This is a genomic window from Paraburkholderia lebeckiae (genome assembly GCF_050436325.1).
Classification (GTDB): Bacteria; Pseudomonadota; Gammaproteobacteria; order Burkholderiales; family Burkholderiaceae; genus Paraburkholderia; species Paraburkholderia tuberum.
Genome location: NZ_JBNDLZ010000002.1, coordinates 1,695,545 through 1,810,887, shown reverse-complemented (window position 1 = coordinate 1,810,887; position 115,343 = coordinate 1,695,545). Strand labels below are relative to the sequence as shown.

The window sequence follows — 115,343 nt, the reverse complement described above, 5'->3', positions numbered from 1 at the left end:
GATACCTGCGCGACGCGCGCGGGCGATGCGGGCGTCGCCGCGCTGAACGCGCATCTGCGCGAGCAGGCCGCCGCATGGCGCATGAAGCGCGACGACGGCCTGTTCCGCCTCGCCGTCGATCGCGTGTTCACGCTCGCGGGGCAGGGCACGATCGTCACCGGGACCGTGGTGGCGGGCAGCGTGAGCGTCGGCGACACGATGCTGCTCGCGCCGAAAAACGAACCGGTGCGCGTGCGCAGCATCCACGCGCAGAATCGCCCCGCCGAAACCGGTCGCGCCGGCCAGCGCTGCGCGCTGAATCTGGCGGGCATCGAGAAGAGTGCGATCGAGCGCGGCGACTGGATCGTCGATCCGCGACTGTCGCAAGCGAGCGAGCGCATCGACGTCGCGTTGACGCTGCTCGCCGACGCGCCGCACGCGCTCGAACATTGGGAGCCGCTGCACGTGCATCTCGGCACGCAGCATCAGGTTGCGCATGTCGCGCTGCTCGAAGGCGACACGCTCGCGCCCGGTCAGCGCGCGCGCGTGCAACTCGTGTTCGAGCGGCCGCTGTGCGCGGTGCCGGGCGATCGCTTCGTCGTGCGTAACGCTCAGGCCAATCGCACGGTGGGCGGCGGGCACGTGCTCGATGCGTTCGCTCCGGCGCGCAAGCGGCGCTCGCCGGAGCGCTTCGGCTGGCTCGACGCGATGCAGTCGCTGCTCGACACCGGCTCACTCGACGCGCTGTTCGCGCGCGCACCTCACGGATTGTCGCGGGCGTTGCTGGAGCGCCTCACGGGGATGCCGGCGGCGGCGCTCGCGTTGCCCGCCCCGACACGCACGATCGAGTTACCGGGCCATGACGCGCTGCTGGTCGCGGACGCGACATGGCACACGCTCGAGGGGCGCCTGACGAGTGCGCTCGCGCAATACCACGAGCGCTCGCCCGACGAATTCGGCCCGGACGTGTCGCGCTTGCGGCGCATCGCGGCGCCACTGGTCGACGACGCGCTGTGGCGCGCGCTGGTCGACGATGCGGCGGCGCGTGGCGAGCTCGTCAGACGCGGACCGTGGCTGCATTTGCCCGGCCACGCCGCGACGCTCGACGCCGCCGATCAGGCGCTTGCCGCGACGCTGCTGCCCGAGATCGAGGCGGGGCGTTTCGATCCGCCGTGGGTGCGCGAGCTCGCGAACGCGCACGGTGTGCCGGAGGAGCGCGTGCGTCAGTTGCTGCGCAAGCTCGCGCGTCAGGGCGAGCTGTTCCAGGTCGTGCACGACCTGTTCTATCACCAGAAGGTGATTCGCGAACTTGCGTCGATCGCGGCGGCGGAGGCGCACAAGAACGGCGGCACCGTGGCGGCCGCGCCGTTTCGGGACGCGACCGGGCTCGGCCGAAAACGTGCGATCCAGCTTTTGGAGTTCTTCGACCGGGTTGGGTATACTCGCTTTCACCGTGGCCTGCACCTCGTGCGCACGGATAGCCGCTGGCTCGATCTGCCTTGACCTGGCTGGCGGTCTGTTTCTATCGGGCTCGCGTCATTCAATCACCGTAGGAAGGCATTCGTATCCGGTGGTGCGGCTGGGCTTCAAACCCAGTTGAGGGCGTCAGACGCTCTTAGGTCGGTTCGACTCCGGCTGCCTTCCGCCAGTCAAGGCTTCCCGGGCATTCAGCAGAGTGTGGAAGAAACCATATAACTTCCGTTTGGAAGCTTTATGGTGAATTTTGCGCCGCAAGTTGTAACACGCAACGTCGGCGGCAAAAAGGCGCCGGCGCGGTGCGCTTAACAGTACGAGTGTGGCTTGGTGCCTCTTCTGAGTGCACCGTTAAACTGCTTACGGACTGTTTTTTCTGACGCCGCAGCGACGGGAACTCCGTCCGACGAGTGGTTGTCGTCTGTCTTCAGGAGCGGGCAGGTTGCTCTCCGCGAAGGCTTCCCTGCTATGCCTCCGGCACTACGAGGATGCCTTGGAGAGCGCGAAGCTGTGCCTGCCGGATGCAAGTACGGTCTGCGGGTTTGTCCACACCCAGACCGTGTGATTGTGCGAATCTGAGCAGCTTATCGATGGCGGGGCGCTCGCCACCCGAAATCATGCGTGTCGCTTCATGAAAAATGGCGTTATCAAGCCGGCTTCTCCGTTCTTCGCGAGCGCCTTCGATAGCCTCTTTACGTTTAGCTTTGGTGTTTTTCGTTACGTGGCGACATAGGTTCGGAAAGTGGGCGTACGCCTGGGTGGGCTGTAGATGTATTGCCTCCAAGGCGGACGTAAGGCTATTAAAGTCGACTATCGATCTCGCGGTGAAAAGGCGTTTCTTCGTCCATCTAGCCATCCGAAATTGATCTGCTGCTAACTTCGGCTAACTCACAAAGTGTGGTGTTCGCCGCTGCGGTTTCGAAGCGACACGGAGTGTGTGTCTTTCAAGTCGTCCGTAATCGGCTAGGCGTCGAATGGACATCCACTAACTAGACGGTGTTAGGAACTTCCGGTCAAAACCTGGTAGGCAGTATGACTTCCTGCGGGACAGAGGCTGGCCTGCCGCAACGGAATCAAACGCGGGCTAGCATTGCTGTCAGAGCCGCACGGTGCGGACGTGCCGCACCCGGCGATTTCCGACGCGGAGGCCAGCATGGAGCACGATAGCACTCTTTACGTGGGTCTTGATGTTCATAAGGATTCGATCACGGTCGCCTATGCCATTGGTTCGGGCGAGGTTGAACTGCTCGGCAAGATCGGTACTACGCAGGCCGACGTGGAACGGTTGTGCAAGAGACTGCAATCTAAAGCGCGATGCGTCAGCATCGTCTACGAAGCCGGTCCGTGCGGATATGGGCTTTACCGGCAGCTTGTCCAGAAAGAATTCCAGTGCATGGTCTGCGCGCCCTCGCTGATTCCCCGCAAGCCAGGTGAGCACATCAAGACTGACAGACGTGATGCCGTCAAGCTCGTCCGATCGCTGCGTGCCGGCGACCTGTCGGCCGTATACGTCCCCAGCATCGACGATGAAGCATTCCGGGATCTGGCCCGCGCATGGGTGATTGCCAAGGACGACCTCAAGCGTGCACGGCAACGGGTAAAAGCCTTTCTGCTGTCGCACGGCGTGCGCTACACCGGCTCTGCCGGCTGGGGGCCGGCGCACCGACGCTGGCTGAGCGCATACAGCTTCGACAGTGCGTGGCAGCAGTTTGCGTTTGAAGAGCTACGTCGCGCGATCGAAGACCGGCTCGCCCAATGTGACCGGCTGGAGTCCGCGCTGCGTGAGGCAGTCGTCAACTGGCGCTTCTATCCCGCCGTCCTGGGCCTGCAGGCAATGCGCGGTGTCCAGTTCACCACGGCAGTGGGCATGCTCGCCGAGCTGGGCGATCTCTCACGCTTCGTGCACCCACGCCAGTTGATGGCGTGGCTCGGGGTGACGCCGTCCGAGCACTCATCGGGCGGCAAGCGTCGTCAGGGCAGCATCACTAAAAGCGGCAACAGTTATGCAAGAAAGCTGCTAGTTGAAGCCGCATGGAGCTATCGCCACCCTGCGCGTGTGAGCCCCGATATTCAGCGTCGTCACGAAGGTCTGCCTAAACCGATTGTAGATCGAGCCTGGGACGCACAGGTGCGCCTGTGCCGACGCTATCGCAAACTCGTCGCGCGCGGCAAGCAGAAGAATATCGCCGTAGTCGCAGTTGCCCGTGAACTCAGCGGATTCATCTGGGACATCTGCCGGCTCTCCTTGTCGCTGGCCATACCGCGCGAGACACAGATGCCGTGATGTACAGCAATGCCCTGCGTCTGCATCCACCGTAACGACACGTGCAGGAGTTTCCTGAAGGCGGCGTAGCCCGGCACACGAGTAACCCGCGACCAGGGTAGGCAACGGATCTCATCCGAATTGCGGTGGTAGGTAGCGGAAGGCTCATTGGGCGGACATCTGTAATGCGGTAGCCAATCCGCGGATATCAGCTTGATCCACCGTCGAGATTTACTGCTACGTCGCCCTCAGGAAATTCAAACATCGAAAACACAGAACCGATCATATTGACACGAGAAGTCATATCACCCTGGAGGGATGACAAGAGAGAAACGTAAAGCCTACCCGACAGACGTGTCAGACGAAGAATGGAGCTTCGTAGCAGCGTATCTGACGTTGATGGATGAGAGTGCACCACAGCGTAAATACGAGTTGCGCGAGATGTTCAATGCGTTGCACTGGATGGCTCGCGCTGGGCTGCGTGGCGAATGCTGCCGACCAACTTTCCGCCGCGGGAACTCGTGTACCAGCAGACGCAACGATGACTGGCGGCCGGCTGTTTCGAGTGCATGGTGAGTGATCTTCGTTCGATCATCCATGTCGCGCAGGGGCGGCAGGGGCAGCCCAGCGCGGTGATCCTTGACGGCCGTACGATGCAATCGACATGTGACAGCGGTCCAGGCGCAGGATATGACGGCTACAAGCGCAAGCGTGACAGCAAGGTGCATATGGCGGTCGACACGCTGGGTCAGTTGCTCGCCGTACACGTGACACCGGCCAACGAGCAGGAGCGCGCGCAGGTGGCAGACCTGGCGCGCCAGGTGCAGCAGGCAACGGGAGAAACCGTGAAAGTGGCCTTTGCCGATCAGGGTTACACGGGCGAAGCTCCTGCGCAGGCCGCGCGCGCTCAGGGAATTGATTTCCAGGTGGTCAAACTCGATGAAGCGAAAAAGGGTTTCGTGCTGTTGCCACGTCGATGGGTAGTCGAGCGCAGCTTCGGATGGCTCAACCGCTTTCGACGCCTCGCTCGTGACTACGAACGCTTGCCCGAAACACTCGCAGGTCTGCATTTTGTCGTCTTCGCCATGCTTATGCTTGTCCATGCAATCCCAGTACTTCGAAGTTCCTAACACCGTCTAGGCGCGACTACCGTCGCACTTGACTGTAGTCGCGCTTTACAGCGCACGGCGTGTTCAGTGGTACGCCAGAGCCTCAGCCGGCCAATCTAGTAATCGCTGCTCGGCTGCCCGCTTGCTCACGCAGACGAAACTTCTGGATCTTCCCGGTAGCGGTCTTGGGCAATTCGCCGAAGATCACGCGACGCGGGCATTTGAAATGCGCCAGTCGCTCCCGACAGAACAAAATTACATCCTCCTCCGTTATGTCGGAGGCATCCGGCTTCAGCTCGATAAACGCACAAGGAGTCTCGCCCCATTTGTCATCGGGCTGCGCGACCACGGCCGCGTTCAGGACGCCCTGCATGCGGTAGATGACCTCCTCCACTTCGACAGACGAAATGTTCTCCCCACCGGAGATGATCACGTCCTTGGAGCGGTCTGTGATCTGGATATAGCCGTCAGGATGGACGACGGCCAGATCTCCAGTATGGAACCAGCCGCTGGCGAAAGCTTTTGCCGTCGCGTCGGGGTTCTTAAGGTATCCCATCATCACCGTATTCCCTCGGACCAGAACCTCACCGCAAGACTTGCTATCGGCTGACACCGTCTCGAGCGTCTCAGGATCGGCGACCGACATTTTTTCGAACGCTGCCGCACGTACGCCTTGCCGCGCTTTCAATTTCCCTTGCTGCTCCGGCGGCAACGCATCCCACTCGTCATGCCATGCACAGCTGATCGGAGTGCCGGAAATCTCAGTAATCCCAAAGACGTGGTCGACATCGAAACCCATCGCGCCAACGGCCTCGAGAACAGCGGCTGGCGCCGGCGAGCCGGCTGTCAGGACCCGTACCCGACGCGGCAGCGGCTGCCGTTCTGAATGAGGCATGCTTGCGAGGCCTGACAGGACGATCGGCGCCGCACAAAAGTGATCTACACCATGTCTGACGATGGCGGAAAGAACATTGGCAGCATTGACCTTGCGCAGGCATACATGTGTTCCGGCGGCGGCAGTAATCGCCCATGTGAAGCACCAGCCGTTCGCATGGAACATGGGAAGCGTCCACAAATAAACCGGCGCGCGCGGGAGCGGCCAGTTTGTCATCTGCAACAGGCTCATCAGATAGGTGCCGCGGTGGCTGGGAACGACGCCCTTCGGATCCCCGGTTGTGCCCGACGTGTAATTCAGGGCAATGGGCGTCCACTCGTCGACCGGGTGGCGACCGGCAAATGCCGGATCGCCGCTCGCCAGCAGCGACTCATAATCAGTTTCCCCGATGGCGGGGCCGTCAGGCGCTTCGTGATCGTTGATGTCGATCACGCGCGGCGGATTGGAAACCGACTGCAACGCTTTCTCGACCAGCGGAGCAAATTCGCGATCTACCAGCAGGAGCTTGCATTCGCCGTGGCGCAGAATGAATGCGACACCGTCAGCATCGAGGCGGCAATTGACGGCGTTGAGCACGGCACCGGACAGCGGCACGCCAAAGTGAGCCTCAAGCATGGCCGGGGTGTTCGGCGCGATGATCGAAACGGTGTCGCCCGATTCGATCCCCGACTGAACGAGCGCCGACGCGAGGCGATAGCAACGCTCGCGGGTTTCGGCCCACGTCTGGCGGAAGTCGCCATGAATGATCGCGGTCCGATCCGGATAGACATCGGCGGTTCGATCGAGGAAGGTCAATGGCGTCAATGGAACATGGTTTGCTGCGTTCTTCTCAAGTCCTTGAGAGTAGGCCGTTGCACTCATGACTTTGTCTCCGTTCATTCTTCGTAGAAAGTAGTGAAATCGCCGACTGGGCTGCGCTCCGTGACGAGCGAGTTCTCGACGCAACTGGGATCCGCATAACCCAGGCTCATCCCGCAGACCAACATGTGATTGTCGGGAATGGACAGTTCGTTGGCGATGACACGGTGGAACTTGTTGAAAGCCGCCTGCGGGCAGGTGTCGAGGCCCCGCGCCCGGGCAGCGATCATGATGCTTTGCAGGAACATGCCGGTGTCCAGCAGACTTCCTTCACGCATGATCCGGTCAACCGTGAAAAACAGGCCTACGGGCGCATCAAAGAAGCTGTAGTTGCGGCCGTGCTGGACGTGCATCCGCTCCTTGTCCCCCTTCTGGATGCCCAGCAGGCCGTACAGATTCCAACCGACCTTGCGCCGGCGGTCCACATACGGCGCGATCCATTCGCGCGGGTAGTAATCGTAGGGCTCTTCCAGGTCTGAACTTCGTGCAGGATCATCATTGATCTCGTTGATGGCGGCAGACAGGCGGGACTTCATCGTGCCTGTCACCACATGCACATGCCAGGGCTGGATGTTGACGCCGGTTGCGCTGAAGCGCGCAACGTTGAGGATGGACTCGACTTCCTCGGGGGGAACCGGTATGGGCAGGAAAGCACGGACGCTGCGCCGGGTGACGAGTGCCCAATCGACGGCTCGACTCACGTCGGCAAACGAGCTGAAAGGAGGAGGAGATAGACGGTCCATTTTTTTCGGCATGTTGAAAATTTGCTGCGACCTCGACTTGGTGTTTTTTCGGGTGGAGAGTCCGTAACACCCGCGCTCTTCACACGAACGAACCTCGACCATGAAGCCGCGTATGGTAGAGACCTCAGCGCCCTGCACTACCCTGAACTACGGCAACAGGGGCGCCGGCTGAGCGGAATGAGTCGGCACGTGTCTGATTGATCAGCGTCACCGCCGCCGCACCGATGAGGCCAGCCAGACCGATCGCCATGAAGTTCTGTTCAAGCGGCAGCTTCAGGGAGACGAGCCAGCCGATGAGCACCGGTGCCACGATGGCGCCGATCCGGCCCACGCCAGAAGCAAAGCCAACACCGGTAGACCGGATCGCATGAGGATAGAAGTCACCCGCGTAAGCATAGGCAAGCAGTTGCGTACCAAGCGTCGATGCGCCGACAACGAATACGACGGCAAACAGCGACACGGTCGACTTCGTGTAGCCCATCAGCGACAGCACAACCGCCCCCACGATGTAAAACGCGATCAGTACCCTCTTGATGTTGACCTTGTCGCTGAGCCAACCACCAAAAATCGCACCGGCGATGGCACCGACGTTGAAGATGATCACGAAGTTCAAAGCTGAACCCAGGCTGTATCCAGCCATTGCCATCAGCTTGGTCAACCAGGAGCTGAGTGCGTAGACCATGAACAGGCCGGTCATGAACGCGACCCAGATCATCGTGGTACTGACGCCCCGCCCATCCTGGAAGAGGCGTCGCACCGAAGCGTCCTTGCTTTTGACCGCCGAAGATCCGGCAAACTGCTCCTGACCGCTCACCGCATAGTCGGGCACCAACCGCCTCACCACGGTGCGCAGTTCGTCGTGCCGGCCGCTTTTGACCAGGAAGGACATCGAATGGGGCATCGTTTTGATGATGAACGGAATGAGCAGGACAGGCAGACCTGCGGCAAGAAAGACGGATTGCCAGCCGTAGCTGCCGATAAGCTGCTTTGCAGTCAGCGCCACAAGAATTCCGCCAATGGAATATCCCGCGAACACCAGCGTCACCAATCGTGTGCGCAGGGCGTTCGGCGAAAATTCTCCCATCTGTGCGGTGACAATTGGCAAGACCCCGCCAATGCCCAGACCAGCGATGAATCGCGTCATGCTGAAAGCGATGGGATCGCTGGTCAATCCAGCCGCTGCGGTGAAAAGACTGAACAGCGCGACGCAAACACAGATCATCATTGGTCGGCCGAAACGGTCAGCCAGCGTGCCAAGAAAAATGGCCCCGAGCATCACGCCAAAAAGCGCCGATCCGGCCATGACGCCAGCCCTGGTAGCGTCGATGCCCATGTCCTTCATGATTGATGGCAACGCTGCGCCCACGACGGCAAGATCGTAGCCGTCGAGTATCAGCATCAACAGACACCAGAACAGGACCAGGGTGTGAAAGCCATTGAATCTTGCCTCACCCGCGAGCGAGTGCACATCTATCTGGTTCATCTTGTCTCCTTTGGTTTATCGTCGTGGGCGAGGTCCACGCCAGTTCCAACAGCGCCCTCAATGGGGCGGCCTTGTCGCGACTCGATTGGCCGTTGGTCTGTGCTGTAGCCAGTTTCAGCGGGACAAGGCCGGCAGTCCATGTCCATCAACTTCAACTTGCATGAGGTCGCCGAACACCTGCGCTTGCCGGCATTGCGGCACTGCCGGCAGCTACTGGCGCGCTACTGGACGAACCGCTTTCCGGTTTAGAGAAATGTAGTGTCGGACCGGCTGGAACCACGGTCAGGCGGTCGCGCCGGTGCGCGCCGAGCCTCGGTCGAGCAGCTGGGCTGACGGACGGCTGCTGTGCAGGGGTGAGTTCTCCGGGTATGAAATTCGCCCGTCAGTTCGCCGATACCGGCACGGAGCGATTGCGTCACGACCCATTCGGTAGTATCGGATGTGAGACGTGGATGAAGGGCGCCTTTGTGCCCAGTATTGGAGCGGTTACCGGGTCTCTAGCCCTGGTCTCAGGACGGACTGGAAGATGACGGCGAGCGGATCGGATAATTTGCCCTTCAGCGCCCCGATCACGACAATACGCCATGGAGGGCTCTCAGGCATATCTTCGGCCGAGGCCATTGCGCCGAATCACAAAACAGACGTTCGCATGGCTGCCAGTGAGTCACCGCGCGATCGCCGAGGAAGCGAACGTGGAGGTAGAAAGCGGCGCATATGCGGCGCCTGAGTCAGATACTCATCAAATCGACCGCAAATTACTAACTCTTCCCGGCAAGGGTTGCTCAGTCGCCTGCCTTACGTCGAGCGAGCCTCTGACGGGCGCTTTAACTCACCATACTTCACGCATTCAGTCGTAGCCTGTGTCGCCCTGAACGACCTGAGGCCTTAATTGTGGTCTGCCACCCTTACCGCAGAGGGTCGGGCGGCTTCGACCAACACCTCGAGTTGAGTAGGGCCGCGTGGCGGGCGGCCCCGGTCACTGGGGCCGCGAGCGGGATGTCCTGCGCTTCGGTGACGACGTGGCGCATTGCACTGGGTCGGAGCTTATGCGCCCAATCGCGGTAGCGTTGGCAGAACTGTGGGCGTAACGGTACTCGCCAGACACTGCGGACGGGCGCGCGCTGCCACCGAACTAGTTCGAGCATACGAAGCTAGTTGCAACATTCTGATCGCCGCCGACATATTTTGGCCACTGTGGATATTCGCACAATGGTCGGGTACGTCCAGCGGCTGGCGGAGCGAGGTCGGTGATCGTCAGGTTGTGGGGCTCGACGCCTTTGGTGACCCAATTGTCCAACACCGTCAGACCATCGTATGAACCGTTGAACTGTCCGCCGCCACCGTGCGCCGCGCCCGGCACCAAGTAAAATTTCAGAAATTGATCAAGCGGCCCCTGCCCGAACCTGGATACCAGACGGTTATAGTAGTCAGTTGACAGTTGCGCTGGAATGAACTGGTCAGCTTGTCCGTGTTGGAGAATGATCTTGCCACCGCGACTTTGGAATTGAGTCAAGTCAGTGCTCGTGCTATCCATGAGCGCGCTCACCGCCTGGACGCGCGCGGCTAGCGGTCCCGGGCTGGTAGGGTCGAAATTGAGAATGCTCGAGCCAGGATCGCGAGCGACCGCAAATCGGAGCATGTCGTTTGAGAACGTGTAATAAAACGCGCTTTTTCCGAGAACCCCGGGTTCGATTGTCGCATCGGTGGCGGACGCGCCCCAAGCCAACGGGTTTGACCAAAAGTCCGCACCGGCGAATGCGTTGTATGCTGGAAAGGTTTGAATTCCGTTCGCCAGAGAAAAGCTAAAGTTAAGCGATGTCCCAGCGGTGGCCATTGTATTGATTTGCGCGTCGGACAGGCACGTGTCACCGGTGTCGACTCCGCCGGGGCAGCGAATCAGCGTTGGATCGAACACGCACGCTGAAGGGTTGCTAATTATGCCGTCAGCCACGCCATCCAAAGCATCACATTTGTTCATGACCGCTGCGAGAAGTGCGTTGCCTTTAGCAGGGGGGACGTATCCTCCGGGCGCTAGGAGAGATTTCGAAATTCTCCCCATTTGCAGCCATAGTCCTGTAATTCCCGAGGCGGGAAATGTCGAGATGATACCGTCGTAGTCTTGTGGGAATCGCTGCGCCGCCATCAGCGCTTGTCGTCCGCCGCTCGATCCACCAATAAAATAACTGTGCACGAGGGCCGAGCCATAACGTTTCTTTGCGATGTACGCTGCAAAATCATGCGTCTTCTTAATGTGGTCGCCTCCGTAATTAGCGAGCGCCTCATCGTTTTCTGCGAATGAGCCATCGAAGAGGGTTCCCTCATGCCCACTGTCGCTCCCTAGAGTCACGTAACCTCTGCGCAACGGCGTTGTGACGCCTGCTGGCTCTGCGCCGGCTACGAAACCATCGAGCGGGGAGCCCTCAGTAGCGGGGATCGTGCCGTCAAAACCCCCGCCACCAAAGTGAACAGATTTACCATTGAAGTTAGTCGGAAGGTCAACCTCGGCATGAATATCGGGCGCGTTGAAATCCACCGGATGAATACTTCCGAGTACTTTGCAATACTCACCATTTGTATTACGAGGATCTGTATCGGCAACGAGCGTGGCGGATACGACAGTGGCACCGGTTGTCGGTAATCCGATAGAGGAGGCGGGAACCGTCATGCCAGCCAACGCACTACACATCGCAGCCGACGTCTGCGCCGCAGCGACGTTTGCCGGCGCGGAGTCATGGCCGCCGCAGCCGGATATGGCAATAGTTGATGCCGCTAACAAAGCACGCGCAATTGCCGAGCTTCGGCCGCTTGTTAACCGATTTCTCATTCTGGTCTCCGTATATTTATTGCCGCCATACTGACTTTCTGATTCCTAGCAGTCTTTGCTCTCCTGTGCTGCTATTCTCGTGAGGTGTTAATCCGGAACTGGCCACCATATGCCTGGAATTTCGGGCACGCTTCGCTTCTCCTACAGCAGCGATCAAGTGCGTGGCCGTCACGGGATAAAGTCCGGGTACTGCCTGCAACCGGGCGCGACACTCCTCTTCCTTTGCCAAAGGCGATTGCAGTGTCAGCCTGGTTGGAGCCTCAATCCATGTCCGTCGACATCAGTTTGAATGAGGTCTGTGGACAGGCGGCTCTTTCCTCGCTTCGACGGTCTTTGCTCCCCGGCTCAACCGATCGCGGTTGTGATAAAGCAGGCCCCTCGATCGCGTACCCGAACCGTACGACGTAGAGGAACGGCTGTCGGAGTAGCTTCAGGGTACGGGCGGCTCAGACGATCTCAATTGCCAAGGCCGTGGCCTCGCCTCCGCCGATGCACACGGTTGCCACGCCGCGCCTGGCACCGCGCTGGCGAAGTGCGGCCAGCAGCGTCACGACAAGACGGGCGCCGGTAGCGCCGATCGGGTGACCCAGCGCGCAGGCCCCGCCATGCACATTCACTCGCTCGTGCGGCAGCGACAGCTCGCGCATCGCCGCCATGACCACCACGGCGAAGGCCTCATTGATCTCCCACAGGTCGACATCGTCAACCTGCCACCCCACCTTGGTGAGCAGCTTCTGGATCGCACCCACGGGCGCAGTAGTGAACCAGGCGGGCTCCTGTGAGTGGGTGGCATGCGCATGGATAACGGCCAGCGTTGATAAGCCACGCTCGCGTGCGGTGGACTGGCGCATCAGCACCAACGCCGCTGCACCATCGGAGATCGAACTGGAGTTCGCTGCCGTGACGGTGCCGTCCTTGCCGAAGGCGGGCTTGAGGGTGGGGATCTTGTCCAGTTGCGCCTTCGCTGGCGCCGCGTCCTCGTCGAAGAATTTCTCGCCGTTGCGGCCCGGCACGGCCACCGGCGTGATTTCCCACCGGAACAGGCCGTCGCGCTGCGCCTGCTGCGCGCGCAGCGTGGAGGTGGCAGCATAGGCGTCTTGCTCCTCACGGCTGAAACCGAAATGGCGCGCACAGTCCTCGGCGAACGTGCCCATCAGGCGGCCATCGGAGGCGGAGCCGTAGTGGTCCTCCAGCCCGTCGAAGAACATGTGGTCCAGCACCAGGCCGTGCCCCAGGCGCTGGCCCGAACGGGCCTTGGGCAACAGGTACGGCGCGTTGCTCATGGATTCCATGCCGCCGGCCACCATCACGCGTTGACTCCCGGTCAACAGCAGATCGTGCGCCAGCATCGTGGCTTTCATGCCCGAGCCGCACACCTTATTGATCGTGGTGCAGCCCGCCGAATGCGGCAACCCGGCGCTCAGCGCCGCTTGACGTGCGGGCGCCTGGCCCAGGCCGGCGGGCAGCACGCAGCCCATCAGCATCTCGTCTACGGCCTCAGGCTGCAGCCCGGCCCGATGCACTGCGGCACGGATCGCGTTGGCACCCAGCTGCGGCGCTGTCAGCGAGGCGAAGTCGCCCTGGAAGCTACCCAGCGGCGTGCGTGCGGCACCGACGATAACGACGGGATCATTGGAAGTCGAAGAGGTAGGCATGCGAGTCTCCATCCGCCGCTTCATGGCGGCGTTGCAAGCGGGTGAACAAAGGTTTCGTCGCGGAGGAATTCAGTTGACCACATTCGGGTCCGGCGACTGAGGCCGACCGCAGCAAGCGGCAGCAGGCATCATGATGAGTGCGCCGGACACTGGGTCACTTGGCTGCCATGCGGATGCCGCCATCAAGGCGAATCACCTCGCCGTTGATGTAGGCGTTTTCGAGGATGTGCTGCACAAGGCTCGCGAACTCGTCAGGCCGTCCGAGGCGCGCGGGAAAGGGGACCATCTTCCCAAGCGCGTCCTGTACCTCCGTGGGCATGCCTTTGAGCATGGGCGTCTCCATGATCCCAGGCGCGATAGCGACGACGCGAATGCCATGGCGCGCCAATTCACGCGCGATAGGCAGCGTCATCGCGACCACCCCGCCTTTCGAGGCGGCGTAGCCCGCTTGCCCGATCTGGCCATCGAAGGCCGCGACTGACGCGGTGTTAATGATGACTCCGCGCTCGCCATCGGAGTCGGGCATGTTTTCGGCCATGCAGGCCGCGCCCAGCCGCACCATGTTGAAGGCGCCGATCAGGTTGATGTTAACAGTGCGCGCGAAACTCTCCAGCCGGTGCGGGCCTTCGCGGCCAAGCACTTTCTCGGCGGGCGCCACGCCGGCGCAATTGATCAGGCCATGCAGCGTGCCGAAGGTGTCGCGGAACGCGGCCAACGCATCCTCCGCGCTGGCCGCGTCGGATATATCAGCCTTGGCAAAGTGGACATTGGGGCCCAGTTCCGTCGCCAGCGTGGTACCGGCGTTCTGATTCAGGTCTACGAGCAGCACGCGAGCGCCGCCCGCTACCAGGCGGCGCGCCGTCGCCGCGCCAAGCCCTGAGCCGCCGCCCGTGACGACAAAACCTTTATCTTGAATCTGCATTTCTGTCTCCTGATTGATGGCCCCGACGCGCGACGCACGGGGGCGGCAATTGCGGCCAGCACGAAACCAGAACTTGTGGGTGAGCCCTGAAGCGTCTTGCGACATGACCGGCACGCTGCCGCGCAGCCTCCGCCGACAAGCTACGTTCTCGACTACCTACTGGCTGGTCATCGTAAGCGGCAGGCTGGGATACTTCCATGCCCATAGACTTCTTCACGCATGAGCCTTTCGGACATATCGAACGGGTCGTCCTTCCGCTCGATAGTGATCGTCAGCTGATAACTACCGGCGGCCGGCCGTCTCACGTTTCAATTGGGCCTCGCAGCGATTAACATCAGTGCACCTCTGTAGGCCGGACCTGACTATGAATGACACTCGAGACAAGGGCACAACTTCCATCGGCCTGGTGCGTGAAGCGATTCTTGTCGCTACGCAACGTAATCTGGATGTGGCGGCCGCGCTGCAGCACGCCGGTATCGCGGCAGAATTGTTGAATGCTCCGAGAGCACGCGTGCCCGCATTAGCTTTTTCGCGCCTGTGGACGGCTCTGGCCGACTTGATGGACGACGAATTTTTCGGTCTGGATAGCCACCCACTGCGCCGGGGCAGTTACGCTCTGATGTGCCACGCAGTTCTGCATGCTGCAGACCTGGGACACGCGCTGCGTCGCATGCTGAAGTTTCTGCGCGCGGTTCTCGACGACATCCATGGGGAGCTACGCTGTGAGGGCGAGCATGCACTGATCCTCCTGCATGATGATGGGCCGACGCGCCGCCTCTTTGCCTACGGGACGTGGTTCATCCTCGTGCACGGCTTAGCGTGTTGGCTGGCACGCAGACGGATTCCGTTGATCGAGATGAGATTTCGCGCTTCCGCGCCGATGGATGACAGCGACTACCGCATGCGCTTCTGCGAGGAGGTGACGTTCTCCGCAGACGAGACCCTGATCCGGTTCGATCGCAGTTTCCTCGACCTCAAACTGACGGAGACGGAAACGAGTCTGCGCGCATTCCTGGAGAATGCACCAGCGAACATCCTGGTGAAATACCGCAACGAATCCAGCACGACCGCCCTGATAAGGCGCCGCTTGCGAAACCAGATCCCCGACGACTGGCCTGACCTCGACACGCTATCGCAGTTACTGAATCAGTCCTCGGCCACGCTGCAGCGCCGCCTGCTGGCCGAGGGGACCAACTACCGGCAACTGAAGGACGAATTGCGCCGTGACATCGCTATCGACCTGTTTTCGACCAGTTCTCTCACGGTCGCGGAGGTCGCTGCACGGACTGGATTTCAGGAGACCAGCGCATTTCACAGGGCCTTCAGGAAGTGGACTGGGGCCAGCCCCGGAATGTACCGCCATGGCAGGGCGACCTCTTCAAGCTCAGGAGGAAGCGCGGCATGACCGAATGTCCCAACAGTTGCGGCTCATGCTGCAGATGATGCGATGAGTGCGAGCACCGCTTCATATTCGGCGCTTGCGTACTGGCTTGCCCGGATGCCCTTCCAAGTGTCAAGCAGCACGCCGGGCGCGGGCCGGCGGCGAAACCATGCCATCGTCAGCGCATCGGTCACGGAGCTCCGCCGTCATGTGCTTACCGCGGATGCGTACGCGAGAACCGAGGCACATCACGCCTGTTGTCGTGCGTCGCGAGCAATTGTCAGCCATGCCTTCGTCAGCGAGGCAATAGGCAATGAAATACATCGTGCTGTTCCACATGTGAATACCGGCCTGCGAGGGCTGGCCGGGGATAGGGTCGTGGCAGCCTGCAATGTTCTGTGCAGCTCCGACTGACCCAACTCCCCAACCATCGCCAACCGCCACAGGTATTGGGTTGGACCGGTCAGTGGCCGGCCAGCGTCACCGATGTCGTCAGCGCGTTCGTATCACGCGATGACGCGCCGGCGATCAATTGATACGCTCCGCCGTTCAGTTTCCAGGCGTGCTTCGTCACGTCCCAAGTCGACAGCAGTTTTGCGGGCACGGAGACGCTCACCTGTTGCGACTGTCCGGGCTGCAACGTAACTTTCTGCCAGCCCACGAGCCGTTTCGGCGGCTCGCCGAGCCCAACGGGCAGCGTTGCATAGACCTGGGCCGTTTCCGCGCCGGCGCGGGCGCCGGTGTTCTGGACCGTGAAGGTTACGGTCACGTCGCCGGCGCCATCGGTGCTCGCGCTGATGCCCGAGTAGCGGAACGTCGTGTAGGACAGGCCGAAGCCAAATGGGAAGAGCGGCTGGATCTGCTTTGCGTCATACCAGCGATAGCCCATCATCAGCCCCTCGCTATAGTTGACGGTCAGGTTGGTGGCCGAGATCGCCGGTTGGGGCAGATCGGCATCCTGCTGTGGGAAGGTGATCGGCAGCTTGCCCGACGGGTTCACTGTACCGAACAGCAGGTCGGCGATTGCCTGGCCGCCCTGCACCCCCGGGTACCATGACTCAAGCACCGCGTTCACGTTGCCAATCCACGGCATCAGCACCGGACTGCCGTTCTCCAGCACCACAACCACGCGCTTCGCTTTTGCCGCGACCGCAGTGATCAGCGCGTTCTGGTCATAGCTCTGGTTGTACGGATCCACCACGTTGTTGGGCAGGCTCAGGCTCTGTAGATCGAACCCTTCACCTTCCCACTGAGTGGCGAACACGATCGCGACGTCAGCCTGTGCAGCGGCGCTTGCCGCGGCGTTTGCGTCTGTGCCGTCAAGGTAGGTCACGCTTGCGTTCGCTGCCTGTGCCTTGATCGCCGCAAGCGGCGAAGACTTGTACCAGGTCGCACAGCCGCCGAAAATAAGGCTTGCAGGCTGCTGGCACCCAGACACCGCATTGCCGTTGATCGCGGGCGTCCCGCCCGAGCCAGCGCCCGATAGCACACCCGTATCCGCATGCCCACCGATCACGACAATCGACGACAGGCTCGCCCCACTCAGCGGCAGGACCGGCTGCTGCGCGCCGGACGGCGCGGCGTTCTTCAGCAGCACCGCCGACTGCTGCGCGACCTGCAGCGCGAAGGCGTTACCCGCCGCCTGATCGATCGTGCCGCCCGACGTGGGCGGGGAATCAAAGACTCCATACCGGATCATCGTGCGCAGCTTGCGCTGCACCATGTCGTTCAGGCGCGCCATCGGCACGCTGCCCGCCGTGACCGCGGCCTTTAGCGCTGAGCTGAAGTACGAGGTGAAAGTAATGCCAGGAAGACTGCCAGCCGCACTGCCGAGGTCGCCGGGTTCTTCCTCATCGAGCCCGGCCAGCGCAGCGGCCACCGTGCTGTGATTTGCGGCCCAGTCGGACTGCACGACTCCCTTGAAGTCCCACTCGTTCTTTAGCACCGTCGTGAGCAGATACGGGTTCTCGCATGCATAGATGCCGTTCACCTGGTTAAACGAACACATCACGTTACCCGGCTGCCCCTGCGTCACGCCGATCTCGAAAGCGAGCAACTCGGTTTCGCGCATCGTCCGCTCGTCGACCACCGAGTTGCTGGTGAAGCGGTTCGTCTCCTGATCGTTCATCGCGTAATGCTTGATGGTCGCAATGACTTTCTGCGACTGCGTGCCGGTTGTGCGTGCCGCGCTCATCGTGCCTGTCAGGACCGGATCTTCGCCCATGTATTCGAACGTCCGGCCATCACGCGGTTCGCGCGCCAGGTTGACCCCCCCGCCGAGGCCTTCGCCATAACCCAATACGCGCAACTCGGTCGCGATTCGTGCACCATAGGCGTTGGCGAGCTGCGGATCCCAGCTCGCCGCGAGCGCAACGGGCGCCGGCAACGCCGTCGCACCAACGTTCGCAATGTTCACCCCACCGGCCGAGTCCGCCATCGCGAGCCCAGGAATCCCGAGTCTGGGAACGCCCGGAATGTATCCAGCACCATCCACCCCTGGCGGAAAAGGTCCTCCGAGGCCGAAAACCGGAAAACCAGTGCCGTGCACCAATTGGACCTTTTCGTCGGTGGTCATCTGGGCGACGAGTGCGGCGGCCCGCTGATCGGCGACCGTGTCAGGATCAGTTGGCGCGTTGATGTCGTCGCCGCTGCCGCATGCAGCGATCATAAGGGCGACAGCGCACGCGACAGCCGTTGCGACGCAGGGGAAAAGCAGCCTCTTCTTCATTGTCGTCTCACTCCAGTTTATGTCTGATTCCGACTACGAAATATATGGCCTGCATCCGTCCGGTCCGTTTCTCAATCGACGCGACAGTTCACCCGCTGGCCGGCCGGATCATCCGGTCACGGCAGGATCGATTCAAACCGCCAGAATTTGCACGAAAAAGTACGACAACCCCTTGATAAGGATTGCAAGGTTAGGTGGCCCAGGGCGTCGCTCGCCGAGGTGCACCCGACGAGCGTGCAGCACTGCTTGTCGTCGCCCTGGCGCAGCAATAATGTGCATCCGCTTGCCAGTCTGTCCGACTAATGGCGATCGGCTTTTCAATCATTGTGTCATCGCGTTCGCTTGCTGATTCCGAGCCATTCGTCGCGCAGTCTGTTTTTCAGTATTTTTCCTACTCCAGATAGCGGCAGTGGCTCGGTGCGGATGTCATATCCGCGTGGCACCTTGTAGCCTGCAATGTGGGCTCTGCAGTGGGCGTCCAGTTCGGCGGGGGTTGCGACGGAGCCGGGTTTGATGACGATAACGGCATGCACTCGCTCACCCCAACGCTCATCCGGCACCCCGATCACTGCGCATTGGCTGACCGCCGGGTGCATGCTCAAGGTCTTCTCGACTTCGGCGCTATAGATGTTCTCGCCGCCGCTAATGATCATGTCCTTAATGCGATCTGCAACAAAGAGAAACCCTTCTTCGTCCATGTACCCCGCGTCACCCGACCGCAACCAACCATCCTTGATCGTGTCCGACGTTCTCTCTGGGTCCCGCCAGTAGCCCCGCATGACGGCAGGGCCGCGGATCTGGATCTCGCCTACAGTCCCGGTCTCGCAGAGGCAGCCCTGCTCATCGACGATCCGTATCTCGAAGCTTGACGTCGGTTGTCCGACTGACGTCAATTTCCCTGCTTTCGGACCGCTCGTTGAATGCCACTCCGGTAACAGGCATGTGCATGCGCCGCTGCACTCTGTCATGCCGTAGAACTGTTGAATTCGCACGTCGCGAAAAGCATTGAGTACCCGATCTAGCAACTCCTGCGAAATGGGTGCTGTGCCATAAGAGATGGTTCGGACCCGCCTGAGCAAGCTATCGTCACGCTCCGGTGCGTCAAGAAGCATTGAAAGCATGGTCGGCACGAGCTGAAGGTGCGTTATGCCGTCGGTGCGCAAGCGCGAAAAGACCTCGGCAGCACTGAAATGCGACAGGAAACTGTGGGCCCCTGCAGCCAGGGTTACGCCAAGACCAATGCCAAAGTCGGCAAGGTGGAATAGCGGCGTCGTATGAAGGTAGACCGTCTCACTGTCATGGTGCAGGTCGCGCTGCATGTTTGATGCCGCGAATGCCAAGTTCGAATGAGTCAGTTCTACGCCTTTGGGAAGGCCCGTTGTGCCACCGGTATAGAAGATGCACGCGAGTTCATCTAAGGCCACCTGGGCGTCGTCAATCGGTGAGGCGGCAAGCATGTCGCTGCGGCGATCTTCGTCCACGACGATAACGCTGCGGAGCGGTCCCACAGCCTCACGGGTGCGCTCAGCCGTCGCGCGAAAGCTATCGTCGGTAAGAAGAAAGCGAGCTTCGGAATGTTCGAGGATATAACGCAGTTCGTCGTAGGCGAGGCGGGTATTCAGCGGTACCAATACGCCGCCGCCCCACCACACCGCAAGCATCAATTCAAAGTAGAGCGGTGAATTCAACGCGAGCGTTGCTACGCGGTCGCCGGGCCGTAGTCCCGCAGCGTTAAGTGCGGAAGCGAGTGATGCGATTCTCCTGGGCATTTCGCGCCAGGTCGTTCTTTCGGTACCACTGATAATGGCCCATCCATCCGGCCGTACAGTTGCGGCACGGCGGATTGCGACAGTAAGCATGAGCGTGCCTCCGTTGTGTAGTGTGGTGGATGGGTTGGGCGAACCTCACGTCGACCATTCCGATCTCGAGTTTGCATTCGCAGATCGGACTCGCGCGCAAGGTGGTAGAAGCGATTGCGCGCACGATCAGGTTCGCCTCGTCCGCGGCTTAGCCGTGTTAAAGCTCGGCGCGCGCGAACCCGATGATGTAAAGAAATTAAAGCACGGCGATGTGAAAAAGTGAACGGCTATTCATGCAGTGTTTACCCTGCCGACGCCTGTCATGCAGACTAGTAAGCCGGCCATCGCCGGATCGCAACGTTCGGGTAAACTAGGGATGAAGCGAAATTTACTTCTGTGCGAAGATCGGCTTTAATCTCATCAACGCCGACCTTTTGAGGTTCAACCATGAGTCATCCACAGCGGAGCATCGGCACAGGTCAGCAGGCAGAGCGGGATAGCCTCACCGGTGAGGCATTGTCTGCCAGTGAGTTCAGAAGGGCGATGGGGCGGTTCGCCAGTGGCGTGACAGTGCTCAGCGTTTCGCATGCTGGCGGTGTGCGCTCAATGACTGTAAATGCCTTCATGTCCGTTTCCCTCGACCCGCCGCTCGTGGTGGTCTCCATTGCGCGTACCGCCGGTTTCCTGGCGTTCTTGAATTCTACGGATGCGGGCTTCGGCATCTCATTTCTTTCTTCAAAACAGCTTGCGGAGTGCACGCATTTTGGAGGTAAGCCCTCTGACACGTTAGACCCGAGATACGACTGGTATCGCAATGTGCCGGTGCTCCAGAATTCTCTGGTTCAATTTGCAGTAAAAGTTCATTCCACCTTGGACGCTGGAGACCACCGGCTGATCGTGGCTCAACTGCAGTGGATGAAAAGCGCTGAAGGCAAACCGCTGCTTTTTTACGGCGGCAAGCTCGGTATCCACCATTGGCAAGAACCCGTGGTCACTGAGATGATGCTCGACTTTGACAGTTGGGGCTGATGAATCTGCTTCTTAACTTGAGCCTACAACCCTACAGGAGTAAAAATGTACGTTTCGAACGCCAAGAGAAGACTTGGTAGGGCGGATTTGTCCTTTCAGGATCTCATCAAACAAGTAAAAGAACTGCGGCCACTGATTGAAGAGAGCGCGCCAAGCAATGAAGCTCGCGGAATGCTGGCACCTGCGGTGGTCGATGCCTTCGCCGAAATGGGTCTGTTCGGATACTTCGCGCCGAAGGAAGCGCATGGGTGGCAGTTGTCCCCAGTAGAGGCATTGGAGTTGATCGAAACGGTTGCCGAGATGGACGGCCCCACCGCCTGGGTTTTGTTTGCAACCGGGCTGTGTACATCTGCGGCCGGCGCTTTTCTGGGTGATTCTGCGGTGGAGGCGATGTTTGGTAGTGGACTGACCGTCGCGGCCGGGCAAGGGATCCCGAATGGGAAAGCAACCGCTGTCCCCGGGGGCTATCGGCTCACAGGTAAATGGAGTTACGGCAGCGGTATTAAGCATGCCCATTATGTGCACGCTGGTGCGATCGTCTATGAAGAAGGGCGTCCGCGAACGTTGCGCAATGGAACGACAGAGACGCTTATTCTGAACGTGCCAAGGGAAAATGTAAATTTTCACGATAACTGGGATGTTATAGGGCTCCGAGCGACCGGCAGCATTGACTACTCAATAGATGATGTCTTCGTCCCTGAAGATTTCTGCTACACGGCACGCGTGGTTGAACCCCTACGCGGCGGGTGGACGTACCGGACTGGAGCCATTGGCATCGGCACCGCCGGGCACACTGCATTTGCTCTCGGCCAGGCCAAGCGCATCCTTGATGAAACCGCCGCTTTAGCACGTGCAAAGGCTGCAATCCCGAATTCAATTGCTAGCTCGTCGAGTTTCCTCGAAGGATACGCATGGATGGAAGCGAGGGTCAAAGCGGCACGCGCGCTGGCGTTCGAGACCTGGGCGAGCGTCGAAAAGTCTCTTCGCGAGGGAGAGCCTTTCACAACCCGGCACGTCACGCTGATCAGGCTTGCATTGAATCATGCAACGTGGACGGCTGTGGAAGCATGCGACTTTGCCTTCAAGGCGGCGGGCGGTGTTTCGCTGAGAAATGGAATCATCCAGCGGATCTACAGGGACATGCACGCCGGTTCCCAACACATCACCTCGTCGCCCGTGATGCTCAGCGAGTGCGGCAAGGAATTGGCTGGATTGGCACCGGGCAAGCAATGGAGCTTCTTGGGACTTGTTGATGCCGTTGCTGAATGACATCCACCAAAATGTGGCTCGAAACTGCGGCCGCTGGAACGGAGCAACCGGTCCAGAGCGCTTAACGCGAGCCGCCATCGTTCGGTACAGTCGTGTTGCAGGTGGCTTTACCCCAAGGCCCGAATGACCGTGGCCTCGAGTGGGTGGCTTAGCCGTGAGTAGGCCATTTACATCGGATTTTTCAAACCGTCTCTTGGAGCGCAGCGCTGCGTAAAACGATGTCGAATTTGAGACCTGAGGCTGCGCCACCGCTCACACCTGAGTATCTCGCAGAGATCCGAGGAATTCCAAGGACACTGTCTCCGGAGAGCTTTCAAGCGTCGCTCAGGCTTTGCGCACCGCTCCACTCACACGACGTGGGAGCGCCGTACGGTCCGGTTGCTCTAGATTTGCGCTATGGACCCGATGACCGGCATTGTCTGGATCTTTATCGCGCAGTCGATGCAATAGGACCGAGCCAGCCGCTCGTTCTTTTCATCCACGGTGGTGGGTTTGTCGCTGGGAACCGCCGCATACCAGGAAGTTATCTTTATTCCAACGTTGCTGCGTGGGCCACTTCTCATGGCTTCGCGGCTGCATTAATGTCGTACCGTTTAGCCCCTTTAGCCCAGTGGCCAGCGGGTGCCGAAGATATCGAGCGAGCGATCGATTGGCTGGCCGACAATTCCGGGCGACTCGGCATTTCAACCGAACAGTTGGTCGTCGTCGGTCATTCAGCAGGCGCAACGCATCTCGCTTCTTGGCTGTCCGGCCATCATGGTCAAACCCCTGATTCGTCAGCCGTCCGTGGGGCCGTGCTCATTTCAGGTATCTTTGCCCCCTCGTTGCTTCCTTTTCAAGGCGCGCTCGCTTATTACGGCGACGATTTAACGCCAAGCCGCTATTCAACAGTCAATGGCATCGGTGCGACTGAAGCTCCTCTGTTGCTGGTCGCGGCCGAATTGGATCCGCCGGAATTCATTAGCCAATGGAACATGGTGGTCAGCGCCAGAGCAGTGACACCAGGCGCTAAGACGGCGACGTTTCTTGTTCCAAACCAAAATCATTTCACGTCCGTCCAGCACCTCGGTGTCCAGTTGGATGACTTGGGCGCTGAGATGGCGAAGTTCGTGCAAAGTTGTGTAAAGCGGCTCGATTGAATTTCCCTACGCAGCACCCTCGTAAAAATGCCGGCTGACGAGACTGGTCGCCTGCAAGCGTCGGAGTCGATATCGCGGACACGGCGCAGCTATGACTGAATAGGTTTGCCTTGGCCTGCGACCGCTGGCCACCGGCCAAGGTTGCCGTTCCGCGACAAAGTGTTCTCTGCGCAATCCCCGGGATCGACTGGATGCCGCTGCGCCGGACAGAGAGCTCCGGAAAGTTCTGCAGGGTGTGGACGTCCGCAAGGAGTCCGCCGAGTGCGCTCGCCAGGCGCGCGGTCGTCCTGCTCGGGTTCAAATAATTGAACGCAGATTCACAATCAAAATTCTCGGTCTGGCGCCATGCGAGGAGTCCTCGATCGCCTGTCTGGCGAGTTCGATTTCGCCCAGGGCGGGTGGCTGCGCGCCCTAGCCTGGGCACGCTTGACGGCACCGCGCTTTGAAGGGAAAACCCTACGTGAAGCACCATTTACTTTCATTGGTGAATCATGGTTTACTTCTATCCAACGGACCTGCCAGCCTCATGGCCGTTAAGCGCAGAGCAATGCTCACGAGAGGCCCCGCTCAAGGGACATCACGTCATCGGATTGGCGTCAAAGGGATCACTTTTATGCGCCATGCCGCTGTCCGAATTGGGTTTGTCCGCACCGGGACCTACAACGGCAACGAACAAAGGGAACGAAGAAGTGATCGATTACGAGCTAGACAAGGATGGCATCGCATACATCATCTGGAACAACCCGGACGGTCCTGTGAACGTCAAGACCCCGGCGGCCATCGATGCGTTCGCACGCGCCGTCGACCGCGCGATCAACGATGACGCAGTGAAAGGGGCATTGATCCGGTCGGCAAAGCGCGACTACGTCGCGGGCGGCGACCTGACGGCGCTTTACGCAATCCAGACGCCGGAAGAAGCTCGGGCTATGGTGGCTCCGGTTGGCGCATGCCTACGCGCGATCGAGCGCACGTCCAAGCCGTTCGTCGCAGTCATCACGGGCTCGGCGCTTGGAGGAGGGCTCGAAGTTGCGCTCGCCTGCCACCGAAGAGTGGCAAGCGACGACGCGCGGGTGCAGCTTGGCTGTCCGGAAGTCAAACTTGGGCTGATCCCGGGTGCGGGTGGCACGCAACGGTTGCCGCGACTCATAGGAATCGCGCCCGCGACAAAGATGTTGCTTGAAGGGAAGCCCGTAGGCGTGCAGGAGGCACTCGGCTGCGGCCTCGTGGATGAGATCGTTCCCGCGGACCAGGCATTGGATGCCGCACGCAGGTGGGTGCTTGATCACCCATCAGCACAGCAAGCGTGGGATCGCGAAGGGTTCCAGTACCCGGGATTCCAGCCGCACTCGGCCGAAGGCCAAGCATTCTTCGCCAAAGCGTGCGCGGAGCGACAGCGCAAATCGCCTCCGGAAGATGTCGCGCCCCACGCCGTCCTGGAGGTGCTGCGGGAGGGATTGGCTGTCGACATCGATGCAGGGCTCGCGATCGAAGCCCGCCGTTTCGGGACGGTGGCGATTTCTCCCTCCGCAAAGAATCGCATTCGTACACAGTTCATCGCAACGGGCGCAGTCAGGAAAGCAGGCCGGTCCGGAGCCGGTGTGGCGACGTTCACTCCAACGCGCATCGGGGTCGTGGGTGCCGGGACAATGGGAGGCGGTATCGCTCTGGTGTGTGCCAGGTCCGGCATAGAGACCGTGCTCATCGACCGCACAGACGAAGAGGCGCGCAAGGGACTGGATCGCATCACCAAGACGCTGGACGCTGCAGTGGCGCGACAACTGATGGGGCAGGAGGAACGCGACGAGGCCCTCTCCCGCATCGAAGCCACGACGGACTTCGGGCGCCTCGAGGGATGCCAGGCCGTCGTCGAAGCAGTAGCGGAGATCGCGGAAGTGAAGAACGCGGTGTTCGGGAAGATTTTCGACGCGGCGGGTGCGGACGTCCTCGTGGCGAGCAACACCTCGACCCTATCGATCACGAAGATGGCCGAGACGGTTCAGACACCTCGAAACTTCATCGGCTTGCACTTCTTCGCCCCGGTGGACCGGATGGCACTCGTGGAAGTCGTGATGGGCAGTCAGACGAGCGCTGAGTCGCTCGCTCGCTCACAGTCCCTGCTGAAGTTGCTCGGTAAGACGCCTGTCGTGGTCAACGATGGGCCAGGCTTCTATACATCACGCGTGGTCGCGGCCTACTCGCGCGAAGCGCTGCAGATGCTGGGCGAAGGTATCTCGCCAGAGTTGATCGACAAAGCGGCGGCGATGGCCGGGTTCCCCATCGGACCTTTGGCCATGGGCGACCTCACTTCCTACGATCTGCTGAAGGACATCTTGACCAGCCTTGCGAAGGCCGGACGGGGCACGGCCGTGCAGTCGCAGCCGGCGCTCGATGTGATCGATCGGTTGCTGCGGGCTGGACGAGTTGGACGCAAGGGTGCCGGGGGCGTCTACAGCTATGGACCCACGGGCAAGACCGTGTGGGACGAACTCCCGTCGGTTTTCCCCCCGCAGCAGCAACAACCGAACGCGAGTGTGGTGATGGAGCGATTGCTGAACATGCAGTCTATCGAAACCTCGCACGTGGTCGCCGAAGGCATCGCGAGCGATCCACTCGCACTGGATCTGGGTGCGGTGCTTGGGTGGAGCTATCCCGCATTCCGAGGTGGCGTGCTGGCGCATATCGACCAGGTGGGGCTCCGCCAGTTCGTGAAACGCAGCGATGAGATGGCGACGGAGTTCGGCCCCCGCTACGTCGTTCCACCACTCCTGCGCGAGATGGCCGCATCGGGCGCTTCATTTCACTCTTCGCACTAGTCGGTTTTATCGGAAACAGGAGAAACAACTTGCCAGTCGTACAACTCAAAGCGGCCCGCGACTCCAGTACGAGCCAAGTCTATGTGCCGCCCCGCAGCCTCGTTGCCGACGGTTCCCTGCGGGAGCCGGACCTGATCGAAGTTCCCGCGCAGGGGCTGTTGTATAGCGCCACCACCTTCAATGGCCAGGCCTATGGGATCGTGGATCTCGACTGCGGCGCTCGTATCCAGGCCCTTCTTGCGGAAGGCACCGATCGTATCGGGGATCGCGTGATCGCGAAAACCGGTGACACCAACAATGAGACGAGATTCTCCCATGAATGACGTTTTTATCGCAGGCGTGGGCATGGTCCCGTTCGGCAATCACGGACCGGGCGTTGGCGTGAAGCTGGGGTGCGATGCTGCTCTCGCGGCATTGCAAGACGCCCATTTGACCTACGCCGATATTGACGCCGTGGTTGTCGGTACCGCGCATCCCCTGTCGCCGCGAGGAATCTTTGTCGCTAAAGAACTCGGGCTAACGGGCGTGCCAGTCCAGCACGTCACCAACGCATCCGCCACCGGGCTGTCGGCGATGCACTGCGCTCGGCAGGCAATTCTCTCGGGCGATGCACGACGCGTGCTCGTCGTGGGCATGGACTCGCCGCAAAAGGCAGTACCGGTAGAGGACATCATCGTGGCTGAAGGGAACTTGCCACCGGTCGTTTCGTTCGCACTCTGGGCCAAACGTCGCATGCATGAAGCGGGCACCACGCGCGAGCACCTTGCCGCCATCACGGCAAAGAATTGGAACTATGCGCGGGAGAACCCTTTCGCTGGCCGCCGCGCTCCCGAGCCGGTCACGATCGAGCGGGTGCTAGGCAGCCGCATGATTGCTGATCCGTTCACGTCGATGATGTGCACGCCTTGGGGAGAAGGTGCGGCCGCGGCCGTGCTGTGCAGCGACGACGGTTGGCCGGTGGGCGCGACGCAACCCCGGATACGTCTGGCCGGCAGCGCATTCGGAAGCGACGCGTACTCCCCTGAATTAATCCTCGAGGGCGCGATTGTGGGTCCGCCGGAACTTTCGCAGCGAACCGCGGCTCAGGCGTTGACCCAGGCATCAGTGAAACGCGCCGATGTGGACGTCGTGCAGGTGCACGATGCATTCGCCGTGGAGGAACTGATGTATTACGAACTCCTCGGGTTCTCCAAACCGGGCCAGACGGAAGCGTTAGTCGGCGAAGGGGCATTCGGACCCGCTTCGCGGGAGCGCTTTGGCCTGCCGGAGTTTTCAACCGACGGAGGACTGCTTGCGCGGGGTCATCCGGGTGGACCGACGGGCCTCGCACAGATTTGGGAAACAGTGCGGCGCCTGCGCGGCAAGGACCGTGTAGGCATGTGCCATCTGCTTGGAGCCGGCTCCGTCTGCGTGGTTCAGGTGCTGGTGCGCGATTAAGGATGCAAGTGCGATGAGTAGTGCTGCGTCTAATTTCGCATATTCAGTTGGTTAGCGGATTACGGCATTTCCGGGAGTGATGGGTCGGGCCGCAAAGCGCGCTGGTTTGTCACGGTGCCTTCCAAGGACTACGCGAAGGATTCAATTCCCTGTCCTACAAACTGCATCGCGGCTACGGCAATAGGATCCCGATCAAGGGAAATGAAGGAAGAGACGATGGCTAGCACAGGAAAATCTCTGCGGTTGATGGTCGAAAATTGGCTCGGACCGAATCGAGGGATGGCGGTTCGAGTCATCGAGTTCGGGCACTCCCGCTCACATCGGGGGGGCTATGTACGCGTCGAGGCACTTCGGCCGACGGGCTCGGTTTCAATGTTTTTCTTTCGCCACCGTGACGGAACATGGAACGTATTCCCGCCTAATCTCGAACGGCCTGCGATGGGTGTTTGCATGCATGCAGCGTGATTATCCTCCTGAAGTGCAATCCAAAGGATGTGCAAGCGAAGTCGGAGAAATTCGGCGTCAGCTATTGCTCGTGCCCCTGAGAGGTTTCGATAACTGTACGTCATTATCCAATAATGGAGACAGACGGTGCCAAGCATAGATGGAAGACCTGCCGGTGGCGCAGTAAGCGCGATAGCAGTCCCGCTCTCCACGAGTCGAGTCGGTCGTTTTCAGGCCATCGTCGTTCTGATATGTGTCCTCATCAATGCGGTCGACGGATACGACATATTGGTGATGTCCTTCGCCGCTCCAGCGATCGCGAAGGCGTGGTCATTGTCCAGCAGTCAGCTTGGGATGGCGTTCAGCGCGGGCTTGTTCGGTATCTTGATCGGCACCGTCGTGCTCTCGCCGTGGTCGGACCGGTTCGGGCGCCGTCCACTGGTCATCGGCTCGTTGATGCTGGTTACCGTCGGGATGGTCCTTTCCGCGCTCGCGCCGACGCTGAGAATCTTTTTGATGACGCGTGCGCTCACTGGAATCGGCGTGGGAGGGTTGCTTTCGAGCACCGCCGTGCTAGTGGCGGAATACGCGCCGGATCGGCGCAGGAGCAGCGCAATTAGCCTTCTTGGTGTCGGTTACTCGATCGGCGCGATGGCCGGCGGCCTCGTTGCGCGGTGGTTGTTGGAAACCTTCGGCTGGCGATCCAGTTTTCTCGCAGGAGCCTGCTTGTCAGCTTTCATGCTTGCACTGGCTGCCGCATTTCTGCCGGAATCGGTGGATTTCCTGCTGGCCAGAAGACCGAAAAGAGCGCTGCGGCTGCTTAACCGCATTCTGCGCCGCATGAAGTGCCATGAAATATCGGCGCTTCCTCCACGCGTCGCAACAGTGATGAAAAGTAGATCAGGCGTCGGGCGATTGCTTGATCGGAAGTACCGCACCAGGACTCTCCTTATCTGGAGCGCGTTTTTTCTGCATCTGATGGGTCTTTACTTTCTTCTCAGCTGGACACCGAAGCTTTTGGCCGTGTCGACCTCGACGCAATCCGTGGCAGTTCACGCAGGCGTTGCGTTGAACATTGGAGGAATTATGGGAAGCCTGGCATTCAGTGTCCTCTCTCCATTTTTCGATCTGAGGAAGCTAACAGTATTTCTGTTTGGGATAACCGCTATCGCAACGGTCTTATTCGGAAAGGGTATGACAAATCCTGCGCTGGTTCTGCCTCTTGCCGTTGCGGTGGGAATGCTTTCGTTTGGGGCGCTGGCAGGCATCTACTCGCTAGCACCGACTGCCTATGAGACTGAAAGTAGGGGGACAGGAGTGGGATGGGCGCTTGGCATGGGACGCGTCGGTGCCATGATCTCGCCGTTTGCCGCTGGAGTGCTGCTCGACACCGGCAGCGGCGGTCACGCGCTCTACACTGTTTTTGCCGTGCCCTTCGCGCTCGCCGCGGTGGCGGTTTTTATGCTCGGTAGATCCGGTCTTCAAATAGCAATGAAACAAGAAATCAGTCCCGGTTAAAGGCCTTCATTCGATTTCGGTGTCTTCGAGCATTGGCGGTCCCGAGATCGCGAGCGGCCGGTGCTCGAGGCGGTGGAACCGTGGGCCGCCTTCGCGGCAAAGGGTTGCATGGGCATGTGCCAGTCGCTCGGTCTCGGCTTCGGTTGCGCGACCTAGGTGCCTGTGCGCAAGTAGGCGATACGCCCTGCAATAGGTGAATGGCCGTTAAAGCGCTGTTGCGCGGCAGACGGTCGACCTCGTCATGTCATGAAAGCAAGATAGACATCGGGTAAATGCCAGGTAAATCGCGATTTACTTTTAGACATGGCCGTGGCTTACTTTAACCAGTCGCACATGGCCGGATCAAGGCGGCACCGACCGCCGGCGAAGCTTGCCGTCAACAAGGAGACAGACATGCATTTTCAAAACAAGGGTTGCTTAGGGGCTTTGACTGCCGCGTTGGTAGCGGCACTGCTCAGTTCGCATGCCATGGCAGAGAAACGCTATGACAGAGGTGCGAGCGACACCGAAATCAAGATCGGGCAGACATGGGCGCTCAGCGGTCCAGTCGCATCGGAGGCCTACGAAACGAAAGTGCAGGCCGCGTATTTCGAGCGCCTGAACGAGAAAGGCGGTATCAATGGCCGGAAAATCCGATTCATCACGTTGGACGATGGCTACAGCCCGCCGCGAACCATGGAGCAGACGAGAAAGCTGGTAGAGGAGGATGGCGTTTTGTTCATTGCCCTGCCTTTTGGGTCGCCGACCAATGCGGCAACTCAACGTTACCTCAACGCTGCCAAGGTGCCTCAGATCCTCGTGACGAGCGGAGGGTCTCGATTCGTTGACGCAAAGACGTGGCCCTGGACGACCGCCGCATTGCCCGCTTATCAACGGGAGGGCGCCATCTATGGGCGCTACGTTGCCCAGATGGCGGCAGACCCGGCTTCCTCCTTGCACGCTCCGAAGGTTGGAATCCTCTATCAAAACGATGATTTCGGCCGGGATTTCGTCAAAGGCGTGAAAGCGGGCATGGGCGCCAAAGCCGCCTCGCTGATCGTAAAAGAAGTGAGCTACGAGCCCACTGATCCAACGCTCGACTCGCAATTGATTTCGCTGAAGGCATCTGGCGCCAACGTCTTTATGAACTTCACCACGGGACGTGCAACGAGCCTGTCCATCCGCAGAGCATATGAAATCGGCTGGAGGCCGCTGCAGATCCTCGACTCGCCCTGGGCATCGATCGAAGCGGTGCTGAAACCCGTTGGCCTCGAAAAGTCCACAGGCATCATCACTGCGAGTTACTTCAAGGAGCCGAGCGATCCTGCCTACTCCAACGAACCCAGCATGGTGCAGTTCGTTGAGTTCATGAAGAAGTATGTGCCGGACGTAAATCCCCGGTCCAGGAATGCGGCCATCGCCTATTTTGATGCCTCGCTTCTGGCCAGAATCATCAAGCAATCCGGCGACGACCTCACTCGTGCCAACATCATCAAGCAGGCTACCAGTTTGAGCAAAGTAGCCAGTCCCTTCTTGCTGCCTGGGATCACCGTGAACGCCAGCGATTCGGATCGCGATCCCATCAAGCAATTCCAGATTGTTCGCTTTGATGGGACCAAATGGGTGCCGCAAGGCGCGCTTCTTTCGAATTGAAATACCGCGGCGTATGGATTCTGATGAATGATCACGACCACAGCACAGTCGAACGCGACGGAGCGATCCGCCAACGAGCGCCAAGCGTTCTTGGAGGGGCGGTGATGGACGCTGAAAACACGGGGGTGATTGGCTCTTGTCTACCTCTTCTGCGCATCAGGGATGTCAGCGTCCGATTCGGAGGCGTCGTCGCCCTCGACAAGGTCTCCTTCGACGTCGAAGCCGGACAAATTTGCGGGCTCATCGGGCCGAACGGAGCAGGCAAGAGCACGTTATTCAACTGCTTGTCGAGACTGTACGACTGCAACGAGGGAAGCGTCGAAGTCGGCGGCATATCCACACTTTCGAAGCCCAAGCACGAGATCGCGCACATGGGTATAGGTCGCACGTTCCAGAACCTTGCGCTCTTTAAGACCATGTCTGTGCGTGAGAACGTGCTTCTCGGCGTGCATGGCCGGGTGCAACCGCGTTTCTTAGCAAGCGCTTGGCGATTTCGTTCTGAACGCGTTGTCGAAGCGGACCATCAGCGGCGCGCGCAGGAGGTTATCGATAGCCTGGGGCTGGCGGCCGTCGCGGAACGCACGGTGTCGGAGCTGCCCTTTGGCACACAGAAGAGAGTGGAGATGGCGAGGGCCCTCATATCGCGTCCTCGCTTACTTCTGCTTGATGAGCCCGCGTGCGGTCTCAATCACGAGGAAGTCGAGGCGCTGGGGCGGCTCCTGCAAGATGTACGGCAGCGGTTCAAGCTCGCGGTGCTGCTTGTGGAACACCACATGGGCTTGGTGATGTCAATTTCCGACAAGGTGGTCGCGTTGAATTTCGGCCGCAAGATTGCCGAAGGCACGCCGGAAGCGGTACGCGGTGATGGTCGAGTTATCGAGGCCTACCTGGGCAAGTCAGCGGAGCATTCCTATGTTGCTTGACGTGAATCAGCTCGCGGCCAGGTACGGCTCAACAAGCGTGCTCCATGGTGTTGATCTTCAGGTGGATAACGGCGAGATCTGCGCTCTGCTCGGTGCCAATGGAGCGGGCAAAACAACCACCTTGCGTGCCTTGTGCCAGTTGATGGTGAAGACCGAAGGTACGGTGACTTTTGGCGGGCAAAGAATTGATGGCTTTACAACCGAGCGAATCGCAAGGGCAGGAGTGGCTCATGTTCCAGATGGACGAGGAACTTTCCTTGGATTGACCACCGAAGAAAACCTGTTACTTGGAGCAAGTTCCCGAGGCGGGGCGCGGGCCATCGCTTCCGATATCGAGAGAATGTACGGCTACTTTCCGCGCCTTCGCGAGCGCCGTAAGCAGCAGGCCGGCACGCTCTCCGGCGGCGAGCAGCAAATGCTGGCGATTGGGCGGGCGCTAATGGGGCGTCCAAAACTGCTGATGCTAGATGAACCCTCGTTCGGCCTGGCCCCCCTCGTCGTTCAGGACATCTTCAACATCATGCGGCGGATCAACAGGGAGGAGGGCATGGCGATCTTGTTGATCGAACAGAACGCCAACATCGCGCTGGATCTAGCGCACCGCGCTTACCTGATTGAACAAGGCCGCATCGTCATGAGCGGCAAAGCGGACGACCTGCGTAAGAACGAGCGCATTCGTCAAGCCTATCTAGGGGACTGAGAATGGAAGCATTTGGCCAACAGCTTCTTGCTGGGGTAGGCACAGGCAGCATCTATGCGATCGTGGCTCTCGCTCTCGCAGTGATCTATCAGGCGACCCATCACGTGAACTTCGCTCAGGGGGAAATGGCGATGTTCTCGACGTATCTCGCATGGGTATTGCTCCAAGCTGGCGTTCCGTACTGGGCCGCGTTCTTCGTGACTGTCGCAGCTTCCTTCGTCATGGGGGCGGTGTTGGAGTTGGCCGTGATTCGACCTCTTCGTGACGCCCCGGATCTGTCCATGGTGGTGGTATTCATCGGCCTGCTGGTGACCTTCCACGGCATGGCCGGCTGGCTCTTCGGCTATGACAGCCACGACTTCCCCAGTCCGTTTGCCAATCTGCCGTGGGGATTTCCGCAGCTGTTGTCGGCTCATCAGGCCGGCTCGATTGCCTTGACATTCTTCTTAGTCGCCTTGTTATTCGTGTTTTTTTACAGAACGAGCCTCGGATTGAAAATGCGTGCGGTTGCGCAAAATCGCGTTTCCTCTCAGTTGGTCGGCATTTCTGTCGGCAAGATGCTGATGCTAGGGTGGGGCCTCGCCGGAGCGATCGGCGCTGTATCGGGCTTATTGGTCGCGCCGATGGTTTTCCTGGACCCGTCCATGATGATGGGGGCGGTTCTCTATGCATTCGCCGGCGCCTTGTTGGGCGGGATCGGCAATCCCGCTGGCGCCGTTGTCGGAGGATTCCTGGTCGGAATTGCTGAAAACCTGTTGGGGACCTATGTCGTTGGCACCGATCTAAAGCTATCGATAGCCCTGTTGCTAATTGTGGTCGTTCTGATTTTTGCGCCGGACGGCCTGTTTGGCCGCCGTGTCGTCACGAGGGTTTAATCATGAGCAATTTCCTCGATCGTGCATATACCGCACAGCGCGCCGTTGGCGTTCCGTTCCGGCTTTGCTGGGCGGGATTGTTCGTGGTCGCAGCGGGCGTGCTCTTTGTCGGAAACGGGTATCAGCTTTTTCAAGCGACGATGTTGCTGGCGTATGCGGTCTCTCTACTCGGCCTAAACCTGCTTACCGGCTACAACGGGCAAATCTCCCTCGGACATGGCGCATTCTTTGGCATTGGTGCTTACACAGTTGCGATTCTCATGGATCGATTGGGTCTGCCCTACTGGCTAGTGGTACCGCTGGCCGGAATCGTCTCGCTGGTCATTGGTTACGCATTTGCCTGGCCAGCACTCAAGCTCGATGGAATCTACCTGGCGTTAGCCACTTTTGGCCTTGGCGTTGCTACTCCACAGCTTTTGAAGTGCCGCCTACTCGAACAATGGACAGGCGGTGTTCAAGGCATTGCAGTGATCAAGCCAGAGGTGCCACTGGGGTTGCCTTTGTCGCAGGATCAGTGGCTGTTTCTGTATGCGGTTTTAATCTGCGCGATCGTGTTCTGGATGGCCAACAACCTTCTTCGGGGGGCTGCCGGTCGCTCCATGCGTGCGATCCGTGACCATGCACTGGCGGCCGAGGCAACAGGTCTTAACATAGCGAGCCTCAAAACGAAGACCTTTGCCTTGTCCGCTGCTTATACGGGCGTGGGTGGCGCCCTTTCAGCACTGGCCGTGCAGTTCGTGGCGCCCGATTCGTTCTCCATGTTTCTGTCAATCACTCTCCTGGTCGGGATTGTCGTGGGAGGTGTCGGAACGCTGTGGGGCGCCGCTTTCGGCGCGGTCTTCATTATGGTGATACCTGCTTTTTCGGAGAGCGTTTCCAAGTCAGCCCCTTGGGTCGTGTATGGGGTGCTTCTGATTGTTTCAGTCTATGTTCTTCCTGGTGGCATCGCGGCCTTGGGCAATCGCTATCGTCTGATGAGGTCGCACCACTAATGTCCGTGCGCCGAGCCCAAAGAAGACAAAGAGAAAGTGACATGAAGAAGATAAATGCAGCCGGTTTGGCAGCGTCGGCAATCCGCGTCGGATTCGTTCGATCCAATACGTCGCGATGCGGATTGATTCGTTGTGACTGTGAGGGCGGTGCGCGATGATGTCGACGGATAGCACACCACAGAGCGGTCTGCCCGGCGCTCTCTTTGACCTGGCCGGCAGGAAAGTTGTCGTGACCGGTGCTGCATCCGGCTTGGGCCGTATTTTTGCCGAAGCGCTTTCCCAATCTGGCGCAGCGGTGGCTTGGGTCGATCGCGAGGCGGAGGCGCTCGCGGCCTGCGATGCCGTAGGCGTCTGCGATTGCCGCGTTGTCGCTGATCTTGGCGACGAAGCGGGCGTTTCACAGATGGCAGAAAAAGTCCTTGCCTGGTGTGGCGGAAAGCTAGACGTGCTGATCAACAACGCTGGCATCGCAACTCGGCCCGGGCGTTTGCTGGACGTCCAGGCGAAGGACTGGGATCGTGTCTTCGCGATCAACTTGCGCGGCGCCTTCCTGGTTACGCAGGCACTGCTGCCGGCATTGATTCAGAGCGGGCGCGGTTCAGTGGTGAACATCAGTTCTTATCTCGGCACCGTCGGTGTCTACCCAGGCTTCCCAGTCACCGCGATTCCCTATGCGGCATCTAAAGCCGGACTGATTGGCTTCACGCGGCAGCTCGCAATCGAGTATGCGGCCGAGCAAGTGCGGGCGAACGCGATCGCGCCGGGCTGGCATAGTGGCACGCGCCTTGGACGTGAGCGCGACACGACGGGTGGCGCCGCGGCCGTCGCGCAGATGGACGCCTTTGTCGAGAGGGAGGTGCCGCTCGGCTATAGAGGTAGGCCGGCTGATCTGGTGGGCCTTGTCATCTACCTTGCGAGCGATGCCTCGAGCTATGTCACGGGTCAAGTGTTTGCTCATGATGGCGGCATAACCGCCCGCTAACTCAGTGAGGTGAGCCTAACCCGTTCGGCGGCGGTGTCCCGGTCGCCCTCACAGGCCCTGGTCGACAGGGCCTGCAGGTCGCGCGTCAAGCAAACTGCCGATGTTCTGATCCTTCCGCCAACGCGCTTCCGCCCGCCGCCGCGTCGAATGCCTGGCGCGCGGCCTCGACCTCGGAAAACCTGGTGAGCGTCCACTCATGCAGTGCCCGCAATGGCGGCTGCAACGTGCGCCCAAGAGGCGTGATCTGATACTGCACCGCCACCGGAGACAGCGAAACGACTGTCCTCGAGACCAGGCCGTTGCGCTCGAGCCGGCGAAGACTCTGGGTGAGCGCCTTCTGCGTGACGCCTTGGAGGCGCCGCCGGATGGCGTTGAAACGCTGCGGCCCGTCGTCCAGCACGGCCAGCACCATCATCGACCACTTGTCCGCGATCTGGTCGAAGAGTGCGCGGCTGGGACAGTCAGATGAAAAGCATTTCAGTTCGGGAACGGGCATGGTGGTTTCCTTCGATACACCTGGGCGACTTCAGGTGCCTAATTGACGGCAGGTATCAAACATATACCATGATGCCTTTGTTTGCAACGGAGCCTGTTCAATGTCTCACCCCGATACCAGCACCCTGTTTCGTCCCTTCTCAATCCGCTCGCTCAACCTGAAGAACCGGATCGTCATGGCCCCGATGACGCGGCTCTTTGCCCCCGAGGGCGTGCCTGGCGACGCGAACGTCGCCTATTACCGGCGCCGCGCGGAAGGGCGCGTGGGGCTTATTCTGTCCGAAGGGACGGTCATTGACCGTCCTGCATCACGCAACGACGGCGGCATTCCGTTGTTTCATGGCGAGGCCGCGCTAGCCGGTTGGAAAGATGTGATCGATGCCGTCCACGACGCGGGCGGACGTATGGCGCCCCAGATCTGGCACACCGGTTCCACCCGTTACCTCAACAACTGGGAGCCCGATGCGCCGGTCGAGAGCCCATCCGGGCTAGTCGCGCCCGGCGATCCTCGCGGCGTGGCTATGACCGAAGAGGACATCGCGGATACGGTTGCCGCCTTCGCCAACGCGGCAAGAGACGCCAAAGCGCTCGGCTTCGACGCGGCAGAGATCCATGGCGCCCATGGCTATCTGATCGACCAGTTTTTTTGGCCGGGGACCAACCAGCGGACCGATCGCTATGGCGGCCCGACGGTCAGGGAGCGGTCCCGCTTCGCAAGTGAGATTGTCGCTGCCGTGCGCGACGCCGTCGGTCCGGATTTCCCGATCATCATGCGGTTCAGTCAGTGGAAGCAGCAGGATTTGAGCGTGCGCGTCGCCGAGACCCCGGCGATCATGGAGGACTGGCTACTGCCGCTGGTTGAAGCCGGGGTCGATGTCCTGCACTGCTCGCAGCGACGCTTCTGGGAACCCGAGTTTCCTGAGATCGATGGGGAAAACGGGCTAAATTTTGCCGGCTGGGCCAAGAAGGTGACGGGTGCCGCGACGATCAGCGTCGGATCGGTCGGGCTTGAAAAGGATTTCGCCACCTCTTTTGCCGGCGAGGGATCGACCCCTGCGAGCCTGGACCGTCTCGTCGAGCGAATGGAACGCGACGAGTTCGATCTGATCGCCGTTGGCAGGGCCATTCTCAACGACCCAAGCTGGGTCAAAAAGGTTGAACACGGCCAATACGGCGCGCTGAAAGGGTTCGACGCGGCAGCGCTCGCCGAATTGGTCTGACGGTGAGTTCGAGGACGGGAACATTCTTCGAACCCGTCCTCGTCGTTATTCGGACTTCATACTTTCCTATGGATGAAGGAAATGCCCAACCTTTTGGACTACACGGATAAAGTTGTGCTGATCACCGGCGGCGCTACCGGGATCGGACAAGCGACCGCGAAAGCGTTCGCCGGCCAAGGCGCGAAGGTCGTGATCGGAGACGTCAACGAGGGCGCGACGGAAACCGTTGCGCAGATCAAGCGGGCTGGCGGCGAGGCCTTGTTCGTGCGGACCGACGTAAGCGATCCTGCTTCGGTCGAAGCCCTCGTCAAGGCCACGGTCGATACCTACGGCCGCCTCGACTGCGCGTTCAACAACGCCGGCATCCTGCCGACAGCCACCCCCCTCGCCGAAATGTCGGTCGCGGACTTCGACAAGGTCATCTCGATCGACTTGCGCGGCGTGTTTCTCTGCCTGAAGTATCAGATCTCGCACATGCTGACGGCGGGGGGCGGCTCGATCGTCAACACGGCCTCAGTGGCCGGGCTGATCGCAGGCCGGAACACGTCTTCCTACGTCGCCGCCAAGCATGGCGTGATCGGTCTTACAAAGGCAGCCGCGCTCGACTATGCCACTCAGGGCATCCGCGTGAATGCCATCGCTCCTGGCCTGGTCGCCACTGCCATGACCAAGGGTTGGTTGGAAGACGCTGATTTCAGTCGAAGATTGTTGCAGACCATCCCGCTCGCCCGCCCAGCGGAGCCTGAGGAAATGTCTGGCATGGTGCTTTTCCTCAGCTCGTCCCAAGCGTCGTTCATCACGGGGCAGACCTTCACCGTCGATGGCGGGCAAGTCCCCCGCTGATCGCGGTGCCGCCCGTTATCCAGAATCATGGAGCGAGACAACGTGCTTGGAGAGCGGGGAGGCCAGTTGACTTGGGAGCACTGTTCGATCGGCTAGACGTGAATGGGAGTGTGCCCGGTGCGGCCCCGGGCGCTCCTCATCGTCGGCGGCGCAGGTGGCGTCGGCTCAATCGCCGTCCAACTTGCACGCGTCCTGACCGATATCACCGTCATCGCCACCGCCTCGCGGCCCGAGACGATCGAGTGGGTTCGGTCGCTCGGCGCACATCTTGTCGTCGATCATTCGGCATCACCGGCCAGGGGTCGAGGCGCTGTCGCTCAATGCGCCACCGGCTCTCGTGTTCTGCACGACGAACACCTATGCGCACCTCGCCGACATCGTGGAATGGATCGCGCCGCAGCGCCGCTTTGCGTTGTTCGACGCCCCAGCGGTGCTGGACGTCAATCCCCTCATGCCCAAAAGCGTCTCGACGCATCGGAGTTCGTGTTCATGCGGTCGCTGTTCGGAACGGCCGATATCGGCGCGCAGGGGCAGCTTCTCGCTTTCTCCGGCGTCAATCGATCCAGGTCACCACTTCGTCGAGCGGAGCACGTCCCGTCCTGAAATTGTTCGCTGCGTGAGCGGTGTCTTCGTACCCGAAAGAGATGCCTGCCACCACATTTCGATCGTCGGAAATACCCAGATGGGAACGTATGAACTGTGGATACGAGGCCAAGGCTGCTTGCGGCGCAGAGGCTACTCCAAGATCCTGTGCCGCAAGGATGAAGTTCGCCAGGTAGGCGCCGGCGTCGACGGCACCGTACGTGCCGAGACAACGGTGGGTCGTGATGATCGCCACGTGTGGAGCGCCAAAAAAACGGAAGTTCTCCAGCGTTTGACGCGCCGAACCTTCGCGATCGCCCTTTTTGACGCCCACGCTTTCATAGAGCCGCCAGCCGCATTCCCGACGGCGATCTTTCAAGACACCTTCATAGGACTGCGGAAATTCAAAGTCGGGCGCAATCGGTTCGTTTTTCTGAGCGAAGCGGGTGTACGCCTCTCGGAATGTATCGGCGGCGTCACCCGAAACGATGGTCACCTGCCAGGGCTGCACGTTGCCCCACGAAGGTGTTCGTTGCGCGGCCTCCAGAATGGACTCGATGGTGCTGCGCGCGACGGGAATCGGCAGAAAGGCTCTGCAGGTGTGTCGACGAGAAATCAAATCGTTTAGTGTGTTCGGCGGGCGGGTCATGACGCTGAAGAATGGTTGTTTAAAGTAAATCAGAATTTACACGCAAATCTTGGCCGGTGCAACGAAGAAACGGCATCAATGTGATAGGGTTTTCCACGGTAATTCACGATTTACTTTTAAGGATGGATGGTGAGACAATTCGCTGTGGAAGCGGACAAGCTTGCGGCAAACCACCTTTTCGGCTTCGGATGTGCGGCGGGGCTTCGGCCATGAAACCCGGGTTCGCCTGTTCGACTGAATCTTCAGTTTTTACGACCATGGAGCGCCATTTATGATGTCGACGGCAGCGCTGCGCAGAGCGGCGAGCATTTGTCCAAAAGGGCTGGCCATTTCCAGTGGTGACGAACGGCGCACCTGGCCCGAGCTGTTGGGACGAGTCTCAGCGCTGGCTGGCGCCCTGCAATCTGCGGGGCTCGAGCGTGGTGACCGGGTAGCCACGCTGGCGAGGAATTCGCCTCGCTATTTTGAACTCCTGATGGCGATCTGGTGGGCGGGTGGAGTGATTGTTCCCCTCAACACGCGTTTGGCCTTCGAGGAGCTTCGTCACATCGTGGAGCACTCCGATTCCGTGCTGCTGTTCAGTGACGAGTCGTTCGAGGAGTTCGGAGCGCGGATGGCTGAGGTTCTGCCGTCTCTAAAGGAATTCATCCGCTTCGACGACGCGCGGTATGCGGCGATGATCGAGCACCCGCGTGTTGAGGATGCTTGCGGTGACCTCAATTCGCTAGCCGGGATCTGCTACACAGGGGGGACGACCGGACTGCCCAAGGGAGTGGAGTTGACGCACCTGAACTTCAGTTTCGCCGCGATGAGCCTGCATCGCGAACTCGAGTACAACCAGGACACGGTCTATCTCCATTCGACGCCGATGTTCCATTTGGGAGACCTTGCAAATGGGTTGGCTGTGACGCTTGGCGGCGGCACGCACAGCTTCATAGCGCAATTCAAGCCGGAGGTTTTCTATCGGCGCCTGCGCGACGATGGTGTCACGCACGTTCAGCTCGTCCCAACGATGGTTGCGATGGTCCTGGACGGGCCCGAGCGCGATGACGAGCTTCTATCGCGAATTCGCTCGATCCAGTACGGTGCTGCTCCGATATCGCAGGCGTTGCTTGCTCGAATGCTGCAGGCCTTTCCCAATGCGCGGATCAACCAGTTCTATGGAATGACCGAGGCATGCGGAGGCATTTGTAGCTTGCCCCCCGACCGGCATGTCTTGAGCGGCCCCAAGGCGGGAAAGCTGAAATCGGCAGGGCAGGCGTTGCCCGGCTTTGAGATCCGTATTGGGAGCGATCAATCTCGCCCATGCAAACGGGGTGAAGCGGCGGAGATCCTGCTGCGCGGCCCGGCTATCATGCGCGGTTATTGGAAGGCGCCCGAGAAGACCGCCCAGACGCTCGTTGACGGTTGGCTCTATTCCGGTGATGCGGGCTATCTAGACGAGGACGGTTTTCTGTACATCGTCGATCGGATAAAGGACATGATCATCAGTGGTGGCGAGAACATCTATTGCGCCGAAGTCGAGAACGCGTTGGCTTCGCACCCTTCGGTAGACGCCTGCGCAGTCTTGGGTCTGCCCGATGAGCGCTGGGGAGATCGGGTGCATGCCGCGGTTGTTCCGAAACCTGGCGCGAGTTTGAGCATCTCAGAACTGGACGCACATTGCCGGGCGCAGATTGCCGGCTACAAGGTTCCACGCAGCTACGACATCCGCAGCGAGCCGTTACCACTCTCAAGTATCGGCAAAGTTCAAAAGAACCAACTGCGGGAAGCATGGCTTGCCGCTGAAAAGAGCAGAGCCGGTTAGCCGAAAACCGCATCGGACGGAATCTCTCCCACCGAAGTTACTTGTCCTCAGACCTTAGTTGGCTGCGACGTATGACGCATTGCTGATCGACTCCTTCATCTTGAAATAGTAGGACCACCGGGAGTTGAATCCGCCTGCGCCATGACGTCCGCGGCCTTCGCGGCGGCAAAGCCATCGATGTCGCGCGCATGGCGCGCTGCTTGATCGCCTCTCGCTTTGGTCTGCACGCATGGCCGCGACTCTCCCGCGGTGAAGGGGCGGCAGGGTCGGCTAACCAAGCGCCTGTTCAACGAAGCTACCATCACTTCAAATAAGGGTTTCCGATAAATGAATCTAGATTTACTTTGTGTGCGCCATGCATTGTAATACGTTTCATGGGCCACGCTGGACCCATCACTGTGCACGGAAATCGGAGGATTTCAGGGCAGGTGTTTAGGCACCGCGTGGGGAGGGCTGCTCGAAGATATCACCGCGCGCGCGGGCTGCATCGAACGCCCGATGCTCCTGCGGTGCGATCGCAGCGCGCTACTGCTTTGTCAACCTGAATCGGAAGACCCCGGAATGAATGCATCAAATCAACAAAAGTCGCTTGATGTCGTCATCGTCGGGGCCGGCTTCGCCGGCCTCTACCAGTTGCACCGCGCCCGCAAGGCGGGCCTGACTGCCCGCGTGATCGAGGCCGGCGAGGACGTCGGCGGCACCTGGTACTGGAACCGCTACCCCGGCGCGCGGTGCGACGTAGAAAGCCTCGACTACTCATTTTCCTTCGACAAGGAGCTCGAACAGGAATGGACCTGGAGCGAGCGCTACGCGACACAGCCGGAAATTTTGCGTTACATCCGCCACGTCGCCGAGCGATTCGACCTGCGGCGGGACATCCAGTTTCGCACGCGTGTGACGCGGGCAGTATTTGACGAACGGGCAAAGCGATGGACCCTGGAGACAGACGCGGGCGAGTCATTCGACGCGCAGTTCTGTGTTATGGCCACTGGATGCCTTTCGATCGCGCAAGCCCCGAATTTCAAGGGCCTGCACAGCTTCGCCGGCACCTGGTATCACAGCGCCGATTGGCCGAAACAGGGCGTGGATTTCGCTGGCAAGCGGGTAGGGGTGATAGGCACCGGTTCTAGCGGTGTGCAGATGATTCCGTTGATCGCGGAGCAGGCCGACCATTTGACAGTCTTCCAGCGCACCGCCAACTTCAGCGTGCCGGCGCAGAACGAGCCGCTCGACGATGAGGCCGTCCGCCATGCCAAGGCCCACTACCGTGAGCGGCGGGCCCGCGCGAGAGATGCCAACAACGGCCTGTATCTGGAGGCAGTCGACAAATCGGCCCTCGAGGTTTCAGAAGAGGAGCGGCTGCGCGAGTTCGAGTTCCGCTGGCGCGGTGCCGGTGGTGGATTCCGGATGCTCCGCGCATTCAATGACCTGCTGGTCAATGAAAAAGCCAACGAGTATGTCTCCGACTTCGTACGCTCCAAGATCCGTGCGATCGTGCGCGATCCGAAGGTGGCCGAGCTGCTTTGCCCCAAGAAGGAACTGCGCTTCGGCACGAAGCGCCTTTGTGTGGACTCCGGCTACTACGAAACATTCAACCGCCCCAACGTGACGCTGGTCGACGTGAAGGCTGCGCCGATCGAGGAAGTGACCCCGCGTGGGCTGCGCACGAGCGCCCAAGTGTATGAGCTGGACATCCTCGTGTTCGCGACCGGTTTCGACGCCATGACGGGTGCGCTGCGTGCCATCGACATCCGCGGAGTCGGAGGCGTGACGCTGGGGGAAAGGTGGCAGCACGGTCCACGCACCTACCTGGGCGTATCGTGCGCGGGCTTTCCGAACATGTTCATCATCGCGGGGCCCGGCAGCCCATCGGTGCTCAGCAACGTCGTGCACTCCATCGAAGAGCACGTCGATTGGGTCACTCGGCTCATTCAGCACGCGCGTGAGACCAAAAGGGCCAACGTCGCTTGCGACCTCGAGGCGGAGAACGAGTGGGTTCACCATGTCAACGAGGTGGCCGATCGCACCCTCTACCCACGCGGCAATTCGTGGTACGTCGGCGCCAATATCCCCGGCAAGCCTCGAATCTTCATGCCCTACGTGGGCGGGGTACCGGCTTACCGCAAGATTCTGAACGAGGTGGCCGATGCCGGATACCGCGGGTTCGTGCTCTCCTGAAAAACGGATAAAAGGAAGTCCTGAATGAAAACGCTTGTCTTGGGCGGTACTGGCTTCATAGGGATGCATGTCGCGCGCGAGCTTGCCGCGAGGGGCGAAGAGATTGTGATTGCAGGTGCCAGAGCTGAACGCTCGCCTGCGGAACTCGGGGAGTTTTTCGGAGAAGCCCCGCAGCAGGAACGAATTGATTTGACGGTCAGCTATGACGTCTTCGATGCGATTGCCCGTATCAAGCCCGATAAGGTATTCGACGCGTCGGGGTATGCCCCAAAATCGATGTCGCCGGCGCGTGAAGTCCATTTACGAACGGCTTGTGCGCTCAATGTGATCGAAGCCTGTCGAATCATGAATGTCGGACAACTTACGATCACCAGTTCCAGCGACATCTACTGGGGCCTGGACTCAAAATACTATCCGTATAGCGAGGCAGGCCCGATCGCCATCACTGAGCAGAAGGACCATCACTACATTCAGGCCGGCCCCAAGAAGTTGCTCGAGGCGATCGCCGCCATCTTTCAGCGCCAGACGGAACTCGACATCCGAATCGTGAGAATCGACGGCACATACGGGCCGCTCTACAACAAGATGATCAATGTCGTCGCGCGGATGGTTCATGCCGCCGTGCGCGGCGTCGCCATGGATCTGACCTCAGACAAAGGGCGCTTGCCATGCGCGGACATGGCTTGGGACTTCAACTATGTCAAGGACCACGCATACGGCATGGCGCTGGTCCACCAGGCGATTGCCCCGGAGCACAAGGTCTACAACGTGGGCAGTGGCAAAACCACGCGGCTGGATGAATTCGCTGACGCAGTCAACGCGCTGTTCCCAGGCGCGATACCGCCGTTGCCGCTGCACCCTCATGGGCCTTCGAGCGACCAACGCTATTTGGACATAACGCGCGTGCGTGCGCTCGGCTATGAACCACGATGGTCGGTTGCGACCGGGGTTGCTGATTACGTGCAATGGCTGCAATCCCACGACGTCTGATTTTGGTGCTCGAGGGCAGCGCAAGGCAATGAGGCCAGTGGGCCGCTGGCCCACGCGGTGGGGGTCATGGGCGTTGCGGCCGCCGGGAAGTCGGCCCCGCGCATGACGACCTCGCGCGCGCGGGCGGCCGAATTTCTGGACGCCGCCACTTTCGATGGCCTGCGCATCCGGCTTTCCCGACCTAACGACTCCAAGCACCCCACCTGCAAAAGTGAACAATAAATTCTGCGGTGCTCATCCCCCCGTTGCCCCGCCAGTGGTGGCTGGACGCTCTCGGCATGGCCGAAAGGGTCTGTAGGATTTCGATGCCGGAAAAAGTGAATCTGAATTACAATTACGCCTCCCGGGGACCTCAGCGGAAATTCCGGTCCATGCGGCTCAGGCGGTGTTTTGACACCCACTCGGGGGTTGAATCTGGAGGGGGCGGGCGCCTAGGCGTGAACTGGATTCCTTGAGACTGAGTGATGTCGAAAAGCCGTTGAGCAGCGGGAAGCCGCAATTGATGAATGTTCCGGCCAAGTGCCGGCCAGACTAATGGACGATTGTTCTCGTTATGGACGAACTCATCGAGCCGGCGACCCGGCGCACACCGAAAGGCAATACGACGCGAGAAGCGATCAAGCTTGCGGCGAAACGCGCGTTGGCAGCAGATGGGTTTTCGAATGCGAAAATTGCCGACATCATGGCGAGTGCCAACCGCTCGCCGGGTGCATTCTACAAATACTATCCAAGCAAGGAAGCACTGCTACACGAGCTGCTTGACGAATTTCGCACGCGCCTCAAGGCGGAAGTAAACCGCCCCTTGAGCACGCGTGGGGACCCGCTCGAACACCTGAAAGAGCGGTTAGGAGCGTTCTGGAAGATCTATCGCGATGATTGGCCTGTGGCAACTGCAGCATTTCAGATGTCGATGGCGGATCGTGAGTTCGCTCGTGCATGGCATGGTGTGAGGCAACAGGGCATACGAGGCATGTCAAGCGTGATCAAGCTCCTCCAAAAGGAAGGCTATTGCCCCGGGCTCGATAGCGAACTGATTGCTTCGGCACTGTGTTCGATGCTCGAATACACCGGCTACAACTGGACTGCGCGCGCCGGTGACTTTCCAGATCGGCTGATCGATGACGGGGCCGCTATTGAGGTACTGACTCGACTGGTCCTGAACGGTGTGAGAGGAGGCCCCGCTGAGACAACAGCCGCGTCTCCCGCAGACAAGGAACCCGGCCGCGATCCGGTACGGCGTCGTGCAAAATCGGAGCGCAGCTGAGCCGGCGAATCTTGTGCAGTGGTTGAGGCCTCGAGAAGCATGGGGGCCAGGGGCGACGCGCGAAGTCGCGTTCAGCGCATGGATGTTTCGGGGTCCGGCTGCGCCACCCAGTTGGTGATCCTTTGTGCCGTCGGCTCGAGAACTCGCGCACCAAATGTCCGGGCGTGCGCCCAGTCTTCGCGAACTCCACATCTCCGCGTGGAGATCCGTCGCATGAGGCTTTCGATGCTTGCCCGTGCCGACATTTCCCTCATCCAAGAGCAGAGTCCGTCTTTCGTGGCTCAACTCAACCTCGACTGACCCCTATCGTTGCGCTTCGTGTATTGGGACGGGCTGCGGTGTCTAACGGTTCACCCCCGATTCTTCGCGTCTGCGCAGCACAAACTCGCAGTCGTTACTGGAAGCACAGTTCGGGTAAACCAAAAGTGAATTGCAATTTACTTATGGCCACTGATAGGCTCTAATAGCTACCAAAGGGCCGAACTTCCAAACGGCCACTGTGATGACACAGTAGGGTCTCGCTCTTGACCCTTAGCGGCTTGCCGAAGGATGCATGACGTTCTTGCCAAGGAGGGCTAGGAAGTGCGCCGCAAGGGGGGCGGTAACGCCCACGCCAAACAATTGAGGCAATGACGAATTGCGCGGAAGCCGGCACGCGCGAACCGCACTGAACGATAGATGTCGCGCCGGATGGCCATAGACCGCAGGGGGCGTCATCGGCTCGTTCAGAACGAGGCGGAATGTGAATGCGTCGGCATAAAGACAGTGGTTAGTAATACTAAATAAATTGAACGGAGACAGACACGTGAAATCTAAATTGGCTAATCTTCTTGTTGCGTCGTACCTGCTGAGCTTCGCCGGACTGGCGAGTGCCCAGAGCAGCGTGACCCTCTACGGCTTGATCTCGACGGCTATCGCCTATGCGAATAATCAGAAAGGTGGCTCTTCATGGTTCGTGGCGAACGGCCCGATGCAGCCGCCACGCTTCGGACTGAAGGGAACCGAGGACCTCGGCGGTGGGCTGCATGCCATCTTCACGCTGGAGAGCGGCTTCAGCATCACCAATGGATCGCTTTCGCAGGGCGGGCGCATGTTCGGCCGGCAGGCGTTCGTCGGCTTGTCGTCCGATCGTATCGGCACGATCACCGTCGGGCGGCAATACGACCTCGGCGCCGCAACGCTCTGTGCCTATGAGTCGGCGTGCCAGTTCGCCGCCTACGGCACGCATATCGGCGACAACGACAACGTGTTCAACACGTTTCGCGTCAACAACGCTGTCCAGTTCAAGAGCCTCGATTATCGCGGGTTGCAAGTCGCCGCGCTTTACGGCTTTTCGAACAAAGCCGACGGGTTCTCCGACAACAGCAGCTACAGCGCTGGCGTGACATACCGCAACGGCGGTCTGTCGCTTGGCGCGGCCTATAACCAGGTCACAATGCCGAACGATCCGAATAACACCGGCGGGGCTGTTTCGGGCGACTACGGCTTTAGTTCGCCATTCATCACTAATCCTGCGACCGGCGCAGGCGTCGCCAAACAGTGGATGTTCGGCGCAGGCGGGGCCTATAAGTTCGGCGCGGCAAGCGCGTCCGTGCTCTATACGAAGTCGCGCTTCGACTACCTCGATACGTCCAGGGTCGACCTGAACAACTTCGAGGTCTCGCTGGTGGATTATGTGCTACCCGATTTGCTCGCTGGCGCAGCCTACATCTACACATCAGGCAGCTATCACCCGCAACTTGTCGACCCGAAATGGCACCAGGTCAATGTCGGACTCGACTATTTCCTGAGCAAGCGGACCGACCTCTTTCTCGTCGGCATCTACCAGCACGCGGCCGGTGATGCAAAGTTCGCACAGATCTATTCGCTGTCGCCTTCCAGCACGAGAACGCAAGTGTACGGACTGGCGGGAATGCGGACGAAATTCTGAGACGAGGGCCCCCGGCTTGCACCGTGGCGATTGCGCGAGACAGATCGTAGCTCTTCGAGCAGCGCCTTCGCCTCTCGCAAGTCGGTGGAATCGAAGCCTTCCGCGAAAGCGCCACAGAATCTGGCCAGCCGCTGGCGTGCCGCCTCACTCTTGCCTTGTGCTTGCCACAGGCGCGCGAGGCTCAACGTAGCGCGCAGCTCGAGCGACTTCGCGCCCCAACCGATACGCTTCGTTCCGCCATCCCGGGTGTGGATGAGCGTCTGAAAGCCTTCTGCGCGGTTCGCGGAGGCGCGGCAGCCGGACAGGCTCAGGCACGTGGTCCTGACGGCAGCGCCTGGGCATTAACCCGGGAGGGCTTCCAAACTGGTCGATCGCTTGACCGCAGCCGTATGACACTCCGGCCCTCCGATCCTGCGGAGTTACTAAGCCGAAACAAAGTAACCGGACATGGGTCAAGCCGCGTAGCGGACTGACGGATGTTGAAACATGGATCGGACCAGGGCTGGAATCTTCTGCAACGAGCGCAGAACCGATCGAACACGCTGCTTGAGATGCCCGGGACCTTTGATGGCAAGCTTGCCGATCTTGTGATGTTTGAGATAACCCCATACCAACTCGTCCGGGTTCAGGTCTGGCGAGTAAGCAGGAAGGAAGAACAGACAAAGGCGCCCATTCGATTCCGCGGCAAGCTGCCGGATCGCTTTGCAACGATGTACCGGATGACCATCGGCAATCAGGAAGACAGGCGCATCGGCGGTGAGCATCAGTCGTTTGACGAAGTCGACGTACACGGAGATCTTGAAGCTGCCTTCGAAACACATGAATCGAAGTTGGCCACGCGGGCTGATCGCTGAGATCAGGTTCACCTTGAAGCGCGCGCCAGTGACTTCGACTACCGGTGTTTGACCGACCGGTGCCCAGGTCGTGCCGCTGTGACAGTCCGATCGCACCGTCGATTCGTCGACGAAGAAGATCTGTGCCCCGCAGCGTTCGTCCTGCGGTGACGGCTCGTGCACCACGTGCATGCGGTCGCGCTCGCCACGCAGCCACGCGCGCAGGCTGATCACCAGCCTCATTGCATCAAGCCGGTCAGTCTTGGCACGCCGCTTGTGGCGCTCGACCGGAATGCTCGCTGGATCGACCACATGACACTCGATACCGCCTGCCCGTAGCGCCCGATAGATCCAGAACGCGTCCTGGCCGGCTTCATAACTCACGACAAGGTGCACGCCCGCGGGCAGCGACCACTTCAGCTTCTGTTGTTCGATCACTTCCAGCACGGCCTGTAGGCGCGCGGGGGCTTGCGTTTGCGCTACGGTGTACACTGCCGGCTGCTCCCGCTGCCCGTCGTGCAACGCTACCTTCCGCTTCGCCGCGGCGAGTTCGAGTGACACCGCCAGCGCCGGTTCCTCAGTACGCGTGCATCCCTGATCTGTACGCATGATGCTCTCACGTGAGCAAATCTCGGTACGCCGATTTTAGGCGTTAGCCAGTCGACGACTTGGACGCTTCATAGGATCTGTTTTCAGCGCGGTTGTTCACGCGCGCGCAGGCCTTGACGAAAACGTGCTTCACATTCGCTAGCCCAGGGAACTCTGCTTTCGCGGCCGGGTAGCTTCGCAACTGGTCAGTGACGATTTTCTTCGGCGCTGCAGGACAGGCCGCCAACACCCGTTTGAAGAAGCGTTTGGCCGCGGCCTTGTCGCGGCGCTTCTGAAGCAGGACGTCGAGTTCAATGCCGTGCTCATCGACTGCACGCCACAGCAGCCAGGGCTCGCCGCGCAGCGTCACGAACATTTCGTCGAGATGCCATGTGCTGCCCGGCTTGCGGCGGGCAGTCCTGACCTGATGCGCAAAACTGGCGCCGAACTTGTCCGTCGACCGCCGGATCGATTCATGGCTGACAACCACGCCGCGCTCGAACAGTAGCTCCTCGATGTCGCGAAGGCTGAGTTGAAAGCGGAAATACCACCGAAACTGATGACTGATGCCGGGAACCGGTGACCGTGGTAGAGCGATTTCGTCTTCTTCATCACGTCATCTTAGCTGACCAGCGCGCTAACGTGACAACGCCCATTGTACCGGCGTCTTCCGCAGCAACCTGACAGAGCCCCCATCGCCACTTCGATCGACTGCTTTCGGACCAGTCGTGACACCTGCCGTCGTGCGGTCTAACCCTCGGCAAGTTGACAATTGCGGCTCGAATCAGCCTTTCTAAGCCGGGTGACGCGACAGGCCGCCTTCGACTGACCGTCACCGCCGGTCTCGCGGAAATTTTTTTATCGCGCTCAGCGCCGGATTTACGCATCGCTTACCTACGCCATGGCGCGGGTAAGCGCCCGCCGTTTTGCAAGGGTCTCGTAAAAAGCGCGTACGCCGAATCGCCAGGGCGCGATTTCGGTTGACGACTGCACGGTGTTGACAAGTGCGCCGAGCTCCGGTGTTGCAATCGTAACCTTGTCCCCGAGGTGATGCGTGAAGCCGCTGCCCGGAGCATGCCGGTCTTCAATTGGAGAGAACATCGTGCCGAGGAACAGCATGAAGCCGTCTGGATACTGGTGATGCGGCCCGGCAGTCTGGGCGACAAGTTCCTCTGGGTCACGGCTGATCTCGCGCATGTGGCTCACGCCTTCGAGAATAAATCCGTCGTCCGCGCCTTCTATCCTGAGCGACACGCTGGCCGCCCGCACCGAGTCCATGGTGAAGCGTTCATCGAACAACCGAATAAAAGGACCGATCGCGCATGAGCCGTTGTTGTCTTTCGCTTTGCCGAGCAGCAACGCACTGCGGCCTTCGATGTCGCGGAGGTTGACGTCGTTCCCGAGGGTTGCGCCGACGATCGTTCCGCGGCTGTTTACCGCCAGCACAATTTCTGGCTCGGGATTGTTCCAGCGGGAGGCCGGGTGCAGCCCAACGTCCGCGCCGTAGCCGACCGCCGACATCGGTTGAGACTTGGTGAACACCTCTGCGTCCGGCCCAATGCCGACCTCCATATATTGCGACCATGCGCCGCGCCGTTCCAGTTCCCGCTTCAGACAGTCGGCAGCTGCCGTGCCGGGGCGAATCCTGGAGAGGTCAGTGCCGATCAGTTGCGCGATCGTCGCCCGGACCGTGTCGGCTTGAGTCGCGTCGCCGTTAGCCTGTTCTTCAATGACCCGTTCGAGCAGGCTCACGGCAAAGGTCACGCCGCATGCCTTGATGGCCTGAAGATCGCACGGCGCCAGCAATGCGCGGCCAATGTTCTCGACGGGACCGAGCGCCTCGCCCTCGACGTGATGCGCAAACTCGACGAGGTCCACGCGCTCGAACAGATCGGAGGTCGTCGGCGCCGACGCCGTGATGTCGAAGGCCTGACCGGCACGAACAACGACGACCGACGGCCCGTCTATCGGCGCGTTTCGCCAGATGCGTCCGACCAGCAGGGCATCGGGTAGGTCAGTAGGTACAAAATGCGGAAGATCGTTCGATATCATGGACGGCCTGGCTAGCGAGAGTTGGGAACCGCGAGGGAGATACGCTTCAAGCGAGCGATACGCGTTGCGGGTCGGCCGGCCGAAGCCTGCCTGGCAGCATCACGCGACTCAGTGCTTCCGCGAAGAAGAAATCGCCGAACATCGTCGCGCCATCGACGCCTTCATTGTGCGGCTTCGAATAGCAGGAATTCCTCAAAAGTCCCCGCTGCGCAGCTTCGTAGGCAAACTCGTTACGACATAGAGCTTCGAGCATCGCGAGTCCGTGTTCGCGCCAGCGAACCGCATCAGCAGGGTCGGGATGCAGACGGCCCATCTCGATCAGCGCTGACGCCATCACCGCTGCTGCGGCAGTGTCCTTGATTTCCGCGTCCGCGCCAGTGGCGTCGAAATCCCACGGTGGCACAGGACGTCCATCGAGCCGGCGCAGATAGTACGCCGCTAGCCGCCCGGCAAGGTCTAGCCAGTTGCGCTTGCCGGTTTCACGCGCCGTGTTCACGTAGCCATAGACGGCCCACGCCTGGCCCCGGCTCCACGCCGATTCGTCGAATGCGCCTTGAAACGTGTAGCCGCGCTGGCGCGCACCGGTTGTCACGTCGTACTCCACCGCGTGATAAGTCGAATCGTCGGGGCGGATAAACGCCTTGGCGGTCATGACAGAGTGCGCTTCGGCGGCGAGGCGATAACTGCCGTCCCCGGAATGGTTCGCCGCCCAGTAAAGCAACGATAGATTAGCCATCGTGTCGATAGCCGAGGCGCTGCGTCCGCGCGGATCGTCAAGCGGGCCCCAGGAAGCGAGATAGGCGCCGCTGCGCGTGGTGACAAGACGCGCGCGCAGTTTGTCCGCGGCTTCCATCGCAATTTGCGCGTACCACGAGTCGCGGGTGATTTCGTAGCCGGGGACGGCGCTGCTGTCGAAGATAAAGCCGATGTCGTGCGTGTTAGGATCCTGCGCGCGCTGTGCGACGAGACGCATGCGCTCGCGGGCCCACGAGAGGTATTTGTCGTTGCCGGTGTGCAAATACGACGTCAGCAAAAGTCCGACCCAGAACCCGCAAAACCAATTGCCGTGGCTCCACGCCGAACCGCGGTAGCCCGCGGACAGCGACGCCGGAAGCAGGACCCACTTTCCGTTGGGCGCTGTGATCTGGGGGAATTCGACGCCGAGCGTCGGCTCGTCGTCTGCAACTTTGGTCGCAATGCGATCGAGGATATCGGTGAAGAGGGCGGACCGGTCAGAGGACAGTCCCTGGTCTTGGCACGAAGCATTCACGGCTTTGTCTCCTGATGACTTTCGCGTTTCCCGAGTGACGGGGGCACGCAAATTCTAGGAGTGCGGCGGTTCCAGCGGTTAGGACGAAGCGCGGCTTATATTGGACTTTCCTACGTCGCACCCGAACGTCTATCGTCCCACTGCTTCAAATGCTCAGTTTCTCCAGGCTGCGGCGGAAGTCGATTGGCGAGCGGCCCGTGTGCTTGCGGAAACATCGGCTGAAGTAGGCCGGGTCGTCGAAGGCAAGCTGTGTTGCGATCTCCGCCACATTGACCTCCGAATGCAGCAACAGACGCTTCGCTTCCAGCATCACGCGTTCGCGAATCAGCTTGGCCGCCGTGCTGCCGAGCGCCTGGCGCGTTGCATCGTTCAGCGCGCGTTCTGTGACGTTCAGCAGGCGTGCGTAGCGAGCGACGTCGTGGACCGTGGTGAAATGTTTTTCCAGCAGGCTTTTGAAGCGTCGCGACAACAGCACGCTACGCGACGAATTGACGTCGGTCACGGCGTCGCCGCCCAGGCGCACGGACTTGATTAGCAGAACGCGAAGATATGACCAGATGACGTCCTCGTAGCCTGCCTCTTCACCCTGATATTCCGCATCGATTCCATCCAGCACACGATGAAGGTCCTGAGCTTGTGCGTCGCTCATATAAACCGTGTTCGGAATTCGCTCGAAATCGTAGACCGGAATTTCCGTCTGCGAATGGCGGTTCTGCACCTTGAAGGCGAAAAATTCGGACGAGAAACTGATCGCGTGGCCGACTGTATCTTCGGACAACACGAAGTCGTGGATCTGGCCTGGCGCCATGAAGAACAGCGTATTGGGCCGCACCTCGTAGCGAATCGAGTCGATGATGTGATGACCGCTGCCCGACACGACCCAGACGATGTGATAGAACTCGTGCCGATGAGGATACGGCAACGTCGATTTCATATCTTCGAGGGGTGCGAAATGAAAGTCGATCGACTTGATTCGCGACCCATACTCATAGTTGGCGATCTTGAAGACCGGCAACTGACAACCACAACCGCTAAGCATTTAATTTGTCTCCTGCATCCAGCTCACTTGTTTGGCTCGCTTAGCCAGCTCACTCCTTGGCTAAATCAAGCGTGCTGTTTCTCCTTCGCCGGTCGGCATCGAACGTAGTGTAATTGTAATTAGCAAAGCGGCGTGACGGCTGTTGTCGAAAACCCGCAAAGGTTTGGCCTCGCCTGCCGATTGTCAGATCATTGGAAACGCAATTCCTTCAGCGCCGACAGTCCGGTCAGCACCGGCTTGCCGTCCTGATTGCGAACCATGGTGTCCATCACGAGGATGCGCTTGGCGGGTTTCTTCTCGACTACGGTCACATGGATCCTGATCGTATCGTCGATGAAGACGGGTCCGAGAAAGCGCAACTCCTGCCCGACGTAGACGAAGCCGGGACCGGTCAAGCCGGTATGGGTCGTCGACACCAATGCCGCGGTCAGCAGGCCGTGCGCCACGCGGTGGCCGAATGGCGTGCGTGCCGCGAAGTGCTGATCCATGTGTAAGGGGTTGAGGTCGCCCGACAGATGGCCGAAAGCGTTCACGTCACTTTCCGCGATGGTACGCACGAGTACCTGGCAGCGGCCAATCTGGATATCGTCAAAGCGCAGCATCTCGTGGCACTGATTCAGATGAGTGTTCATGCAGTTCTCCGCCCGGTCAGCGCCGCGCCCGCTTCGACCAGCGTATCGATTTCGTCCGGCTCGTAGCCCAGTTCGGCGAGCACCTCGCGGGTGTGTTCGCCTTGCCGCGGCGGCTGACGGGTGAGCGGTGGTGCTGCGCCGTCGTATCGAACCGGATGCGCGAGCAAACGAATCGGCCCGGCCTGCGGATGCTCGACCTCCATGATGATGCGGTTGTGCGCCACTTGCGGGTCGGCCTCGACCTGATGGTAGTCGTTCACGGGCGCGTACCAGATGTCGTGCTCATCGAAGGTCGTCATCCAGTCGGCCGTCGTGCGCGCGGTCAGCGCGTCATAAACGATGCGGTTCAATTCGTCGCGGCGGCGCACGTTGTCCTTTGGGTGCGAAAACCCGGCCAGCACGGGCTGAGACAAGGCCGCCGCCAGCTTCTCAGTGGGCGTGAGCGAAACGGCGATCCAGCCGTCGAGAGTCCGGTAAACTCCGTAGGGTGACGGATGGAACCGGCTGCCGGTCGGCGGGTCCGTGCGCGGCCAGAGTGGTCCCTTGTTCAGGTAGTAGGTGAACGGCTCGATCTGAAGATCGAGCGCCGCGTTGAGCAGGTTGCTTTCGACCAGCGTGCCTTTGCCGGTGCGTTCACGCGCCTGCAAGGCCGCGACCACGCCGAAGGCTGCCAACGCCGCCGCGTGCTGGTCGACGATCGCGGATCCGACTGGCGTGGGCGGGGAATCGGCCTGGCCGGAGAGCATCGTCATGCCACTGACGGCCTGCAGCAGCAGGTCCTGCCCTGGCCGCTTGAGATACGGTCCCGATGACCCGTAGCCGGTGCACGAACAGTACACGAGCCGCGGGTTGATCTCGCGGACATCGTCGTAACCGAAGCCCATGCGCTGCAGGACGCCTGGCCGGTAGTTTTCGATCAGGACATCGGCTTCCTTGATCAGCCGCCAGACGATCTCTCGCGCGCGCTCGTCGCGCAGATCCAGCGAGATGCTGCGCTGATTGCGGTTGCCGAGCAGAAAAAACATGCTCACACCTTCGACATACGCATCGAAGCCGGTCCAACTGCGCTCGAACGCGCCGCCCGGCGGTTCGATCTTGATCACGTCCGCGCCGACGTCGGCCAACATCTGCACGGCGGCGGGGCCCTGCAAGAAGTGAGTAAAACTTAACACCTTGATGCCTTCCAGCATGACTTGTCTCCTGACCGCGTGTCCGTATCTGTTTGACTGAGGGTTCAGGCAAGCAGGTTTCGCGAGATGATCATTCTCTGAATCTCCGAGGTGCCCTCGACGATCTCCAGCACCTTGGCGTCGCCGAATGCGCGCGACACTGGGTACTCGCTCATCACGCCGTAACCGCCATGTACCTGCAACGCCTGATGAGCAGCCTCCATCGCGCGTTCGGTGGCGAAGAGCTTGGCCATCGACGCCTGCTGATCGAAGCGAACGCCTGCATCTTTGAGCGCGGCGGCATCGTAGAGCATCAGTCGCGCGGCGTGCGCGTGGGCCGCCATGTCAGCGATCTTGAACTGCAGCGACTGGAACTCGGCGATCGGCTTGCCGAATGCGCGCCGCTCCTTCATGTACGCGATCGACCGATCCAGTGAACCCTGCAGGATGCCTAGAGCGAGCGCGCCGATCAGGATTCGGCCCGTGCTGATCTGGGCGAGCGTCTGTCGCAAGCCCGCTCCGCGTTCGCCGAGCAGGTTGGCGGTCGGGATCGTGCAGCGCTCGAAGAACAACTCGTAGGTGCTCGATGCGCGCCAGCCGATCTTGCGCAGTTTGCGTCCGTAGCTGAAACCGGGGGTGCCGTTGGGCACAATGAAGTTAGAAATTTCCTTGCGGCCGTCGGGGCGCGTTCCCGTTACCGCGGCGATGACGACCGGCCCGGTCACTTCCGTGCCGGAATTGCTAATGAAGGTCTTCGATCCATCGATGATGTATTGGTCGCCTTCCAGCGTCGCACGCGTCGCGATGTTGGCCGCGTCGGAGCCTGCGTTGGGCTCCGATAATCCGATCGCGCCGACCTTGCGGCCGTCGAGGATAGGGCGCAAATAACGATCCTTTTGCTCATCGGTGCCATAGTTGGAAAGCAGGCTTGCGACCGTTGAATTGGCCATTAGAGAGTTGGCGATTGCGCAATCTACCCGTGCGAGTTCCTCTAGCACGATTACATAGGAAAGCCATTCGCCACCGCCGCCACCCCAACTCTCCGGATAAGGGAGGCCGGCGAAGCCGAGCTCGCCGGCACGCTTCCAGATGTCGTAAGGAAAGGCTTCCGCTTCCCAAAGCTCTTCCGAGACAGGAGCGATTTCGTTTTCCGCGAAACGGCGCACGGCGTCGCGTATCGCGGTGTGTTGTTCGTTTAACCAATGCGGCATGTTCGACTCTGTGAAAAAGCGGGAGATGGGTTGAAGCCGGGGGCTGCGTTACAGCACCTTCAGATAGGTATCGCCAGATGCGACCACCGTGCCGTCCTGGCGCGTGACGTCTGCCCTGAAAACACACATGTTGCGATCGTCGTCCTTCTCACGCAGCGTGAGGCGGGCGGTGACCGTGTCGCCGATAAATACCGGCGCATTGAACGTGATGTCGTATCGGTAAGAAACCGCACCGGGGCTCGGCGCCTTTTGCGCCATATAGCCCATCACAGTCGATAAGAAGCCGACCGACAGACATCCTTGCGCAATGCGCTTCTCGAAGCGCGTGGTTTTGGCGAATTCCTCGTTCAAATGCACCGCATAGAAATCGCCGACGATCCCGGCGAAGCCGTAGATATCGAATTCAGTTACGGTCTTGGCGAAATCGGCAGTGTCGCCGACCACGTAACAATCCATGTGCGGGCGTTTGGCCATGGTGGTTCTGGAAGTGAGAGTCGGTTGTGGAGCCGGCCTGTTCTTTGTTGATTGAGGCCGGGGGTGTGACTCAAATTTAATGAGTGCGGGTTGCTGACCGTTAGGACGGTTTGGGCGAATGCTTGGACTTTTTTGACTGTATGCACGCAGTGATTGCAGTCTTCGGCCGATCCGCAAGCGGCCGCGGATTGCCCCGGTCAGCTATTAGTCAATACCACCAAGGGTTTTCGCCCCGTGTGCGCCGGATAAATCGCCAAGCAGTCTGGGAAACGCGTGCTATCGAAGACGACGTAAAAAAGTACAAGAAATCGGGCGGCGGGTCCTAACGCCCGTTGCGTGCGCTCACGAATACTTGGAGCGCCTGCAGACGGATCGGCCTGACGCGGCGCGAAAATTACATTCCAGTACGGAAGGAGACGAAATGAAATCATTCTTCAGCGGGCGCCGCGCATGCCGCGCCATGATAGTGGGTACGCTGCTCGCAGCGGGCGTCGTTGTCGTAAGCGTTGCCCGCGCGGACGAGCCGATCGTCATGAAGCTGGGCCACACCCTCGCCCCGGACAACCACTATCAGCTAACTGCCCAAGTGTTCGCGAAGGAGGTCGCGCAGCGAACCCACGGCAAGGTCAAGATCGAGATCTTCCCGCAGTCACAGCTCGGCGGCGAAGTGCAGATGGCACAAGCGCTGCGCACCGGCACCCAGGAGCTCATGATTTCCGCGCAGGCGCCGATCGGAAACACGATCAAGCAGTGGCAGATCTTCGATACGCCTTATCTCTTTAGCAGCATCGACGACGCCAACCGGGTTCTGCAAGGACCGGTCGGCCGCAAGTTCCTCGACATGATGCCGACGGTCAACATGATCGGCTTGACCTGGCTGTCGGTGGGCGAACGCAATCTGTTCACGGCTAGAAAGCCCGTCGGCTCGCTCGATGACATGAAGGATATGAAAGTTCGAGTGATGCAGAGTCGCGGCTATATCGCGGGCTATAAGGCACTGGGCGCAAATCCGACGCCACTGCCTTATAACCAGTTATTTCTGGCGCTTTCGCAAGGCCTGGTCGACGGCGGCGATACGTCACCGGAGCAGTTCATCCAGGACAAATTTTCCGATGTCGCGAAGCATTACTACCTGACCCACGTGAACTACCTGCCCGTGGTGCTGGCAATGAGCAAGAGCGCCTGGACGCGTCTTTCGCCTGACGAGCAGCAGGCGTTTCAGGCCGCTGCCGCCGTCGCCGCGGACTATGACATGAAAGAATACAAGCACGAGTACGACGACGCGCTCGCAATGATGAAGAAGAATGGCACCCAGGTGACCGAGATAAACACGGTGCCGTGGGCCGCCGCGACCGAAAGGGCGCGCGAGGGCCTGCTCAGCGACATTCCCGATGGCCAGGCGCTTTATCAGGAAATCAAGGCGGCCGACAAGTCCGCTGTCGCTTCGAAATGAAGGGAGAGTGCCATGGAAAAGCTTGCCCGTAATCTCCTGTTTATCGATGACCTGGTCCTGAAGATCACGCTGTTCCTATGCGGTGGACTACTTCTCATGATGGTGTTCGTCGCTGGCCTCGGGGTGGTCTTCCGCTTCATCCTGCACAACTCGCTGTCGTGGTCCGACGAGCTCGCGGCTTATCTGTTCGTGTGGCTCACGTGCCTCGGTGCGGCGGCAGGAGCCAAGCTGCGGGTTCATCCGGAGGTGCGGGTACTGGCCGACCGTTGTCCGCCCGCTTTCGCGCAGACACTGTCGGACCTTACCGACTGCGTAGTCCTCGCGCTCGGCGTGGTCTTCCTTATGTACGGTGGCGACATGCTGGAGCTGATGGGCACCGAAACTGCGACCTCTCTGCCGATCTCAATGGCGTACCCATATCTCTCGATTCCCGTCTGCGGCGCATTGCTGGTCTTTCATTCCGCGGTGCGAATCGCGGTTTCTCATCTCGCGCCCTGCGCGCAAACGAGGCAGTCTCTGTTGCAGGGCGTCTCCGAACATATCTGAGGTGAATCAACATGTGGGCACTCGCTCTAGGCGCCGGGTTCCTCGGCTTGGGTGTACCGGTGGCCATTTGCATCGGCATTGCGGCGACGATTGCATTGACGCTGAATGGAACCCCGCTGCTGGTGATTCCGCAGCAGCTGTTTTCGAACCTGAATAACGTCGGCCTGCTGGCCATCCCGTTCTTCATGTTGACAGGCGCAATCATGGATGCGGGCGGCGTCTCGCGCCGGATCATCGACTTTTCGCAGGCGCTTGTCGGCTTCATGCGCGGCGGCATCGGACAGGTGACGATCGTTGCGAGTATGTTCTTCGCCGACCTCTCCGGTTCGGCGACTGCGGATACCGCAGCGATCGGCTCGGTCATGATCCCCGGGATGGTCAAGCAGGGATATTCACGCGCGTTCGCAGTCGCGCTGCAGTCGGCAGCGGGCTCACTCGGATTGCTGTCGCCCGTGTCGATGAGCATGCTGGTGTACGCCTACACCGCCAACGTTTCGGTCGGAACGATGTTCGTCGCGGGGATAGTGCCGATGCTGCTGGTGGTCGTTTCCTTCATGCTCGTGAACTACCTGACTGCCGTGCGCCAGAACTATACGGCGGTCGAAGCGTTTTCCGCCAGGCGGCTGTGGACGACTTTCAGACAGGCGATCTGGGCATTGCTGACGCCCGTGATCATTCTGGGCGGGATCCTTGGCGGCGTCTTCACGCCGGTAGAAGCAGGCGTCGTCGCGGCGTTCTATGTGACGCTGGTGAGCGCCTTCATCTTCAAGTCGCTCAAGCTGTCGCAGTTCGGGGAAATACTCACGCGCACGGCCATCAATACCACGCGGGTATCGTTTCTTCTCGGGCTCGCGTTCGTGCTCGGCCGCTATCTGATTGAGGCGCAAATTCCGTTACACGTCGCCAACAGCTTCCTGGCCGTGACGACCAGCGCGTTCGTGTTGCTGATCCTGATCAATCTCTTCCTTCTGGCAGCCCATACCGTACTCGAAACGATCTCGAGTATTGCGGTGGTGATCCCTGTGTTCCTCCCGCTCGTCATGCAAATGCATATCGATCCGGTGGTGTTCGGCGTCATCGTACTGGTCAACTCAGCCATCGGTATCAACCTGCCACCGATTGGTTTTTGCCTCTTTACGGCTGCGTCCATCGGCGGCGTGTCCGTCGAAAAAGCGACTCGGGCGATCCTGCCGTTCATCTTCGCGCTGGCGGTCGACCTGCTGCTGATCATCGTCTTCCCGCATATCCCACGCTTCCTGCCGAACTTGCTGGCAATCAAATAACACGAGAACGGAGGCTCATCATGAACACGACTCACGTCGAGCGAAGCGGCGCGGCGCCGGTCCCGCTGGCCGCATTCGAGGACCTGAAGTACCTGAAGCTGGAACAACCACTTCGCTTCGTCTGGTTGATCACGTTGAATCATCACGACAAGCGCAATGCGCTGTGTGTGCCGCTGCTGGTGGAATTGGCGCGCGTGCTCGCGGCAGCCGAAGTCAGCGACGAAGTCAGGGCTGTCGTGCTCACCGGCGGCGAGCGTTTCTTCAGCGCCGGTGCGGATATTGCCGACATGGCGGGACGCGGGGTCGCAGGGTATGCGGACCCGGTGCGCCTCGCGAGCTGGAAGGCGATTGAAACCTTTCCGAAGCCGCTGATCGCCGCGGTCAACGGCTTCGCCATCGGTGGTGGCCACGAACTGGTGATGCTGGCCGATATCGTCGTCGCGGCGGACGACGCGACCTTCTCGCAGCGAGAGATCGTCATCGGCGCCCTTCCGGGCGATGGCGCGACCCAGCGCCTGCCGCGGGTGCTCGGCAAGACACTGGCGATGAAACTCGTGCTTACCGGCGAGCCGCTGACGGCAGCCGAGGCCGAGCGCCACGGACTTGTGACCGAGGTCGTCGCGCCGGCACGCAGCATCGCACGCGCCGTCGAGATCGCGTCGCTGATTGCCGCCCGCGCGCCGCTCGCGGTTCGACTGGCCAAGCGCGCCGTGCTCGATTCGTTCGAGACCAACCTTCAACAAGGCCTGCAGTGCGAGCATCAGGCGAATCTCGACGTGTTCAAGACCGAGGATCGCTCCGAAGGCCACCGCGCATTCGTCGAAAAGCGGCCGCCGCGCTTCAAGGGTCGCTGACCATTGGGGCCTCGCGCATGCGCCTCTCGACGCGATCGGCAACGCTTTCCTTTAGTTCTGACCGGCATCGATGCAGATACCCACGCCGCGGTCTTCCGAATGTTAAGGGCGAACGCGGAGTTCAGTAGAACCCTGGTCCACCTGACCCGACAGCCGGACTCACGACGTAACGGAGATTATATGAACGGGCTGAATGGTATCCGCATTCTCAGCTTCAATCATTTTCTGATGGGGCCTTTGGGCGTGCAGCACCTCGCCGATTGCGGGGCCGACGTCATATCGGTCGAACCCGTCGACGGCGCATTTCAGCGCAAGTGGGGCGGCGCGAACCGCGCCATCGATGGGCAGACGATGCTGCTTTTGATGGGTAATCGCAATAAGCGCAGTCTGGCTTTGAATCTCAAGGACCCGCGGGCGATCGATATCGTCATGAGCTTGCTGCCTCAAGTCGACGTGGTCGCCGAGAATTACCGTCCCGGTGTGATGGAACAACTGGGATTGGGTTACGAGGCACTCAAGGCAGTCAAGCCGGACATCATCTATGCGTCCGGCTCGGGATTCGGTCCGGATGGACCCTATGCCAGCCGGCCGGGGCAGGACCTGATCATTCAGGCCATGTCGGGTATCGCGACAATCACCGGAAGCCGGGAGGACGGTCCACGCGCGGTGGGCGTGTCTGTCGTGGATCATCACGGCGCTGCGCTGTATGCGAACGGTATCCTGACGGCACTGCTCAACCGCGAGCGTACGGGCGAGGGCTGCCGGGTCGACGTAAGCTTGCTGGCGGCTGCGCTCGATCTGCAACAGGAGTCTCTCACGTGTTTCCTGAACGGCGACGGCCATGACGACGTGCGACAGGCGGGGCGTGTATCAGGTTGGTACTTCCCCGCACCGTACGGCATATATGCAACTGCGGACGGTTTCATCGCACTGTCGCTGAGTCCTCTCGACATCATCTATCAGATCCTCGGGATCCCGGAAAAGGAACGGATTCCCGTGAAGCGCGCATTCGACGAGCAGCAGGAAATCTCCGACCGGCTTGCGCGCCGGCTTGCGCAGGACACGACGGCGCACTGGTTGCCACTATTCGAACGGCATCATGTCTGGCACACGCGCGTCAACGACTATGCGCAGGTGGTCGCCGATCCGCAGGTGCGCCACCTGAAGAGCTTCGAGACAGTCGAAGGTGCAACCGGCGGCCCCGTGACGCTCGTCAATCACCCGGTGCGCTACGACGGCAGCGCGCCAGCTATCCGTATGCCGCCGCCACGGTTGGGCGCGCACACGATCGACATCTTGTCAGGGGTGGGAATGAACCGGCCGATGATCGATTCGCTGCTGGCGGACGGCGTAATCGGCGTTGCCGAGGACGCCGAGGCCGTTGCGGCGGTCGCGGCAAAAGGCGGAGTCGCGTGAAGCGGGAATGAAGCCATCCATGCGGCGAGCGTGCCGTACGCGTCGATGAAAACAGGGGAAGCAGGCATGAGTGACAGTTGCAGGGATGTCAGTACGGATGTGCTGGTCGTTGGCAGCGGCGGCGCTGCGCTGCGGGCCGCGCTCGAGGCGGATTCCAGCGGCGCTGACGTGCTGGTTGTGATCAAAGGGGAATTTCGCAAAAGCGGCGCGACGTTTCATAGCGTAGCTGAAGTAGGCGCCTTCAATGTGCCGGACGGAGCAGGGGATCACAGCGATAATCCTGATGTTTTTCTCGCCGATATCCTGCATGCCGCTCAAGGCATGGCGGACCCGCGCTTGAGCGCGATTCTCGCGAACGAAGCGCATGAGTCTCTGCGCTACCTCGAACAATACGGCGTAAAGTTTGAGCGCGAGGACGACCACTACCTGGTTTTTCGCGCATGCTTTTCTTCCAAGCCGCGCTCGCATGTGATTCATGAGCACTTCAAACCAATCGTGAAATCGCTGGGGACCGAAGCGTCCCGGCGCGGCATCAAGGTCATGGACCGGTTGATGATCGTCGACCTGCTGTCGCAGGACGGCGAATGTCTCGGCGCATACGCGATCGATTCGGATGGAAACCCGATGCTGATCCGTGCCAAGTCGACGATTCTTACCACCGGGGGTGCAAGTCAGCTGTTCGCCCAAAACCTGTATCCATCGGACATTACCGGCGACGGCTATGCAATGGCTTATCGCGCGGGCGCGCGACTGGTCAACATGGAGTTCATGCAGGCCGGTGTGAGCGTGCTGACGCCTTTCGTCAACCTGTTCGGCAACTACCTGTGGGACGCGCACCCGAATCTCACCGACCGCGATGGTAGGGCGTTCGTCCCTGACTATTTGCCGACGGGGCTGGCTCAGGAAGATGTCATTCGGCAAAAAGAGCGGCACTTTCCGTTCAGCTCGAGCGACATCTCACGCTACGTCGAAATTTCGATTCAGAAGGCACTCAATGATGGCCGCGGCACGGCTGAAGGAGGCGTGTTTCTCGACTTCGCCGGATGCGATCTCGAATCGATATTGGCCGACAAGAGCCGAAGCATCGCAAGGATGTGGCCGCTAACCTGCCAATGGTATAAGGAGCGCGGCGTCGACCTTTATCGGGACCGAGTGCAGATCACCTGTTCCGCGCATGCGATCAACGGCGGAGTATATATAGACGAAAACGCACAGTCCAATCTGAAGGGTCTGTTCGCTGCGGGTGAGGTGGCAGCGGGTCCACATGGCGCAGACCGTCTCGGCGGCAATATGGCCCTGACGTGCCAGGTCTTCGGCCGCCGGGCGGGCCTCGCCGCGGCCGAACGCGCGAAAAAGACGACGCACCGCGCGACGACCGGGGCCTTGGACGACAACCGCACGGTCGCCACGCAATTCCGCCGAAATGGCAGGCACACGCTGGACGAACTGAAAGCACGGATTCAGCAGTGTGCAAACCGTTATTTGCTGATCGTGCGCGAGGAAGCCGGGCTCCAGACCTTCAGGCGTGTCTGCAGGGAGACGCGAAACCAGTTGTTTCAGGACACGGTAATCGGCACGCCGGCCGAGCTCATGCGGGGCATCGAATTGGCGAACTTGATCCAGGTCGGTGAATTGATGGCTTCGGCATCGCTTGTCAGGCGCGAGAGCCGCGGTGGTCATTACCGCGAAGACTTTCCCGAGCGCAACGCGGACTTCGCCTGCAACATATTCCTCGAGCGGAACGTGCATGAAGGTCTGTGGTTAGGGCGGCTGGCGGATCTGTCGTCGTGACTCGGTAGCGAGCTAATCACCTTGCGCCGTTCGATCAGGGGTTCTGTCGCGGTAAGGCAGTTGAGTCGTACAAAGGCGACATGATGAGGATAGCTTACGTCACCAACGAGTAGAACTGGCAGGCTGCAGATGGCTTGAACTAGTCGCGCGTACTGTTTCTGGCAGCAGGCAAGCGGCAACCGCGCAGCCTGATGTATTCCATAATGGTATAGATCAAGCGTTATTCTTCATTATAAAGGCATGTCGATCGCCGCTAGTATGCAGACTCCTAGCTGCGCCCCGACGCGTGAACCCGACAGGTGCAAGGCGTCCAGACGCCGTCTCGCCGCCGTGGGCCAATACGGAAGGGCCGAACCGACCATTCATTGATGCGCTGCCTGCGTCGAAGGCGAGGCGAGCGTACGAGGAGGAGACTCGATCGTGAAAATGACCTTCCGCTGGTATGGCGACGCAGACCCTGTGCCGCTCGCTTATATCCGCCAGATCCCCGGCATGGTCGGGGTCGTCTCGGCGATCTATGACGTGCCTGTGGGCGAGGTGTGGCCGATCGACAGGATCCTGTCGCTGAAGCAGAAGATAGAGGCTCACGGGCTGACACTCGAAGTGATCGAAAGCGTGCCGGTGCACGAGGACATCAAGCTGGGCCGACCGACGCGCGACGGGCTCATCGCCAACTATGGCGAGACATTGCGTAACCTCGGCGCCTGCGGCGTAAAGGTGGTCTGCTACAACTTCATGCCGGTTTTCGACTGGACCCGCACCTCGCTGGAAATGCACCTGCCCGATGGCTCGACGACGCTCGCGTTCGACACGCAAGCGATCCGCGAGCTCGACGTCAGCCAGGGTATCCAGCTGCCCGGCTGGGACGCGAGCTATCGGCCCGAACAGTTGAAAGTCCTGCTGCGCGACTACGAAGCGCTAGACGAAGCCGATCTCTGGGCCAATCTCGACTACTTCCTGCGCGCGATCATTCCGGTGGCCAAAGAAGCCGGCCTCAAGATGGCGATCCACCCCGACGATCCGCCGCGGCCGATTTTCGGCCTGCCGCGCATCGTGAAGAATCGCGCTGACCTGCAGCGCGTGCTGGCGATCGTCGACGATTCCGCCAACGGCCTGACACTGTGTTCCGGTTCGCTAGGCGCGGACCAGCAGAACGATATTCCGGCACTGGTGCGCGAGTTCGGCGCGCGTGGCCGGATTCATTTCGCGCACCTGCGTAACGTGCGAACCAATGCCGCAGGCGACTTTCATGAGACCTCGCATCGTTCGGCCGACGGCTCGCTCGACATGGCGGAAATCGTCAAGGCCTATTTCGAAACCGGCTTTGAAGGCTATGCAAGGCCGGACCATGGGCGAATGATCTGGGGCGAAACGGGCCGCGCCGGCTATGGGCTGTTCGATCGCGCGCTGGGTGCGGTCTACCTGAACGGCATCTGGGAAGGCCTCGCCAAACATCCGGCCTATCATGCAGCTGAGTAATGCCGTCGTGGCTTCGCTCGCGCCGCGCGCCGCTGGCGAAGTCGTCGTTCCCGCCTACGATCGCACGAGCCTTGCTCCGGGCATCGTCCATCTGGGCCTCGGGGCGTTTCATCGCGCGCACCAGGCCGTGTACACCGAGCACACATTGCGCGCTGGCGATCACCGCTGGGGCATCGTCGGCGTTTCGTTGCGGCGTGCGGACACGTCGGAGGCGCTGACTGCGCAGGACCATCTGTATACCGTGAATGTGCGAAACGGCGATGCGGATTCGTTCCAGGTGGTCGGTGCGCTGATCACTTCGCTGGTCGCGCCGCAGTCGCCCGGCGCCGTGCTCGATGCGATGAGCGATCCGCGCTGCCATATCGTCAGCCTGACGATCACCGAGAAAGGCTATTGCCGCAATCCGGCCAGCGGCGCGTTGCAGTTCGATCATCCCGAGATTGTTCATGATCTGCGCGAGGCCGCCGCGCCGCGTAGCGCGATCGGCTTCGTCGTGCGCGCGCTGGCGCTGCGCCGCGCGGCCGGTTTGGGCCCGTTTACCGTGCTGTCGTGCGACAACCTGCCGTCCAACGGCGGCACGATGCGCGCGTTGACGCTGGCGTTCGCGCGCGAAGCGGATCCTGTGCTGGCCGACTGGATCGAGCGGGAGGGCGCGTTTCCCAACACGATGGTAGATCGGATCGTGCCGCTCACCACCGACGCCGATCGCCTGCGCGTGGCGAAGCAACTTGGTGCCGACGATGCGTGGCCGGTGATGACCGAGCCGTTTTCGCAATGGGTGATCGAGGACCGCTTCGCGGGGCCGCGGCCGGCGTGGGAGCGCGCAGGCGCGACGCTCGTGGGTGACGCGCGTCCCTATGAGCAGGCCAAATTGCGGATGTTGAACGGCGCGCATTCGGCGCTCGCGTACCTCGGGTCGCTGATCGGCTACGACACCGTCGATCAGGCGATCGCGGCGCCGGCCGTGTCGAATTTTGTCGAAAGCATGTTGCGCGACGAGGTCGAGCCGACGTTATCGCGACCTGCTTTGGCCACCTATCGCGCTGAACTGTTCACGCGCTTTCGCAACGCCGCGCTCGATCACCGGTTGCAACAGATCGCGACCGACGGCTCGCAGAAACTGCCGCAGCGCTGGCTGGAAAGCGTGCGTGCCAATCTGACAAGTGGCAAGCCGACCGAATGTCTCGCCTTTGCGTTGGCCGGCTGGATCGCGTACCTGAGCGGTCAGGACGAGACAGGGCGCACCTACGCCATCGCGGATCCGCTCGCCGGCACGCTGACCGAGGCGGTCCGCTCGACCTTGCACGCGGATGCAGTTGATGCGGTACAAACACTGCTCGAAATCGAGTCGATTTTCGGATGCGATCTGCGCGCACAGCCGCGTTTCATCGCGCAAGTCGCACGCCATCTGGCTGCGATTCGCGCACAAGGCGTCGTCAAAGCCATGGACGCCTGTACCGCTTCAGGCCATGCACGCAGCCGCAGCGACCGCCGGCGTTCTGGCGAGTAGCAGCCCTAAATAACGGGAGGAACACATGAGCGAGCTGCTCGTCAAACCGTCAAAGCACGCCGAAGACGGCCAGATCATCCATATCACGCCGACGAGCGCCGGCTGGAAATACGTCGGCTTCGATGTTTTCGACCTGAACGCCGGCGCCAGGCTTACGCGGGAGACGGGCGATCGCGAAGCCGTGGTCGTGCTTGTCAAGGGGCACGCAACAGCCGGTTGCGAGGGGCTCATGAGCCGCGTGATCGGAGCACGGATGTCGCCGTTCGAAGGCGCGCCGTGGTCCATGTACGTGCCGCCGCACACGCGCTACACGATCGTGGCCGCGGACGACGTCGAACTCGGCATCTGCTCCGCTCCCGCGAAGGGCGGTCTGCCGCCGCGCTTCATTGCACCTGACGAGGTCAGGCAGGAAACCCGCGGTACCGGCGCCAATCTGCGTCACGTGCGCCACATCCTGCCGGAAACCGAGCCGGCGGAAAGCTTGCTGGTGGTGGAATCGGTGACGCCCGCAGGCAACTGGTCGAGTTACCCGCCGCATCGACACGATACCGACGATGGCGAGCAGCAGACCTATCTCGAGGAAACCTATTACCACCGGGTCTCGCCGCCGCAGGGCTTCGCGATTCAGCGCGTCTATACCGACGACCGCAGTCTTGACGAAACGCTCGCGGCTTACGACAGGCATGTCGTGCTGGTGCCGCGCGGCTATCACCCGGTTGCCGCCGCGCACGGCTACGACCTGTACTACCTGAACGTGATGGCCGGTCCGCGCCGCACCTGGCACGTGCATAACGAGCCGGCTCATGAATGGCTACTACAACCCGGCGCAAGCGTTGCCGCGGACGGCGCGCGCTGATCGAGTTGCTGTGAGTCAATCGCTGTCGGCGTCGGGGCCTTGGGTGTCGAATCCGGCGGCCTCGCGCAGCGCTTGCAGCATCGCCCGCGCGCCCGGCGAGAGCCTGTCGCCGCGCCGTGTGACGATGCCCGCCGGTCCGAGCTTCAGATCGAGTTCGAACGGTAGCGGTTCGAGCGCACCGGCAATGCAATAAGGCCGCACCGGCTCGCGCGCAAGCGGCGCGATCATATCGCTCATCTGCAGCAGACTCGTGATGACAGGCAGCGACGAGCTCTCGACCACATCCGTCGGCAACGCGAGCTTCCGTTCGAGAAACAGTTGCGTGAACTGATTGCGCATGACGTTGCCTTTTGGCGGCAAGATCCACGTTTGCGGCGCCAGTTCGTCCCAGCTCAGAGCCTTGCGCTTGACGAGCGGATGGCCAACGCGTGCAAACAGCGCGTGCTGTGCTTCTGCGAGCGGCGCATAGTGCAGCTCCGCAAGGTCGTCCGGATTGCGGATTCGCGCGACGATCATATCCAGCTTGCCTTCCTGCAGACGCTGCACCAGCACCTCGCTGAACTCCATCTCGATGTTGACGCGAATCTGCGGGAAGCGCTTCTTGAGCAGCGCCACCGCTTGTGGCACGAGGTTGGTGGCCGCCGTGACTTCGGTGCCGATCATCGCCTGCCCGGTCAGGCCGGCTTTGAGCGCTGACACTTCGTCGTACGCGTGCCGCAACTCCGCCAGCACGCTGCGTGCATGGCGGATCAGCACCTCGCCGTACCAGGTGGGCTCGACACCGCGCGGATGCCGTTCGAACAGCTCCACACCCATCGTCTCTTCCAGTTCACGCAGCAACTTGGTCGCCCCGGGCTGCGTCATGTGCGCGGCGTTCGCCGCCCGCAATACCGAGCGATGGGTATCGAGCTGAACGATCAGGGCCAATTGACGTGTCTTCAGACGCGTGGGGTCGAAGCGGCTCGTCGCGATGGCCCCTGCGCCGGTGTCCGGATGAATGGCTGCGGTCACGATATTATCTCCAGGTATTCCTTCTCGATATAGATTCTGAGTTATTTTTCATTATAAAAGCATATCGATCGATTCTACTATGGAGAGGACGGCCTGCATTCCAAGGCGGGGCGAATTCCCTTCAGGGGCATCGAGGCGGGCTGCATCCTGCAGCCACACAGGAGACGAAGAAGTAATGAACACTCGTACCACAGACATCCCGCCGGAAGGCATCACCACCGACGAGTTCCTCGGCCGCGTCGCCAAGGTCCGCAGCGCACTCGACAAGGCGGGGCTGGTCGGCCTGCTTGCCTTTGGCGATTGCTGGCGTGGCGCGAACATCGGCTACTTTACCGAATTCCGTCCGCTCGACGGCGTATCGGACATCGCCAACGCGATCCTGCTGCTGCCCGTGGACGGCGACCCCGTGCTGTTTGTGTCGGATCAATGCTTCGACTACGCGACGAGCGTGACCGCCTTCGAAGTGCGCAGCCTGCGTGAAGTCACGCAACAGGTGCAGGCATTTTCGGCGCGGCATCGCAGCGGCACGGTCGGCCTCGCCGGCGCCGCCTATATCCCTGCGGATCTGTTGAAGCGCCTGAACGCCGGTCTCAACGAATTGAAGCTCGAACCGACGATGGTGCTAGCCGAAATCAAGGCGATCAAGAGCGACGCCGAAGTCGCACTGATGCGCAAAGCCGCCGCCTTGACCGATTCGGCGATGGCCGCGATTCGCGATGCGCTCGTCGACCGCCGTCCCTACACCGAGCGTGAACTCGCTCTAATTGCTGACCGCGCGATGCTCGCGGGAGGAGCAGACCGGACCGCGTTCGATTCGATGGTGCAATCCGGTCCGCGCTCGGCGTATAACCTGGCGCGCCCCACCGACCGCATCCTGCAACCGGGCGACCTGATCATGACCGACATCGGTGCGCGTTATCGTGGTTACGTGGCCGATGGCGGACGCGGTTTCACCTACGGTCCGGCGAATCCCGAGAAGATGGCGATCGTCGCGGCAGCGGCGCGCGCGGTCGAAGCGGGGCTTGCCGCCGCGCGTCCCGGTATGGCGGCCATGGAACTGAATGCGGTGATCCAGCAGGCGCTGGTGAAATCGAACTACGAGCAATACTCGAGCGAAGCGCGCGGCCATGGCACCGGTCACGGCACCGGCATGGACCCGGAAGAAGAAGCGCCGTGGATCGGGCCGGGCAACAGGACCGTGCTGCAGGAAAACATGGTCTTTACCCTGAAGGCGACCATCACGGTGCCGAACGTCGGCGGTTTGCGCACGGAACGTATCGTGCGGTTGACCTCGGGCGGCGTCGAAACGCTCGACCAGTTCCCGATGGAACTGCACTGGTGAGCACAGCGAATTTATCGTAACGTGCCGGCGGACCCGCGCCGCCGACACGCGGCAGCTTGAAAACATAGATTCCCAGAGAAGGGAGGAGACATGAACACATCGCCCGTTTCATCCGGCAACGCGCCGGTTATCAGCCGTTCGGCCGTCAACCGCGTGCTGGTCGCTTCGGTGGTCGGGACCGCCATCGAGTGGTACGACTTTTTTCTCTATGCCACCGCTTCGGCGCTGGTGTTCGCCAAGCTGTTCTTCCCCTCGTTCGATCCGGTGGTCGGCACCATTGCGGCGTTCGGGAGTTTTGCGGTCGGCTATCTCGCACGGCCCTTCGGCGCGGTGTTTTTCGGGCACTTTGGCGACCGCATCGGACGCAAGGCGACGCTCGTCGCGACACTGACGATCATGGGCGTCGGCACCTTCGTGATCGGGCTGCTGCCGACTTACGGCTCGATCGGCGTCTGGGCGCCGATCCTGCTGGTGGCGATGCGCTTTCTGCAAGGACTTGGCGTCGGCGGCGAATGGGGCGGCGCGGTGCTGATGGTGGTAGAAACGGCGCCGGCCAGCAAGCGTGGCTTCTTCGGCGCGTTCCCGCAATTGGGCGTGCCGCTCGGGCTAATGCTCTCGACCGCGGTGTTCAAAGCCGTGTCGAGTCTGCCGTCGGACGCGTTCTATACCTGGGGATGGCGCCTGCCGTTCCTGCTGAGCGTCGCACTGATCGCGATCGGCCTGTTTATCCGGTTGCGCGTCATGGAATCGCCGGTCTTCGAACAGATCAAGGCGAGCAAGCGGGTCGTCAAGGCGCCGCTGATCGAATTGCTGCGCCGGCATCCGAAAGACCTCGTGCTGACGATCGGCACGCGCTTCGCGGTCGATATCACCTTCAACGTGATCAACGTGTTCGTGCTGGTCTATGGCACGACGCGGCTCGGCCTGCCGCGCGGACTCCTGCTGAACGCCATCATTCTCGGCTGCGCCTTCGCGCTAATCACGCTGCCATTGTTCGGCAAACTGTCGGATCTGATCGGACGCCGGACCGTCTTCATGTTCGGGGCGGTGTTCGTGGCGATCTACGGATTCGCGTTCTTTCCGTTGCTCGAGACACGCAATCCGACCTTGATTCTGGTGGCGTACGTCTGCGGTATCGCGTTAAGCCAGGCGTCCGTGTACGGCGTGCAATCGACGTGGTTTGCGGAACTGTTCGGTACGCGGGTGCGCTATACGGGTGCATCGCTGCCGTATCAGATCGCCGGCATCATCACGTCAGGGCCGACGCCATTGATCGCCACTTATCTGTTCGCCACGTATGGCCAGACGCTGCCCATTTCGATCTATATCGCGGCGACGGGGTTGCTGAGCCTGGTGTGCGCGTTTTTCCTCGCCGAGACCTTCAAGCGGGATCTGTCCGCGGAGCCGGAAGATGAAGCGACCACCGCGCTGGGTGCGCATGCGTGCGCGCACTCGCCGCGTCCTTTGTCGCGCTGAGCGCTGGTGTTCTCCATCGCATTGCTCTGTCGTTACGATGGCTACACGTTCGCACCGCGCGTACGTGCGTTCAAGACGGGATGCGCTGACGGATACGAACTGTACGACGATGGCTCGGATGACCGCAATGAGACCGGGCGGATCAGCTGCAACCCGCGCTGATAAAGGGTTGGCGGGCTAACCGTATCAAACGGTTTTGTCGCGTTAAGACGGGAGAGGTAGTATTCGAGCCTGACAAATATGCTTTGGCTGGCCGATGAAGAAGACCCAAACACCGCGAAAGACGCTTGCTGCGGGCATCACCCGAGTGCTAAAGCGCCTTCACTATCCGCTCGATGTGTTGTTGCTATGCGTGCGGTGGTACGTCGCCTACTCACTAAGTTTGCGTAATCTCGAAGAAATGATGGCCGAGCGCGGTATTGAGGTTGATCATTCCACGGTGCATCGTTGGGTGATCAAGTTGGTGCCGCTGTTCGAGAAGACGCTCCGCAAGCACAAGCAGCCGGTAGGCAAGAGCTGGCGGATGGGCGAAAGTGTGATGGTCTAATTTCCTCGGACAGGTCGATAGGAGGACAATCCTGAATCGACGAGGAAAAACAATAGATGACAAGAAGGCGCCGACAATTTGACGCCAGCTTCAAGCTGGAAGTGGTACGGATGATACGAGACCAGGGTTTATCGGTCGGTGAAGTCAGCCGGTCGATGGACCTTGTTGAGACAGCCGTACGGCGGTGGGTGGCGCAGTACGATGCGGAACGTGCCGGCGGCCCCGGTGAGGGCAAACCGCTGACGGCGGAACAGCAGCGCATCCGGCAACTTGAAGCTGAGAACCGGCAATTGCGAGAGGACAACGCGCTGCTAAAAAACATCCAAAGGGCCATGCCCTCCCCAAGGAGCAGAAACTCCGGGCAAGTCCTACACTGGCCACGCTGAAGGGAGCGGCCGTCCGCTTACTGGTGACTCATCCCGTTAAAAAACATGGTCCAGGGACCGATGCGGACCCGGCATTGGTGACACCGTGAGGTGATCCCGTTCAGGAAAGTGATAGATACCGCAGTCCCGCCCTTTGGCACTTCCATGACCAGGAGGGCCAGACATGGCACAGCCCAAACCGAGGCGAACCGTCGCTCGCCGCACCGATATGTCCGTTGTCAATCCGCACGCCGCAGGCATCGATGTCGGCGCACAGTTTCACGTGGTCGCGGTTGGACCCGAATGCGCCGAGGACCCAGTGCGTTCGTTCCGCAGCTTCACCGCCGATCTTCACGAACTTGCCAGGTGGCTCAGGCAGGTCAAGGTCACGACTGTCGTGATGGAGTCGACCGGGATTTACTGGCTTCCCGTGTTCGAAATCCTCGAGTCTTATGGTTTCGAGGTGTTGCTGGTCAACGCCCGGGAGGCAAAGAGCGTACCGGGCCGCAAGAGCGATGTGAACGATGCCCAGTGGCTGCAGAAGCTGCACCGGTACGGACTGCTGCGCGCCAGCTTCCGCCCCCGACAGGACGTGGCCACGCTACGATCCTATCTGCGGCAGCGGGAGCGCCTGCTGGAATATGCGGCGTCCCATATCCAGCATATGCAGAAGGCAATGATGCAGATGAATGTACAGTTGCATCACGTCGTTCAGGACGTCACAGGCGTCACCGGCATGAAGATCATCCGGGCGATCGTCGCGGGTGAGCGCGATACCGATGTCCTTGCACAGCATCGCGACATGCGCTGCAAAGCCTCCATCGAGACAATCCGTGAAGCGCTGGGCGGTCATTACCAGCCCGAGCACGTGTTCGAGCTCACCCAGGCCGTGGCCCTGTACGACTTCTACCAGACCCAGGTGACGCAATGCGATCAGCGGATCGAAATCGCGCTCAAGCAGTTGCAGGCTGGCATCGAACCCGTCGCCGCGCCACTGCCGGCAGCGCGACATCGAGGCAAGCAGTCAAACGACTTCTCATTCGACGTGCGTGCTGCGCTGTACGGGATGCTCGGTGTCGACCTGACGCAGATTCACGGCCTGGGACCCTACGTGGCGCTCAAGCTCATTGCCGAATGCGGCAACGACATGTCCCGCTGGCCGAGCGTGAAGCACTTCACGTCATGGCTGTGCCTCGCACCTGGCAACAAGATCTCGGGCGGCAAGATCCTGTCTTCGAAAACGCGCCGCTCCTCCAGCAAGGCCGCTGCCGCGTTGCGGCTCGCCGCCGTCACGGTCGGCAGGACCGACACCGCTCTGGGCGGCTTCTACCGACGGCTGTCAGCCCGCATCGGCAAGGCGAAGGCCGTCACTGCCACCGCACGCAAGATCGCGGCGCTCTTCTACAACACACTGCGCTACGGCATGGAATATGTCGATCCAGGCGCAGCCTATTACGAGGAACGTTACCGGCAGCGGGTCCTGAACAACCTGACGCGCCGGGCCGAGTCCCTGGGCTATGTCCTTCAGGCCAAAGCGACCTGACTCAGGGGAGTTTCTCAGGAAACATCCAAAGGGCCATGCCCTCCCCAAGGAGCAGAAACTCCGGGCAAGTCCTACACTGGCCACGCTGAAGGGAGCGGCCGTCCGCTTACTGGTGACTCATCCCGTTAAAAAACATGGTCCAGGGACCGATGCGGACCCGGCATTGGTGACACCGTGAGGTGATCCCGTTCAGGAAAGTGATAGATACCGCAGTCCCGCCCTTTGGCACTTCCATGACCAGGAGGGCCAGACATGGCACAGCCCAAACCGAGGCGAACCGTCGCTCGCCGCACCGATATGTCCGTTGTCAATCCGCACGCCGCAGGCATCGATGTCGGCGCACAGTTTCACGTGGTCGCGGTTGGACCCGAATGCGCCGAGGACCCAGTGCGTTCGTTCCGCAGCTTCACCGCCGATCTTCACGAACTTGCCAGGTGGCTCAGGCAGGTCAAGGTCACGACTGTCGTGATGGAGTCGACCGGGATTTACTGGCTTCCCGTGTTCGAAATCCTCGAGTCTTATGGTTTCGAGGTGTTGCTGGTCAACGCCCGGGAGGCAAAGAGCGTACCGGGCCGCAAGAGCGATGTGAACGATGCCCAGTGGCTGCAGAAGCTGCACCGGTACGGACTGCTGCGCGCCAGCTTCCGCCCCCGACAGGACGTGGCCACGCTACGATCCTATCTGCGGCAGCGGGAGCGCCTGCTGGAATATGGGGCGTCCCATATCCAGCATATGCAGAAGGCAATGATGCAGATGAATGTACAGTTGCATCACGTCGTTCAGGACATCACAGGCGTCACCGGCATGAAGATCATCCGGGCGATCGTCGCGGGTGAGCGCGATACCGATGTCCTTGCACAGCATCGCGACATGCGCTGCAAAGCCTCCATCGAGACAATCCGTGAAGCGCTGGGCGGTCATTACCAGCCCGAGCACGTGTTCGAGCTCACCCAGGCCGTGGCCCTGTACGACTTCTACCAGACCCAGGTGACGCAATGCGATCAGCGGATCGAAATCGCGCTCAAGCAGTTGCAGGCTGGCATCGAACCCGTCGCCGCGCCACTGCCGGCAGCGCGACATCGAGGCAAGCAGTCAAACGACTTCTCATTCGACGTGCGTGCTGCGCTGTACGGGATGCTCGGTGTCGACCTGACGCAGATTCACGGCCTGGGACCCTACGTGGCGCTCAAGCTCATTGCCGAATGCGGCAACGACATGTCCCGCTGGCCGAGCGTGAAGCACTTCACGTCATGGCTGTGCCTCGCACCTGGCAACAAGATCTCGGGCGGCAAGATCCTGTCTTCGAAAACGCGCCGCTCCTCCAGCAAGGCCGCTGCCGCGTTGCGGCTCGCCGCCGTCACGGTCGGCAGGACCGACACCGCTCTGGGCGGCTTCTACCGACGGCTGTCAGCCCGCATCGGCAAGGCGAAGGCCGTCACTGCCACCGCACGCAAGATCGCGGCGCTCTTCTACAACACACTGCGCTACGGCATGGAATATGTCGATCCAGGCGCAGCCTATTATGAGGAACGTTACCGGCAGCGGGTCCTGAACAACCTGACGCGCCGGGCCGAGTCCCTGGGCTATGTCCTTCAGGCCAAAGCGACCTGACTCAGGGGAGTTTCTCAGGAAAGCGTCGGCCTTCTTTGCCCGGGAACTGAAGTGACTTACCGCGTGGTAAGTCACTTGCAACAGGAGGCCGTATCGGTCAGTCACGCCTGCCGGGTTTTGCAGGTGAGCCGCTCTGGCTACTATGCACACCGGCGCGCAAAGCCGAGTGCAAAGAGTCAGCAGGAGCGGACCCACGTCAAGGCAGCATTCGCCGCCAGCGGCGCGAGCTATGGCAGCCGGCGTGTGATGCATGCGCTGCGGCAGCAAGGGCTGCATATTGGTCGCTATCGGGTGCGTGCATTGATGCGCGAAGCGGGCCTGCGCACGAGCTGGAAGCGCAAGTTCGTCTCGACGACCGACAGCAGGCATACGCTACCTGTTGCGGAGAACGTGCTCGACCGGCAGTTTGACGTGGCCGAGCCGAATCGAGCGTGGGTTTCAGACATCACGTATATCCGCACGGCGCAGGGCTGGCTCTATCTGGCGGTCGTGCTCGACCTGTACTCACGCAAGGTCGTCGGCTGGGCCATGTCGCCCACCATGCCGGCCGGACTGGTCATGTCGGCACTGACAATGGCGTTGCAGCAACGCCGGCCAGCGCCGGGCCTGGTCCTGCATTCGGACAGGGGCAGTCAATATGCGAGTGACCAGTACCAAGCCTTGCTGAAGCAGCATCACGTCGTTTGTAGCATGAGCCGAAAGGGAAATTGTTGGGACAACTCGGTGATGGAACGGTTCTTCCTGAACCTGAAGATGGAGCGCGTGTGGCAGCGTCTTTACGCCAACCACGACGAGGCACGGCGAGACATCAGTCAGTACATCGTCGGTTTCTACAATACCGTACGCCTGCATTCGACTTTGGGCTATCTGTCGCCCGCTGCCTACGAGGCGAAACCGACAGTGAAAGAACCTATCGGCCTGTCCGAAATAACTTGACCACTACAGTACCAACTCGGTGGACTTGATCAGCATTGCCTTAGGTCCAGTTGGTTTTTCTGCCTCCGATGGTAAGTTGCTCTGAACCTTTGACGCACCCATCATCGCAGAAGCTTCCCGCTCGATACCGCATACACCGCGCGTGTCGCCGCGGTTCTCACTATTTCTCTGACAGCGCAGGCGGTGTATGCAGCTGGCGCCCTCCCAATTAAATTTTATCTATTACACAAACAACGCCGCCGTTACCCTGAACTGCGAATATCTCGTTGAGCAATTCTCTTACGAGACCGGCCTGACCACTGCGCAGATGGCGATGCCGGCGAGCTTCGGTCCAACCTATGACTTCAGCCCGAACGGACCGTGGATCATGTTCCCCGGCGACACCCCGCCCCTGCTTGCGTTGGCAACAGTTCGGGCCGTGAGTGCGGATGTGTGGACGCCACGCACGGGAGCACTCAAGCAATGACGCTATGGAGGATAGCGCGCTGGCGCGCGTCTCGAAACAGGGTCGAGGTTATTTCAAGCCGCATGCCCTTTGACGACGTGCGCTCCGCGGAGGTCTCGAGAAAGTATCGGACATTACGCCTGATCGCTTCCATATCGATTCCATAGATGTTGTAGCAGCATCTTCTGCCAGGCGGAAGTGACGCGCGCGATTTACAGGTTCCACATGGTCTCATGTATGGAGTGGGCGCTGTCTCTCGCAGTGAAAAACCTCTCCCTTTAATATTTTCATTTGATGGGGCATTGTCTGGCTTGATGAACGTATAAACACGATCTGGAAGCGATTCCGGGTGGAAGAGGAAACCGAAGCAAAAACGTGCCGAAGTGAATATATCCTGAAGATCGAAGCCTCTGAACGGGCGTGTCACGATCGTGCCGCCATATTCGAAGTACAGTTCTTCCCTGAAATGTATTGCGAACGCGCCTGAAGCGGCCACGATCTGATTACGCTCCAAAAACAGAAAGATGGCGCCAAGGTCGACGGCATTGGCAACTTCACGCGCGCTGCGCCGAAGGATATTAGGATCGCTTTCCCGTTCGTAGAACGCAACAATGCCTGGAATGTCGCTGTGTTCTGCGCGTCGCAATGTGATGTCCATGATATGCGCTTTGCTGCGCCCTCCGCAATGTAATAACGGATCAGCCTTGGAACAGGGCACACGTCTTCAGTTGACTAAAGGCGACGTCTCGCGAGCGGGTTCGAAATATAGCGAACCGCGAAATCGGAAAGCGGTGAGCAAGGCAACAGGCAAAGACTGGACAGCGCGAGCGTGCCTATCTTCTTCTTATAGCTCCAGAACGGATTGGCGACTATCGAGCGCAAATAACCATGCGACTGCCGGCTAACCCATCCCCAGCGCTTCGCGAACGAAGCCTGATAAACAGCAGAGCAAAAATACGCTTTCTCGAGTGAGAAGTCGTGAAACGATGGCGGAAGCTCTATGCCGAGCCGCGAGCGCGCCATCTGCCGAAGGATCGACCAACGCTTGGTCAACGCCCTGGGCGCCTTGTCGGTGCTGTCCGAATTGGCGAAATCAATTCCTGTGTTTTTGGTCCGATGCACGCGGTATGCGCCTAACGATTTCGGGATCGTCGCGATTGCTCCCAACAATGCGACCCCGTAGATCGCGTAGAAGTCTGCGCCGTAGCGATTACTGCTTGCTTCCGGCACGGGAAAGATTTTCTTTAATGCGCTGGTCCGGTAGGCGTTGCCTGACGCTGGCGGCGACGGATAGAGCCAACCCCGGCGCAGCAGGCTACCGCAGTCGACTGGCGCGGCGGAGTGAGGTACGTATGTACCCGTGGGCTTCCCGGCTGAATCCACAACGTCGAGACGGAACTGAACCTTGACGGAGTCGCCGGCCTCGAATGCTTGCATGACCTCGGACACCGCACCCTTGTACAGTAGATCGTCGGAATCGAGCAGGATCACGAATTCCGTGTCGATCATATTGACTGCATCGTTATATGCGGAGACCTGGCCGCCGTTCTCCCTATAGAGCGCCTGGATGCGGCCGGCATAACATTCTGCGATTTCGCGTGAGCCGTCCGTCGATCCGTCGTCGATCACCAGAACACGCGTTTCCGGGTAGTCCTGAGAAAGAGATGAGTCAATTGCGTCGGCCAGAAAGCGACCGTGGTTGTAATTGCAGATCACGATTGTGATTTTTTGCATGGCGCTTCACCACTGTCGTTACCGCTAATGGAGAGTTGCGAAAAACATCGGCAGGAAACTACCGTGCCCCGGGCGAAGTTGCTCGCAAGGAAGGCCTTATCGACAGGTAAGCGTCTGGTATCAGGCTGCCCCACTCGTAGTCGATCCTGTCCGGCATGAATGGCAGAACGCCCGCACCCGGCGTGAAAGTAAGTTCACCAAAATAAACCTGGTTATTGGGCGAATACAGGTCCACGCGGACATAGTCGAAGTCCGCCGAGAGCTTGATCCCAGCGTCCACGATCGCGTCGAGATTGTCCGGGCGAGGCGGCGGGTTTTCACTGGGTTTGTACTCGCCAATGACTACGTCCAGATGGTTCCAGTTGACGTCGTACAGATCGCCGCGCGTATCAGCGCCGAATCGGTCCGAGATGACGAGAATGTAGATGACCAGCCGGCCTGATTTGGCACCAAAGCACTGCAGCTTATAGTCGGGGGGAACGTTGTCGCTCTCATCGAGCAGCAGTTGCTCGAAGAAGATACGCGGCTTGATGGGGCGATAGTGCTTTTCCCGACCCATCTTGTAGAAGTCGAGGGACAACCAATGGTTCGCGAGATCCCGCAATTCCTCGAATGAGGTTGCCGATTTGTTTCTGACCACCTTGACATAAGTGCTGCCGTGATTCGCCTTCATCACGAACGAGTCCGGCAACGCATCGAATACCTCTTTCGTGAAGGTCTCGGGGGCGGCAAGCAACGGTATAAGATGGCTCTCGCCAAGCTTTCTCGCAACATAGTCCCTGACCGTAAGCTTGTCGGTCAACTCGGTGAGCCACGGATCCGGCCGCAGGCTTTTCTGCAGAATTTTCTCGTTGAATGTTGTCGGACGAAGCAGGTTCGGATAACGGCCAATGTACTTGTGATGCAACAGGCTCAAGAACAATGGCGCAGGCAGCATCGACTTGGCCGCGTCTTTCAGCTTGCGCAGAGTTGGGTTGGTCGTCGTCATGGTTCCCATCCCGTCAGATAGTCTTGCCGTATGTGAGGCCAGGCCAGCCTCCAGGTACGTCACTGCGGAGGTTAGCGCACAGAGTCCGTCGTGATTGACGGCGTCGCTAAAGGAAGGTACTTTGGCCCATTTTCGCGAAAACGACCGCTTTTGCAGGGCACTTTCGGGATGAAAAGGGTCTGAGCCTTCTCAACGGCCAGAGATGGAAACTGCATTAGGGAAAACACCACACTTGCCCATAGGCTGCTGGCTGAGCCCTACGTCGCTCTTCATAAGAAACTGCATATATCCTTTACATGCGGCGAGCATGCAAGGCGGCCGATCGTCTGCGGCCCGGGGACGCAGTGCGGCCCATGACCGGTCATTCGCCATCGCTGGCTAGGTCGTTGACATTCGTAGTTGGGCGTGGAATACCCCAACTTTGGAAAATCCATCAACTCGCCGAAGAAGTTAGGGCGACAGGCGGACCTGGGCCTAGGTGGGCATTTGGTCCTGAACTTTGTGAACACATGCGGCGGCGCTGGTAAAGAGCGTGACGCCGATCGTTGGGTCGATTGGCGTACAGCTCTCAACTGGGCTGGCGCGAACGGGCTCCTCAGCCCTTCCGAGAGCCGCCTAGTCGAGAAGGCGCGGTTGCACGCCGGGCTCAGCGAATCCGACGTCCTGAAAGAATTGACCGAACTGCGGGAGGCTGTACACGCGGTGTTCTCTGCGATCGCAACCGGCGCGTCGTGTTCGGAGCCCGATCGTATGCTGCTGGAAAATCACATTCGCGAGGCGCTGAACCACGCGAACCTGTGCGTTGCCGGAAGAGAGCCAGCCCACTGGACGGTGCTGCCGGAGAAGGCCGGTAGCGCGCTCATAAAGGATCGGCTCGCAGTAGCTGCGAGCGAACTGTTTATGCAGCCGATGCTATCAAATGTCCGAGAATGCGGCGCATGCTCGTGGTTGTTCCTCGATCTCTCGCGAAGCAAATCTCGCCGATGGTGCTCAATGGCCACGTGCGGGAACCGCGTCAAAGCGCAACGCCACTATCGTGCAGTCAGAGCGACAGGTTGAACGGTTCCATCGAACTATTGCATCGACCGGTTGAATCTGCCGGCTGGAGCGGACGTTCGGCGCCGTGCCTGCGCGAGCAGTGGCAACGCCTATACTCAAAGTCATGCCACCCTGCGATCGGCTCCGGAGCACCGACGCTGCACGATGACGGCCGGCCCAAGCGCACGGGGGTGGCAACATAGGCGCCAGGGTGGTAAACCGCAATCGCGCCAGCCTCGTTTTAGAGTTTCGGACACGCTTTCACAAAGGAGTGTCACCATGATGCAAGCCAGCGAAATCCAGAAGCGTTTCACGCATCTACAGCAATCCATCGAACAGGCTTCGCAAACCTGTCATGCCGACTCCACACTCCCCAAGGACCTCATCGAGTGCGTTGATGAGCTAGATCAACAATCCGCGTCGGCAAAGAAAGTGATGGCTTCGAACGATCAGGATCGCATGCGCCAATGGGTGGACGATCTTGAGCGGATCGGCGACAGCGCAGAAAAAGCGTGCGAACGCGCTGCGAATGTCAATGCCAGGATCAAGAAAGCAGTCAGTTCGGTTCACGCCGAACTGAGCGATCTAAAGAAACAGCTACATTAATCTCATTCACGTCATGTGAGCGGTCGCCGCGTGCGTGAGCGACCTGCGGCGGGGACATTCACGCTGATCGGCCCCGCCGCCAATATTTCACGCAGTTCTTCCCCGCGTCGAACACGATGCCGATCGCGACGTTTGGCTGGTGCGAGCGGAATGCCTTACTTGCGTGTAGGCTTTCGAAGCCTGATGCCCTCCGGTGGCGCCACAAGGAATGAACGTCCGGTGCTCCAATGGCCGTGCCGCAGTCTCAGCTTCCACACTATCGCCGTCGAAGGGCGCTGAACGACCCGCATTAGCCGGTCATGGCGACCCGCATTAGCCGGTCATGGGGTTGCGATACTGCGATACCATCGGCCGCTTCCTGGGGCTTCGGACATCCGCCGCGCTTCACGAAAAAGGTATCGTCGGCAACGCGCGAACACCGTTCTAGCGATGCGGGGCTATGCCAGCCAACGGTCGCGGAGTTTGCGCAAAATCCGTGCCGCGTCGAGCGTGCATCGTCCCGAGGCAATACGTGTCACAAATAATCAATGCGGTGGAATAATGCCGCGCCGTGGGCGTTTGTAGATTAGGCGTCGCGTGCAAGACCGCGAAGCCGCGAAACGGAATCGTCGGCCGCGCACAGCGGTTGCGTCCCCGTTTTGCAGGGGTTTGTCTGTCCTTTTTGTAAACGTTCACCGGCGTCGCGGCACTTGCCGCGAGCGATCCGCGACTCGCCGGCTCAATGCGTGGCCGCGCGACAACTCAGTCGCGTTGGCCGTGCAGGAGAGTTCTACATGAAAGTACCAAGACTGCTATCGGCCGTATTCGTGATCATCGCGCTAGGAGTCGCATCGTTGTCGTTGGCCGCGTGCCAGTCCACGGGCGACACGAGCTCGTCGGGCAGCAGCAGCGGCACCAGCAGCAGCAGCGGCTATTGATGCGCGCTCGCGCGGCCGTCAGCGCCGCGTGAACTTCGAAGCGGAAGTGATATCGCGGCTCCCGCAGCCGCGGCGCTATGCGCGTGCGCTGACGGGCGACTCAGTCTGGGCTGACCATCTGGTTCACGATACGGCCGAGCGGGCGCTCGCGCGTTGGAAAGGCTTTTGGCCCGACTGCAATCTGCGTGCGTGGCTGCTGACGATCCCTGCGACACATTGTCTGACAGGCTCGTGAGGAAAATGCCGACATCTTCTTCTGGGACGAATCTGGCTTTCGGGCCGCTTCTTGAGTAGAGCAGCCGGTTGAATGACCATCTAAGCGCAAGGGCGAACGACCGCAGGTGGCCGACCAGCGCCCGACGAACGAGCGCGACGATCGTCTCGGGCGTGCGAGCAATGCAAAAGGCATGAGCCGACCCACAGCGGACTGACGGCATTACCTAAAGCAGCCAGTCAAAGAGCTAGCGTCAAGACTGGTGTATAGGCAACTTGATGAGCAGGGACTTCAGGCGGCGAGTTTCTGCTGAACCGGTTGGTCGTCTTTCACCGGTTCGCCATCCCTGAAGGCAATGCCTTCCAGCAACAGCTTGATCTTTTCGGGCCCGTTGACGCGGCGCCAGGTTTTCTCGGCTTCCTCGATCAGCTTGAATGCCAGACCAAGGAAGGTTGGTCGCGACACACAGTTGCGCGTGCGCGTCGTACGGTGTCGCACCGTCGCGAACGTCGACTCAATCGCATTCGTGGTCCGCAAATGCTGCCAGTGCTCGGCCGGGAAGTCGTAAAACGCCAGCAGGCTTTCCCGGTCCTTCTTCAACGTTTCCGTTGCCTTCGGATATTTCGCCGCGTAGACCGTCACGAAACGATCAAACGCGGCATACGCGTCGGCGCGCGTGGCGGCCATCCAGATCGCCTGCAGATCTGCTTTAGCCCTGCCTTGCTGCGACTTCGGCAGCACGTTCAGGACGTTGCCCATCTTGTGGAACCAGCAGCGCTGGCCGCGCGTTGCAGGAAACACTTCCTCCAGTGCGGCCCAGAAGCCCATCGCGCCATCGCCGACGGTAAGCAGCGGCCCAGCCTGCAGGCCTCTCGATTTCAGGTCGAGCAGCAACTCCTGCCATGACGCCTTCGACTCGCGATACCCGTCACCGATCGCCACACGCTCCTTGCGTCCATCCGGCCTCACGCCGATGATCACCAGCAGACATTGACCGTCCGAGTTCTCGCTGCGCAGGCCCGTGTGAATGCCGTCGACCCACCAATATACGTAGCGCGATTTCGACAGATCGCGTCGGCTCCAACTCGCATGCTCGTCGGCCCACTGCGCCTTCAGACGGCTCACCACATTGGCCGACAGGCCTTTGGCGTCGTCACCGAGCAACACGCTCAGCGCTTCGCTCATGTCGCCCGTGGAGATGCCTTTCAGATAAAGGCATGGCAGCGCGGCACTCACGCGCGGCGACTTCCTCACATACGGCGGCACAATCGACGAATTGAACTTCACGCCTGATCCTGAGCGATCGCGAACCTTCGGCCAAGGGAACAATTCCAAAAGGCGAGTACGCGTACGTTGGGAGGAGTGAGGGTTATTTCGGGGAAGAAATCAACGGACACATCATAGATAACCAAATCTTCCCGTCCTTTGGGTACGTTTTCGTACACGGTATCGGCGATATCAAGACAGACGGGTATCTGCTTTCGCCTGTCGCTTTGAATAAGTTAGGGTACAAAAGCGCGTCGGAAGTGTTTCGATCACTCACGAAGCAAGATGCTTACAATTTCTCAGGTATGTACAAGGTCGGGGCGGACCTTCCCGCAGGAAACTACGTCATAGAAAGCGCGGGGGCAGCCTACGTCTTCGTCAATACCGGCCCCGCGGGAAATGGTGAAATCGTCTGGAATGACAACTTCCATGGTACAAAGTCTGCCAATCTGACCAACGGCCAGTACCTCGAGCTTAACAATGCTTCGATTTCGCCGGTTCGCGCTACTGGGAGCAACGGAGCGCAAGCACCCGCCCAAGCGGCTCAGACTGCCGTTGAGTCAGCGCCGCCCGGTATTGAGACGGCTCCCCCACAGCAAGCATCGCAGCAATTCGCAAGGTCCCAAGCGATCGCCGATGTTATGCAGATCGGCGACTTCGATATCAATCTCCGGAGTTGCCCAGGGACGACCTGTTCAGCATTGGTCGTAATCCCGAAGCATGGGCAGGTCAGCGTCGATGCGACATCGATTCGCAACGTTACTGAAGCGTCAGGTGCACAGACGCCGTGGGCACGGATCACTTATTCTGGCCCGTATTGCGAACCGGCGACGCTGGATCAGCAGCGAGGGTGCGTCACCTTGCATGAGCCAGGCGACCCCGTCGTAGGCTGGGTGAACTTCCAGCGATTGTCGGCTGCTCCGACTAGCCAGTAGCCAGCAACGTGTTCGCCCACTGAGCGTTGGACTGGGAAGATGATGCGCATATCCGTGGAGTCAGGAAATAGGGCAACGCCGAAGGGCGACGTAAATCTGGCGAAAGGTGTCGAACGATGCGATGGCCGCCGAACTTCCGGGTTCGGCCAATTTCTGCCGCTCGCCCCGACACAAGTGCGGTCACTCGAACGGCTGGTTCGCCTCCGCAACCTGCCGGATGCTCAAGGCTAACATCTCTTGAGGTTTGTTCGATGCCTGCCCACGTCTGCGGGCGTGGAAACGCGGGATAGCGCGTGCGGGCAGGCGTTGAATAAACCTGAAGATGACTCGACGTCTGGCAGCACATCGACAGAGGCCGGATTTACCCTGATGCAGGATTGATCAAATGGTCAAGCGGGCGGTTTGCGGTATCGGATTTGATGAAGTGCTGTTTGCGTCACCAGCGGCGGTTTGCGACATTTCATTTAAAGGCTGCGCGTGCGCCGTTATCAATTGGTGAAGCGCGGCCGCAGCATTCGCAGGCTGACCCAGTTTGCATTTATCGTCGGCACGTCCGCCGGGCGCGGTGCGGCACCGCTCGCCTAGAGTATCGGCACGTCCTATGCCTAGGTCACCGCAGGACCCAGCAGAACGCGGTGATCGACATGTCGGAATCAGCAAACGAAATAGGCCAGCATGGAAATGCCTCCTTGGTCATAGGGGGGCATCTTGTCACGCACCGCGTCGGCTACACGCATCACGGCATCTACGTCGGCGATGGCAAGGTGTTGCATTACGCCGGATGGTCCTGTTCGCTGCGTCGCGCCCCGGTGCAGGAGACTTCCTTGAGTGAGTTTGCCGACGGCCACGAGATCCGCGTCGAGCGGACGCCCGGCAGAAGGTACTCGCGTGAGGAAGTGGTCCGGCGTGCGTACTCGCGTCTCGGCGAAGACTGCTACCGGGTGACCACGAACAACTGCGAGCATTTCTGCGCGTGGTGTCTGTGCGGCGAAAGCCGAAGCGATCAGATCGATGCCCTGGTCGCCTTGCCGCAGCGCTGCCTGCACGCGCTGGTCAACATGCTCACGCAATTCGTGCGCGCAAAACCAATTCATGTCTCCACAGATAGGCTCGCGTGCTGACGAAGCCATCCGCTGTGCGTTTACACCAAATGAACAAGCACGCGCATGCGTGGCGATTTCGCTGGCGCAGTTGCGAGCGCTAGCAGGCATAAGACGCTTCACCAAATGGACAGTCCATTCCGGATCGTTTTGATGATTTGATCAATCGGTCGCTGGGGTAAGTACTGACCTCGTCATGACGATTCGCCCGCGCAAGCGGTGGCGCCCAAACAGCCAACCCCCAAAGCCGACGGCAGATCAGCCCCTCATAATCGCGGCCCTGGGCCGTGACGATGAGCCGACCTCCCGGCATGGACTTTGCCTAGAATAGAGACGGAGACACCTCATACACATAAAAGGAGGCGCTGTGACAGACAGCACCGCGCGGTTTTCGGCGAGCATGCGGGAGGGGATCGAGAACCTTTCGCGCCGCCTGAAATTTGTCAGACAGGAGGGGCACATCTGGCTCGGCGAGAATCGCATGATTCTCCTTCACACAGCCACGCTGGGCGCGCTGCGCAAGGAACTCGTCGACACGCTCGGCCTGGAGCGCACGCGGGGCCTGTTCACGCGAATGGGCTTTCAATCCGGCACGCGCGACGCAGAACTCGCCCGCACTTTACGCCCCACCGCGAGCGATTTCGGCCTGCTCGAACTCGGGCCGTGCCTGCACGTGCTCGAAGGCAACGTGCGAGTGACGCCGATCGAAGTGGACATCGATATCGCCAACGGCAAGTACTACGGCGACCACCTGTGGGAAGACTCGTTCGAAGCCGAAGTGCATCAGAAAATTTTCGGGCTGAGCAATGACCCGGTCTGCTGGATGCAGGTCGGTTACGCGAGTGGTTATACGTCGGCGTTGATGGGCCGCACCATCCTCTACAAGGAGACGCTGTGTTCGGGCTGTGGCGATCCGCATTGCCGCATCGTCGGCAAGCCGGTCGAAGAGTGGCTCGACGGCGACGAGATGCTGAAGCTGTACACGCCCGATCCGGTCATCGAAACGCTGTTGCAATTGCAGAGCGAAGTGGAAAACCTGCGCTCGCTGCAGCAGGAAGTGGCGCAGCCGGAAGAACTGGTCGGCGCGTCCACGGGTTTTCTCGCGGCGTGGGGGCTCGCGCAGCGCGCGGCGTCGAGCGACGTGACCGTGCTGTTGCTCGGCGAAACGGGTGTCGGCAAGGAGCGCTTCGCGCGCGCGTTGCACGGCGTGAGCCGGAGGCGCGACAAGCCCTTTGTCGCCATCAACTGTGCCGCCATGCCTGAGGAGTTGCTCGAGGCCGAGCTTTTCGGCGTTGAGCGAGGCGCGTTTACCGGCGCGCATCAGACGCGGATCGGCCGTTTCGAGCGGGCGGATACCGGCACGCTCTTCCTCGACGAAGTGGGCGAGCTCTCGGCGTCGGCGCAGGCCAAGCTGCTGCGCGTGCTCCAGGAAGGCGAGTTCGAGCGCGTCGGCGACGACCGCGTGCGCAAGGTCGACGTGCGGGTTGTCGCCGCGACCAACGTCGAGTTGACGGAAGCGGTGCGGCGCGGCGCGTTTCGCAAGGATCTGCTGTACCGTCTCAATGTCTATCCGGTCACGATCCCGCCGCTGCGCGAGCGGGCCGACGATATCCCGCGTCTTGTCGAGCGATTCATCGCGAAGTACAGCGTGCGGCACAGCAAGCGCGTGCTGGGGCTCACCGATCGCGCGATAGCGACACTGCGCGCCCACGCGTGGCCCGGCAACGTGCGTGAACTCGAAAACGCGGTAGAGCGCGGCGTGATCCTCGCGCGACCAGGCGGTCAGATCACGGAGCGCGATCTGTTCACGGCCCTGCCGGAGTCCGGGGACGACAGCGCCGCATCACTCGACGAGCGTGGCCATCCGCTGCGCGAAAACGCGGACGTCGCCGACGCGTTGTTCGATCACATGATGCGCGAAGGCGTGCCGCTCGACCGCGTCGAGAACATGCTCATCGAAGCCGCGGTCGAACGTGCGGGCGGCAATCTGAGCCAGGCGGCGAGAATGCTCGGCATCACGCGGCCGCAGCTTGCTTATCGCTGGCGCAATCGCGAGAAGACCGCTCCGCCCGCGGACAAATAATCACGCTGCTCCGCTTGACGATTCGGGCCGCCCTTTGGGCGGCTTTTTTTTCTGCTGTGCGATGCGTGGCTCGCGAGACGTTTGATCAATTGATCAAACGTCTTGGCAGAGCATCGGCGCGGCTGGTGCCACGCGTGACCCATGTACCGCATTGCCACGCCTGTTTCGCCACTCCAGACGACGCACAGGCGCGCTGCCGCAGTCTCATCGCATGCAAGAAATCGCCGTCGACACGGCGTGTCGGCGTGCTCTTCATCAAATCATCAAACAGGCCGCCATCGCTTGATGATTTGATCATCGCCTCGCACCGCCCTTTCGCGAGATTTGCGGTTTTTCTTCGGGCAAACCCTCGTTTTTTTGTACAAACCGCACATGGCACAGGTCGTGCAATAGACAAGAAAAACGAGGAGGCAACGATGCAAGATCCGAGACCGCTGTTCGACAGGACTCGACGATTCATTCGGATAACTGCGCAACGCGAAGATGGTTATGTCGAATTCGATTTCTCGGTCGGTGACCCCGATCTAGCTGTCGAACTGATCATGAACCAGACGATGTTCGATCGCTTCTGCCAGGTGAACTCGGTTCGCACGATTACGCAAACCGACGAACAGATCGGCCTTACGCGCGAACGCTGGCGATACGAGGGCTAGCGCGAGGCGAAACAGCTCATTCAGAAGAGTAGTGGACAAACACGGAGACAGTCTCATGCAAGTCGAAATCAAGACGCTCAAGGCCCAGCCGCTGCGTCAAACCTATGGGCACGTCGGGCGCCGTTTCGGCGACAAGCCGGCCTCGCGATATCAGGAGGCGACCTACGACATTCAGCCCACCACCAACTTTCACTATCGGCCGACATGGGCGCCGGAGTTTGAGTTGTTCGACGCGAGCCGCACGCAAATCCGCATGAAGGACTGGTACGCGCTGAAGGATCCGCGCCAGTACTACTACGGCGCTTATGTGACGACACGCGCGCGGCAACAGGAGGCGGCCGAAGGCGCGTTCGATCTGGTGGAGCGTCGCGGACTGCTGGCGGGGCTGTCGTACGAATGGCAGGAGCGCTTGATCGCCGGACTGTTGCCGCTGCGTCACATCGAATGGGGCGCCAATATGAACAACACGCTGTGCGCCGATTACGGCTACGGCACCGCGATTACGCAGGCCTGCACGTTCTGCGCGATGGACCGGCTCGGCATTGCCCAGTATCTGTCGCGTATCGGTCTCGCGCTCGACGGCAACACGGGCGTCGCGCTGGAACGCGCGAAGACCGCGTGGCTGGAAGCCGAGGCCTGGCAGCCGATGCGCCGCCTCGTCGAGGATCTCTTCGTGATCGAAGACTGGTTCGAGACCTTCGTCGCGCAGAACCTTGTGCTCGACGGCTTGCTGTATCCGCTCGTCTATCAGCACTTCGACGCGTTCGTTGCGCAGCACCTCGGTGCAAGTCTCGCGATGCTCACCGAGTTCACGCAGCAATGGCAGTCCGATCACACCAAGTGGGTCGACGCGCTGATCCGCACGGTGAGCGCTGAATCGCCCGAGAACCAGCAACGAATTGCCGGCTGGGTCGAGTACTACCGCGCCCGCACGCTCGACGCGCTTCTCCCCGTTGCAGGCACGCTGCTCGACGGCGCGGGCGCTGCCGCACTCGATGAAAGCGGCGCGCAGTTCGCCGCTCGTCTTACGAAGCTCGGCGCATTGCCGGTGGCAGTAGTCCAACCCTGAGGCCGTCATGCAAAACGTCTACATCGCATTGCAGAACACCGACGAAACGCGCGCGATCGTTGCCGCGATTACCGCCGTGAATCCGGAGGCTACGGTCAACGAGTATCCGGCGATGGTGAAGATCGACGCGCCCGGCAAGCTCGTGATTTCGCGCCCCCACGTATCGGAAGAGCTGGGCCGCGACTGGAACATCCAGGAGCTGCAACTGAATCTGGTGTCGCTGTCGGGAAACATCGATGAAACCGACGATGCCTTCACGCTGCAATGGCACGCCTGATATAAACGGAGACGAATGATGGACGCACGCAAGAAGCTGAACCTGAAAGACAAGTACGCGCTGATGACGCGCGATCTCGGCTGGGAAACCAGTTATCAGCCGATGGACAAGGTGTTCCCGTTCGATCAGTACGAGGGCATCAAGATTCACGACTGGGACAAGTGGGAAGACCCGTTCCGCATGACGATGGACGCGTACTGGAAGTATCAGGCGGAGAAGGAACGCAAACTCTACGCGATCATCGATTCGTTCGCGCAGAACAACGGGCACATGAATGTCTCCGACGCACGCTATATCAACACGCTCAAGCTGTTCCTGACCGGCGTGACGCCGCTCGAATACGCGGCGCATCGCGGTTATGCGCATCTGGGTCGCCATTTTCGCGGGGTTGGTGCGCGCGTCGCTTGCCAGATGCAGTCGATCGATGAATTGCGTCACTGTCAGACTCAGGTCCACACGCTGTCGCTCTACAACAAGTATTTCAACGGCTTCGCGGAATGGCCGCATATGTACGACCGCGTCTGGTATCTGTCGGTGCCAAAGTCGTACTTCGAAGATGCGATGAGCGCCGGTCCGTTCGAATTCATCACGGCGATTTCGTTTTCGTTCGAATACGTGCTGACGAACCTGCTGTTCATGCCGTTCATGTCAGGCGCGGCGTACAACGGCGATATGGCGACGGTCACCTTCGGCTTCTCCGCGCAGTCCGATGAGTCGCGTCACATGACGCTCGGTCTCGAAGTCGTGAAGTTTCTCTGCGAGCAGGACCCCGACAATGTGCCGATCGTGCAGAAGTGGCTCGACAAATGGTTCTGGCGCGGTTTCCGGCTGCTGACGCTGGTCGGCATGATGATGGACTACATGCTGCCCAAGCGCGTGATGTCGTGGTCCGAGGCGTGGAAGATCTATTTCGAAGACGCGGGCGGCGCGCTCTTCAAAGACCTCGAACGCTATGGCCTGCGCATGCCGAAGTATCACGAGATCGCGACGCAGACCAAAGACCGCGTCACGCATGAGGCTTGGGCAACGTTCTACAACTATGGCGCCGCTGCTGACTTCCACACCTGGGTGCCCTCCGACGAAGAACTCGACTGGCTTTCCGCCAAGTACCCGGAGACCTTCGACAGCGTCTACCGGCCGCGTTTCGAATACTGGCGCGAACAGCAGCAGGCGGGCAAGCGTTTCTACAACGCCAGTCTGCCGATGCTCTGCCAGACCTGCCAGGTACCGATGTTCTTCAGCGAGCCGGACGACCCGACCAAAATCGCCTACCGCGAATCGACGTATCACGGCATGAAGTTCCACTTTTGCTCGGACGGCTGCAAGGACATCTTCGAAGGCGAGCCCGAGAAATATGTGCAGGCGTGGCTGCCGGTGCACCAGATCTATCAGGGCAACTGTGGTGGCGCGTCGCTCGACGATGTTCTCAAGTACTACCACCTCAACCACGGTCACGACAACCTCGACTTCGCGGGCTCGCCCGACGAGCGCAACTGGAATGCATGGAAAAACGAGTCCGGCGCTCACGCTCCGAACGAATGAGCGCGACGCGACACAAGCACAGAGAGACGAAGGAGACAGGCATGAGCATCACCGCGATCAAACCCTACGCGTTCGAACCGGCCGACCGCGAGTCGCAGTTTCATGGCAACCGGCTGCTCTACATCGGCTGGGAGGACCACCTGATGTTCGCCGCGCCGCTGTGCGTTCCGGTGCCGCCTGACATGACGTTCGGCGCGCTGGTGTCGGACCTGCTGCCGGGTCTGTATGGCGCGCATCCCGATTTCGTCGCGATCGACTGGCACACGGCGCAGTGGTTCAGATCCGGCGAGCCGTGGCGGCCGGACAGCGAGCGCTCGCTCGCCGACAACGGTCTCGTTCACAAGGACGTGATCCGTCTGCGGACGCCGGGCCTGACTGGCATCGGCGGTTCGTGCAGCTAACGCGGGAGACAGTGATGGACTACACCGTACGTATTGAACCGCTCGGCCAGACCATCGGCATCGAAGCGGGGCAGACGCTGCTCGATGCCTGTTTGCGTCAGGGCGTGTGGCTTCCGCATGCTTGCTGTCACGGGCTGTGTGCGACCTGCAAGGTGCAGGTCGTCGACGGCGAGATCGATCAGGGCGACGCGTCGGACTTCGCGCTGATGGACTTCGAGCGCGAAGAAGGCAAGTGCCTGGCGTGCTGCGCGACGCCGATGTCCGATCTCGTGATCGAAGCCGACATCGACGAAGACCCCGACGCGCAAAATCTGCCGCTGCAGGATTACACGGGCACGGTCGTCGCGATCGAAGACGCCACGCCGACTATCCGCGTGATCCGGCTCGCGGTGGAGGGTGCCGGGCGTGTCGCGTTTCAGGCAGGCCAGTACCTGAATCTGCATGTGCCGGGCTGCGGGCAGCCGCGCGCATTCTCGCTTGCCAATGCGCCACATGACGGCGAGATCGAGATGCACATTCGCCGTGTGCCGGACGGGGTCGCGACCGGCTGGCTGCACGACGAACTGCGACCGGGCGCGCAACTGGCGTTCGCCGCGCCGTTCGGCCACTTCTTCGTGCGCAAACAGGCGCAGATGCCGACGATCTTCCTCGCCGGCGGCTCGGGCCTGTCGAGCCCGAAGTCGATGATCCTCGATCTGCTGAACGAAGGCTCGACGTTGCCGATCACGCTGATCCACGGCGCCCGCACACGCGACGAACTCTATTTCGAAGCCTTTTTCAACGACCTGGCCGAACGCCACCCGAATTTCCGCTACCTGCCCGCGCTGTCGAGCGAGCCAGACGACAGCGGCTGGCCGGGCCCGCGCGGTTTCGTGCACGAGGTCCTGAAAGCGCAGTACTCCGACGCCGCGGGCATCACCGATTTTCGCGGCCACAAGGCGTATCTGTGCGGGCCGCCGCCGATGGTCGAGGCGTGCATCAAAACCTTGATGCAGGGCCGGCTGTTCGAGCGCGACATCTACACGGAGCAGTTCCTGTCGGCGGCGGATGCGAGCGAGGCGGCCAAAAGCCCGCTGTTCCGCATCTGACGCGCTCCGTCGGCTCACTCTAGGAGAGCGGTGATGACCTGGCGGATCGAAGTTGAAAACACCGGCGACACGTTCGGCTGCGCGGAGAACGCCACCGTGCTTCATGCGATGGCGGCGACAGGCGGGCGAGGCATTCCGCTCGGCTGTCGCGGCGGCGGCTGCGGTGTGTGCAAGGTGCAGGTGCTGAGCGGCCGCTATCACGCCTGCAAGATGAGCCGCGCTTGCGTGAGCGCCGACGAGGAAGCGTGCGGCACGGTGCTCGCATGCCGCATCAGTCCGCTCACGGATCTGTCGGTGCGCGTGATCGGCAGGATGGCGCGCTGCATCGACAAGGCGCGCGCCGGAACGGTGGCGGAAGAACACCACGAGTCCATCCAGCAGCAACAGGCGCCGGGCGGCGTCTGAACCAGAACCATCAAGGAGACACATCATGGCATTGCAAGGCGTACTGCGACCCGGCCATATTGCGCTGCGAGTCCTCGAAATCGGTCCGGCGTTGAAGCACTACATCGACGTGCTCGGCCTGCATGAAACCGGCCGCGACGCGCAAGGGCGCGTGTATCTGAAGGCATGGGACGAACATGACCATCACAGCGTCGTGCTGCGCGAAGCGGACGAGCCGGGCATGGATTACCTCGGCTTTCGCGTCGACAGCGAAGCGACGCTCGACCGGCTCGCGAACGCGGTGAAGGAATCGGGCTACGCGAAAGACTTCCTCTGGATGGAAGCCGGCGAGCATCTGCATACAGGGCGGCGTTTCCGCTTCACCGTACCGACCGGCCACTCGATCGAACTCTTCGCGACGAAGGACAAGGTCGGCAGCGCGACCGGCGACCTGAACCCCGACCCCTGGCCCGACGACCTGCGCGGCATGTCGCCGAGCCGCTTCGATCATTGCCTGCTGTACGGCGACGAACTCGACGATACCGTGAAGCTCTTTCGCGACGTGCTCGGCTTTTCGCTGGCCGAGCAGGTCGTTACACCGGAAGGCATGCAGATCGCCGCGTTCCTGACGTGCTCGAACAAGGCACATGACGTCGCGTTTATCCGCCACGCGGCGAAGAACAAATTTCACCACGTGTCGTTCCAGCTCGACAGTTGGGGCGACGTGCTCAAGGCTGCTGATCTGATTTCCAAGCACGACGTTGCGCTCGACATCGGGCCGACGCGTCACGGCATCACGCGCGGCGCGACGATCTACTTCTTCGATCCGTCCGGCAACCGCAACGAGGTCTTCGCGGGCGGCTACATCCACTACCCTGACAAGCCGACTATCACGTGGCACGACAAGGACCTGGGGCGCGCGATTTTCTATCACGACCGCAAGCTCAACGAGGCCTTCCTGAGCGTGTTGACCTGAGCCGCGCGACTGGCGCAACGAAACGATCGAGACTATCCATGACTGAATTCAAGAATTTCATTGGCGGCGAGTGGGTCGGCACGGATCGCACGTTCGAAGACCGCAACCCGGTCGACGACAGTGTGATCGGGCTCGTGCACGAGGCCGGCCGCGCCGAGGTCAACGCAGCGGTGCAGGCCGCGCGCGTGGCCTTGCACGGACCTTGGGCGCGCATGACGCTGCCGCAGCGCGTCGAACTGCTGTACGCGGTGGCCGACGGCATCAACCGGCGCTTCGACGACTTTCTCGCCGCCGAAATTGCCGATACCGGCAAGCCGCATGCGCTGGCGAGTCACATCGACATTCCGCGCGGCGCGGCGAACTTCAAGGTGTTCGCCGACATGATTCGCAACGTCCCCACCGAAAGCTTCGCCATGGCGATGCCGGACGGCGGCGAAGCCCTCAACTACGGCGTGCGTACGCCGCGCGGTGTGATCGCGGTCGTGTGTCCGTGGAACCTGCCGCTGTTGCTGATGACATGGAAGGTCGCGCCGGCGCTCGCATGCGGCAACACGGTGGTGGTGAAGCCGTCCGAGGAAACGCCGGCTACCGCAACGCTGCTTGGCGAAGTGATGAACGAAGTGGGCGTGCCAAAGGGCGTCTACAACGTCGTGCACGGTTTCGGTCCCGACTCTGCGGGTGCGTTCCTGACTGAGCATCCCGGTGTGAACGCGATCACTTTTACCGGCGAAACGCGCACCGGCGAAGCCATCATGAAGGCTGCGGCGAACGGCGTGCGGCCGGTGTCGTTCGAACTCGGCGGCAAGAACGCGGGCATCGTCTTTGCCGACTGCGATTTCGATGCGGCCGTGGTAGGTATCGCGCGTTCCGCTTTTGAAAACACAGGGCAGGTGTGTCTCGGTACGGAGCGCGTCTACGTGCAACGGCCGATTTACGAGCGCTTTGTCGATGCGCTTGCGGCACGAGCGAAGGCGTTGCGTCCGGGGCGCCCCGGCGCCGAAGGCACCACCTTCGGTCCGTTGATCTCGCAGACGCATCGCAGCAAGGTGCTGTCGTACTACGAGCAGGCGCGCGTCGACGGCGCGGTGGTCGTAACCGGCGGCGGCGTACCCGATATGGCGGCTGGGTTGAAGGACGGCGCGTGGATCGAGCCGACGATCTGGACTGGCGTGCCGGACGGCTCGCGCGTGATCCGCGAGGAAATCTTCGGCCCGTGCTGTCACGTCGCGCCGTTCGATGACGAAGCTGAAGTGATCGCGAAAGCCAACGACACGCCCTACGGTCTCGCCGCCACCGTGTGGACGCGCGACACCGGCACCGCGCATCGCATGGCGCGCGCGCTCGACGTGGGCATCTGCTGGATCAATTCGTGGTTTCTGCGCGATCTGCGCACCGCGTTCGGTGGCGCGAAACAGTCGGGGATCGGCCGAGAAGGCGGTATCCATTCGCTCGAGTTCTATACCGAGCTGCGCAACGTATGCGTCAAGCTGTGAGGGCTGAGATGAATCCGTTAAAAACAGAAGGGCTCGCGCCCGAAGCGATCGAGCGCTACGGCGACGAACTCTATCGCGCGTTGCGTCATGCCGAGCCGGTTGCGCCGCTGACCGCACGCGAACCCGGCATCACGATCGACGACGCCTACCGTATCCAGTTGCGGATGATTGAACGCCGCATCGCGCTCGGCGGCGAACGAGTGATCGGCAAGAAGATCGGCGTGACGAGCGAAGCGGTGATGAACATGCTCGACGTGCGCCAGCCGGACTTCGGGCATCTCACGTCGGCGATGGTGTTCGCGGACGGCGCCGCGATTGACGTGTCGCAACTGATCGCGCCGAAGGCCGAGGGCGAAATCGCGTTCGTGCTGAAACACGACCTTGCGGGGCCGGGCGTGACGAATGCGGACGTATTGCGTGCCACCGAGGCCGTACTGCCGTGCTTCGAGATCGTCGACTCGCGTATTCGCGACTGGAAGATCCGCATTCAGGACACCGTGGCCGACAACGCGTCGTCGGGCGTATTCGTGCTCGGCGATCAGGCGATCGACCCGCGCGAACTCGATCTCGCACTGGTCGGCATGACGCTCGAAAAGAACGGCGAGATAGCGGCAACCGGCGCGGGCGCAGCGGCGCTCGGGCATCCGGCCAACGCGGTGGCGTGGCTCGCGAACACCCTCGGCCGGCTCGGCATGACGCTCAAAGCGGGCGAGGTGATTCTGTCCGGCTCGCTCGCGGCAATGGTGCCGGTGACGGCGGCCGACTCGCTGCGGATCAGTCTCGGCGGCATCGGCAGCGCGTCGGTGCGTTTCATTCAGGGAGAAAAACCATGACGCTCGATCAAACGACGATCGACGCCCTCGCGCATCGGCTCGACGAAGCTGAACTGCAACGGGAGGCGATCACCAAGATCACCGACGCGTATCCGCAGATCGACTGGGCCGACGCGTATGCGATCCAGGATTCGCTGCGTGCCCGCAAGGAAGCGCGCGGCATGAAAGTCGCGGGCTTGAAGATGGGCCTCACGTCGCACGCGAAGATGCGCCAGATGGGTGTGACAGACCCGGTCTACGGCTTTCTCACCGACTACGGTTCGTGCATGGACGGCGCGGCAATCGACACGTCGTCGCTGATCCACCCGAAAGTGGAAGCGGAAATCGCGTTTGTGACGAAGCATCCGCTTGCAGGTCCCGGCTGCCACATCGGCACCGTGCTGGCCGCAACAGACTTTGTGCTGCCCGCGGTGGAAGTGATCGACTCGCGCTACGAAAACTTCCGCTTCGACCTGAAGAGCGTAATTGCCGACAACACATCGTCGGCGCGCTTCGTGACGGGGGGCCGGCATCGCAGCGCCGCCGGTCTCGACCTGAAGAATCTTGGCGTGGTGCTGGAGAAAAACGGTGAAATCGTCGCGACGGCGTCGGGCGCGGCGGTGCTCGGCCATCCGGCCGCCAGCGTCGCGATGCTCGCCAACATGCTCGGCGCGCGCGGCAAGGCCATTCCCGCGGGCACGTTGATCCTGACCGGCGGCGTGACCGAGGCCATTGCAGTTGCCGCCGGCGATTCGGTCACCGCGCGCTTCCAGCATCTTGGCAGCGTTTCAATGCGCTTCGTCTGAGCGAAGCGCGCCTGCATAAACGGAGACATTCATGCCCATCATCAACGTTCATCTCATGGAAGGCCGGACCGACGAACAGAAGGCGCGTTTGATCGGCGCACTGACCGACGCCGCCATCGAATCCATCGGCGCGCCGCGCGAATCGGTGCGCGTGCTGCTGATCGAAATCCCGAAGACGCACTTCGGGATTGGCGGCAAAACCGCATTCGAACTCGGGCGCTAGTGCGCCACGCATCAAAGGAAATCTGACCATGTCAAACGTGCACGGCGCATCGGCGCCGCAAAAAGTCGCCATCATCGGCTCCGGCAACATCGGTACCGACCTGATGATCAAGATCCTGCGTCACGGCAAACATGTCGCGATGGGCGCGCTCGTCGGTATCGATCCGCAGTCGGACGGCCTCGCGCGCGCGCAACGTCTCGGCGTGCCGACGACCGCGGGCGGCATCGACGGCCTGCTCGCCATGTCGAACTTCGGCGACATCCGCATCGCGTTCGACGCCACTTCGGCCGGCGCGCACAAGCATCACAACGCGCTGCTGCAGGCGCACGGCGTCAAGGTCATCGACCTGACGCCCGCCGCAATCGGCCCGTATGTGATTCCGTCGATCAATCTCGACGAGCAGCTCGACGCGCCCAACATCAACATGGTGACGTGCGGCGGCCAGGCGACGATTCCGATGGTCAACGCGGTATCGCGTGTGGCGAAGGTCCACTACGCGGAGATAGTTGCGTCGATTTCCAGCCGCTCCGCAGGTCCAGGCACGCGCGCGAATATCGACGAATTCACCGAGACCACGTCGAAGGCGATCGAGGTGCTCGGCGGTGCGACGCGCGGCAAGGCGATCATCGTTCTGAACCCGGCCGAACCGCCGCTCATCATGCGCGACACCGTCTTCACGCTGTCCGATCCCGCGGATCGCGACGCCATTGAAGCGAGCGTCGCCGCGATGGCCGAGCGTGTGCAGCGTTACGTGCCGGGTTATCGGCTCAAGCAGCGCGTGCAGTTCGATCTGTTCGACGCAAGCCAGCCGCTGAACGTGCCGGGCTTCGGCCCGATCACGGGACTGAAGACCTCGGTCTTTCTCGAAGTGGAGGGCGCCGCGCACTATCTGCCGGCCTATGCGGGCAACCTCGACATCATGACCTCGGCCGCGCTCGCGTGCGCCGAACGTATCGCCGAAATGCGGCTCGCGCCGCTCGCGGCCTGATCGCGCAACGGAGCGACACCATGCATAACCGCAAACTCTATATTTCCGACGTGACACTGCGCGACGGCAGCCACGCGATCCGTCATCAATACAGCATCGCGAACATGAAGGCGATCGCGCGCGCACTCGACGATGCGCGCGTCGATTCAATCGAGGTCGCACACGGCGACGGACTCTGCGGATCGAGCTTCAACTACGGCTTCGGCGCGCACAGCGACGTCGAATGGATTGCGGCCGTCGCTGAAACGGTCAGCCACGCGAAGGTCGCGACGCTGCTGCTGCCGGGCGTCGGCACCGTCCACGATCTGCGCAACGCCTACGATGCGGGCGCGCGCATTGTGCGCGTCGCGACGCATTGCACCGAGGCGGATGTGTCGAAGCAGCATATCGAGCACGCGCGCGAACTCGGCATGGACACCGTCGGCTTTCTGATGATGAGCCACATGACGACGCCCGCCGCATTGGCGCAGCAGGCAAAGCTGATGGAAAGCTATGGCGCGACCTGCGTCTATGTCGTGGACTCGGGCGGCGCACTGTCGATGGACGGCGTGCGCGAGCGCTTCCGCGCCTTCAAGGACGTGTTGAAGCCCGGCACCCAGACCGGCATGCACGCGCACCACAACCTGTCGCTCGGCGTGGCGAATTCGATTGTCGCGGTCGAGGAGGGCTGCGACCGGATCGACGCATCGCTGGCGGGCATGGGTGCGGGGGCGGGCAACGCGCCGCTCGAAGTGTTTATCGCGGCGGCGGACCGGCTTGGGTGGAATCACGGCTGCGATGTGTACGGCCTGCTCGACGCAGCCGATGACATCGTGCGTCCGTTGCAGGATCGGCCGGTGCGTGTCGACCGCGAAACGCTGGCGCTTGGCTATGCGGGCGTCTATTCGAGCTTCCTGCGGCACGCCGAGGCGACCGCCGGGAAATACGGTCTGAAGACGATCGATATTCTTGTGGAGCTGGGCCGGCGGCGCATGGTCGGCGGGCAGGAAGACATGATCGTCGATGTCGCGCTCGATCTGAAGAAGTAACCCCGTTGCGGGCGGCCGCCAGGCCGTCCACCCGCAAAGGCTCACGAAAACAATATCAAGGAGACAGCAAGATGGAAGTTCGAATCGCGTTCAGGCGAGGGATGCTGCTGGCCGGCATTTGCGCCGCACTCAGCACCAACGTGCACGCCACCGAAGGCGGCAGCGACACGATAGGCGAGGGCGCCGAGGCCTTTTTCGCCGGAGCGTTTCCGCCCGCGGGTGTGTATGGACTGCTGTACTACACGCATTACTTCGCGTCGCGCTTCAACGACTCGCACGGCAACAGTTCTGTGCCAGGGTTCAAGCTGAATGCCGACGTGCTGATTCCGAGGCTCCTGTACATGTCGAATCTGTCGCTGCTCGGCGGGCGCTTCGGCGCGTATGTGGTGCTGCCGATGGAGCATCTGTCGCTGGACGCGGGGGGCGCGTCGTTCGATCGCACCAATCTCGGCGATCTGATCGTGAGCCCAGCGTTAATCGCGTGGGGCGATGGTTCCCTGCGAACGGTGGGCGCGCTCGAATTCGTGCTGCCGACCGGACAGTATGACAAGAACGCAGCGCTAAACACCGGCAAGCACTATTACACGGTGAGACCGATATTCGGCGTCAGCTGGTTTCCGGCCCCCGGACTGGAGATGTCGGCGAAGATCACTTACAGCTTTAACTCGATGAACACCGCGACCGACTACCACTCGGGCCAACTGTTCCACGTCGACTATGGCGCGAGCTACGCGGTGACGACAAAGGCGCGGGTCGGCATTGCGGGCTATTTCGTCAAGCAGACCACGGACGACACGCAATATGGCGCGTCGGTGAACGGCGACGGTTTTCGCGGTCAGGTCTTCGCAATCGGCCCGGGGTTTCGCTACGAGTTTGCGAAGGGGAGCGTGGACGTGCGTGTGGTGAAGGAGCTTTTCGTGAGAAACAGACCGGCGGGCGAGGCGGTGTGGGCGCGCGCTGTCATCCCGTTCTGACAATCAATCAATGCCGCCGCCAGGAAGGCGACGGCCAAGGAGTTCACCATGACACAGCAACACGATCCTGAAATCGGCCTGCGGATTCGCGCGGCGGGCCTCGACACGAATTATCACGACGTCGGCACCGGCGAACCGGTGTTGCTGATTCACGGCTCGGGGCCCGGGGTCACCGCGTGGGCAAACTGGCGTCTTACGATCCCAGCGCTCGCCCGTACGCGCCGCGTGATCGCACCCGACATGGCGGGTTTCGGCTACACGGAGCGCCGCGCGGGCACACATTACGACATGGATCTGTGGGTGAACCACTTGGTCGGTCTGCTGGACGCGCTTGACATCGAGCGCACCGACCTGGTCGGCAACTCGTTCGGCGGTGCCCTCGCGCTGGCAATGGCCGTGCGTCATCCGGAGCGCGTGCGCAAGCTAGTGCTGATGGGTGCAGCGGGTGTGCGCTTCGATCTGACGCCGGGGCTCGATGCAGTGTGGGGCTATGAGCCAACGGTCGCGAACATGCAAAGCATCATGAACGTGTTCGCGTTCGATCGTTCACGCCTCACGCCCGAGTTGGCGGAGTCGCGCTATCGGGCCAGCATCCGGCCCGGCTATCAGGAGTCGTTTTCCGCGATGTTTCCGGCGCCGCGGCAACGCTGGGTCGATGCGCTCGCGTGTCACGAACATGAACTGGGCGAGGTCCGACAATCGACGTTGATCGTGCATGGCCGCGACGATCAGGTGATTCCGCTCGCCAACTCGCTGCGGCTGCTCGAACTCATCGGCCCGTCGCAATTGCACGTCTTCGGTCAATGCGGGCACTGGACGCAGATCGAACATGCCGATGCGTTCAATCAGTTGGTCGACAAATTTCTGGTGGGTTAGAAAAGCTGGCGAGGCGGTCGATCCTCAGTGCGGCAAGACGGGCGCCGCCAGAAAGCTTCGGCGTAGTCGCGTATGTGGTGTGTCACGCCGTTCAGCCTATGGGGTTTGCCCTGCCGACGAAGAACTGCCGCGCGCGGTTCACATGATCAGTGTCGACGCTGAGCTCGCAGGACCACTGCTTGTCCAGACGAGACGCCATCCTTTTCCATCGCGTCAAGTAAACGGGCAGATAGAGAAACTGACCCAATCGTGACGCCACGGAGCCGACTTTTCAAGCGTGACAAACGATTGTCTGCGGTCGCTCGGCATCGCGCGTTTGCTTTTCTCGTAACCGGCCATTCGCTATAAGCAAGTTCCAAAGGAAGATGAATGTCCGCAACATGGCCGATGAGCGGGCAGTGGCGATCTTCGCGTCAATGGCAGTTCGACCTTCGGAAGCTGTCATTCGACTGATGAGCATCTGTAGGTCCGCTCCGGGTCGGCACATGCCTTTTGCATTGCACGCGCGGCCAGGATGAGCGTCGCGCTCGGTCGTCGGGCGCGGATTGGCCACCTGCGGTCATACATCGGCCGTAGACGCCAGACATTCGATGGGCTGTAGCGGTCTCGATAACGGACATTCCTGGTGAGTGCGGATCGCATAGGGACGCGCGTCCACATCTGAGAACAGCCGATTTGAGCCGCCTCATGCGCCGTTCGCGACCGCCTGCACCTCGCGCGCATACTGCGTGGGCGGCCGACCGACGTGCCGCGTGAAGGCGACGCTGAAGGTGCTGGCTGAACTGTAGCCGATGCGCTGCGCAATCTCGGCGATGCGGCCTTCATTGCGACGCAGCAGGTCCTTCGCGAGTGCCATGCGCCAAGTGAGCAGGTATTCCATCGGCGCGATGCCGACCGTGCGACTGAAGCGCTCGAAAAAGGCCGAGCGCGAGAGTGCGGCCTCCTTCGCGAGTTCAGCAACGGTCCAGGCGCGTGTCGGATGTTCGTGCATCCCGCGGATCGCGGCCGCGAGGCGGCCATCGGAAAGCCCGCGCACCAGGCCCGGCGACGCATTAGTCTGTGCCGCGGACCGCAGCGCTTCGATGAGCAGCACTTCCAGCAGTCGTGCGAGCACGACCTCGCGCGCGGGCCGCTGCTCCCGTGTTTCCTCTCGCACCAGTTGCACGAGCGTGGCCAGCCGCTGTTCGCCGCGCACATGCACGAGTTGCGGGAGCAGCGAGACCAGCAGCGATGCATCCGGTGAGCCGAAACTGCAGTGGCCGGCCACCATGTGCGCGTCGATGGGGCGATCGGGGTCGCCGATTCTGAATTCGCCGTCGGCCAGCGCGGCGGGCGGCCGCGTCTCGACGCCCGGCGATGGCGGCTCGAGGCTCGACATCGCTACGCCGTAAGCCGCGGGAATCAGGACAAAGTCGCCTGACAGGAGCTCGATGGCCTCATGTCCGTCGATCGCGATGCGGCAGCCGCCCTCGAGAATCACGCAATAGAACGGCTGGCCGGCGACCGAGCGGCAAATGTGCCAGGGACTCGCGCCGTGGACGAGCTTGGAGAACCGGGCGCCCGGCTGCAGCAGCGTCACGACTTCGGCCAACGGGTCGATCATTGTCGGACTCCTGCAAATGAAATTCGGATGATCGATTGTAGCAAGTACGGCCTTGGCGATTTATCGTACGGACACACGCCCTACAGGAGTCCCCATGAAAACCGTACTGATCACCGGCTGCTCTTCCGGATTCGGCCTTGAGATCGCCCGTTACTTCCTCGCGCGCGACTGGCAGGTCATCGCCACGATGCGCACGCCGCGTGCGGATGTGCTGCCGCCAGCCGACAGTCTGCGCGTGCTTGCGCTCGACATCACGGACCCGGACAGCATTCGCGCGACTGTCGAGGCCGCAGGGCCGATCGACGTCCTCGTCAACAACGCGGGGTTCGGCGCGGCGTCCCCGGCCGAATTAACCCCGATCGCCACGGTACGCGAAATTTTTGAAACCAACGCTTTCGGCACGATCGCATTGACGCAAGCGGTGCTGCCCCAATTCCGCCAGCGCAGGGCCGGTGTGATCGTGAACGTCACGTCGAGCGTGACGCTGAAGGCCCTGCCCCTGATTGCCGCATACCGCGCGAGCAAGGCGGCGGTGAACGCATTCACCGAATCGATGGCGCTGGAACTCGAGCAGTTCGGCGTACGGGTGCGGCTGGTGCTGCCGGGACGTGCGCCCGAAACCCGCTTCGGAGACAACGCGCGCGCCCACATGCATGGCCTCGACCACGAAGCCTATGCGGACCTTGTCAAGGACGTTTTCGCGCGGATGCTGGATGCGTCCGCCCCGACCACCCGGGCGCAGGACGTCGCCGAAGCGGTGTGGCGCGCAGCGACCGATCCGTCGGCGCCGATGCGCCTCCCGGCCGGCGCCGATGCCGAAGCCTGGGCGGCCGAGACTCACTAACCCGCCAGTTGCATCGCGCTGAGCTGAACTGAAAAACGGAACTGGCTTTTGCGCGCTAAAGCGCAACACCACAAGGAGATTGCCATGCAGGACAAACCCGTCGCCCTGGTCACCGGGGCCAATCAAGGCATCGGCCTTCAGATCGCCAAGGATCTCGCGGCACACGGCTTCACTGTGCTGGTCGGGTCGCGCAATCTCGAGCGCGGCGAGGCTGCGGCCAAGGAGGTGGGGCCGGACGGCCACGCGCTCCAGCTCGACGTGACGGATCAGGCTTCGGTCACAGCCGCGGCGGAGCGCGTAAGCAACGCGTTCGGCCGCCTCGACGTGCTCATCCAGAACGCCGCCATTTCGAACACGAAAAAGCGATCCGGTCAGTCCGTCGAGGAGTACGCGAAAACGACCCGCCCGAGCAACGTGTCCCTCGATGAGATGCGCGCGGTGTGGGACACCAACGTGTTCGGCGTGCTCGCCGTTTATCAGGCGATGCTGCCTCTTCTGCGCGCGACGCCGGGCGCCCGCATCGTCAACGTGTCGAGCGGCGTTGGGTCGCTAACGACGAACTCGGACCCGGCCTTCGCCTACCGTGCGATCTTCGGCCCCGTCTATCCGGCGTCCAAAACGGCTCTCAATGCCTTGACGGTCGCCATGGCGATCGAGCTGGAACCGGACGGGATCAAGGTCAACGCTGTCTCCCCGGGCTTTACCAAAACGAACCTCAACGGCTATTTGGGCACCGAGACCGTCGAGGAAGGCGCTCGCGAAGCGGTGCGCGTCGCGCTGCTGGGCCCGGACAGCCCAACAGGGACGTTCACGCGCTGGGAGAATGAAACGATCCCGTGGTGAGGGAGTCGCGGGCGATCGGAGGGATTGATGGATCAGGCCAGGGCGGTTGCAAATCGGCCGTTCGCCTGAACAATCGGTCACTGCGCTGCGTTTGGCCGTCATCGGATTGATGTCGGCTGAGGGCCGCTCGGCAAATTCGATGAGGCGACTGGCAGTTGCACCTCGGAAGCAGCCGTTGCTGTGGCGCGAGTTCGAGCGGCGGCTCGGGGTCGCGTGCTGTCGATCGCTGGCTGACGAGGCTTAACCTGCATATGCAAAATCGCATGGGTCGGCACCCGGCCATCAGTTGCCATTCAGCATGCGTGCAGCCTGGACGTTCACACGTCAGCAACACATTCGTGAGCGGCCGTTCGAACCGACGTGGCCCTCTCCACGATTCCCTCCCGCTATCTCGTCTGGCTATTCGCGAAGTTACCCCTCGCTGCAACCGCTGACGACTACGCTGTGCTCATGCTTTGGTACATGCCGGCAGCTCAAACGTCCTGAGCCTGGGAGGCGTCATTCACTGATCGCTTACTTGTCAGGATTGCGCTCGCGATGATCTGAAAGAGATGATCGGCTCGTGGCGCAAAAGAGGGTAGGTCGATGAGCCAGCCGAGCGCCGCCATCAAGCCGAACATGTCGTCCCCGTTCATATCGGCACGTGCTGTCCCTTCGGCTTGAGCACGCAGCAACAGTCGCGCACTCGCTGAGTGCACCGCTGCGCATGAAGCATAAAGAGCGGAATCCGGGTTCGTGTGAGCGGCCGCCATCAGGGCGACAACGCCCCTGTAGCTTTGGGCGAACGCCTTCCATTCGCGAAACCAGGATACGAGCGCTTCGTCAGGGGAATTCGACGTTTCAAGTTCTTCTGCCTTCTGCGTCAGTGCATCCAGATTCGTGCATAGCAACGCTTCAAACAAAGCTTCCCGTGTCGGAAAGTGACGAAGCAGCGTAGCCAACCCGACATTGGCTCGGCGAGCGATATCGCGCATCGAGGCATCGGCACCATCTTCGATGAGAACCTCACGCGCGATCGTGAGGATGTGGCTGTAATTTTTTTTTGCGTCGGCTCGCATGGGCGTCTCTTGACAAATGGATCATTGATCCATATATTTGGATCAATGATCCACATGGTACAGCAAACCGTACGATTTGGAGAGTACGGGCGTTACCCAACCCATGAAGAGACTGCACATGAGCAACATCAGCATCATCGGAGCCGGCGACATGGCCGCAGCGATTCGCGGCCTTGCTATCAAGGCTGGGCACACCGTTGAGGTTATGAGTCGCGATGCCGCGAAGGTGCAGACGCTGGTCGAGCAGCTCGGAACTGGTGCGGCGACAGGGACGTTCGGCAACGCGCCGGCCGGCGACATTGTCATCCTGGCGGTTCCCTACACAGTCGCTCTCGACATGGTGAAGCAGTACGGCGAAAAGCTGGCGGGCAAGCTCCTAGTCGATATCACCAATCCGATCAAATCCGACTTCACGGGCTTCTTGACGCCTGATGACAGTTTCGGCTCGCAGGAGATCGCTAAGGTCGCCCCTGCCAATGCGGACATCGTCAAGGCGTTCAACACTCAGTCCTCCCACGTCTTGGCTTCGGGTCCAGTCGAGGGTCACACATTGGACGTGTTCATCGCTGGGGACAACGTGCAGGCGAAGGCGCGCATCTCGACGTTCATCGAGAGCCTCGGACTACGTCCGATGGATACCGGGCCGCTGACTATGGCACGGACGCTGGAGCACGCCTGCATGTTGTGGCTGAGCCTCATGACTCACTCCATCAAGCACACCAACTTCTCCCTGGGCGTCAGCCTTCTCGGCTGAGAGCTCCCGTAGCAATACTTCTCGCATCACATCAACTTAAAGGGACTGCAACATGCACATTTTCGTCACTGGCGGTACCGGCCATTCCGGCCCGTACATCATCTCCGAATTGATCGCCGCCGGACACGAGGTCACTGGCCTCGTCCGGTCGGACACGGCCGCCGCGGCGGTGTCCGCGCTCGGCGCGAAGGTACGTCGCGGCAGCCTGGAGGATCTCGATGGGCTCAAGGAGGCGGCTGCGGACTCCGACGGCGTCATCCACGTCGCGCACAGGCAAGACCTGCTTCCATCCGGCGGACTCGCCGCCGTGGCTGCCGCGGAGGTGCAGATCATGCTTGCCTACGGCGAGGCACTGGCAGGGACCGGAAAGCCGCTGGTCGTGTCGGGCAGCATTGGCTCGCCCGGGTGGGAGGGCTTAGGCCGGCCAGCCACCGAGGAGGACCCGCCCCTTCCCGGCGGCGATGCGTACAAGGGCACCCTGCGGGTTCGCAACATCGTGGAGACGACCGCAATCGGCCTCGCTGAGAAGGGTGTGCGATCGTCGATCGTGCGGATTCCTCCCATCATGCACAGCACGACCGACAAAGCCGGCTTCCTCCCGCTGCTGATCGGGATCGCGAAGGAGAAGGGCGTCATCGGCTATCCCGGAGACGGCACGAACTTGTGGCCGGCCGTGCACGCCCGCGATCTTGCCTCCTTGTTCCGCCTGGCACTGGAGAAGGGTCCGGCTGGCAAGAACTGGCACGCGATTGCCGACGAGGGTATTCCGTTCCGCAAAATCGCCGAGGCCATTGGCAGCCGTTTGAACCTGCCTGCCGCGCCGATTCCCGCGGACGTACTGATGCTGCCGGGATATTTTGGGTTCCTCGCGAATTTGGTCACGCTGGACCTCCCAGCGTCCAACGCTATCACCCGCCAGACCCTCGGCTGGAAGCCCACCCAGCCCAGCCTGCTCGACGATTTGGACAACGGCCATTACTTCCCTGCCGTCTGAATTGAGCTGAGGCAGCGAGCTGGGCCGCAACGGGCCTGGTGGAGAGACTACGGGCAATACCCCAACTTATGAGGAAACAACACATGAGCACTATCAGCATCATCGGAGCAGGAAGCATGGCCGCGGCGATCGGCGGCCGTATCGCCAAGGCTGGACATACCGTCGAGGTGGTCAGCCGCAATCCCGCCAAGGCGCAGGCGCTGGCCGACCAACTCGCGGCCGGAGCGACCACGGGGACGTACGGCACTGCACCGGCGGGCGACATCGTCATCCTTGCCGTGCCGTACACCAGTGCGGCGGCGGCGGTGGCCGATTACGGGGACGCACTCAATGGCAAGGTGATCATCGACATCACTAACCCGGCCGCCCCCGACCTGTCGGGCCTCGTCACCCCCCACGGCAGTTCTGGCGCGCAGGAGATCGCCAAGGGCCTCCCCGCTGGCGCGCGTGTCGTGAAGGGTCTCAACACCATCTTCGGTCATGTGCTTGCCAAGGGTGGACACCTCGATGCGTTCATCGCGGCCGACGATGCAGAGGCGAGGGCACGCGTCTCAACTTTCCTCGAAAGTCTCGGGCTGCGTCCGTTCGATGTCGGAGGCCTGCGGATGGCCCAGACGCTAGAGGCTCTCGGCCTGATGATGATCAGCCTTGCCAAACACGGAGCCGGTACCTGGAACTTCGCGATGAAGGTCGATATCGGCTGACGCGTCGAAACCGCGTCCTCACCACGCGCTCAGTTCGAGCGTGACACGACCCGTGGGAAGTGGAGAAATTCCTATGAGTACCGAAAAGAACGTCCAGGCCGTGAAGAACTTCTTCGCCGCGATTGGCCGAGGCGACAGGGAGGGTCTGCTGGCGCTGGTCGCCGAAGACATCGAGTGGATTATTCCGGGTGAGGACTGGCCGCTGGCCGGCACGCATTGCGGACACACCGGATTGGCAGCCTTGCTTCAAAAGGCTTCCAGTGAAATGGAAACCTCATTCCCAGAACCTCCGGAGTTCGTAGCCCAGGGAGACCGTGTGCTGGTTGTTGGCCTCGCCACTGGGAAAGTCAAAGCCACGAACAAAGCCTTCGAGGACCATTTCGTCTACGTCATCACTATTCGTAACGGTAAATTGAAGAACATCCGGGAGTACATCGACACGCAAGCACTGGCGCGGGCCTCCAAGATGGCGTGAGCTCTGGGCCTTGGCCTATGAATACCGGCGGCTCGCGCCCCGGAGCGAGACAGACTCAGGAGGAGCGATACGATTGGAGCTTCGACATCTTCGCCGGTTCGTCGCAGTTGCTGAGGAACTTCATTTTGCGCGAGCAGCGGAGCGACTGCACATTGAACAGTCGCCGCTGTCTCGGGCGATCAGGGAGTTGGAAGAAGACCTTCGTCCAGTTCTTTGCGTGTACTACGCTTAGCACTCGCTTAACTCGTGCAGGCACGCTAGTCCTGGAGCATGTGCGTTCGGTCGACGTGAACGTGACGGCTTCATGCCTCCGTTCGCGATATGACGAGCGGCCGTTGTGGCCTCCAAAACCGCCTTGCAGATCCCGTAGATAAACTGCCCGCTTCGGGTCGGCAGTACGCATTCGTTGAACTCGGCAGCGGTCATTCGCCTCCGGTCCTCGGCGAGCGACCGGTGAGCAGCAGTGAGCGGGCATATCACCATCGACGCACGAACGCCGGCTTTGGCCGACGACTTGCCCGTCAGTTCACGCCTGATGCACAACACCTTTGACCGACAATAGTCCGCGAGCGAAAGCAGGGAATGTCAATACACGTCCATTGCCTTTGGACGGCGCTGCCGCGAAGCAGGCGTACAGCCGTCAATGGGCACGGCCGGCGATGCCTATGACAACGCGATGTGCGAGTCGTTCTTCGGCACACTCGAAGCCGAACTGCTCCGTCGCGAACACTTCGCGACCCACGAACAGGCACGGCGGCGTCTGTTCTCGTTTCTGGAGAGCTGGTACAACATACGCCGCCTGCACAGCAGCATCGGCTACTGTTCGCCGCTCGAGTTCGAAAACCTGCATGCGCAAGGTCAAAGCTTATCGCCGCGCGGGTTGTCCACCGCCAGGCAGCGTCGTGGTCGTGACAGGCGACCCGCCGCCCGGCCGTGGACCACCCGCGATCCAACATTATTGGCAGGTGCCACACCGCATTAAACTCAACTGCAGATCTATCCGTCGAACCGGTCAACCTCAGGTGCGCGCGTTCCTTTCGGCGCATGAATCAACAGTTTTCCTTCGATTCGCGCGCCATGGCAATGCCTAGCTTGGCAGTCACTTGCCGACCGAGTTGACGCGTTTTCACACCCTCGGTCCGATAGTACCCTTCGTTTAGCACGCTCCAGCGGGGGATGCGGTCACCGTCGCAGCGATGCACAATATTATGGAGGTGGCGAGCGCGCAATAACCACGCGCTAGTCATGATCTGGCGAAGGAGCGTGCGATGGGAACCATCGAAAACTCAACTAACCTGCTCACGAAACTCGGAATCGCCGTACCGATCATCCAGGCGCCGATGGCCGGTTGGGCTACCCCGGCGCTGGCGGCAGCGGTGTCCGGTGCGGGTGCGCTGGGCGCCCTTGGTCTTGGCGGCACCACTGCCGAGAGTGCTCGCGCCCTCATCCGCGAAACACGTTTGCTCACCGACCGGCCATTTAGTGTCAATGTCTTCTGCCACGTTCGCCCCGTCGCGGACCCAGCGCGCGAGGCCCGTTGGCTCACGTATCTGAAGCCGCATTTCGCGCGTTTCCATGCGCAGCCACCAACGGCCCTCGGCGCGGGGTACGCGAGCTTTGTCGACGACGACGCGATGTTGACGATGCTGTTAGAAGAACGCCCAGCTGTCGTCAGCTTTCATTTCGGGCTGCCACCCTCGCAAAAAATTGCCGCGCTACGCAACGCCGGCATTGTGCTGATGGCGACGGCCACCAATTCGGACGAAGCGGGCCAAATTGCGGCAGCGGGAATCGATGCCATTGTTGCGCAAGGGATCGAGGCGGGCGGCCACCGCGGCATGTTTGATCCGGCGTTGGCGGACGAACGGCTCGGTTCGATGGCTCTCGTCCGATTGCTGCTGCGCGAAACATCGCTGCCCGTGATTGTCGCAGGTGGGATCATGGACGGCGCATGTATCGCAGCTATGCTCGCGCTGGGTGCGCAAGCGGCCCAGTTCGGAACTGCTTTTCTTACCACGGCTGAGTCTGCTGCGAACGAAGCCGACCGTGCCGCGCTTCTTGACCGCCGAAGCAGGACCGTCTTGACAAGGGCAATCTCTGGCAGGCCGGCTCGTGCCATCGAAAATCATTTCACTAAACTCGGGCAAGATCCCGACTGCCCCCCGGTACCGGAGTTTCCGTTGGCGTTCGCGGCGGGCAAAGCGCTCAATGCTGCGGCACAGGCGCACGGTAGCTCGGAATATGCAGCGCAATGGGCGGGGCAGGCTGTACGCCTGTCGCGAGCAATGCCGGCTGCCGACCTCGTTGCCATACTCGTGCACGAAATGGTCTGTTCAATCACGTCGTTATCAGCTGACTCGTTATCACTTTCGGATTTCGGGGCATCGAAGTCGACTACTTAAATCGGTATGGTGCTCGGGCTTTCATCGCAACCGGCTGCGTTGAGCGGCGGCACGGTCATTGAGCGGGTGGTCTCGTCGCGGGAAGGAACTGCCGTCACCGGGCGCTTCCCCTTGCGTACACCTTGGATGGCCAGCCTCTGCGGTGATCGGCGTCGTTTTGAGACGACGGAAGATATATGGTTGATAACTGTTGAGGTCGGAAGTTATTTGCGTAATAGGTATAGTGAAAGGCCGCCGCTTTTGAATGAAAAATGGCCCAGAGCGGAAGGGCGGCCGGCGGTTTCAAGAGTGAAGCGCAACAGCGGGTTTAATGTTTAGAGGCTTGAGGTTGACTTGCCGAGGCAAGGGTCGCGGCGAAGACCTCGAATGGCGAATGGAAGGCATGAGTCGCGCGAGGTCGGCTGTTCAGACTGTCGGCGATAGCGTCAAGTTCGTCCTGACTGTAGACCGAAAGATCTGTGCTTTTGGGCAGATACTGGCGCAGTAGCCCGTTGGTGTTTTCGCAAGTGCCGCGTTGCCAGGGACTGTGGGGGTCGCAGAAGTACACTTTCACGCCGGTTGCGGCGGTGAGCTCTTTATGGCGCGACATTTCTTTGCCCTGGTCGTAGGTGAAGCTCTGCCGTAATGGCGCGACAATCGAATTGAGTTTGGCGGAGAAGCCCGCCAGCGCTGAAGCGGCGGTGGCGTCTTCCATCTTGGCAAGCAGCACCAGCCGGCTGGTCCGTTCGACCAGCACGCCTACCGAGGACTGGTTGCCGGCACCCTTGATGAAGTCGCCTTCCCAGTGCCCAGGCAGCAGTCGGTCTTCGATTTCGGGCGGCCGCACATGAATACTGACCATGTCAGGAATCTGTCCGCGCCGGTCTGTGCCCCGTGTACGCGGCATGCGCGTGCTGTGGCCATGGCGCAAGCACGCAATGAGCTGACGGCGCAGTTCGCCGCGCGGCTGGGCATAGATGGCCGTGTAGATGGTTTCGTGCGAAACCTGCTGGGTCGGGTCGGTCGGATACATACGCTTGAGTGTGCCCGATATCTGCTGGGGTGACCATTTCCACTCGAGCAGGGTGAGAACGATACGCCAGCAGACGCTTTGCAGGCAAAGCTTTGTGGGATGGCGACCCGCGCTGCGGCGTGCGGCACTGAGTGCTTCAGCCGACACGGACGCGTAGCCAGCGGGAGAGCTGTTTCGCGTCAGTTCCCGGCTAACGGTGGCCGGCGAGCGCCCGAGTATCCGGGCCATGGCCCGGATACTCGAACCCTGCAGATGCAGGCTTGCAATGGTCAGACGCTCTTCAGGTTGAAGTTGCTGGTACTGAGTTCTTTCGTGCATCGCAACACCTTATACGAGATAGGTGTTGCACTTCAGATTTGAGGCCGCTGAGCTAATCGCAATCGCCACATCTTAACAAATCGCTTATTATGGAAATATCTACCCACGCTGACAGGAATTAACGCTCTTTGTAAAAATTGCGTCGAGAAAATAAGTCAATCAAGTTGTCAAAGCATTCGGCGGCTTTACAATTGTCGTTTGACGTTACAAGCAATTAATTACAAGGTCGAAGTGCGCACGTCGCGCCGACCTACGTCTTGCCACTCATGCATGAGGATTTCGTACTTCAGACGGTCGAGCGCGCAGGCATCAAAGGGAAACTTTCGATTAATGGGACTGGCCCGGACGACAGCGCAGCAGGGCGGTTGGCATACATGCTTCGCCCTTCGTAGAACGAAGGGCGAGCTGTTGGCGATAGAGCGAGGCGCTCAACGGATGCTTTCGGGGCCGGGTAACTGCGCAGCTGGTCGGTGACGATTTTCTTCGGTACCTTGGAAGGCCAGCCAATACCCGTTTGAGGAAGCGTTTGGCAGCGGCCTTGTCGCGGCGCTTCTGAAGCAGGATGTCGAGTTCAATGCCGTGCTCATCGACTGCACGCCACAGCAGCCAAGGCTCGCCGCGCAGCGTCACGAACATTTCGTCGAGACGCCATGTGCTGCCCGGTTTGCGACGGGCAGTCTTGACCTGATGCGCAAAACTGGCGCCGTACTTGTCCGTCCACCGCCGAATCGATTCATGGCTGACAACCACGCCGCGCTCGAACAGTAGCTCCTCGATGTCGCGAAGGCTGAGTTGAAAGCGGAAATACCACCGAACCGCGTGGCTGATGACTGACGCCGGGAATCGATGGCCATGGTAGAGCGATTTCGTCTTCTTCATCACGTCATCCTAGACACTAGGCGAGCGCGGAGTACGACTGTCTGGCGGACAGCGCCAACGCATTGCGATCGCCCGCGCGATCCTGAAGAATCCGCCCGTCCTGCTGCTGGACGAGGCCACCAGCGCGCTCGACGCTGCCAGCGAACGCCTCGTACAGAAGGCGCTGGACAATGCCGCGCAGAACCGCACCACGCTGGTCATCGCGCACCGCCTCGCGACCGTACAGCAAGCGGACCGCATTGTCGTGCTGGAGCAAGGCCGCATCGTCGCGCAGGGCCGTCACGCCGACTTGCTTCTGAGCTCGCCGCTCTATGCCCAGCTTGCCGCCCTGCAGTTTGGCGAGCAGGTTGCGCATACGGGACAGAGCGACGCTGAGTGCGATCGCGTCGACTCGGCGTGAAGACACGATCCAGGTCGGCACGGGCAACCGCAGGGCTCCCAACGGATCGACATGACGCGGTAGCGTGAGGCAATAAGCGGCCATGACGGGACGTTCATCCGACGCGTAGTTCGGACATTCAGGCGACGGATCTGCTCTTATATCAGCCCTTGGAACCACGACGGCTCGACCGGCGGCAACAGGTTACGCTGCTCCCTAACAGCTAGCTCACGCTCGCGTATGGGTGATGCGAACAAAATTGCCTCATGAGTTCTTGTTGGACTGTCGTGGCGGCGGCATACTCGACGACAAAACAAATTACGGGGTGAGAGATGAGAAGTATCAAAGTTTTGATCGTGAGTGTAGTCGCGACTGCCGCACTTTTTGGGTGCGACAGTAAGGACGGTACGTCACAGCCCCCTGCGGAACGGGCCTCGACACCGGCAGCGGCCAACGAGAAGCCCAATAATGAGGCCAATGCTGCGCCTGTCGCGGCACAAGCCCCGCAGCGACCATCTGTGATGGAAGAATTGGTAAGCGCTGGGCAGGCTTTTGAGCCTGGGTCTTATGCCAAGGGAACAATTCCAAAAGGCGAGTACGCGTACGTTGGGAGGAGTGAGGGTTATTTCGGGGAAGAAATCAACGGACACATCATAGATAACCAAATCTTCCCGTCCTTTGGGTACGTTTTCGTACACGGTATCGGCGATATCAAGACAGACGGGTATCTGCTTTCGCCTGTCGCTTTGAATAAGTTAGGGTACAAAAGCGCGTCGGAAGTGTTTCGATCACTCACGAAGCAAGATGCTTACAATTTCTCAGGTATGTACAAGGTCGGGGCGGACCTTCCCGCAGGAAACTACGTCATAGAAAGCGCGGGGGCAGCCTACGTCTTCGTCAATACCGGCCCCGCGGGAAATGGTGAAATCGTCTGGAATGACAACTTCCATGGTACAAAGTCTGCCAATCTGACCAACGGCCAGTACCTCGAGCTTAACAATGCTTCGATTTCGCCGGTTCGCGCTACTGGGAGCAACGGAGCGCAAGCACCC

91 protein-coding genes, 1 tRNA gene and 13 pseudogenes (2 of these 105 running past the window's edge) are annotated in these 115,343 nt (G+C 60.8%); 75 read left to right on the top strand and 30 right to left on the bottom strand.

Annotation, left to right across the window (positions count from 1 at the left end):
- The 4 genes and pseudogenes from selB to OKW44_RS11510 form a co-directional block, all read left to right on the top strand.
- Positions 1–1,482: the 3' portion of a selenocysteine-specific translation elongation factor gene (gene selB, locus OKW44_RS11525; protein WP_018424250.1), read on the top strand. The gene continues 432 nt to the left of window position 1, outside the view; the window shows 1,482 of its 1,914 coding nt (coding positions 433–1,914); its start codon lies beyond the left edge, outside the window; its stop codon occupies positions 1,480–1,482.
- Positions 1,483–1,531: 49 nt separating this feature from the next.
- Positions 1,532–1,627, top strand: a tRNA-Sec gene (locus tag OKW44_RS11520).
- Between the two features lie 978 nt (positions 1,628–2,605).
- Entirely contained in the window at positions 2,606–3,736 is a 1,131-nt protein-coding gene (locus OKW44_RS11515; RefSeq protein ID WP_429410196.1) for an IS110 family RNA-guided transposase, read from the top strand.
- Positions 3,737–4,033: 297 nt separating this feature from the next.
- Positions 4,034–4,845: pseudogene (locus OKW44_RS11510) on the top strand (IS5 family transposase).
- Positions 4,846–4,927: 82 nt separating this feature from the next.
- Here the strand turns inward: OKW44_RS11510 and OKW44_RS11505 are convergent.
- The 7 genes from OKW44_RS11505 to OKW44_RS11475 form a co-directional block, all read right to left on the bottom strand.
- A complete protein-coding gene (locus OKW44_RS11505) occupies positions 4,928–6,580 on the bottom strand; it encodes an acyl-CoA synthetase (protein ID WP_026226487.1) in 1,653 nt (550 codons plus the stop codon).
- A 14-nt stretch (positions 6,581–6,594) separates the two neighbouring features.
- Entirely contained in the window at positions 6,595–7,320 is a 726-nt protein-coding gene (locus OKW44_RS11500) for a nitroreductase (RefSeq protein WP_051103868.1), read from the bottom strand.
- A gap of 124 nt (positions 7,321–7,444) precedes the next feature.
- Positions 7,445–8,803: an MFS transporter gene (locus OKW44_RS11495; protein ID WP_018424255.1), complete on the bottom strand. Its 1,359-nt coding sequence runs from the start codon at positions 8,801–8,803 to the stop codon at positions 7,445–7,447.
- Positions 8,804–9,935: 1,132 nt separating this feature from the next.
- Complete coding sequence (locus OKW44_RS11490) at positions 9,936–11,627, bottom strand: tannase/feruloyl esterase family alpha/beta hydrolase (protein ID WP_026226489.1); 1,692 nt, start codon at positions 11,625–11,627, stop codon at positions 9,936–9,938.
- A gap of 16 nt (positions 11,628–11,643) precedes the next feature.
- Entirely contained in the window at positions 11,644–11,826 is a 183-nt protein-coding gene (locus OKW44_RS11485; RefSeq protein WP_429410867.1) for a transposase, read from the bottom strand.
- Positions 11,827–12,073: 247 nt separating this feature from the next.
- Entirely contained in the window at positions 12,074–13,282 is a 1,209-nt protein-coding gene (locus OKW44_RS11480) for an acetyl-CoA C-acyltransferase (RefSeq protein ID WP_018424259.1), read from the bottom strand.
- Positions 13,283–13,436: 154 nt separating this feature from the next.
- The gene (locus OKW44_RS11475) at positions 13,437–14,204 is read right to left on the bottom strand and encodes a 3-hydroxyacyl-CoA dehydrogenase (protein ID WP_018424260.1); all 768 of its coding nucleotides are present in this window, start codon (positions 14,202–14,204) and stop codon (positions 13,437–13,439) included.
- Positions 14,205–14,568: 364 nt separating this feature from the next.
- On the opposite strand from OKW44_RS11475, the gene OKW44_RS11470 reads away from it, so the two are divergent.
- On the top strand, positions 14,569–15,609 hold the full coding sequence (locus OKW44_RS11470) for an AraC family transcriptional regulator (RefSeq protein ID WP_018424261.1): 1,041 nt from the start codon (positions 14,569–14,571) through the stop codon (positions 15,607–15,609).
- A 6-nt stretch (positions 15,610–15,615) separates the two neighbouring features.
- Here OKW44_RS11470 and OKW44_RS11465 read toward each other — a convergent pair.
- From OKW44_RS11465 to OKW44_RS11455, 3 genes and pseudogenes are all read right to left on the bottom strand, one after another.
- Positions 15,616–15,779: pseudogene (locus OKW44_RS11465) on the bottom strand (IS3 family transposase); the annotation flags it as partial.
- 269 nt (positions 15,780–16,048) lie between these two features.
- Entirely contained in the window at positions 16,049–18,313 is a 2,265-nt protein-coding gene (locus OKW44_RS11460) for a beta-glucosidase (RefSeq protein ID WP_026226490.1), read from the bottom strand.
- Between the two features lie 329 nt (positions 18,314–18,642).
- Positions 18,643–20,172 carry a class I adenylate-forming enzyme family protein gene (locus OKW44_RS11455; RefSeq protein ID WP_035471779.1) on the bottom strand — a complete coding sequence of 510 codons (1,530 nt, stop codon included), beginning with the start codon at positions 20,170–20,172 and terminating at the stop codon, positions 18,643–18,645.
- Positions 20,173–20,559: 387 nt separating this feature from the next.
- Here OKW44_RS11455 and OKW44_RS11450 point away from each other — a divergent pair, with 387 nt between their 5' ends.
- From OKW44_RS11450 to OKW44_RS11390, 13 genes are all read left to right on the top strand, one after another.
- Positions 20,560–21,141 (top strand): flavin reductase family protein, encoded by a 582-nt coding sequence (locus OKW44_RS11450; protein WP_018424266.1) that lies wholly within the window; start codon positions 20,560–20,562, stop codon positions 21,139–21,141.
- A 45-nt stretch (positions 21,142–21,186) separates the two neighbouring features.
- Positions 21,187–22,410 carry an acyl-CoA dehydrogenase family protein gene (locus OKW44_RS11445; protein WP_018424267.1) on the top strand — a complete coding sequence of 408 codons (1,224 nt, stop codon included), beginning with the start codon at positions 21,187–21,189 and terminating at the stop codon, positions 22,408–22,410.
- Positions 22,411–22,799: 389 nt separating this feature from the next.
- Positions 22,800–23,549 carry an alpha/beta hydrolase gene (locus tag OKW44_RS11440; RefSeq protein WP_162634091.1) on the top strand — a complete coding sequence of 250 codons (750 nt, stop codon included), beginning with the start codon at positions 22,800–22,802 and terminating at the stop codon, positions 23,547–23,549.
- Positions 23,550–24,169: 620 nt separating this feature from the next.
- Positions 24,170–26,362: a 3-hydroxyacyl-CoA dehydrogenase NAD-binding domain-containing protein gene (locus OKW44_RS11435; protein ID WP_162634092.1), complete on the top strand. Its 2,193-nt coding sequence runs from the start codon at positions 24,170–24,172 to the stop codon at positions 26,360–26,362.
- Positions 26,363–26,391: 29 nt separating this feature from the next.
- Entirely contained in the window at positions 26,392–26,685 is a 294-nt protein-coding gene (locus OKW44_RS11430) for a PhlB family protein (protein WP_018424270.1), read from the top strand.
- Positions 26,678–27,799 carry a thiolase family protein gene (locus tag OKW44_RS11425; protein WP_018424271.1) on the top strand — a complete coding sequence of 374 codons (1,122 nt, stop codon included), beginning with the start codon at positions 26,678–26,680 and terminating at the stop codon, positions 27,797–27,799. Before OKW44_RS11430 ends, OKW44_RS11425 begins: the two co-directional genes overlap by 8 nt.
- A gap of 591 nt (positions 27,800–28,390) precedes the next feature.
- Positions 28,391–29,761 carry an MFS transporter gene (locus OKW44_RS11420; RefSeq protein WP_018424272.1) on the top strand — a complete coding sequence of 457 codons (1,371 nt, stop codon included), beginning with the start codon at positions 28,391–28,393 and terminating at the stop codon, positions 29,759–29,761.
- A gap of 393 nt (positions 29,762–30,154) precedes the next feature.
- On the top strand, positions 30,155–31,393 hold the full coding sequence (locus OKW44_RS11415; RefSeq protein ID WP_026226492.1) for an ABC transporter substrate-binding protein: 1,239 nt from the start codon (positions 30,155–30,157) through the stop codon (positions 31,391–31,393).
- A gap of 104 nt (positions 31,394–31,497) precedes the next feature.
- Positions 31,498–32,316 (top strand): ABC transporter ATP-binding protein, encoded by an 819-nt coding sequence (locus tag OKW44_RS11410; protein WP_018424275.1) that lies wholly within the window; start codon positions 31,498–31,500, stop codon positions 32,314–32,316.
- The gene (locus OKW44_RS11405) at positions 32,300–33,016 is read left to right on the top strand and encodes an ABC transporter ATP-binding protein (RefSeq protein ID WP_026226494.1); all 717 of its coding nucleotides are present in this window, start codon (positions 32,300–32,302) and stop codon (positions 33,014–33,016) included. The genes OKW44_RS11410 and OKW44_RS11405 overlap by 17 nt, the downstream gene beginning before the upstream one ends.
- Positions 33,017–33,018: 2 nt before the next feature.
- Positions 33,019–33,891 (top strand): branched-chain amino acid ABC transporter permease, encoded by an 873-nt coding sequence (locus OKW44_RS11400; RefSeq protein WP_018424277.1) that lies wholly within the window; start codon positions 33,019–33,021, stop codon positions 33,889–33,891.
- Between the two features lie 2 nt (positions 33,892–33,893).
- On the top strand, positions 33,894–34,883 hold the full coding sequence (locus OKW44_RS11395) for a branched-chain amino acid ABC transporter permease (RefSeq protein ID WP_018424278.1): 990 nt from the start codon (positions 33,894–33,896) through the stop codon (positions 34,881–34,883).
- Positions 34,884–35,037: 154 nt separating this feature from the next.
- The gene (locus OKW44_RS11390) at positions 35,038–35,865 is read left to right on the top strand and encodes an SDR family NAD(P)-dependent oxidoreductase (protein WP_018424279.1); all 828 of its coding nucleotides are present in this window, start codon (positions 35,038–35,040) and stop codon (positions 35,863–35,865) included.
- An 85-nt stretch (positions 35,866–35,950) separates the two neighbouring features.
- Here the strand turns inward: OKW44_RS11390 and OKW44_RS11385 are convergent, their stop codons facing one another.
- The gene (locus tag OKW44_RS11385) at positions 35,951–36,361 is read right to left on the bottom strand and encodes a winged helix-turn-helix transcriptional regulator (protein WP_018424280.1); all 411 of its coding nucleotides are present in this window, start codon (positions 36,359–36,361) and stop codon (positions 35,951–35,953) included.
- Positions 36,362–36,461: 100 nt separating this feature from the next.
- Between OKW44_RS11385 and OKW44_RS11380 the strand changes: the two genes are divergently transcribed.
- Complete coding sequence (locus OKW44_RS11380) at positions 36,462–37,580, top strand: NADH:flavin oxidoreductase (protein WP_018424281.1); 1,119 nt, start codon at positions 36,462–36,464, stop codon at positions 37,578–37,580.
- A gap of 81 nt (positions 37,581–37,661) precedes the next feature.
- Positions 37,662–38,423, top strand: coding sequence for an SDR family NAD(P)-dependent oxidoreductase (locus tag OKW44_RS11375; RefSeq protein WP_018424282.1), 762 nt, complete (start codon positions 37,662–37,664; stop codon positions 38,421–38,423).
- 553 nt (positions 38,424–38,976) lie between these two features.
- Here OKW44_RS11375 and OKW44_RS11370 read toward each other — a convergent pair.
- The gene (locus tag OKW44_RS11370) at positions 38,977–39,654 is read right to left on the bottom strand and encodes a nitroreductase (RefSeq protein WP_026226497.1); all 678 of its coding nucleotides are present in this window, start codon (positions 39,652–39,654) and stop codon (positions 38,977–38,979) included.
- Between the two features lie 271 nt (positions 39,655–39,925).
- On the opposite strand from OKW44_RS11370, the gene OKW44_RS11365 reads away from it, so the two are divergent.
- The 5 genes from OKW44_RS11365 to OKW44_RS11345 all read left to right on the top strand — a co-directional run bounded on the left by OKW44_RS11365 (position 39,926) and on the right by OKW44_RS11345 (position 47,823).
- Positions 39,926–41,461: a class I adenylate-forming enzyme family protein gene (locus OKW44_RS11365; protein ID WP_018424285.1), complete on the top strand. Its 1,536-nt coding sequence runs from the start codon at positions 39,926–39,928 to the stop codon at positions 41,459–41,461.
- A 561-nt stretch (positions 41,462–42,022) separates the two neighbouring features.
- Positions 42,023–43,639, top strand: coding sequence for a flavin-containing monooxygenase (locus tag OKW44_RS11360; protein ID WP_018424286.1), 1,617 nt, complete (start codon positions 42,023–42,025; stop codon positions 43,637–43,639).
- Positions 43,640–43,663: 24 nt separating this feature from the next.
- Positions 43,664–44,629, top strand: coding sequence for an NAD-dependent epimerase/dehydratase family protein (locus OKW44_RS11355; RefSeq protein WP_018424287.1), 966 nt, complete (start codon positions 43,664–43,666; stop codon positions 44,627–44,629).
- A gap of 553 nt (positions 44,630–45,182) precedes the next feature.
- Positions 45,183–45,893, top strand: a complete 711-nt coding sequence (locus OKW44_RS11350; RefSeq protein ID WP_018424289.1) for a TetR/AcrR family transcriptional regulator — start codon at positions 45,183–45,185, stop codon at positions 45,891–45,893.
- Between the two features lie 805 nt (positions 45,894–46,698).
- The gene (locus tag OKW44_RS11345; protein WP_026226498.1) at positions 46,699–47,823 is read left to right on the top strand and encodes a porin; all 1,125 of its coding nucleotides are present in this window, start codon (positions 46,699–46,701) and stop codon (positions 47,821–47,823) included.
- A gap of 527 nt (positions 47,824–48,350) precedes the next feature.
- On the opposite strand, the pseudogene OKW44_RS11340 reads toward OKW44_RS11345, so the two are convergent.
- From OKW44_RS11340 to OKW44_RS11300, 9 genes and pseudogenes are all read right to left on the bottom strand, one after another.
- Positions 48,351–49,265 (bottom strand): annotated as a pseudogene (locus OKW44_RS11340) (IS630 family transposase); the annotation flags it as partial.
- 79 nt (positions 49,266–49,344) lie between these two features.
- Positions 49,345–49,856: pseudogene (locus OKW44_RS11335) on the bottom strand (IS6 family transposase); the annotation flags it as partial.
- Between the two features lie 282 nt (positions 49,857–50,138).
- A complete protein-coding gene (locus tag OKW44_RS11330) occupies positions 50,139–51,296 on the bottom strand; it encodes a fumarylacetoacetate hydrolase family protein (protein ID WP_018424292.1) in 1,158 nt (385 codons plus the stop codon).
- Between the two features lie 46 nt (positions 51,297–51,342).
- Complete coding sequence (locus OKW44_RS11325; RefSeq protein WP_018424293.1) at positions 51,343–52,566, bottom strand: glycoside hydrolase family protein; 1,224 nt, start codon at positions 52,564–52,566, stop codon at positions 51,343–51,345.
- Between the two features lie 145 nt (positions 52,567–52,711).
- Positions 52,712–53,605 carry a helix-turn-helix domain-containing protein gene (locus OKW44_RS11320; protein ID WP_026226499.1) on the bottom strand — a complete coding sequence of 298 codons (894 nt, stop codon included), beginning with the start codon at positions 53,603–53,605 and terminating at the stop codon, positions 52,712–52,714.
- Between the two features lie 188 nt (positions 53,606–53,793).
- Positions 53,794–54,237: a MaoC family dehydratase gene (locus OKW44_RS11315; protein ID WP_018424295.1), complete on the bottom strand. Its 444-nt coding sequence runs from the start codon at positions 54,235–54,237 to the stop codon at positions 53,794–53,796.
- Positions 54,234–55,427 (bottom strand): CaiB/BaiF CoA transferase family protein, encoded by a 1,194-nt coding sequence (locus tag OKW44_RS11310; RefSeq protein ID WP_018424296.1) that lies wholly within the window; start codon positions 55,425–55,427, stop codon positions 54,234–54,236. Before OKW44_RS11310 ends, OKW44_RS11315 begins: the two co-directional genes overlap by 4 nt.
- 44 nt (positions 55,428–55,471) lie before the next feature.
- Complete coding sequence (locus tag OKW44_RS11305) at positions 55,472–56,617, bottom strand: acyl-CoA dehydrogenase family protein (protein ID WP_018424297.1); 1,146 nt, start codon at positions 56,615–56,617, stop codon at positions 55,472–55,474.
- A gap of 48 nt (positions 56,618–56,665) precedes the next feature.
- Complete coding sequence (locus OKW44_RS11300; RefSeq protein ID WP_026226500.1) at positions 56,666–57,091, bottom strand: MaoC family dehydratase; 426 nt, start codon at positions 57,089–57,091, stop codon at positions 56,666–56,668.
- Between the two features lie 352 nt (positions 57,092–57,443).
- On the opposite strand from OKW44_RS11300, the gene OKW44_RS11295 reads away from it, so the two are divergent.
- The 9 genes from OKW44_RS11295 (at position 57,444) to iolB (ending at position 68,279) form a co-directional block, all read left to right on the top strand.
- Positions 57,444–58,544 (top strand): TRAP transporter substrate-binding protein, encoded by a 1,101-nt coding sequence (locus OKW44_RS11295; RefSeq protein ID WP_239499240.1) that lies wholly within the window; start codon positions 57,444–57,446, stop codon positions 58,542–58,544.
- 12 nt (positions 58,545–58,556) lie between these two features.
- A complete protein-coding gene (locus OKW44_RS11290; protein WP_018424300.1) occupies positions 58,557–59,090 on the top strand; it encodes a TRAP transporter small permease in 534 nt (177 codons plus the stop codon).
- Positions 59,091–59,101: 11 nt separating this feature from the next.
- On the top strand, positions 59,102–60,373 hold the full coding sequence (locus OKW44_RS11285) for a TRAP transporter large permease (protein WP_026226501.1): 1,272 nt from the start codon (positions 59,102–59,104) through the stop codon (positions 60,371–60,373).
- Positions 60,374–60,393: 20 nt separating this feature from the next.
- Complete coding sequence (locus OKW44_RS11280) at positions 60,394–61,227, top strand: enoyl-CoA hydratase-related protein (RefSeq protein ID WP_018424302.1); 834 nt, start codon at positions 60,394–60,396, stop codon at positions 61,225–61,227.
- 3 nt (positions 61,228–61,230) lie between these two features.
- A complete protein-coding gene (locus OKW44_RS11275) occupies positions 61,231–62,643 on the top strand; it encodes a CaiB/BaiF CoA transferase family protein (RefSeq protein ID WP_429410168.1) in 1,413 nt (470 codons plus the stop codon).
- Between the two features lie 45 nt (positions 62,644–62,688).
- Positions 62,689–64,434: an FAD-binding protein gene (locus OKW44_RS11270; RefSeq protein ID WP_429410165.1), complete on the top strand. Its 1,746-nt coding sequence runs from the start codon at positions 62,689–62,691 to the stop codon at positions 64,432–64,434.
- A gap of 426 nt (positions 64,435–64,860) precedes the next feature.
- Complete coding sequence (uxuA, locus tag OKW44_RS11265) at positions 64,861–65,913, top strand: mannonate dehydratase (protein ID WP_018424305.1); 1,053 nt, start codon at positions 64,861–64,863, stop codon at positions 65,911–65,913.
- Positions 65,900–67,423, top strand: coding sequence for a mannitol dehydrogenase family protein (locus tag OKW44_RS11260; RefSeq protein ID WP_018424306.1), 1,524 nt, complete (start codon positions 65,900–65,902; stop codon positions 67,421–67,423). The genes uxuA and OKW44_RS11260 overlap by 14 nt, the downstream gene beginning before the upstream one ends.
- Positions 67,424–67,448: 25 nt before the next feature.
- Positions 67,449–68,279: a 5-deoxy-glucuronate isomerase gene (iolB, locus tag OKW44_RS11255; protein WP_018424307.1), complete on the top strand. Its 831-nt coding sequence runs from the start codon at positions 67,449–67,451 to the stop codon at positions 68,277–68,279.
- A 15-nt stretch (positions 68,280–68,294) separates the two neighbouring features.
- Here iolB and OKW44_RS11250 read toward each other — a convergent pair whose 3' ends face one another.
- A complete protein-coding gene (locus OKW44_RS11250; protein ID WP_018424308.1) occupies positions 68,295–69,290 on the bottom strand; it encodes a LysR substrate-binding domain-containing protein in 996 nt (331 codons plus the stop codon).
- A gap of 175 nt (positions 69,291–69,465) precedes the next feature.
- On the opposite strand from OKW44_RS11250, the gene OKW44_RS11245 reads away from it, so the two are divergent.
- The 8 genes and pseudogenes from OKW44_RS11245 to OKW44_RS11210 all read left to right on the top strand — a co-directional run bounded on the left by OKW44_RS11245 (position 69,466) and on the right by OKW44_RS11210 (position 77,576).
- Complete coding sequence (locus OKW44_RS11245) at positions 69,466–70,632, top strand: M24 family metallopeptidase (protein WP_018424309.1); 1,167 nt, start codon at positions 69,466–69,468, stop codon at positions 70,630–70,632.
- A 90-nt stretch (positions 70,633–70,722) separates the two neighbouring features.
- Positions 70,723–72,108: an MFS transporter gene (locus OKW44_RS11240; RefSeq protein ID WP_018424310.1), complete on the top strand. Its 1,386-nt coding sequence runs from the start codon at positions 70,723–70,725 to the stop codon at positions 72,106–72,108.
- Between the two features lie 256 nt (positions 72,109–72,364).
- A pseudogene (locus tag OKW44_RS11235) lies at positions 72,365–72,643 on the top strand (IS6 family transposase); the annotation flags it as partial.
- A 68-nt stretch (positions 72,644–72,711) separates the two neighbouring features.
- Positions 72,712–72,972: pseudogene (locus OKW44_RS11230) on the top strand (transposase); the annotation flags it as partial.
- Between the two features lie 232 nt (positions 72,973–73,204).
- Positions 73,205–74,563: an IS110 family RNA-guided transposase gene (locus OKW44_RS11225; protein ID WP_280783790.1), complete on the top strand. Its 1,359-nt coding sequence runs from the start codon at positions 73,205–73,207 to the stop codon at positions 74,561–74,563.
- Between the two features lie 252 nt (positions 74,564–74,815).
- Positions 74,816–76,174, top strand: a complete 1,359-nt coding sequence (locus OKW44_RS11220; protein WP_429410159.1) for an IS110 family RNA-guided transposase — start codon at positions 74,816–74,818, stop codon at positions 76,172–76,174.
- Between the two features lie 15 nt (positions 76,175–76,189).
- Positions 76,190–77,110 (top strand): annotated as a pseudogene (locus OKW44_RS11215) (IS3 family transposase); the annotation flags it as partial.
- A gap of 187 nt (positions 77,111–77,297) precedes the next feature.
- Entirely contained in the window at positions 77,298–77,576 is a 279-nt protein-coding gene (locus OKW44_RS11210; RefSeq protein WP_018424314.1) for a hypothetical protein, read from the top strand.
- Here the strand turns inward: OKW44_RS11210 and OKW44_RS11205 are convergent.
- From OKW44_RS11205 to OKW44_RS11195, 3 genes are all read right to left on the bottom strand, one after another.
- On the bottom strand, positions 77,566–78,213 hold the full coding sequence (locus OKW44_RS11205; protein WP_162634093.1) for a hypothetical protein: 648 nt from the start codon (positions 78,211–78,213) through the stop codon (positions 77,566–77,568). The genes OKW44_RS11210 and OKW44_RS11205 overlap by 11 nt on opposite strands.
- A gap of 74 nt (positions 78,214–78,287) precedes the next feature.
- On the bottom strand, positions 78,288–79,289 hold the full coding sequence (locus OKW44_RS11200) for a glycosyltransferase family 2 protein (RefSeq protein WP_018424316.1): 1,002 nt from the start codon (positions 79,287–79,289) through the stop codon (positions 78,288–78,290).
- 58 nt (positions 79,290–79,347) lie between these two features.
- Positions 79,348–80,286: an ATP-grasp fold amidoligase family protein gene (locus OKW44_RS11195; RefSeq protein WP_018424317.1), complete on the bottom strand. Its 939-nt coding sequence runs from the start codon at positions 80,284–80,286 to the stop codon at positions 79,348–79,350.
- Positions 80,287–80,682: 396 nt separating this feature from the next.
- Here OKW44_RS11195 and OKW44_RS11190 point away from each other — a divergent pair, with 396 nt between their 5' ends.
- The 4 genes and pseudogenes from OKW44_RS11190 to OKW44_RS11175 all read left to right on the top strand — a co-directional run.
- Positions 80,683–81,336, top strand: coding sequence for a CGNR zinc finger domain-containing protein (locus tag OKW44_RS11190; protein ID WP_018424318.1), 654 nt, complete (start codon positions 80,683–80,685; stop codon positions 81,334–81,336).
- Between the two features lie 258 nt (positions 81,337–81,594).
- Positions 81,595–81,921 (top strand): hypothetical protein, encoded by a 327-nt coding sequence (locus tag OKW44_RS11185; protein ID WP_018424319.1) that lies wholly within the window; start codon positions 81,595–81,597, stop codon positions 81,919–81,921.
- Positions 81,922–82,694: 773 nt separating this feature from the next.
- Positions 82,695–82,838, top strand: coding sequence for a hypothetical protein (locus tag OKW44_RS11180; protein WP_204357177.1), 144 nt, complete (start codon positions 82,695–82,697; stop codon positions 82,836–82,838).
- Positions 82,839–82,866: 28 nt separating this feature from the next.
- Positions 82,867–83,043: pseudogene (locus OKW44_RS11175) on the top strand (sigma factor); the annotation flags it as partial.
- Between the two features lie 300 nt (positions 83,044–83,343).
- Here OKW44_RS11175 and OKW44_RS11170 read toward each other — a convergent pair.
- A pseudogene (locus OKW44_RS11170) lies at positions 83,344–84,411 on the bottom strand (IS256 family transposase); the annotation flags it as partial.
- Between the two features lie 1,486 nt (positions 84,412–85,897).
- Between OKW44_RS11170 and OKW44_RS11165 the strand changes: the two are divergent.
- The 18 genes from OKW44_RS11165 to OKW44_RS11080 all read left to right on the top strand — a co-directional run bounded on the left by OKW44_RS11165 (position 85,898) and on the right by OKW44_RS11080 (position 102,026).
- Entirely contained in the window at positions 85,898–86,374 is a 477-nt protein-coding gene (locus OKW44_RS11165; protein WP_035471793.1) for a lecithin retinol acyltransferase family protein, read from the top strand.
- Positions 86,375–86,720: 346 nt separating this feature from the next.
- Positions 86,721–88,436: a sigma-54-dependent Fis family transcriptional regulator gene (locus tag OKW44_RS11160; protein ID WP_018424326.1), complete on the top strand. Its 1,716-nt coding sequence runs from the start codon at positions 86,721–86,723 to the stop codon at positions 88,434–88,436.
- A 14-nt stretch (positions 88,437–88,450) separates the two neighbouring features.
- Positions 88,451–89,089 carry a phenol hydroxylase subunit gene (locus OKW44_RS11155; RefSeq protein WP_239499244.1) on the top strand — a complete coding sequence of 213 codons (639 nt, stop codon included), beginning with the start codon at positions 88,451–88,453 and terminating at the stop codon, positions 89,087–89,089.
- 55 nt (positions 89,090–89,144) lie between these two features.
- The gene (locus OKW44_RS11150) at positions 89,145–90,158 is read left to right on the top strand and encodes an aromatic/alkene monooxygenase hydroxylase subunit beta (protein WP_018424329.1); all 1,014 of its coding nucleotides are present in this window, start codon (positions 89,145–89,147) and stop codon (positions 90,156–90,158) included.
- 7 nt (positions 90,159–90,165) lie between these two features.
- Positions 90,166–90,435, top strand: coding sequence for an MmoB/DmpM family protein (locus OKW44_RS11145; RefSeq protein WP_018424330.1), 270 nt, complete (start codon positions 90,166–90,168; stop codon positions 90,433–90,435).
- 18 nt (positions 90,436–90,453) lie between these two features.
- Positions 90,454–91,977: an aromatic/alkene/methane monooxygenase hydroxylase/oxygenase subunit alpha gene (locus OKW44_RS11140; RefSeq protein WP_018424331.1), complete on the top strand. Its 1,524-nt coding sequence runs from the start codon at positions 90,454–90,456 to the stop codon at positions 91,975–91,977.
- Between the two features lie 41 nt (positions 91,978–92,018).
- The gene (locus OKW44_RS11135) at positions 92,019–92,378 is read left to right on the top strand and encodes a phenol hydroxylase subunit P4 (protein WP_018424332.1); all 360 of its coding nucleotides are present in this window, start codon (positions 92,019–92,021) and stop codon (positions 92,376–92,378) included.
- Positions 92,379–92,392: 14 nt separating this feature from the next.
- Positions 92,393–93,466, top strand: coding sequence for an NADH:ubiquinone reductase (Na(+)-transporting) subunit F (locus OKW44_RS11130; protein ID WP_018424333.1), 1,074 nt, complete (start codon positions 92,393–92,395; stop codon positions 93,464–93,466).
- Positions 93,467–93,499: 33 nt separating this feature from the next.
- Positions 93,500–93,871 carry a 2Fe-2S iron-sulfur cluster-binding protein gene (locus OKW44_RS11125; protein WP_018424334.1) on the top strand — a complete coding sequence of 124 codons (372 nt, stop codon included), beginning with the start codon at positions 93,500–93,502 and terminating at the stop codon, positions 93,869–93,871.
- Positions 93,872–93,896: 25 nt separating this feature from the next.
- The gene (locus OKW44_RS11120; RefSeq protein WP_018424335.1) at positions 93,897–94,826 is read left to right on the top strand and encodes a catechol 2,3-dioxygenase; all 930 of its coding nucleotides are present in this window, start codon (positions 93,897–93,899) and stop codon (positions 94,824–94,826) included.
- Between the two features lie 38 nt (positions 94,827–94,864).
- Positions 94,865–96,319, top strand: coding sequence for a 2-hydroxymuconic semialdehyde dehydrogenase (locus tag OKW44_RS11115; protein WP_018424336.1), 1,455 nt, complete (start codon positions 94,865–94,867; stop codon positions 96,317–96,319).
- Positions 96,320–96,327: 8 nt separating this feature from the next.
- Positions 96,328–97,152 carry a 2-oxopent-4-enoate hydratase gene (gene dmpE, locus OKW44_RS11110; RefSeq protein WP_018424337.1) on the top strand — a complete coding sequence of 275 codons (825 nt, stop codon included), beginning with the start codon at positions 96,328–96,330 and terminating at the stop codon, positions 97,150–97,152.
- Positions 97,149–97,937 carry a 2-oxo-3-hexenedioate decarboxylase gene (gene dmpH / locus OKW44_RS11105; RefSeq protein WP_018424338.1) on the top strand — a complete coding sequence of 263 codons (789 nt, stop codon included), beginning with the start codon at positions 97,149–97,151 and terminating at the stop codon, positions 97,935–97,937. The genes dmpE and dmpH overlap by 4 nt, the downstream gene beginning before the upstream one ends.
- 31 nt (positions 97,938–97,968) lie before the next feature.
- Positions 97,969–98,160, top strand: a complete 192-nt coding sequence (gene thmT, locus OKW44_RS11100; protein ID WP_018424339.1) for a 2-hydroxymuconate tautomerase — start codon at positions 97,969–97,971, stop codon at positions 98,158–98,160.
- Positions 98,161–98,188: 28 nt separating this feature from the next.
- Entirely contained in the window at positions 98,189–99,148 is a 960-nt protein-coding gene (locus OKW44_RS11095; protein WP_018424340.1) for an acetaldehyde dehydrogenase (acetylating), read from the top strand.
- 20 nt (positions 99,149–99,168) lie between these two features.
- On the top strand, positions 99,169–100,176 hold the full coding sequence (gene dmpG / locus OKW44_RS11090; protein WP_018424341.1) for a 4-hydroxy-2-oxovalerate aldolase: 1,008 nt from the start codon (positions 99,169–99,171) through the stop codon (positions 100,174–100,176).
- A gap of 71 nt (positions 100,177–100,247) precedes the next feature.
- Entirely contained in the window at positions 100,248–101,150 is a 903-nt protein-coding gene (locus OKW44_RS11085) for a SphA family protein (protein WP_051103843.1), read from the top strand.
- 48 nt (positions 101,151–101,198) lie between these two features.
- Complete coding sequence (locus OKW44_RS11080; RefSeq protein ID WP_018424343.1) at positions 101,199–102,026, top strand: alpha/beta fold hydrolase; 828 nt, start codon at positions 101,199–101,201, stop codon at positions 102,024–102,026.
- A gap of 685 nt (positions 102,027–102,711) precedes the next feature.
- On the opposite strand, the gene OKW44_RS11075 is transcribed toward OKW44_RS11080, so the two are convergent.
- Entirely contained in the window at positions 102,712–103,629 is a 918-nt protein-coding gene (locus tag OKW44_RS11075; RefSeq protein ID WP_018424345.1) for an AraC family transcriptional regulator, read from the bottom strand.
- A 94-nt stretch (positions 103,630–103,723) separates the two neighbouring features.
- Here OKW44_RS11075 and OKW44_RS11070 point away from each other — a divergent pair, with 94 nt between their 5' ends.
- Both OKW44_RS11070 and OKW44_RS11065 read left to right on the top strand, forming a co-directional pair.
- A complete protein-coding gene (locus OKW44_RS11070) occupies positions 103,724–104,473 on the top strand; it encodes an SDR family oxidoreductase (RefSeq protein WP_018424346.1) in 750 nt (249 codons plus the stop codon).
- An 84-nt stretch (positions 104,474–104,557) separates the two neighbouring features.
- Positions 104,558–105,316 carry an SDR family oxidoreductase gene (locus OKW44_RS11065; RefSeq protein WP_018424347.1) on the top strand — a complete coding sequence of 253 codons (759 nt, stop codon included), beginning with the start codon at positions 104,558–104,560 and terminating at the stop codon, positions 105,314–105,316.
- 473 nt (positions 105,317–105,789) lie between these two features.
- Here the strand turns inward: OKW44_RS11065 and OKW44_RS11060 are convergent, their stop codons facing one another.
- Positions 105,790–106,374, bottom strand: coding sequence for a TetR/AcrR family transcriptional regulator (locus tag OKW44_RS11060; protein ID WP_018424348.1), 585 nt, complete (start codon positions 106,372–106,374; stop codon positions 105,790–105,792).
- Positions 106,375–106,477: 103 nt separating this feature from the next.
- Between OKW44_RS11060 and OKW44_RS11055 the strand changes: the two genes are divergently transcribed.
- From OKW44_RS11055 to OKW44_RS11025, 7 genes and pseudogenes are all read left to right on the top strand, one after another.
- Positions 106,478–107,128 (top strand): NADPH-dependent F420 reductase, encoded by a 651-nt coding sequence (locus tag OKW44_RS11055; RefSeq protein WP_018424349.1) that lies wholly within the window; start codon positions 106,478–106,480, stop codon positions 107,126–107,128.
- A gap of 52 nt (positions 107,129–107,180) precedes the next feature.
- Entirely contained in the window at positions 107,181–108,122 is a 942-nt protein-coding gene (locus OKW44_RS11050; protein WP_018424350.1) for an SDR family oxidoreductase, read from the top strand.
- Between the two features lie 83 nt (positions 108,123–108,205).
- Complete coding sequence (locus OKW44_RS11045) at positions 108,206–108,826, top strand: NADPH-dependent F420 reductase (RefSeq protein WP_018424351.1); 621 nt, start codon at positions 108,206–108,208, stop codon at positions 108,824–108,826.
- 73 nt (positions 108,827–108,899) lie between these two features.
- Positions 108,900–109,301, top strand: a complete 402-nt coding sequence (locus tag OKW44_RS11040) for a nuclear transport factor 2 family protein (RefSeq protein ID WP_018424352.1) — start codon at positions 108,900–108,902, stop codon at positions 109,299–109,301.
- A 73-nt stretch (positions 109,302–109,374) separates the two neighbouring features.
- A pseudogene (locus tag OKW44_RS11035) lies at positions 109,375–109,585 on the top strand (LysR family transcriptional regulator); the annotation flags it as partial.
- Between the two features lie 302 nt (positions 109,586–109,887).
- A pseudogene (locus tag OKW44_RS11030) lies at positions 109,888–110,151 on the top strand (transposase); the annotation flags it as partial.
- Between the two features lie 418 nt (positions 110,152–110,569).
- On the top strand, positions 110,570–111,703 hold the full coding sequence (locus OKW44_RS11025) for an NAD(P)H-dependent flavin oxidoreductase (protein WP_429410138.1): 1,134 nt from the start codon (positions 110,570–110,572) through the stop codon (positions 111,701–111,703).
- A gap of 307 nt (positions 111,704–112,010) precedes the next feature.
- Here OKW44_RS11025 and OKW44_RS11020 read toward each other — a convergent pair whose 3' ends face one another.
- Together OKW44_RS11020 and OKW44_RS11015 are read right to left on the bottom strand one after the other, a co-directional pair.
- Positions 112,011–113,033 (bottom strand): IS30 family transposase, encoded by a 1,023-nt coding sequence (locus OKW44_RS11020; RefSeq protein WP_429410135.1) that lies wholly within the window; start codon positions 113,031–113,033, stop codon positions 112,011–112,013.
- A 418-nt stretch (positions 113,034–113,451) separates the two neighbouring features.
- Positions 113,452–113,912 (bottom strand): annotated as a pseudogene (locus OKW44_RS11015) (IS6 family transposase); the annotation flags it as partial.
- 16 nt (positions 113,913–113,928) lie between these two features.
- Between OKW44_RS11015 and OKW44_RS11010 the strand changes: the two are divergent.
- Together OKW44_RS11010 and OKW44_RS11005 are read left to right on the top strand one after the other, a co-directional pair.
- Positions 113,929–114,312, top strand: a pseudogene (locus OKW44_RS11010) (ATP-binding cassette domain-containing protein); the annotation flags it as partial.
- A 311-nt stretch (positions 114,313–114,623) separates the two neighbouring features.
- A protein-coding gene (locus tag OKW44_RS11005; RefSeq protein WP_162634094.1) for a hypothetical protein crosses the window boundary here: on the top strand, positions 114,624–115,343 show its 5' portion. Its footprint extends 402 nt past the window's final position; the window shows 720 of its 1,122 coding nt (coding positions 1–720); it begins with the start codon at positions 114,624–114,626; the stop codon falls past the right edge of the window.

Excerpts from the sequence above, each read along its gene's own strand:
- OKW44_RS11130 (WP_018424333.1), top strand. The coding sequence starts at position 92,393 with ATGGACTACACCGTACGTATTGAACCGCTCGGCCAGACCATCGGCATC.
- OKW44_RS11290 (WP_018424300.1), top strand. The coding sequence starts at position 58,557 with ATGGAAAAGCTTGCCCGTAATCTCCTGTTTATCGATGACCTGGTCCTG.
- OKW44_RS11305 (WP_018424297.1), bottom strand. The coding sequence starts at position 56,617 with ATGCCGCATTGGTTAAACGAACAACACACCGCGATACGCGACGCCGTG.
- OKW44_RS11240 (WP_018424310.1), top strand. The coding sequence starts at position 70,723 with ATGAACACATCGCCCGTTTCATCCGGCAACGCGCCGGTTATCAGCCGT.
- OKW44_RS11115 (WP_018424336.1), top strand. The coding sequence starts at position 94,865 with ATGACTGAATTCAAGAATTTCATTGGCGGCGAGTGGGTCGGCACGGAT.
- OKW44_RS11385 (WP_018424280.1), bottom strand. The coding sequence starts at position 36,361 with ATGCCCGTTCCCGAACTGAAATGCTTTTCATCTGACTGTCCCAGCCGC.
- OKW44_RS11080 (WP_018424343.1), top strand. The coding sequence starts at position 101,199 with ATGACACAGCAACACGATCCTGAAATCGGCCTGCGGATTCGCGCGGCG.
- OKW44_RS11050 (WP_018424350.1), top strand. The coding sequence starts at position 107,181 with ATGCACATTTTCGTCACTGGCGGTACCGGCCATTCCGGCCCGTACATC.
- OKW44_RS11360 (WP_018424286.1), top strand. The coding sequence starts at position 42,023 with ATGAATGCATCAAATCAACAAAAGTCGCTTGATGTCGTCATCGTCGGG.
- iolB (WP_018424307.1), top strand. The coding sequence starts at position 67,449 with ATGAGCGAGCTGCTCGTCAAACCGTCAAAGCACGCCGAAGACGGCCAG.
- OKW44_RS11095 (WP_018424340.1), top strand. The coding sequence starts at position 98,189 with ATGTCAAACGTGCACGGCGCATCGGCGCCGCAAAAAGTCGCCATCATC.
- OKW44_RS11350 (WP_018424289.1), top strand. The coding sequence starts at position 45,183 with ATGGACGAACTCATCGAGCCGGCGACCCGGCGCACACCGAAAGGCAAT.
- OKW44_RS11410 (WP_018424275.1), top strand. The coding sequence starts at position 31,498 with ATGGACGCTGAAAACACGGGGGTGATTGGCTCTTGTCTACCTCTTCTG.
- OKW44_RS11195 (WP_018424317.1), bottom strand. The coding sequence starts at position 80,286 with ATGGGAACCATGACGACGACCAACCCAACTCTGCGCAAGCTGAAAGAC.
- OKW44_RS11260 (WP_018424306.1), top strand. The coding sequence starts at position 65,900 with ATGCAGCTGAGTAATGCCGTCGTGGCTTCGCTCGCGCCGCGCGCCGCT.
- uxuA (WP_018424305.1), top strand. The coding sequence starts at position 64,861 with ATGACCTTCCGCTGGTATGGCGACGCAGACCCTGTGCCGCTCGCTTAT.
- OKW44_RS11220 (WP_429410159.1), top strand. The coding sequence starts at position 74,816 with ATGGCACAGCCCAAACCGAGGCGAACCGTCGCTCGCCGCACCGATATG.
- dmpH (WP_018424338.1), top strand. The coding sequence starts at position 97,149 with ATGACGCTCGATCAAACGACGATCGACGCCCTCGCGCATCGGCTCGAC.
- OKW44_RS11145 (WP_018424330.1), top strand. The coding sequence starts at position 90,166 with ATGCAAAACGTCTACATCGCATTGCAGAACACCGACGAAACGCGCGCG.
- OKW44_RS11375 (WP_018424282.1), top strand. The coding sequence starts at position 37,662 with ATGCCCAACCTTTTGGACTACACGGATAAAGTTGTGCTGATCACCGGC.
- OKW44_RS11075 (WP_018424345.1), bottom strand. The coding sequence starts at position 103,629 with ATGATCGACCCGTTGGCCGAAGTCGTGACGCTGCTGCAGCCGGGCGCC.
- OKW44_RS11200 (WP_018424316.1), bottom strand. The coding sequence starts at position 79,289 with ATGCAAAAAATCACAATCGTGATCTGCAATTACAACCACGGTCGCTTT.
- OKW44_RS11045 (WP_018424351.1), top strand. The coding sequence starts at position 108,206 with ATGAGCACTATCAGCATCATCGGAGCAGGAAGCATGGCCGCGGCGATC.
- OKW44_RS11245 (WP_018424309.1), top strand. The coding sequence starts at position 69,466 with ATGAACACTCGTACCACAGACATCCCGCCGGAAGGCATCACCACCGAC.
- OKW44_RS11450 (WP_018424266.1), top strand. The coding sequence starts at position 20,560 with ATGAGTCATCCACAGCGGAGCATCGGCACAGGTCAGCAGGCAGAGCGG.
- OKW44_RS11300 (WP_026226500.1), bottom strand. The coding sequence starts at position 57,091 with ATGGCCAAACGCCCGCACATGGATTGTTACGTGGTCGGCGACACTGCC.
- OKW44_RS11515 (WP_429410196.1), top strand. The coding sequence starts at position 2,606 with ATGGAGCACGATAGCACTCTTTACGTGGGTCTTGATGTTCATAAGGAT.
- OKW44_RS11455 (WP_035471779.1), bottom strand. The coding sequence starts at position 20,172 with ATGCTTACTGTCGCAATCCGCCGTGCCGCAACTGTACGGCCGGATGGA.
- OKW44_RS11495 (WP_018424255.1), bottom strand. The coding sequence starts at position 8,803 with ATGAACCAGATAGATGTGCACTCGCTCGCGGGTGAGGCAAGATTCAAT.
- OKW44_RS11415 (WP_026226492.1), top strand. The coding sequence starts at position 30,155 with ATGCATTTTCAAAACAAGGGTTGCTTAGGGGCTTTGACTGCCGCGTTG.
- OKW44_RS11040 (WP_018424352.1), top strand. The coding sequence starts at position 108,900 with ATGAGTACCGAAAAGAACGTCCAGGCCGTGAAGAACTTCTTCGCCGCG.
- OKW44_RS11470 (WP_018424261.1), top strand. The coding sequence starts at position 14,569 with ATGAATGACACTCGAGACAAGGGCACAACTTCCATCGGCCTGGTGCGT.
- OKW44_RS11435 (WP_162634092.1), top strand. The coding sequence starts at position 24,170 with ATGCCGCTGTCCGAATTGGGTTTGTCCGCACCGGGACCTACAACGGCA.
- OKW44_RS11025 (WP_429410138.1), top strand. The coding sequence starts at position 110,570 with ATGGGAACCATCGAAAACTCAACTAACCTGCTCACGAAACTCGGAATC.
- OKW44_RS11390 (WP_018424279.1), top strand. The coding sequence starts at position 35,038 with ATGATGTCGACGGATAGCACACCACAGAGCGGTCTGCCCGGCGCTCTC.
- OKW44_RS11315 (WP_018424295.1), bottom strand. The coding sequence starts at position 54,237 with ATGAACACTCATCTGAATCAGTGCCACGAGATGCTGCGCTTTGACGAT.
- thmT (WP_018424339.1), top strand. The coding sequence starts at position 97,969 with ATGCCCATCATCAACGTTCATCTCATGGAAGGCCGGACCGACGAACAG.
- OKW44_RS11355 (WP_018424287.1), top strand. The coding sequence starts at position 43,664 with ATGAAAACGCTTGTCTTGGGCGGTACTGGCTTCATAGGGATGCATGTC.
- OKW44_RS11055 (WP_018424349.1), top strand. The coding sequence starts at position 106,478 with ATGAAGAGACTGCACATGAGCAACATCAGCATCATCGGAGCCGGCGAC.
- OKW44_RS11180 (WP_204357177.1), top strand. The coding sequence starts at position 82,695 with ATGAAAGTACCAAGACTGCTATCGGCCGTATTCGTGATCATCGCGCTA.
- OKW44_RS11460 (WP_026226490.1), bottom strand. The coding sequence starts at position 18,313 with ATGAAGAAGAGGCTGCTTTTCCCCTGCGTCGCAACGGCTGTCGCGTGC.
- OKW44_RS11500 (WP_051103868.1), bottom strand. The coding sequence starts at position 7,320 with ATGGACCGTCTATCTCCTCCTCCTTTCAGCTCGTTTGCCGACGTGAGT.
- OKW44_RS11490 (WP_026226489.1), bottom strand. The coding sequence starts at position 11,627 with ATGAGAAATCGGTTAACAAGCGGCCGAAGCTCGGCAATTGCGCGTGCT.
- OKW44_RS11140 (WP_018424331.1), top strand. The coding sequence starts at position 90,454 with ATGGACGCACGCAAGAAGCTGAACCTGAAAGACAAGTACGCGCTGATG.
- OKW44_RS11365 (WP_018424285.1), top strand. The coding sequence starts at position 39,926 with ATGATGTCGACGGCAGCGCTGCGCAGAGCGGCGAGCATTTGTCCAAAA.
- OKW44_RS11185 (WP_018424319.1), top strand. The coding sequence starts at position 81,595 with ATGATGCAAGCCAGCGAAATCCAGAAGCGTTTCACGCATCTACAGCAA.
- OKW44_RS11380 (WP_018424281.1), top strand. The coding sequence starts at position 36,462 with ATGTCTCACCCCGATACCAGCACCCTGTTTCGTCCCTTCTCAATCCGC.
- OKW44_RS11505 (WP_026226487.1), bottom strand. The coding sequence starts at position 6,580 with ATGAGTGCAACGGCCTACTCTCAAGGACTTGAGAAGAACGCAGCAAAC.
- OKW44_RS11225 (WP_280783790.1), top strand. The coding sequence starts at position 73,205 with ATGGCACAGCCCAAACCGAGGCGAACCGTCGCTCGCCGCACCGATATG.
- OKW44_RS11370 (WP_026226497.1), bottom strand. The coding sequence starts at position 39,654 with ATGACCCGCCCGCCGAACACACTAAACGATTTGATTTCTCGTCGACAC.
- OKW44_RS11400 (WP_018424277.1), top strand. The coding sequence starts at position 33,019 with ATGGAAGCATTTGGCCAACAGCTTCTTGCTGGGGTAGGCACAGGCAGC.
- OKW44_RS11395 (WP_018424278.1), top strand. The coding sequence starts at position 33,894 with ATGAGCAATTTCCTCGATCGTGCATATACCGCACAGCGCGCCGTTGGC.
- OKW44_RS11060 (WP_018424348.1), bottom strand. The coding sequence starts at position 106,374 with ATGCGAGCCGACGCAAAAAAAAATTACAGCCACATCCTCACGATCGCG.
- OKW44_RS11310 (WP_018424296.1), bottom strand. The coding sequence starts at position 55,427 with ATGCTGGAAGGCATCAAGGTGTTAAGTTTTACTCACTTCTTGCAGGGC.
- OKW44_RS11475 (WP_018424260.1), bottom strand. The coding sequence starts at position 14,204 with ATGCAGATTCAAGATAAAGGTTTTGTCGTCACGGGCGGCGGCTCAGGG.
- dmpE (WP_018424337.1), top strand. The coding sequence starts at position 96,328 with ATGAATCCGTTAAAAACAGAAGGGCTCGCGCCCGAAGCGATCGAGCGC.
- OKW44_RS11480 (WP_018424259.1), bottom strand. The coding sequence starts at position 13,282 with ATGCCTACCTCTTCGACTTCCAATGATCCCGTCGTTATCGTCGGTGCC.
- OKW44_RS11065 (WP_018424347.1), top strand. The coding sequence starts at position 104,558 with ATGCAGGACAAACCCGTCGCCCTGGTCACCGGGGCCAATCAAGGCATC.
- OKW44_RS11085 (WP_051103843.1), top strand. The coding sequence starts at position 100,248 with ATGGAAGTTCGAATCGCGTTCAGGCGAGGGATGCTGCTGGCCGGCATT.
- OKW44_RS11125 (WP_018424334.1), top strand. The coding sequence starts at position 93,500 with ATGACCTGGCGGATCGAAGTTGAAAACACCGGCGACACGTTCGGCTGC.
- dmpG (WP_018424341.1), top strand. The coding sequence starts at position 99,169 with ATGCATAACCGCAAACTCTATATTTCCGACGTGACACTGCGCGACGGC.
- OKW44_RS11280 (WP_018424302.1), top strand. The coding sequence starts at position 60,394 with ATGAACACGACTCACGTCGAGCGAAGCGGCGCGGCGCCGGTCCCGCTG.
- OKW44_RS11165 (WP_035471793.1), top strand. The coding sequence starts at position 85,898 with ATGTCGGAATCAGCAAACGAAATAGGCCAGCATGGAAATGCCTCCTTG.
- OKW44_RS11320 (WP_026226499.1), bottom strand. The coding sequence starts at position 53,605 with ATGCTTAGCGGTTGTGGTTGTCAGTTGCCGGTCTTCAAGATCGCCAAC.
- OKW44_RS11205 (WP_162634093.1), bottom strand. The coding sequence starts at position 78,213 with ATGGACATCACATTGCGACGCGCAGAACACAGCGACATTCCAGGCATT.
- OKW44_RS11445 (WP_018424267.1), top strand. The coding sequence starts at position 21,187 with ATGTACGTTTCGAACGCCAAGAGAAGACTTGGTAGGGCGGATTTGTCC.
- OKW44_RS11330 (WP_018424292.1), bottom strand. The coding sequence starts at position 51,296 with ATGATATCGAACGATCTTCCGCATTTTGTACCTACTGACCTACCCGAT.
- OKW44_RS11135 (WP_018424332.1), top strand. The coding sequence starts at position 92,019 with ATGAGCATCACCGCGATCAAACCCTACGCGTTCGAACCGGCCGACCGC.
- OKW44_RS11120 (WP_018424335.1), top strand. The coding sequence starts at position 93,897 with ATGGCATTGCAAGGCGTACTGCGACCCGGCCATATTGCGCTGCGAGTC.
- OKW44_RS11070 (WP_018424346.1), top strand. The coding sequence starts at position 103,724 with ATGAAAACCGTACTGATCACCGGCTGCTCTTCCGGATTCGGCCTTGAG.
- OKW44_RS11210 (WP_018424314.1), top strand. The coding sequence starts at position 77,298 with ATGCAGCTGGCGCCCTCCCAATTAAATTTTATCTATTACACAAACAAC.
- OKW44_RS11425 (WP_018424271.1), top strand. The coding sequence starts at position 26,678 with ATGAATGACGTTTTTATCGCAGGCGTGGGCATGGTCCCGTTCGGCAAT.
- OKW44_RS11270 (WP_429410165.1), top strand. The coding sequence starts at position 62,689 with ATGAAAACAGGGGAAGCAGGCATGAGTGACAGTTGCAGGGATGTCAGT.
- OKW44_RS11150 (WP_018424329.1), top strand. The coding sequence starts at position 89,145 with ATGCAAGTCGAAATCAAGACGCTCAAGGCCCAGCCGCTGCGTCAAACC.
- OKW44_RS11020 (WP_429410135.1), bottom strand. The coding sequence starts at position 113,033 with ATGCACGAAAGAACTCAGTACCAGCAACTTCAACCTGAAGAGCGTCTG.
- OKW44_RS11285 (WP_026226501.1), top strand. The coding sequence starts at position 59,102 with ATGTGGGCACTCGCTCTAGGCGCCGGGTTCCTCGGCTTGGGTGTACCG.